The following is a 110956-nucleotide window of genomic DNA, read 5'->3' as shown; positions in this document are numbered from 1 at the left end:
GTCGGCCGCCCGGAGCGGCGCGACCGCGTCGGGGCTGGCTCCCGCGGGGCAGTCGACGAGCGTCGTCCTCTCGGCACTCGCCGCCCGCGACAACAGCGGTTCGATGTCGCTCACGTCCTCGTCACTTCGCGGCGCGGGTATCACCGTCACTCCCGGCTCGTCGGGGTGGTCGTGTGCGACGCTCTCGGGGTCGGCGTCAGCGACGGCGGCGAGCGTGGGCGTCCGGTCGACCCCGGCCAGCCCGTGGAGGTTCGGCATATCGCAGTCGGCGTCGACGACGAGCGTCGGGCCGTCGAGTGCCGCCGCTAGCCCGAGTGTCGTCGTCGTCTTCCCACTGCCACCCTTGCCTCCGGCGATTGCGAGCATACCGTCGGTGGCCCCGTTCTCGTATTTGAGGGTTCGGCTGGTGGTCGCCGTAGTGGCGGTACAGTCGCTGTGGGGTCGCGGTGCGGTCGCTGTGGGGTCGCTGTGCAGTTGTCGTGCAGTTGTCGTGCAGTTGCTGTGCGGTCAAGCACACTGTACCGCGAGCGAGGCTCGAAGAGCCGAGTCTCGCGGCCTTTTTGCTCGAGCTTTTTACCGGGGGTTGAGCGAGCGCCGAAGGCGCTCGCGAACCCCCCGGAGAAAAAGGTCGTATTTAATCCTGACAGCAGCCGCCAGCTTCGCCGCCGAAGTCGACGGAGAGCGGCTCCGAGATGGCCATGTTGATGGCTTCGAGCCGGCCTTCGAGTTCGGACTTGGCTTCGAGATACTCCGACATCACGGGCAGTCGGTGGAGCTGCTCCTGTGCGCGCTGGACCTCTCGCATACTGTCCTGGCTGGCCTGCCCGGTCTGGCGGGCCATCATGAACTCCTGGCGGAGCTGTTCGAACTCCTCGATCTTCTCCTGGGCTTCGTCGTCGTCTTCGACGGCCTGTCGGGCTTCCTCGAACCGCTCGTATTCGGGGGACTCCGCGATGGCGTTTCCGAGTTCGCGGCCCATCGACTCCAGCGAGGTTGTCTCGACGCTCATAGCCACGCTTAGGACTGGACTCGTTTAGGCTTGCCGAATAGCGAGAGTCGTTGGCACACCGCGCCGAAGCGGGCGACGTGGCTGTGACGGCTCAGTAGTTGTCTTCGACGAACGCGACGAGTTCCTGTAACTCCTGCTGGCCGACGCCGTGGGGAGCCTGATAGACGTCGAAATGGACGTCGGCTCCGAGTTCCTCGAAGCGGTCGGCGGCGCGCTCGACGCGCTGGGCGGGGATGATGCGGTCAGCTGCACCCGCGCCGAGGAAGACCGGCTTGTTCTCGATGCCGTCGGGGTCGAGGTCCGCGTGTGACTCCGCGAGGTAGCCGTGGAGACCGACGACCCACGCGAACCGGTCCGGGCCTTCCAAGAGCGTCGAGAGGCTGGTGATACAGCCCTGGCTGAAGCCGAGGAGGCCGATGCGGTCGGCGTCGAGGTCGTAGGCCTCGATGGCCGACTCGATAGTCTCGGAGACGAGGTCGAGACTCCGGCGGAAGTCCTCGGCGTCGGGCTGGCTCTGGTGGAGACCGCCCCCGGACATATCCAGTTCGTACCAGGTGTAGCCACCCTGGAGCCGGTCGGGTGCACGCAGGCTGAGGACGTGCAGGTCGTCCGGAAGCTGTTTGGCGACGGGGAGGAGGTCTTCTTCGTCGGCACCGCGGCCGTGCAGGACGACGACGGCCGGGGCAGGCCCTTCGGTGGCTTCCGACGGTTCGACGTGGACGTGCGTCAACGGCAGGTCTGCACTCATTGCTCTCCCCTTTGGCGCGCAGGCGTTTCAATACCCGAGTGACGCGGATGTAACCGGTTCCGTGTCGGAGTGTCGTCGTCGAGGTCCTTCGGCGGACCACACCGTTATCCTCTCGGCGGTCCATCAGGAACCATGGCTCCGTCTGACCGTCCCGACCATCCACGTGCACGACTCGCCAACGACGAGGTCCTCCTCGGCGTTCTCGACAACACGTACGACCCCTCGCTCGTCGAACTCTACGGTGAACTGGGGCTGGACTTCGTCTGGCTCGACCTTGAACACGCGGGACCGAGTCCGTGGGACGCCCCAGCCGTCGAGGGGCTGCTCCGCGCGGCCGAGCGCACGGGCATCGAACCCCTCGTTCGCCTGCCCAGCACCGACCCGAGCGTCGTCCGGAAGCTCCGAGACGCGGGCGTCCGCGCGATGTTCCTCCCACGCGTCGAGTCCGCCGAGGAGGTCGAACGGGCGGTCAAGGCTGCGCACTTCCGCTACGACGGCGGTCCCGGCGACCGCGGTCTCGCCGGCCCCCGCGCCCGTCGCTGGGGACTCAAAGACGACTACGTCGCCACCGAGGACGAAGAGGCACTCGTCGGCGTGACCATCGAGACGCAAGCGGCCGTCGACAATCTCGACGAGATTCTCGCGGTTCCCGAACTGGGCTTCGTCTTCATCGGCCCGCTCGACCTCTCGGTCTCGCTCGGCCATCCCGACGAGTTGGACCATCCCGACGTCGCCGAGGCGGTCGAGACAGTCCGTCAGAAGGCGACCGAGGCGGGCGTCCCCGTCGGTGGTCTCGGCTTCGGTATGGACGACGTCAACGAGAAGGTCCGAGCGGGCTACCAGCTGGTAAATCTCGGAAGCACCACGGGCGCGCTTCGGGGCGCGGTTACCGGCTGGCTCGACGGCTACGAGTCGCCCTAACCGACGTCGCCCGCGACGCTTCGAGAAACGCCGAGGTTAAACGTCCTGACTGGATAGGCCTGTGCAATGAGTCAGGACGCTACCTCCGAGGGTGACCTCCGGAACACCGGGATGTCGCTCAGACACGACCGGGAGTGGGACTACGAACTCGAGCGCATCGTCGAAGAAGTCGAAGAGCGCGACGCGAAGAAGGTCGGCCTGCAGTTCCCCGAGGGACTGAAACGCCGCGGCCCGGCCGTCGCCGACGACCTCCGCGAGCGGTGTGACGACGACGTCACCTTCCTCCTGTCGGGACAGCCCTGCTACGGTGCCTGCGACCTCGACACCTATCTGATGCGCCGGACGGACGTCTTCGTCCACTTCGGCCACTCGCCGATGAAGGAGTCGGACAAGATCATCTACGTGCCGCTGTTCTCCAACGTCGACCCCTACCCCATCATGGAGGAGTCGCTGGAGGAGTTCGAAGACCCCGACGACGACCCGAACGTCGGTCTCGTCACGACCGCCCAGCACATGAACCTCTTCGGCGACATGGTCGAGTGGCTGGAAGACCGCGGCTACGACGTCCACACCCGCAAGGGCGACGACCGCCTCACCTACGAGGGACAGGTGCTCGGCTGCAACTACGCCTCCGCGGACATCGACGCTGACCAGATCATGTACGTCGGCGGCGGGAAGTTCCACCCACTCGGCCTCGCGATGGAGCATCCCGATAAGAAGGTCGTCATCGCCGACCCCGTCAACAACGTCGTCAAGGTCGCCGACACGGAGAAGTTCATGAAGCAGCGCTACGGCGCGGTCCACCGCGCGATGGACGCCGACAAGTGGGGCGTCATCTTCTGCACGAAAATCGGCCAAGGTCGCTGGGAGATCGCCGAGGAGATCGTCGAGAACAACGAGAACGCCTACCTCATCACGATGGACGAGGTCACCCCCGACCGACTCCGGAACTTCGACATGGACGCCTTCGTCAACACGGGCTGTCCGCGCATCACGACCGACGACGGGCCGCGCTTCCACAAGCCGATGCTGACGCCGCAGGAGTACAAGATCGCCATCGGCGAGGAACCGCTGGAGAACCTCGAGTTCGACACGTTCCACGGCACCTGGTAAGCCGCGGTCACTCGCTTCTCTCACTACTCTCTACTCTCTACTCTCTTTCTGCGTACTCGTCAAGAAGTGGGCGACTCGATTGCCTGAACGAGAGTCGTCTGTCCGTTCCTGAGCGAAATTCTACTAGGAATACTAGGAATCGTTGTCTCTCTGTGGAAAACTACTATGGTCCGTGGTCACAATCACCACGGTAGATGATCAGAACCCGTGTCGCCACGCTCCTCCGGAACAGCCCACCGACCATCTCGCCGTCGACGTCGGCCACCGAGGCCGCCCAGCGCGTCCGCGACCCCGACATCGCCGCGCTCGTCGTCGTCGACGGCGGTACCGTGGTCGGTCTCGTCACCGAATCGGACCTCGTCGCGCTCGTCGCCGAGGACCGGACCGACCTCACCGTCTCGGCGTTCATGTCGACGCCGCCCGTGACGACGCCGCCGGAGACGACCGTCGACGCCGCGGCCGACCGGATGCGCGAGGCGGGCGTCAAGCATCTCCCGGTCGTCGAGGACGGGACCTGCTGCGGTCTCGTCAGCGTGACCGACCTCGCACCCTACGTCTCACGGCGACGGCTCGGCATCGAGTGGGGAGGCGAACCGTTCACGCCGCCGGAGCTGCCCGTTCCCCGCGTCGCCGACTAGGCTGTCTCGCTCGTGATCCGATACCGCCGACCCGCGTACGCGAGGACCTGTGGCTCCTCGGCGTCGAAGCCGAAGGGGTTCAGGTGGGTCTCTAAGCCCCGCAGGTGGACCCGCTCTACGCCCTCCTCGAAGAACGACAGCGTGTCCCGGAGCACGCGGCTCCGGAGTGCCTGTTCGGTGACGATCCGGCGTGGTTCCGCATCGACTACCGCGTCGTCTGCGAGTCGCCGAACGGTGTAGGCTACCTCCTCACTCCCACCGTCGTCACCGCGGTCGACCTCCACCACGATGGCGTCGCCGTCGCGGATCGTCGCCGTCACGTCGCTCGTCGGCACCAGTTCTACGGGTTCACCAGCCAGGTCGACGCGGGCGGCGAAGCCGTGGGCGTGTTCGTAGTCCTCGGTCGCGAAGTTCCCGTGTGTGGTGAAGGCGTACGTCCCACCGCCGAGTCCGACGAGCGAGATGTCGTCCTTCGACCCGCCGTTCTGAATCACGTTGCCGTCGAGCTGCGTGTTGTCGACCGAGAGCGTCCACGTGTGCGACTCGCCAGTGTCGAGTGACATTGCCGGCTCCGGCCAGTACTGCGGCGCGAGATAGAACCACTCGCCGTCGACGCGTTTCCACAGTCCCCAGTGGTGGAAGTTGGTGTCGAACCGGACGTCGGTCTCGTTCGCCAGCGTGATGTCGACCATCGCCGTCGGCAGCGAGGCTTCCTGCGTCGCGGGCCGCATAGCAATCGGCGTCCCGTCGGTCACGTCGGGCCAGGCGACCACCCGCATCACGTCGTCGCCCCACGGCGGTCCCGCGGTCTCGCTGGCCGGAACGCCGACGTCGGGAGTCCTCGGTGTGGTCGTCGTCGTGGAGTCGTCCGCAGTCGGTTCGTCTGTCGTCGGTGCTGTCGTCCGGTCGGTCGTCGAGCCGCCGTCGCTGCCGCCGGGACCGTCGGCGACGCAGCCGCCGAGCAGGCCGACACCGAGTGTCGAGAGGAGGGCACGTCGTCGCATCGTCTCGACGTTCGGTCGAGCCGATATATGCTTCGTGGTGGTGGCCCCCAAAGCACTTACCGTAGTCCTGACGACGGCCGAACATGGTCCCCTCCAAGCGACTGCTGACCCCGTTCGTCTCGCTTCTCGCACTCCTCTCGTTGGCTGGCGTCGCCGCCGCGCAGACGCCGCCGGAGACACCACAGCTGTCACCGCTGCTCAGACTCACCATCGCACTCGCGGTCAACGGTGTCCTCGGTCTCCTGATCGTCGCTTTCGCACCTGACTACACCCAGGCACTGGTCGACGACATCCGCGACGACCCGGCTGTGGCGTTCGTCTGGGGACTCATCGCCGCCATCGGTGGGCTGATCGCACTCGTCATCCTCGCCATCACGATCATCGGCCTTTTCGTCGGGATTCCGGTCGCGTTCGTCGTCGCCCTCGTCGGCGGCGTGGTCGGGATGGTCGCACTCGGCGAGGTCCTCGCCGACCGCGTGACCGACGCGAGCCTCCATCTCGGACTCGGCGTCGGCGTCGTCGTCTCGTCGCTCTTGAGTCTGGTCCCCATCCTCGGCGGGGTGGTCAACTTCGTCGTCGGCACGCTCGGCATCGGTGCGGTCGTCAACCGCTACTGGACCAAGCGACAGGAGAACAAAGGGAACGACCGCCAGCGACCGGCCGACTCGGGCGGCGCGAGCGACGTCTAACGGTCTACGCGTTCTTCGACCGAGCGAACCGCGTCTTCGGGCGTCTCGCAGGCCACGATTCCGTCCACGTCGTGCGTCCCGAGACCGGCTATCGGCCGGTCGAAGACGAACGAGAAGCCGATCTCCGAGAGGGTTCCGTTGCCGCCGTCGATGGCGACGACGGCATCGCCGTTCATCGCGACGAGCGCGTTCCGGGCGTGTCCCAGCCCCGTCGCGACCGCGACGTCGACGTACTCGTTCGCGCGGCCGTGGTCGTCGCCGGGGAGAATACCGACCGTCTGCCCGCCGGCGTCCTTCGCGCCGCGACAGGCCGCGAGCATGACGCCGCCGAGACCGCCACAGACGAGCGTGTGGCCGCGTTGGGCGACGAGCCGTCCGACGTCGACGGCCGTCTCCTCGACGTCGGGACTGATCGTACTTCCGCCGATGACACTGATGCGCATACGTCCATCTCACGGTCCCGTCTGTCAACCGTTTCGGTCGTCCCGGCTCCGGATGAACTGCCGACCGGTCGATCCATCGGTCGGCGTGTCGACCGACGGTGTGTCCCTGGGAGTTCGTGTCCGGCAAGTCGCCGACGCCTCCGGCTGGACGGCCGGTCTCGGGTCGGCAGAAGAGGGCGGCGCGCTCGAAGCGACCGAACTCGCGTGACGGTCAGTACTCTGTAGAGGCCGTGAGGGCGTCGCTCGTCGGCGTCGACGCGCGGATGTTCCGGATCATCTCGGCGTAGCTCACGGTTCGGCTGCGGGCTGGTTCGTGGGCCATGTTGTCACAATGCACACCCTGGGATTGAATACTTTGGGGTCCGCTCAGATATTGTGGACGTTTGTGTCGGTTTTCTTTTTATCGTGGCCGTTTCGTTGTCCTATTCGCCCAGTCGTCGGTCGAACCGATGTATCCGTCGACGAAGCCCTGCCGAGTCCACAACGCTTAGTCCCCCGGCCCTCGCACACCTGCGTATGACCCTGAGTGACTGGGGCGACTGGCTCCCGCGGGCCGTCGAGGACGCGGACCCCGACACCGTCGCCGTCTGGTATCTCGGCTGCAACGGCTTCATCATCAAAGGCAGCGAGGGGACGACCCTCTTCGTCGACCCCTACGTCGGGATGGGCGACCCGCCGCGGACCGTTCGGATGGTCCCGATTCCGTTCGACCCTGAGGACGTCGAGGAGGTCGACGCGATTCTCGCGACCCACGAACACGTCGACCACACCCACGGCCCGAGCCAGGCACCCATCCTCGCGAACACGGGCTGTGACTTCTACGGTGCTGACGACAGCCTCGCCGTCGCCTTCGACGACGAGCAGTGGACCGACAACTGGGACGTCTCGGCGGACCAGTTCCACGAGGTCGAAGAGGGCGACACGCTCGAACTCGGCGAGTTCACCGTCCACGTCGAGTTCGCCCACGACCCCGACTCGACACATCCGGTGAGCTACGTCTTCGAGCACGACTCGGGAACGATCTTCCACGGCGGCGACACCAAGCCCCACGAGGACTTCCCCGAGCTGGGCGAGAAATACGACATCGACCTCGGCATCCTCGCGTTCGGTGCCATCGGCAACGTTCCGGACAAGGAGACGGGCGAGCCGGTCCGGACGAAGTGGTACTCCACGGAGAACGAGGTCGTCAAGGCCGCGAGCGACCTCCAGTTCGACCGCCTGCTCCCCAGCCACTGGGATATGTGGAAGGGGATGACCGCGGACCCGAAGGTCCTGCACCACCACACCCGGAGCTACGAGTATCCGGAGTCGCTCGAAGTGGTCGAGATCGGCGACCGCGTCGACCTCTGAGGGAGCGACACAGCCTCGCACGGTCCGGGTTTCGAGACAGTCTCGACCTCCAGACAATCTCGTCGACCAGACAGAGTTATCGTCTTTTTGACCCTCGGTTGATTTATGTAGTGGCTACGGTTTGTGTTCCCCATGAGTCACGACCCCGGTATGCACGACCCTATCACCGTCTCGGCGGGTGACATCTCCGTCGAGAAGGTCTTCGTCGACGACGAGTTCCCGGTCCCGGCCATCAAGTTCGTCATCAGCTCCGAGAGCGACGAGACCGTGGACATCCGACTGACCGACAGCGTGCCGGAATCATTCCCGATGGACTGCGTGGGCTTCCATCCCGACTACGACAACGACCACTGGACGGCCTACCAGGACCACCGCGTCGAGTTCGTCCGGACACTCGAACCACACCAGGAGCTGACGACGGTCTACGGCATCCGGCTGGACGAAGCCGACGTCGACGCCGAGGCGTTCCTTGACGTCCCGTATCTCGACCTCCAGTCGACCGACGAGAGCGGCGGCTCCGAGGCCGAGGGCGTCGAGGACATCGTCGGTGCGGACAACAACGAGGTCGTCCGCGACGTGCTCTCGGGCGAGAGCGACACCGTGCCGGGGATGGACGACCCCGCCGACGCCTACGACGAGGAGTTCGAGGAGGAGCCGCTGGCCGACGACGACGGTGCCGAGCCGCTCGCGGCGGACCCGCTGGCTGCCGATGAATCCGAACCGTCCTTCGACGAGGCCGACGACCTCGGGGACATCGACAGCGACCTCGGAGACATCGACGAGTTGGACGACATGGACGATATCGACGAGTCGACGGATGAAGAGAGCGACGCCGAAGAACCACTGGTGCTCGACGACCCGCTGGCCGACGACGAAGAAGAGACAGATTCCGACGAGTCGCTCGACCTCGACGAACCGCTCGAACCCGACGAGTCGGCGGACGAAGAGACCGACGCCGAGGAACCGCTGGTGCTCGACGACCCCGCGGAAGCCGGAAGCGGCGAGAGCGACGAGAGCGACGAGACCGAGGACGTCCCCGAGCCTCGAACGGTCGGCGACGAGACGCTTTCGGCGGTCGTCGAACGCCCGGAGAGCGCGACGCTCCACCGGCGCGTCGCGGAAGCGGACGAAGCGGACGAAAGCGAGGACGGCCAGGACGTCTCGGCGGACGACACCGTCGCTGTCGACGCCGACGATGCCGCCGACGCGGTGGCGGACTCCGCTGCCGAAGTCGCAGCCGACCCCGACGCCGACGCGGCCGTGGCCGACTCGGAACCGTCGCCCGCGGACGCTCAGGCGGACGATAGTCAGGAAGGGACCGTGACGGCTGCTGCTGGCGGTCTCGCTGCGGGTGGAATCGCGGCGGCTCTCGCCTCAGAGATTCGCGAGGGCAACGTCGACGACGACGACCTCGCGGTCCTGAAGCGCGAACTCGACATCGGCGTTCCGAACAGCGTCGACGTGCGTATCCACCGGCTCCAGTCGCAGATGGACGATCTCGAAGCCTACAGCGACGCGCTCGCGGAGTTCATCGACGAGGAGGGGACGGGCGAACAGCTCATCGGCGAGTTCCGCTCGGAGGTCTCCGCGCTCTCGGAGACCGTCGACGCGCTGGAAGCCGCCGTCGACGGTGCCGAGGCCGACCGGGCGGACCTCCGGCACGAGGTCGAGGGCGTGGACGCCGCCGTCGACGACGTGGAGGCCCGCGTCGCGGCGACGGAAGAGGACCTCTCGACGCTCTCCGAGGAGGTCGACGGACTCTCGGGCGTCACCGACGACGTCGACGAACTGGCCGCGTCGGTCGACTCGCTCGACGACGAGATGGGTGACGTGCGCGCGGACCTCGCCGACCTCGACGGCGACATCGTCGAGACGCGCGAGGAACTCGAAGCCGAGATGGACGAGCTGCGTGCGGATGTCGGCGAGGACCTGCGGGGCGACATCGATGCACTCCGAGACGACCTCGAAGCGGTCCACTCGGATATCGAGGAACTCAACGAGTTCCGCGACCGACTGGCCAGCACGTTCGGCGGCAACTGAGCCGGTTACAGCACTCTCTTCGGCTACTCTTCCTTCTCGCGGCGGTCGAACGACCCCGGAAACTCCAGGTCGTCGGGGCTGACGCCGAACGTCGCCTTCTCGCCGTTCGACGTCTCGACCTGCGCCGTCGACTCGTCGGTCGCGATGCCGCTCGTGATGATGCTTCTGACGCCCGCTTCGACGGTCATGTCGATGTCGCTGACGCGGTCGGTCGGGACGTGCGTGAGAAAGCCGCCCATCACGGGGTTGGGCGCGAGCGGGATGAAGAGCGTCACCATGTCGTCGGCCTCTGCGCCCTCGCGAATGCTCTGCGGCGACCGGGCCGTCTCGAAGCCGATGACGTAGGTGTCGTCGTGCGGGAACTCGACGAGCTTGACCGAGCGGAACTGGTCGGTGTCGCCTTCCAACATCGCATCGCCCATGCGTCGGAAACTGCTGTAGATGGTGCCGATACCGGGGACGAGCGTGATTACGTAGTCGAAGTAGTCGATGAGGCGGTCGCCGGACTGAAAGCGCGCGACGGAGCCGATGGTGACGATGAGGACGACCAGGAGGGTGAGTGCGATCAGCTCGGAGATGACCGAGGCGATGTCGGTGTAGATGCCGAGGTCGATGAGCACGTCGACGAAGAGATAGTTCTGTCGGACGTTCTGGATGACGTTGAACTGTTCGAGCACGAGGATGACGGGGCGGAGGATGTCCGTGAGGATGTCCAGTGCAGCCTTGAGGACGTAGATCGTGACGACGGCTGGGAGGATGACTGCGACGCCAGTCAACACGACGTCGAGGGCAGTGCGGTAGGCCGACTGTCCCGCTCTCCGCGCAGTTTCGGTGTGTTCTCGCCGCGGCCGGGGTACCATACCACGTGTGACACCCACGAGCGTGTTAGTGGTTACGGGGAGTGTGACAGTCTGTGCCGTGCGATTCTTCGGGAAAACGTAACCGGTTTAGTTCGTGACCGCCACCCTCCGACAATGACAGAAACGGTCTGCGTTGCCGTGCCCCGGAAGGGGCGCCCCCTCGAAGCAGTGCTCGAACGTCTCGCCTCCGGCGCGGGCGTCCATGCACTCGCCGACGACGTCTCCTCGACGCTTCGGTACGAGAAAGCCGTCACCAAGGGGTCCCAGCAGCCAGACCGCGACGTGTACGAACGGCTCGCCGACTACAGCGACCTCGACGACCCGACGGCACCCGAATACACCCTCCTCCGTGACGACCGCGACGGCAAACCCCGCCGCATCGTCTTCGACAGCGTCACCATCGAGACCGACGACGTGGACGTTCGGCTCGTCGGCCGCGAGGAACCGTTCCGGTCGCTTCGGACCCACGAGTTCGCGCTCGGCTTCGACAGTGCCGACCTCGTCCTCGAAGAGGTCGTCTCGCTACGACCCGAGGGACTGGACAGTCTCGCCGACGTCAACGCCCGCATCGACCCGCGGGAGTCCGACGTCCGCGTCGTCACCGGTCTCGGTGACACGGTCTACCACACGTTGATGGCGAAACCCGAACTCCTCCCGGCCGGTGCGGAGCTCGACCGCGAGTTCGTGACCAGCTACGAGGGCGACCTCTGTATCTCGCCGCGCTACGAGCGACTCGTCGAGGCGGTCCTCGGCACCGACGCGCTCGAGAATCTCGAGTTCACCTATCCGTCGGCCGATGACGCCGAAGAGGAGGCAGCCATCGCCGACGCCGGTCTCGGCGTCTATCTGACGGTGACTGGGTCGACGGCCCGCGACTACGGGCTCGTCCTCGGCGAGCATCTCTTCCCGAGCGAGACGGTGCTGATGGAGAATCCGACGGAGGCCGACGGCCCGACCGGTCTGGTGAAGGAACTCCTCACGGAGCAAGAACTGGAGACTGCCCTGCAGGTCTGATTATTCGCTCGTGCTGAACGGTCCGAAGTCGTCGACCGGAATGACCGAGTAGTCGATGGTCAGGGTGTCTTTCGTCGCCCGGAGCTTCCCGACGAACGTCGAAATCTCCTCAAGCGACCCTTCGAGGACGAACAGTTCCATACAGTAGTGGTGGCCGACGTGGCTGTGGAAGTTCGAGGCGACGAGGTCTTCGTGTTCGTGTCGGAGCCGCATCATCCGCTCCTCGACGCTCGTCGTCTCGAAGTCGAAGAGGACGGTCACCACGCCCATCAGCTCGCGGTCCTCTAACCGCTTGTCCTCGAACTCGCCGAGCAGGTTTCGGCTCGCCTCTCGGAGCACTTCACTTCGCCCCGTGTAGCCGTGCTCGTCGGCGAACTCGTCGATACGGTTGAGCAGCTCTTCGGGCATGGAGACGCTGACGACAGTCATGTATTAACTCAGGCGCACTCAATTATTAAAGACTACTATCGGCTGGCTGGCACTCGAACTCACTCTACGGCCGACAGGTCACACACGAACCGTCGGTACGGAACCGTCGTCCGCCACTCTGTGTGGGGGTCGACCTCGTCGGTTGCTTCGAAGCCAGCGTCGCGGTACAGGTGGATTGCGGCTTCCAGTTCGTCGACGGTCCAGAGAAACACTTCGTCGAATCCCTGCTCCCGACAGAAGGCCATCGCCTCGTCGAGGAGACCGCGCCCGAAGCCCCGACCGTGAAGTGCAGGGTCGAGGATGAAATACCGCAGTTGAGCCACGTTCTCCCTGTCGGTCCGGCTGTCGATGACGATGCCACCCATCACTCGCCCGTCGTCGACGACGGTCCACAGCCCGTCACGTGACGGGTCGTACCGGCCGACGAACGCCGCGATTCCCGTTCCGATGTCTACCTCGAAGCGAGTTCCGAGTTCCCAGCGGTTGCCGTAGTACGTCGCGTGCAACTCGGTCAGCCTCCCGACGACACCCGGCCTGTATCCTTCGACGATCTCGTATCCCGACACACGAGAGACGACGACACAGATGAGGTTATAGCTCCCGCCAGTGCCGGGTACGGGGACCGACGAACGGGTTTTGACCGATTATCCACGGACCAATTTTAGTTCTGTAGCCGCAGCATTCGATATAGCGGCATGAGATTTACGTGTTGGTGGGCGGCCGCCCTCAATGTTGCTCACTCGATCAACCGGTTGGAGGTGTACCGTTTCTTCGGGTGATTCGAGGGGTGAGCGTTCGCCGTTGTCTGCACACGAAGCCGTCACAGCGAACTCTCACCGACTGACGGAATCCGTGGCCTTCCACCCAGGTTCGGTTTCCCAGCCCTTTGCGTTGGACGCAGCGATCCTACGGCCCATCCTGTCTGCCACAGCCGTCGAAGCCTCCGAGCCACTCTGGACTGGACGTTCGTGGCTTGATTGGCGTGTTCCACTACGACTGTCCACTCATCATATAGAAAGTTTGTCTAAGTAACTATCTATATATTTAGACACACATTTAGTTGTCTGGCACACTCGTGTATTTGTTCTTTGTGTGGGTCGTTCATCTGTTAGTGTGCCTGTTCGGTGGCTGTGTCTACCGTACGTCTGACGTGTCTTTATTGCGGAGTGTCACCCAGGGTGAACCATGCCGAAGGCAGTTACCTTTTGGACGGAAGCGGGGGGGACGGGGAAGACGACGTTCACCGTCAACACCGCTGCCGCGCTCTCTCGCCGCGGATACGACGTGCTCGCAATCGACTTCGACCCGCAGAACGCCGGGATGACCGACCACATGGGTTACGGCGAGTGGGCCAGCCGCGACGACTACGAGAACATCGCCGAACTCCTCGTCGACGACGAACAGCGTCTGCACGAGATCGTCATCGAGACCCAAGAGTTCGACCTGATTCCGACGCACAACGACCTCGCAAACATCGAGTCGAAGGTCGAAGCCGCCGACGGTCTCGACTCTGGGAGCAAGCATTGGCTGCTCCACCACGAGATGGCCGATCTCACCGAACGGTACGATTACGTCCTCGTCGACCCACCGGCGACGACGGGAACGCTCGTCTCGAACGCGATGGTCGCCACGCAGAACGTGGTCGCTCCCGCCGAGATGACCGACAAAGGAATCGCCGCCATCGGCGGACTGGAAGAGGAACTCGCCGCCATGGAGCGTGGTTTCGACCGGATTCCCGGTGTCGACGTCTCCTTTTCGATTCTCGGCATCGTCCCCAACCGCGTCCGCAAACGCCAGACAAACAAGCAACAGGAGGTGTTCGCGGAACTCGAAGCCAGCGACCGGCTCATCACGCCCTTCGTCGTCTACAAACGGAGCAAGATCAGCGACGCCTGGGGAGAGGGGATGAGCGTCTTCCGCTATCACGACGAGTACGAACTGCGTGACTACCAACTCGACGTTCTCGACTCCTTCAACGGCGTCGCAGACCTCGTCGAAGGGAAACCGCTCGATGCAGTCGACGCCGAACCGGAGGTCGCACACTGATGGCCCGCGACGACAAGTACGCCTCTGGCAGCGACCCCGACTACTCGGCGAGCCCGTTCAAAAACGCCGACTCGCCTGCCGTCTCGAACGGAGAGAGTGAGTCGGACGACACGTCCGAGCCGACGTCGACAGAGGAGGCAACTTCCTCGGCCGAAACCGAAACCGGGTCTACTGACGCCAACGACTCCGTTTCCAGCGAGTCCGGCGCGCTCGACCTGGTAACTCGTGGCGGATTACCCTACGCGATGGCCCGTTCGAAAGTCACCGACGACCGCCAGCAAAAGCAGTTCCAGCTGCTGAAAGAGACACGGTTCGAACTCCAGGATGCGGTGTCGGAACTCGTCAAACAGTACGACGACGAGAACCTCTCAGAGACGGATGCGTTGGAGATCATCCTCCGGACGGGGCTTGCCCACGCAGAGGATTACGACGCGGCCGCGAAGTCGCTGGGCTTCGGTCTCGAAAACATCCAGTTCAGTTTCTCCGAGTAGCCGCTCTCGACTGCTCGTGTTTCGGTTCTCTCTTCCAATCGATTGGTACTCCCGAGTCGACACACTACTCGCAACTCTGCGACAACGGAACTGGCCGTGTTTACTTATCCGAAATAGTAGACCTACGTGGGAACTTGGGTTTTCTATGCTGAATTACAGGGCACTTAGAAGACTAATACGAAATTGTATTCCCACAATTCCGCCACCAAGCAGTCTTGAGATTCCGGATAAGTGAGTTTATCCGGATGGATGGGGACACAGTAAAGTGGGTGGCCTCCGACCCTCGTCCATGGGCGAGAGCCAGGACACGAGTCGGGCTGCTGTCAGGACGTACGTCCCCACGTATCAAAAAGACGAGTGGCGCGACCACGCCGACGAACTCGGAATGAGCCAAAGCGAGTTCGTACGAACGATGGTGCAGGCCGGTCGAAAGGGGTTCGATCTCGGTGACGAGGAGGGTGGTTCTGACCCCGTAGACCCTGGGGGTCACGGCCTCGAAACACGCCTCCTCTCGACGCTCGAATCGAACGAGTTCATGTCGTGGGACCAACTTGTCGACGCGCTCGCCGACGACTTGGAAGACCGACTCGACGACGCGCTCGGTGAGCTGCAAGGAGAGAACCGGATTCGGTACAGTGGCCGACACGGGGGGTATACGCTGGTGAACGATGGCAACTGAGACGACCACCGGCGACGATCCCGACGACCCGGTCGGCTACTTTCTGCAGGACCTCGTCTTCCACGGAAAGACCGAACGGACGCGGCAGTCGTACGAACGGGTCCTCCGCCGATTCGAGTCGTTTCTCGCGGACGCCGACGAGAACCCCTTCGGCCGGTCGATTCAGCCGGTGGATGCCACCCACCGGCACTGTATGGCGTGGGTTCACACCCTCCGCGGCGACGTCGAACCGAGCACGGTCGCCACCTACGCGGCCTACCTCCACCGCTTCTACGCCTATATGACACAGGTCGGCGTCTTCGAGTCGAACCCGATGACGCTCGTCATGGAAGAGATGGACGAGACAATCGACAAGGATCCGACTCGACGGGAGATCGACGTCCCGACGATGCGAACCTTCGTCGCGGAGCTCACCCACCCGCTTCATCGTGCTGTCGTCGTCACCCTGTTGAAGACCGGAATGCGTGTGGGTGAGGCCTGTAACCTCGACCTTCGGGACGTCGCACTCTCGGATTCCGATGCGAACGAGGCGTACGATCTCGGCTCTCGCGGCGAACTCGACGGACGCCCCGACTCGATCTTCGTCTCACCCGAGCCCTCCTTCGGTGAGACGTCGAACGGTGAAGAACGAACGGCGTCGAACAAACGAAAACGTGCGACGGTCGTACCCATCGACGCAGAGCTGAAGCGGGTACTCGTCCGCTGGCTAGCGATTCGCCCCGATGCGGTCTCCCCGGCCGAACCGCTGTTCCTCGGGACCTCCGAAGGCTGGGGGGAACGACTCGACCCCGAAGCTGTCCGTCACATCGTCGAGACCCACGCCCGCGAACGGGGCTGGTACCGAACCGGCGGCGGGGCGAGCGAGAACGTCACTCCCCACTACTTCCGGCACTTCTTCACGACGCATCTCCGTGACCGGACGGGTGACCGTGGTATCGTCAAGTATCTTCGCGGCGACGTCGCCGACGACATCATCGACACCTACACCCACAACTGGGGGGACAAGGTCCGAGAGACCTACGAAGCCAACATCTACTCGCTTTTGGAGTAATCCCCTCGAGGGGAGTCCTGATGCCCTTTACCCCCGGAGTCACGTCGTCGAGATGGGTTGTCCTCTGTTAGTCTGTCGGACCAGTCCGTCCACAGCGTTCAAACCGGGTTTCCGAACGATTCCAGGGCGAGCCGTCCCGAAGACAGGTTGGGCCACGATACGAACGGCACTGTCCAGCCGCAGTGTCCGTGGCCTCTTTGCTGAGCTTCGACTCAGCTCGTGCACACCCCTCATTTCTCCATTTTTTGACATTCATCTGATAACGTGAGTGTTCCCCTCCGTCGACCGGCCGACACACAAACCACATATCGCTATATGGAATCTCGGCCGCTGGCTGTGTCTCTCGACAGCAACGTTTTCGGCAAAATCTGAACGCTCTCGCCTCTTACGCTGACGATTCGACTTCTTCGATGAGTTCCGGGCCGTCGTTGGCCGGGCTGTTAACTCGCGTCGAGACCGGATAGGTCTCCATTGCGTCGTCCGGGTACGGGTCCAACAGGGATTCGACTTCGTCGGCGTCGCCCGTGAGCCACGCCTTCTCCTCGCTCTCGTCGAGGACGACGGCCATCCGGTGGTGGAGCGTCGAGATGAGGTCGTTCGGCTCGGTCGTGATGACGGTGAACGTCTCGACGGGGTCGGGGTCTCTGTCGGGCGTCGCCCCGCCACCGAAGTCGGCGAGACCGGTCTGTTTCTGTGGCGGCGTCCACCGCTCCCAGAGTCCGGCCATCGCGAAGGGGCGGTCGTCGGCGAACGCGACGCGGTAGGGCTGTTTGTTCCCGCTCTCTTCGACCCACTCGTAGAAGCCGTCGGCGAGGACGAGGCACCGCCGCTGTTCGTACGCGTCGGCGAAACTCCGCTTCTCGCGGACAGTCTCCGCCCGGGCGTTGATGAGTTTGTTACCGACCGACTCACTCTCCGCCCACGACGGGACGAGTCCCCACTTCAGCGTCTGAATCGTGTCGGGGTCGTCACCCGTGACGACCGGGAGTCGCTGGCCCGGCGCGCAGTTGTACCGTGGCTCCATCGGCTCGGCGGCGTGGGCGTCGAACCGGTCTTCGAGGACATCCTGTCGGGTGAACAGCGTGTACCGTCCGCACATAGCTGAGAGTCGGACGGCGTCGGCATAAGCCTGCGGTCGGGGAGTCAGGCGTCGCTCCTCGTCGACCCTGCACGTGCGGCTGCGGTGGCCGACTTCGTCGCGAGCAGGAGGAGGACGGTACCGACGACGAGGACGGTCAAGAGCTGCATCGACAGGCCGATGTCGAACTCGTCGGCGACGACACCCATGACGACCGGGACGAGTCCGGTCCCGAGATACGTCGCGCCCGTCGCGACGGCGTTGACCGGGCCGCTGTAGGCGGGGGCAGCTTCGATGCTGAACGCGGCGACCGTCGGAAACACTCCTGCCCAGAGGAAGCCGAAGACGGCGATGCCGGCGACGAACGCGTATCCGTCGAGATATCGGAAAGTGATTGCAGCGACCGGGATCGCCAGTGCCGTCAGCGTGATGACCAGCGGGAGATAGCCCACCCGCTCGGCGAGTCGGCTGTAGAGCAAGCGGGCGGGGACGTAGGCCACGAGGAACACCGAGAGGGTGAGACTCGCCACGTCCTGTGGGAGCGTCTGGGTGGCGTAGTAGGGAAGCCAGGTGAACAACCCGCCTTCGATGCCGCCCGAGAGCATCATCACTGCGGCGGCACCGAGAATCTCGGGTCGCCGGAGGAGCGCCGCGAGCTCATCACGACGGAGCGGCCGTTCGTTGCCGGCGATGTCGTCGAGGTCCAGCCGGAGGATGATGAGCGCGACCGGAATCAGGCTCACCGCGAGCAGTGCGTAGGCGTACCGCCAGTTGCCGAGGCGAAGCGCGACGATTGCGAGCACGGGCCCGGCACTCGCACCAGCGGCCCACGCGAGGTCGTAGAGGTTGAACACGCGGCCTCGTGCGTCAGGGTAGAGGTGACTCAACACCGGGCGGTCGACGCCGCGGAACAGCCCCGTAAGAATCCCGCGGACGAGCAGCGCGACGAGGAAGACCCCGAACGTCGGCGCGAAGCCGATTGTCGCGATGGCGAGGCCGACCGAGACCACACCCGCCAGCATCGTCTTCCGGAGGTCGACCCGTCCGGCGACGGCACCGAAGACGAGCAGCACGACGAGAAAGCCGAGTGTGCCTGCAGGTGCGACGAGGCCGAGGAGGCTCTCCGAGACGGTGAACTCCCGTTGGAGTTCGGGGAGCAGTGCCCCGCGGAGCTGGAAGCCGAGCGCGTCGACGGCGACGAACCACGAGATGGCGACGAGCCACAGCCGACGGCTGGCCTCGGAGTCGTCAGTCATAGAGTGGCCTGTGTAGGCGGCCCACATGAAACCGCCGAGAGCGGCGACGCCTGTGCGGGCGGAGTGGCCGAACGAGTTACGAGGGCTTTAGGTTCGTCCGGCGGCCCACTGCAGACGTGCGAATCGAGAACAGCTTCATCCCGGTCCGCGGCGTCGGCGCGAAGACCGAACGCCGCCTCTGGGAACACGGTATCACCCACTGGGACGATTTCGACGGCTCGGTCGTCGGCCCGACGACAGCCGACCGTATCTTCGAGTTCGTCGACGAGGCAGGTCCCCATCTCGCCGACGGCGACGCCCGCTTCTTCGACGAGAGCTTTCCCAGCAACGAACGCTGGCGGCTCTACGAGAACTTCCGCGACTCGACGTGTTTCTTCGACATCGAGACGACCGGTCTCGACGCCAGCCGCAACGACGTCACGACGGTCACGTTCTACCGCGACGGCGAGACGACGACGCTCGTGCAGGGAGACAACCTCACTGCGGGCGCGCTCCGCGAACAGTTCGCTCCCGCGGACCTCATCGCGACGTTCAACGGCAAACGCTTCGACGTCCCCTTCCTCGAACAGTCGTTCGACCTCGAAATCGACGTCCCCCACATTGACCTGATGTATCCCTGCAAGCAACTGGGCCTCTCTGGGGGACTGAAGCAGATCGAGCAGGACGTCGGCATCGACCGCGACCGCCCGGACATCTCGGGGCGGGACGCGGTTCGCCTCTGGCATCAGTACGAACGCGGCGACGAGACTGCCCTCGACACGCTCGTCTCCTACAACCGCGAAGACACCGAGAACCTCCAGACGCTCATGGACCTCGTCAGCGAGTCACTGCACGACGAAACGTTCGTGACGACAAAGTAACCGCTCAGCCGACCGATTTCGGCTACTTTTGGCGAACCTAAAAGCTCAAGTACGGCTGCCGAAAATGACGCTGTATGAGCTACACGTTCGACGACCTCGCGGTCGTCATGGGCACGTACAACGAGGAGGAGGCCATCGGGACGGTCCTCTCGGACATCGACGAGGTCACCGACGGGAAGGCGGAAGTCGTCTGTGTCGACGGCTCCTCGGACCGAACCCCCGAAATCGCCCGCGAGCACGGCGCAACGGTTGTCCGCCAGCAGCCGCAGGGCTACGGCGTCGCCGTCCGCGAGGCTGTCCTGACGCCCAATCGCCCGGTCGTCGTCACGACAGACTGTGACGACACCTACCCGATGGAACAGCTCCCGGAGTTCTTGGAGGAAATCAACGCCGGCGCGGACGTCGTCAGCGGCGACCGGCTCTACCACGGCGCGGAGGCGATGCCCGCCTTCAACCGCTTCGGGAACGCGACCTTCGCGGCCATCGCGAGCGTCCTGATGGGCACGCGCGTCCACGACACGACGACGGGGATGCGCGCCTACCGGCGCGAACTCCTCCACGACATCGAGTGGACCGAGAACACGGGCCTCTCGGCGGAGCTGCTGATCCGGCCGGTGATGCGCGACTACGAGGTGAAGGAAGTACCAATCGCCTACCGTGAGCGCGCTGGAGAGACGAAGCTCGACCCGATTCAGGGTGGGGCGGAGATCGCGAAGTCTATCGTCAAAGTCTGTCTCGAAGAGCGGTTCTCGTTCTGACGTCAGTCACGACGTGCGAGCAGGGCTGCACCGAGCAGGGCACAGCCGCCCGCGACGAGACCGAAGCCGGGTGAGGTGGTCGCGGTCTCCGAGTCGGTCGTCGCGTCGGCCGCGACGACCTGTGCGTCGGCTTCGGCAACGGTCCCGGCGTCCGCCGTCTGGAGCGTCAGTTCGGCGTCGGTCGACGGTTCGACGTTCGAGAGGTTCACTGTCGCCCGGAAGCTGCCGTCTTCGGTGACAGTGGCCGTCGTCGACTTCAGGAACGGGTTTTCGGCGTCGCCGGCGGACTGGAGCCGGAGCGTCACCTCGGTCCCGGCCGAGAGATTCGTCTGGCCAGTGACGGTCGCGTTCTCGACCGCTGGGAGCCGGACAGCGTCACCTTGGACGTCGAAGGAGGCGTTTACCTGCATCTGTGAGCGTTGCGACTGAACCGATTGGAGGTCCGCTGCATCCGCACTGCCGGCCGGGGTGGCCGTGAGCGCTGCTGCCCCGCCGACGGCGACGAGACTCAGCGCGAGCAGTGCAGCGACGAACCGATGCGGGGAGTGCGTTCGCATCGCGTGTGGACGGTCACACGGCTCGCAAAAAGTGTTGACTGTGAGTCAAATAGCTGTTTGAGCGACGCGACTCCGTAGCCTATCAGATCGGTCGCCGGGCTGCGTGGACCGGCTTACTGTTCGAGGACCAGCCCGCCCGCGCCGACGGCGACGGCGTCGCCGACGACGATACCCTCGCCGTCGAACTCCATCATCTCGTCACCGGCGGCGACGTCTTTCAAGTTCCCGCCGCTCGGCGTCTGCTCGCGGTCCCAGCGGCCGCCGGTAGCGTCGAAGACGGCCCCGCCGCCGCCGACGGTGTAGCCGTCGCCGTCGTCGTAGGCCACGGCTCGAAGCGACTTGTCGCCGAGGTCGGTCGGCGTCCACTGCGCGCCGTCGTAGCGGAAGACCATCCCGCCCCCGCCGACGACCGTGACGTCGTCCGCGGCGTCGCTGTCGACGCCGTAGAAGTTGACGTTGGCGTCGCCGATGCCGATGGCTTCCCAGGTCGCGCCGTCGTCGGTGGCGAAGACCTTGCCGTTGGTGTCGACGACGTGGCCTGCCCGGTGACCGTGGAAGTCGATGGCGGGGAGTGCCGCGCCGCTGCCCGGCGTCACGTAGTCCCAGGTGCCCGTCTCGCCGTTCTCGAAGCTGTAGTAGATCTTCCCGGAGTCGCCGGCGACGTAGACGTTGGCGTCGCCCGCGGGCCCGGTGACGGCGACGTCGTTGAAGTTGTTCGTGACGTCCATCGGGGCGGAGTGGTCGTTCAGGTTGCCCGTCTCGACGTCGTACTCGCCGATGGCTCCGCTGGACCCGACCATCCAGAGCGTCCGTCCCTCGTCGGTCGTCGCGGCCCCGTAGAGGCTGTTGCCGTTGCCGGTCGGGCCGCCGTCGAGCGTCTTCGTCCAGCCTTCGGCCCCCTGCTCGATGACGACGCCACCGCCGCCGACGGCGTAGGCACCGCCGACGGTCGGCTCGACGTCGTGGAGGGTGTTCCCGGTCGGCGTCTCCGCGACGTGCCACGGGCTGTCGTCCGAGCTTGCCGCGGCTCCGACACCGGAGAGTCCGGCGGTCGCGACGGCTGCACCGATTCCCTTCAGTACACCTCGACGACTGACGTCTGTGCGGTCGCTCATTGGGTTTGCCTCCACCCCTTGCTGGGCGCGCCTTTCGGGTAGGGCTGCTGCCTAATTATTCGGCCTTTCAAGTGTCGTCGTCGCTATCGTGAGTGTCGTTCTCACGACTCTCGTTGCCAAACACCTGCGCGAACAGCGTCGCCTCGGCGGCACGGAGATGGCCCGAGAAGGTTCCCCGGCTGATTCCAAGTTTGCTTGCGAGGTCGTCTGCCGGGGGGCTGTCGGAACTGAAGTAGCCGCAGTCGGCGGCGAGGTCGGCGACCTCGCGCTGGCGGTCGGTCAGCGTGTCGAGGTCGACGACGGCGGTATCGCTTCCGGCGCGGGCGTCGCTGTGGACGATCCGCTCCGTCGTCGTCTCGAACCCTGCCTCGTCGAGCCGGGCGACGCTCTCGGCGACGGCCCCTCGGTCGGTCGCTGCGATACTCAGCTGGAGTCGGCCGTCGACCCACTGTCGTCGGTAGGGTTGGACGGGCAGAAAGCCGAGTCCGCGAAAGAGACAGTGGCCGTGGTCGCAGCCAGCGGGCTCCGACTCGGCGAGCGCGGGGACGCGACAGACGACGGTGCCGTCGGCTGCGAGAACCGGTGTCACGCCCGCCCGCTCACCGAGGTCCGCATCGGCCGACGCCTCGACGACGACCTGCGGGGCGTTGCCCGCATCGCCGTCGACGAACCCGCGGACGGGGTAGTCGCGAGCGAGTGCGGCGGCCGGGCAGTCCCGCGTCGGCCGCGCCGCCAACTCGACGTGGACGCCGTCGTCGGTCATCGACGTGTCACTCCGTGGTCGTACACGGCCGACCGCTTCGGCCACCGTCGGTAAGCCGCTTTGGGCCGCGGAGATGCGTGTGGTTGACCGAGCACAGCCCCTGATTGCGATACTATGGAAAGATGTCTGCAAAGATTTACAGACATATATTCAGATAGCTCTTCAGAAATCTGTCCGGAGAGGTAAGATGGACGAGAACGGCCGAAGACGTCGCCGCGAGGTTAGAGAATCCGATGGAGGAACGCCGACCAGCGCTTCTGTTCGTCGAGCCACTGCTCGCGGGCCTGCTCCTCGAACCCGCGTGCGTCCAGCGAGTCCAGGGGGTTGATGGCGCGGTCGAGACCGACGATGCTCTCGACGAGTTGCTCGCCCTCCGCAGCGGTCAGGTCGTCGTCGCTCGCGAGGCGGTTCCGTCGTTGGAGCCGTTCGCGTCTCAACGCCGTGACCATCTCGTCGGCTCGTTCGCGCTCAGCTTCGGGGACGGCGTCGAAGTCCTTGATTTCGAAGACGAACTCCCGGAGTGGCACCTCCGTGCCCTGTACGTCGACGGTGTCGGGGACGCTCCCACCGACGCTCGTGCTGCCGCGGGACAGTCGATCCAGTAACCGCTCGCGCTCACGTTCGTTCAACCCCGCCCGCTTGTGTTCGCTCATTGATTTCTCTGTTCGAATGTCAGGTCGGACTGCACAAAAAGTCCGCGGGCGGGTCTCTTCAGTTACTTCAGGATGTCCTGAATCCGTCGCGGCTCGCCGGTCAGTTCGGGGTTCTTCTCGACCATCTTCAGCACGTCGTGGTCGGTGACGTCGGGGTAGGATTTCTGGGTTGCCTCCTCGATGAGCACCTTCTCCAGTCGGAACTCGGTGCCTTCGTAGACCACGTCGACGCCGTCGTCGTCGAAAGAGAGAGCAGTCATACGCGCTCTTTGCACACCGTGATATAAAAGGCCATCACCAGCGACTCGCGAGCTGTCCGGCCCCGCTCGTCGGTCCCCGAAGGGGGTCGCCCAGCGTCGGACGGTAGCGTCAGACGGACGTCTTGCGCGCCGTTTAATAGCTCCGACGCACAGGTTCGCTCTGTGTCACTCGGTCAGGACCCTCTCGACGAACTGCGCATCCCCGACGGGACGACCGTCGAGGAACACGACCTCGTGACCGACGGCGACGTCATCGTCGGCGGCCAGGGGACCGTCGAGTTCGGCGTCCGCGGCCGTAACGTCATCGCGGGCGAGCGCGTCCAGTTCGGTGGCGGCATCGAGGCCGAGGGTGACTGCCGACTCGACGTCTGGTGTTCGGTCGCTGGCAACGTCCTCGTCGGTGCCGACGCCTACCTCGGCGAGCGCGTCTCTATCGACGGCCGCCTCATGGTCTCCGGCGATTTGGACATCGGCGACGACGTCGACATCGCCGAGGGCTTCGAGGCCAACGGCTGGATCGTCATCCGCAACCCGGTACCGACGCTCGTCTTCTACTTCATCGTCCTCTCGCAGCTCCTCCGACTCGGCGAGAAGGACGCGGCCGACGAACTCGCGTCGGCACTCGGCGACGACGACGAGGAGGTCCGCGCCCCGCTCGTCGTCCCGCGCGGCGGCAGCGTCTCGGACGACGCCTGGCGCGTCTCGACGCCGGCGACCGTCGGCGATGGCTGTCGGCTCCACGGCAACATCCGCGCCTCGGAGATCGACGTCGGCGAGGACAACAACATCTTCGGCAGTCTCCGCGCCCGCGGCGACATCACCGTCGGCTCGGGTACGCGCGTCCACGGCGACGTGACGACCCGTAACGGGGCGGTCACCGTCGAGGACGGCGCACGGGTCCTCGGAGACGTCTCCTGTACGGACCTGACGATTCACGAGGGTGCGACCGTCGACGGGACCGTCCGTGCCAGCGGCGAGATGCGACTCGTCCGGCAGAACCCGAACCGCGAAATCGAGTGACGGAAACCAACGGTCTTTATATTCACTTGCTCGAACGGTAGCGAATAGCGTATGCGAACGGCTGGCAGGGAGGGCGGCGCGTGAGTCGGTCAGGCCACTGGCCCGAAGTCGCACGGTTGGTCGACCGCTCACAGCAGGACGCCGAAGAGTTCGACCCGGAGACGGGCGACCCCGAGCGGTGTCTGTCGGCTGGCGTCGAACCCATCGTCGAACTCTACATCGACGTCAGAAAGACCGACGGCGAGCGGCTGACACCGGTCGAGCAGTCACTGCTCGAACGCGCGCTCAACGACTGGCTCTCGCTCTACGCCGCCTGCCACGACGCGCCGTTTCACGCCCACTTCACGGTCCACGAGATGGCCGTCGCCTACGCGGGCAACGGTGACTTGCGGTCGACGGTCGGCGAACTTCTCGACGTCTGACGGCTCTCCCGGACCGAAAGGCAGTTTTCCCGGTCGGGTAAAATGAGAGCTATGTTATCTATCGCGCTCGCGGGGAAGCCGAACGCGGGCAAGTCCACGTTCTACAAAGCGGCGACGATGGCCGACGTCGACGTCGGTAACTACCCGTTCACGACCATCGACCCCAACCGCGGGGTGACCTACGTCCGTACCGACTGTCCCTGTCTCGAACGCGAAGAACGCTGCGGCAACGACGACTGCCACGACGGCAAACGCTACGTCGCCGTCGAACTGCTCGACGTCGCCGGCCTCGTCCCCGGCGCGCACGAGGGTCGCGGTCTCGGCAACCAGTTCCTCGACGCGCTGACGAACGCCGACGTCATCGTCAACGTCGTCGACGCCTCCGGCGGCACGAACGAGGAGGGCGAACCGGTCGAGGTCGGCACCTACGACCCCGTCGAGGAGGTCGACTTCATCGAGGAGGAGATGGACCAGTGGCTCGCGGGCATCATCACCCGCAACTGGGAGTCCGTCGAGCGAAAGTCCCGCTCGCCGGACTTCGACCTCGACGACACGCTGACCGAACTGCTGACCGGTTTCGGCGCGACCGAGCACGAGGTCGCCGCCAGCCTCCGCGACCTGGAGTATCCCGACAGCCCGATGGCGTGGACCGACGAGGACCGCGAACGCCTCGCCCGCGACATCCGCGCGCGGACGAAACCTATCATCCTCGTCGCCAACAAGGCCGACATCGCCCCCGCAGAGAACATCGAACGCCTCCGGGAGACGGGCAAGCCGGTCATCCCGGCGACGGCCGACGGCGAACTCGCGCTCCGCAAGGCGGTCGAGGCGGGCGTCGTCGACTACGACCCCGGCGACCCGGACTTCGAGATTACGGGTGACCTCAGCGGTGCCCAACAGAAAGGTCTCGAACAGATCCGCGACGTCATGGCCGAATACGGCGGCACGGGCGTCCAGGAGGCACTCGACACTGCGGTCTACGACCTGCTCGACCATCTCACGGCGTTCCCGGTCCAAAACGAGTCGAAGTGGACCGACGGCACGGGCAACGTGCTGCCCGACGCCTTCCTCCTCCCGCGGGGGTCGACGCCGAAAGACCTCGCCTTCGCCGTCCACTCGGACATCGGCGAGGGCTACATCCACGCGGTCAACGCCAAATCCAGCCGCCGAATCTCCGACGACTACGAACTGGACGAGGGCGACGTCATCAAGATCGTCAGCTCGGCGAAGTAGCCTGATCCTTGGTACCGTGCACCACATTCATGCCGTCTCGGTGACTACACTCGGATATGTTCCGTGCGCATTTCCCCGACGGCGACATCGAGTGTGAGCGTTACGAGCTGACCGAGTACGGGGTCGACCTCTACAACGACGAGGACGAACTGCTCGCGTTCGTCCCCTACTCGAACCTCATCGCGCTGATGAACGAGGAGGTCGAACGCGACCCCGAGCCGTCGATTGCGGACTGACACGCCACCGGCCACCGTTTTGGTATCGCTACCCACGGCCAGCCGCGTCTCCGAAGGCACTTACGACGCTGTCCGAAACGCGGAGACGAATGGAACTCAGACGAGTCGCCCTCCCGGTCCTCCTCGCGAGCCTCCTCGTGTTGGCGGGCTGTTCGGGCGCGAGTCAGTTGAGCAGCCCCGACGAACCGACCGAAGAAGAGCTGCCGCCGGGCGTATCCCAGGACGGCGTCGACAACGCGTCGACGCTCGTCGACGCCCACAGTGCCGCGCTGAACGAGTCCGGCTACGCGTACCGCGTCGGTCTCGCCGGCTCGGTCAACGTCAACGACAGCGAGACGTCGACGGCCTACGAGACGAACCTGACGCAGACCAGCCGTGCGGAGCCGGGCGGCCGTCCGGCGTTCGTCACCGCCGACGTTCGGAGTGCCCAAGCCGGGGGGAACCAGTCGCAGACGGTCGCCTACTGGTGGAACGACACGACGACGCTCGCTCGCTTCTCGGCCGGTGAGCAGACGCAGTACGCCGCCTTCGACCAGCGACCCGGCGAGGGCCAGCTCTACGCCCCCGACGACCAGTATCTCCGGCAGATCGTCGGCGCGAGTAACTTCTCGGTCTCCGGTGTCGACCGCTCCGGCGAGGAGACGCTCATCACGCTGACTGCGACGGAGGCCAACGCGAGCCTCCAGGGCGTGACCGAGTACAACGCGACGGTCGTCGTCGACAGCGAAGGCCGGATTCACTCGGCGCGGCAGTACGCTGTCGTCGAGAGCGGACAGGGGACGCAGACGGTCGACCTCCACTACGAACTGACCGCGACGAGCGTCGAGACGGTCGCCCAGCCCGAGTGGGCCGACGAGGCACTGGGTAACCGGACGACTGCGTGAGGACGACCTGAACGGAACCTGAACAATCGGGATATTTCAGCGGAAACGTGGTGTGCTCCGGTCGGTTCTTCTATGGGCCTTTGTCGCTGTCGCCCCGCCACCGCCGCCACCAACCGACGGCGGCGAGCAGGCCGAGGAAGACGACGAAGAGACCCGTTCCCTCTAGCACCACATCGAGCGGTCGCTGCATCGAGTCGGAGCGTTCGACGAGACTGCTGCCGGTCGCCAGACCCGCCGACGCACCGAGGGCGTACAGCTGCTGCCGCGGGAGCTCGCCCCGTCGGTAGCGGCGGTACGCGAGAACCAAGAGCAGCGGCCAGCCGACGAGGAAGACGTAGTCGAGCGGAACCGGAAGCGTGGGGAGGGCCATAGTTGGCCGTCAGAAGCCGCGGAAAAAACGCTTGTGGAGAGCCGCTGACCCGTCGACTGCGACCGACTACTGGACCGCTTCGGTCGCTTCGCGCATGATGTCCAGTGCCTCCTCCAACTCCTCGGTGCTCGTCGCGTAGGAGAGACGCGCGTAGCCCTCGCCGTGTTCGCCGAAGGCCTCGCCGGGGACGACGACGACGCCGCGGGAGATACACTCGTCGACCCAGCCGTCGGGCACCTTCGGCATCACGTAGAACGCGCCCTTCGGGGTCGGTACCTCAAGCCCCATGTCTTCGAGCCCGTCGACGACGAGGTCGCGGCGTTCCTCGAAGGTGTCGCTCATCTCGCCGACGACGTCCTGCGGCCCGGAGAGGGCGGCCTCGGCGGCGAACTGCGCGGGTGCGGATGTGCAGGCTTGGATGTACTGGTGGACGCGGAGCATCCGGCTGATGCGACGCGAGGAAGCCGTGACCCAGCCGAGCCGCCAGCCGGTCATCGAGTAGGCCTTCGAACAGCCGTTGACGACGACGACGTTGTCCGACTCGGCGAACTGCATCGGCGAGTAGTGCTCGCCGTCGAAGACGAAATACTGGTAGACCTCGTCGGAGATGCAGAGCACGTCGTGTTCGTCGGCGATGCGAGCGAACTCCTCGACGTCCTCACGGGGGGAAACTGCGCCCGTCGGGTTGCCGGGGCTGTTGACGACGAAGGCCGCGGTGTCCTCGGTGATGGCCTCCTCGATGGCCTCGGGGTCGATGGTCAGGTCCTCGCGCAGGGGGACGGGAACGGGTGTCCCGCCCGCGATCTTGGTCAGCGCGTCGTAGGCGACGAAGCCGGGGTCGGGGAAGATGACTTCTTGTCCCTCGTCGACGTGTGCCTCCATCGCGAGATGTAGTGCCTCGCTGCCGCCTGCGGTCGTGATGATGTCGTCGGGGTCGACGTCGAGGTCCATGTCCTCGTGGTAGCGCGTCGAGATGGCCTCTCGCAGGTCGTCGCGGCCCTTGTTGCCCGTGTAGGCGTCGGCCTCGCCCGCCTGGATGGCGTCGACGGCCGCCTGTCGGGCGTGCTCCGGGGCGGGGAAGTCCGGCTGCCCCAGCCCGAGGTTGATGGCGTCCGCACCCGCCGCCTCGAACACTTCGCGGATACCGCTGATAGAGATCTGCTCGACTCGCCTGGAGAACTCGGTCATGTCCTACTGGGTGTTCGCTGCCGAGATAGTTCTTACCACCTGTGAAACGAGGACACGGGTGACGTTTCGTCCGTGACGTTTCATCCGGCCGTCAGCAACACTGTCCGATTGCAGAACTTGCTGCCGCTATCTATGACGAACGTGGCAGACAGAACGGTGGATTTCACGCGTTGCGGTGCCAGAGACGTTCGGAATCCGCGTTTCCGGGGGGCAACAGCCTTCCACTCACGGTTACCGGTGGCGACTACGGATTAAGTGTCGACCGCATAGCGACAGTAATGACTGACCGACGTATCAGCGGTGCGTACTCTCGACGACGATTCTTGCAGGCGACCGGTGTCGCCGGAGCGGCCGGGCTTGCTGGCTGCACAGGTGCGATAGGCGGCGGCTCCGGAAGTGAGCTCGACGAACTCAACGTCGCGTATATGCCCATCTACCCGGACATCCAGTATTTCGTGATGCAGGAGGAGGGCTACTTCGACGAACTGCCGGTCGACGTGACGGGCAAACTGTTCTCAGACGGGCCGAGCATCGTCCAGGCCTCCGCGACGGGCGACTTCGACGTGATGATGTTCGGCGTCGTCCCGGCGATGATCGTCGTCGACAAGGGCATCCCGGCGCAGATCACCGCCGCGAACATCAAAAACGCGATGAAGATTCTCGCGTCCGACGAGTTCGCCGCGATGTGGGAGGCCGAGGGGAAGGCCGCCTTCGAGACCTGGGAGGCCGAGAAAGGGAAGAAATTCACCTTCGGCACCTATCCGCCGGGCAGCGTCCCGGACATCCTGCTGCGCTACTGGATCGAGAACACGCTCGGACTCGACCCCGAGAACGACGTCAACATCAAGGGTCTCGGCGGGGCCTCCGCGGTCCAGCAGGCACTGCTCTCGGGGCAGGTCGACGGGACGAGCATCATGGAGCCGATTCCGACGGTCGTCGAGGCCAACGACGCGCCGTACCAGTCCATCGCGTGGGCCGGTGACTTCATGCCCGGCCAGCCCGCCGCCGTGACGCTGATGCACGACCGCGTCCGCCAGGAGAACCGCGAGGTCGCCACCGAGTTCGTCCGCCAGCACCAGCGCGCGACGCAGTTCGTCGCCGACAACCCCGACACGGCCGCCCAGCACGCTAGCACCGTCATCGGCGAGTCGTCGCTGCCGGTCGAGACGGCCCGCGCCGCGCTCGATTCCAAGGCGTCGGACTTCATCTCGGATCCCCACGAGATCGAGGGCGGAGCCGAAATCTTCGCCGAGTACGCCCACCGCCTCGGCAAGACCGAGGCTGAACTGACCATCGACGAGCTGTTCGACTACGGCATCTACGACTCTCTATGAGCGAGAAGGACAGCTACAGTATCGCAGGCTCCGTCGGCGCGTCGGCCGACGAGCCACTGCTCGAGCGGCTGCTCGCGACCGTCCGCGAGCGGGCGTTTCTGAGCGTCGCCGGCTTCGGGAGCTTCCTCCTCGTTTGGTACATTGCAGCCTTGTTCCAGCCGACGTATCTCCTGCCCTCGCCGGTCGAGGTCGCCGCGGCGTTCTGGGTCGAACTCACCGCCCCGGCACTCGTCGGCGTCCCGTTCACCGGAATCGAGGTGCCCGCGACGCGGTTGGTCGAGAAGCTCGTCCAGAGCCTCTATCACTACATTCCGGGGCTGCTCATCGGGACGACGCTCGGCGTCTCCCTCGGCGTCGCGATGGGCTGGGACGCCCGCGTCGACGGCTTCTTCACGCCGGTGACGCGCGTCCTGCGGCCGATTCCGCCGCTGGCGTGGATCGGTTTCGCCGTCATCTGGCTCGGCGTCAACCACAACGGCGCGACGTTCATCGTCGCCATCGGCTCCTTCTGGATCAACTTCTACAGTGCCTACTCGGGCGTCGAAGGGGTCTCGGAAGACCTGAAAGAGGTCGCCGCCAGCCTCGGCGTCGACGACGACTGGACGATGATTCGGAAGGTCGTCCTCCCGGCGGCGTCGCCGTCGATCATGACGGGTATCCGGACGAGCATCGGCCAGTGTTGGATGATCGTCGTCGCCGCCGAACTCATCGTCGGCAACGGCGTCGGCTACCAGATCCTCAACGCGGCGCAGAACCTCGCGATGGACGTCTCAGTTGCCTACATGCTCGTCATCAGTATCGTCTTCCTCGTGAGCGACGGCCTGTTCCGACAGGTCGAAGCGCGCGTCCTGGACTGGAGGGCCTGAGATGAGCGAGGCAAAGGTCTCCGTCGACGACGTGGGGAAGCGCTACGAGTCCGACCGCCAGACGGTCCAAGCACTCGAAGACGTCTCGTTCAGCGTCGGAGACGGCGAGTTCGTCTGTCTCGTCGGTCCCTCGGGCTGCGGGAAGACGACGCTCTTCCGGACCATCGCGGGTCTCGAAACCCCCTCGTCGGGCGCAGTTCGTCTCGACGGCGTCGCCGTCGACGGTCCCGGCACAGATAGGGGAATGGTCTTTCAGGAGTACGGGCTGTTCCCGTGGCGAACGGTGGCCGAAAACGTCGCCTTCGGGCTGGAAGAGCAGGGTGTCGACGGCGACGACCGCGCGGAGCGCGTCGCCGAGTTGCTCGAACTCGTCGGGCTGACGGAGTTCCGCGACGCCTACCCTCGGGAGCTGTCGGGCGGGATGAAACAGCGCGTCGGCATCGCCCGCGCGCTCGCCGTCGACCCCGAACTGCTGCTCATGGACGAGCCGTTCGGAGCCGTCGACGCCCAGACGCGGGATATGCTCCACGGCGAACTGCTCGACATCTGGTCGGCGACGGAGAAGACGGTCCTGTTCGTCACCCACGACGTGGAGGAAGCCGTCACGCTCGCCGACCGCGTGGTCGTCATGGCCGCCAATCCGGGACGCGTCCGCGAGGTCGTCGACGTCGACCTTGACCGACCGCGCGAGCGGACGGACGCCGACTTCGCCGACTACGTCGAGCGGATTCGCGCGCTCATCGGCGAGTGAGCGTCGGCGACGAGTAGCCCACCTCGGTTTCTTCGATCAGAGCTGCATCACGAGGACCAGTGCGACGAGGCTCAATCCGGTGAGTCCGGCCACGGACAGCCCGAGCTTCACACTCCTCGGTGGTTCATCGTCGTAGACCGACGGGTCGCCACTGCCCCCGACCTCGGCACTGTACGCCGCAGTCTGGACGTGTGACTCGGCCCCGAAGAGGAGGGCCGTACACACGACGCCGACTCCGAAGGTAGCCAACAGGAACAGCGGGAAGGCGACCGTCGCGACGCTGCTGGCTCCGTAGCCGAGTGCCAGGACGACCAGTGGAACACCCACGCCGTACACGACGAGCGGTTTGGGGTTCACAGGTCTCCCCGAGAACTGCGCACGCGATTGTTTATTGCTCTCCAAATGCTCACTTTCAGTTCCATACACTGCCTACAAATCCAATATTTATAACTATTTGGAGAGATTTAATTTCGAATGGGGTATTTCCGACCTCGGCTGAACATCCGCGACAGAACTCCCGTCAGGGACTGGCTCGCTCGGCGATTCCGTCGCGCTCGACATCACGACTCGACGGTCCCACCGGTCGGAACCGTGTCTGCTTGGCGTCGACGGCCGCAAAAAATGGATTCCGGAGAACTGCCGCTCAGTGCGAGATGGCGTCGGCGTGCCACCCCGGGTCGGAGCCGGTCTGGACGAAGAGTTCGGAGCGGCACGCCGGGCAGTAGTCCGGGGCCACAGATTTTGTTCGAGGGACATAGACCGCGCCGCCGCACTCCACACACGAATCAGCAACGACAGTTACACAGTCCGCACAGACGTTGAAGTCGTCGACTGTGAGGTCGCGGAGGGGTTCGAGTTGTTTGTCCAAGATGTACTCGTCGATGATCGACTGACAACTGTGGCACGGTTTCATAGCGATCCAGTATGAGCCATGACATCACGACACATATAGCTATGCCAACCAGCCGTGTGTGCCCCTGTCTCAGGGCTTGATATCCACCGCGGCCCGTGGCGGGGCAGTCTCCGGCTATCCGGTGATGATCTGGGGTTCGAGGATAATCGAGACGACGAGTCCCGCCAGAACGAGAACCACCGTGAGACGCAACACACCGGCCGTCCGGTGTCGGTCCTTCGGAAGCGACTCGGCGACACCGGAGCAGACGGACGTGGCCGCCATGACGAGTAACCACCCGCTCCCCACGGTGTCTCCCGCGACTGTGACGAACAGGTAAAGTCCCGTGAAGGCGGCTGCGGCGGCGAACTGGAACAGTGAGTTCGGCCGACCCGCTGGCTCGCTGAACAGCACATCGCTGACTGTGGAGGGCATCGACCGTCCAGTCTCCCGGAACGTACAAAAAATCCGTGCCGCGTCGCTTCGCGGGGCCGCAACTCTGTGACTCCGTGACTCCGCAACTCTGTGGCTTCGCTTTCAGGGCTTGATGTACGCGTAGCCAGCGTCTTGGAGTCGCGTCAGCTCGCCCACGCCCGAGGAGACGAGTTCCACGCCGTCGACGAGGTTCGACTCGTCGATGTCCGTGCCGACGAGCGTGTTCGCGCACTGTTTGAAGACGACGCCTCGCTCCTGTAGTTCTTCGACCCGCTCGCGCCGTTCGGAGTCGTCGAGCAAGAGACCGAGTCCGCCGCTGTTGGCGACGAGCGCGACGGATTCGAGATCGACCGTCTCGTCGTCGAGCAGGTTCGCGACGTTGTTGACGACGCGGGTGTGCATCTCGGCATCGCCGCTGGAGAGATGGAAGACCGCCTTCACGACTCGAACTCGTCTTCGAGCTCATCCACGTGGTCGCGGATGAGCGAGAGTGCCGCGTCGGCGTCCATGTAGCCCTGGTCGTACTCGCCGAAGACTGTCTCCGTCTCGTTGAGGAACGTTTCCACTGCGTCTTCGAGTTCGTCGCTCATGTCTTCTCGTCTCGGTGCGGAGCACATAAACCCGAAGATAGCGAATCCCCGCCAGTGACAGTCAGGCTCTCCTTCGAGAACGGGACGGTCCGGGTCGACACCGACGACCTTCCCGTCGACTCGCTCGCGGACCTCCCCGGCGTCGAGGTCGACCCCCGCAGCGGAACGGCCCGCGCGCCTGCCTACCGGTACGCCTTCCTCCGCGCCGTCCTCGGCGAGCGCGGGGCCGACGTCGAGGACACGGTCCGCTCGACAGCTCTCGACCGCTCGCTGTCGACCGACTACGACCTGCGTGACTACCAGCGCGACGCGCTGGACGCGTGGCACGACGCGGGCGACCGCGGCGTGCTCGAACTGCCGACCGGCAGCGGCAAGACGGTCATCGCGGTCGCCGCCATCGCCGACCTGTCGGTACCGACGCTTGTCGTCGTCCCGACCATCGACCTGCTCGAACAGTGGCGCGCGGAACTGGAAGCCGAGTTCGACGTCTCCATCGGCCAGTTCGGCGGCGGCGAGCAGATTCAAGAGGGGATTACGGTTTCGACGTACGACTCCGCCTATCTCCGTGCCGACGAGGTCGGCGGCGACTTCGGACTCGTCGTCTTCGACGAGGTCCACCATCTCGGCGGCGAGGGCTACCAGGACATCGCTCGCCTCCTCGCGGCCCCCGCCCGTCTCGGACTGACGGCGACGTTCGAGCGGCCCGACGGCGCGCACGAGGCGATTACGAAACTCGTCGGGCCGAAGGTCTACGACGTCGCTGTCGACGACCTCGCGGGCGAGCATCTCGCGCCCTACGACATCAAGCGCGTCGAAGTAGAGCTGACGCCCGCAGAGCGCGAGCGGTACGACGAGGCGCAGGGAACCTTCGTCGACTACCTCCGAACCTCCGGGCTCTCGCTGCGCTCGGGCAGCGACTACCAGAAGCTCGTGATGCGCTCGGGCAATGACCCGCGAGCGCGGGAAGCACTGCTCGCCAAGCAACGAGCGCGGGATATCATGCTCAACGCCGACGAGAAGGTGCGCGAACTCGCTGACATCCTGGCGAGACACCGTGAGGACCGCGTCATCGTCTTCACGGCCCACACGAACCTCGTCTACCGGCTCTCCGAGCGGTTTCTCATCCCGGCGATCACGAACGAGACGGGCGCGAAGGAACGCCGCGAGATTCTCGACCGCTTCCGGTCGGGCGAGTACAGCCGCGTCGTCACCGCGAACGTCCTCGACGAGGGTGTCGACGTGCCCGACGCGAACGTCGCCGTCGTGCTCTCGGGCAGCGGCAGCGAACGCGAGTTCACCCAGCGACTGGGACGGATCCTTCGGCCGAAGGCCGACGGCGGCCGCGCGCTTCTCTACGAGGTCGTGAGCAGCGAGACCGCAGAAGAGAACATCGCGAGTCGTCGTCGGTAGCTCCGTCTACTGGTACGGGAGTCGAGATGTTCTGTAATCGCGAGTCGTCGGCGGTAGCTCCGTCTACTGGTACAGGAGTTGCGGTGTTCTGTGCATCGCGAATCGTCGTCGCTGACGACGTCTCACCTCACTCCAGACCGTGGTCGCGCGCACCGTCGCGGATCTTCGTCGCGCGCTTTCGGACGCGGTTGACGTACCGCTGGATCTTCTCGGGTTTCTCGCCGTAGAACGAGGCGAGCCAGTAGACGTCCGTGTGCGGTTGGGTGAGGAGGTAGGCGACGAGCGTGTCGCGACCGGCCTGAATTATCGTCGGCGGGACGCCGCGCTCGCCGGTTCCGGCCTCCTCGAAGCCGTTGACGTCGAAGTAGACGTCGGCGTAGAGTTCGGCCGTCTCGGGGTCGTCGAAGGTACTCCCTCCGTGGTTCGGTGCGTCGAACCGGTAGACTGGGTCGCCCGTCTCCGACTGCGATTCGACGATGCGGACGTTCAGGAGATACTCGCGGTACACGGTCCGTCGGTCGCGGTCTGCTGGTGTGGTGTCTGATTTCGACATCTGTGGTGGGTGTCTTGTGGGTGTCTGCTGGGGGTCTGCTGGCTGTTTCGTGGATTCGCGGTCGGTTCGGTGGTCGCCGTAGCGTCGGCGTTGCGGCCGCTAGAGCCGACGGCCGAGCAGGACGCCGCCAGCGAGGAGGGCGGCCGCCGCACCGACGAGAACGACCGTCGGCACGCCGCCGACACTGCCCGCCGCGCCCGTCGCACCGTCGCCGAGCGAGTCGCTTCCGTCGCTCGCGTCCTCGGTGGCTCCGGCAGCACCGTCCTCGGAATCTTCGGCGGCGACCGTCACGACGTCGGACTGGGTCGCTGGCTGGAACCTGTCGCCGCTGTCGGTGTCGAACTGGACCGGCTCGACGCTGACCCGCGCTTCCCCCGGAGCGACACCAGTGAGTTCGACGGTCGCGAGCGGCACGTCGGCCGCGCCAGCCTGGACCGAGTCCTCCAGGTCGGCGGCTTCGAGCAGGAGCGTCCCGCCGTCTCCCTCCGTCGTCGGCTCGTTCGTCATGCTGAACGCGTCGGGGTAGGCCGCGCCGTCGATGCGGGCGACGTCGGTCCCGTCGAGCGAGAGCCGGAGATAGTAGCCGGAGAGGCCGTCGGGAGCCGACGTTAGCACGACGTCGAACGTCGCCGTCTCGCTCGCCGTCACGTCGCCGCCGACGAGGCGGACGGTCGGGTCGTCAGTCTGCGCTGCAGTGGTGCCGGTCGCCGTCACTGCCCCGAGGAGGGCGAACGTGGTTACCGCCGCGGCAACGACGAGTGTGGCTGCCGCAGTACGAGTCGAATCGCGAGTAATTCTCGTTGTGAGGGTCTGAATCGGTCGAATCATAGGGTCTGTGGTATCTGGATAAACTGGGGTGGTGGGGTAGTGAGGCCAGTGCAGCGGCAAGCGGCCGTCTCAGTTGATCTCCTCGAAGAGCGTCGCGAGGTCGTCGAAGTCGAGCTGGCCGTTCTCGTTGAAGTCGTAGGCCGCGCTGTTCAGCCGCACCGCGTCGCTGTCGAAGTGGCGGAACAGCAGGACGATGTCGTTGTAGTCGAGTCGACCGTTGCCGTTGACGTCCTCGTAGAGCCCGTCGTCGTCGGGGTCGGTCGGCTTCTCGCCGTCGCCGACCGCCGGTGGTCCCCGCGGGCCGCCCACGAAGACGCCGAAGCGTGCCTCGGCGTCGAGCGGGTCGCCGCTCTCGTCGTCCATCCGCTCGATCTCGACGTCGAGGTCGGCCGTCCCCATGCTCTCGGCCGCGACTTCGAGCGTCGCCAGGCGGGCTCTGCTCGCGCCGGGCTGGACCTGCTTGCTGGCGTCGGAGAAGCGCAGCGTGGCCGACGACCCGTCGTCGGCGACAGTGCCCTGCGTGAGCGCGAGGTCGTCGGGGAAGGTGACGCCGGTGATGCTCGCGACCTCGGGGTCCGAGACGGTGACCGTCACCTGCGCGCCCGAGAAGCCCGACGGGAGCGACGAGGCGTAGAGGTCGGCCGTCCCGGTCGACCCCTGGCCGACGGCGAGGGAGTCGACGTCGACGAGCACGTTCGGCTGGTAGACGTAGACGCCGTCGTTGGGATACGAGCGGGCCGGGCCGCCGAAGCCGTCCTCACAGCAGAGGACGCGGCCGTCGTCCATCACGTACAGATTGTCGATGTTGCGGAGCGCGTCGTCGGCGTCCTCCGGCGGGTCGGTGAAGTCGGGACCGACGATGACCGGTTCGAGCGTCGAGACGTTGTAATCGGGTTCGAGTTCCGCGCGGTAGACGACGCCGCCGTCGACGCGGTCCATCTGGATGTCGCCCGTGTCGTTCGCGAGGTCGTCGTTGAACTCCGAGATACCGAAGTAGACGAAGTCGCCGGGACCGGCACCGTCCATGCTGTCGACACCCTCGGCCTTGTTGAACTCGATGGTGGCACCGACTTCCTTGGCCGCGGCGCGGGTTTCGAGGAACGGGATCTTGCGGAGTTCCTCGTCGACGCCGTCGGGCCCCTCCTCGGCGTACTGCTCGGCCCACTCGACGATCTCCTCGTTCGTGATGTAATTCTGGTTGCCGTTTTCGACGACGGCGCGGTCGGCCTCTTCGAGTGCTGCCGCGCGGTCCTCTCGCCAGTCGGTCTCGGCGTGTGTCTCCAGATAGTCCGTCTGGGTGACGTCGTCGTACGCGGCGATCCACTCCTCGCACTCGGCGTTGCTCGCGTGGCCGAGTTCGATCCACTCCACGTCGAGCGAGACGTCGGCGGGGGAGTTGCGCTCGCTCGCCTCGTCGTTCGTGATCTTCGGGGCGTAGAGCGTCCCGGCGACGGCCATCGGGTCCTCGTAGCTCGGAATCTCCTCGTCGGCGACGAACTTGTAGATACCCTTGCTGTCGCCGTCCGAACAGCCGTAGACGGTCTTCATGTCGCTCTGGACGTCGGGCGCCTCCCACGAGGCGCGGCCCATGACGTAGTATTTGATGGGCGTCGGCTCGTCGGCCGCGGCGTCGCGGAAGTCGACCTGGTAGCCGTAGCGGTAGGGGTTCGGATAGACGTCACCGATGGGGTACGTCGAGTTACCGCCGTTCTGGTCGACCGGGTCCGCGCCGAGATAGTACGCGAGGAACTCGACGCCGTCGAGTGCGAACGCACCCTGCGGATACCACGACTCGTCGCCGTAGTATTCCGAGAGCGCGGACGTGATCTCCGTCGGGTTCGGCCGGTTCCAGAACTGGCAGGCACCGATCAGTCCCTTCCCCGAGCCAGCCTCCACGACGTCACTGACGGTGGCCGTCAGCGAGACGCGCGGGTGGGCGTAGTTCTCCTCGGAGGAGATCATCGTGTTCCACGGGCTGAGGTCGCCGTAACAGTTGATGCGCGTGCCGCCGAGTTCGCGGAGCGCGTCGGTGTTCGCGAGGTTGATGGCGTTGTCGAGGTCCGCGCTCCACTCGCCGTCGTCGTCTTGGCTGAGGGGGATCCGCGAGACGTTGCCGGGGCTGTTCTCCCAGTTGGTGAAGAGATAGCCCTCGGTGCCCGCGTCGTCGGTGGCGACGAACTGGTTGCAGTCGGGGTTGTAGCCCGCGTTACCGTACTGCGTGCCCGCGAAGTTCTCCTGCGTGATGTCGGTGCCATCCGGCGTCTGGGAGACACCGAGCCGTTCGGTACCGTCGTTGATCTCGTCTTCCTCCTGTGCGAGGAGGACGTAGCTGCCGTTGCCGGCGCGGACCTGTCGTTGCTCGGATTCGGTCACCGGGACGGGGATCTCCTCGAAGTCGTCGTTGTTGCCGTCGAGGTCGAACTGGAAGCCGCTGAAGTAGCCGATACCGGCTCGGTTGAAGGGTGCGAGGTTCTCCCGGCTCGGGTGCTGGAGGCTGTAGAGCGGGGTGCCGTCCGCGAAGACGAACGGGCCTGTGGCCTCGGCACCGAACGCCGTCGTCGAGAACCGCTTCATCGACCCCCTGACGCTCGGCGCGCCGGGTGTGTTCGTCTCCGCTACTTCGTCCGCGCTGGCCACTCCAGCCACGCTGGCTCCGAGCGTGGCTGCGAGTGACGTCGCCATGAGGTTTCGCCTGGTAAAGTCCATGAGGCGATTCGACAGTTGTAGTAGCCCCTAAAGGACTTTTGTAAGAGCGACATAGAGGGCTTGTAACGGCTATTTACGGCCATCTCGTCGCAATACGCTCCCGATGGAACTGTTCGACACGGAGCCGAACATATCCGACAATATATTCGCAATGAGAATGTAGATTTTTATCACGACACGAGAGAACTGAACTCTGGACTGACGCGCGGAAAAGGTAGTCGTTCGGTCCCGACTGCCGGTCGTCACGACGGGCTGTGTGCGACCGACCGGGTCACTCGACGCTCGCGTCGAACTCGAAGGAGTCGGCGTTCTGGAACGCCTCGAACTGAATCTCCTCGAAGACGAGTTCGGTCTCGGCGTCGCTGTCGCCACCGACGGTCACCTCGGCTGTCCGCTCGAACGTCTCGCCGTCGAGCGAGAGCGTGACCGTGGCCGTCCCGACGCGTTCGACGTCCGTCCGGTTGGTCACTGTCAGAACGACTGCGAGTGCGTCCGAGTCGGCGCGGCTGAACTCGAAGTCGCTGACGACGAGGGGCTTCTGCTGTGCCTGCTCGCGGGGGTCATTCGCCGGTTCCGTCGGCGGGTTACGCGGCCCGGTCGGGCCGGGGAGCGAGGAGAGACAGCCCGAGAGGGCGAAGGGGAGCGTGCCGAGGAGGACCCGTCGCTTCATATCCGAGGCTCAATCGCCCGGCGTATGAGCCTTGTCCTCTCCGGCAGTCGTTCCCGTCCCGCTTATAAACGACGCCGAACTACGCACGGACGTGCTCACGAAGGACCTCCTGCGCGTCTCCCGCACCGGCGGCGGCTACCACCCGCAGTTCGTCGGCAGGGAGGCCGAGTCGGTCGCCAGCCGCGTCGTCGAGACCTACGAGTCGCACGTCGGCGACCGTCGCGGCGCGCTGGAGGACGCCCTCACCGCCCTCGAAACCGAAGCGGAGTCGTTCAAGCTCGTCCGCGGCTTCGCCGCCCTCTGCGACCGTGAAGCGGAGTACGAGACGCGGAGTGCCCTCCCCCCAGAGCGCGCCCGCCGCGTCGCCTTCGAGGCGGCGGAGACCGTCGGCGTCGCGAGCGAGGACGAGCGCGAGCAGGCACTCGCGGCGGCTGCGGACCGACTCGGTGTCGACGCGTCGGCGGTCGAAACCTCGCTCTACGCCGACCGCGAGGTGAACCAGACGCTCGCGGCCTTCGAGCCGCGCTGGACGCCCGACGAACTCCTGACGCAGTACAACCTCTCGCTCGCACAGACCGCGCTGTTCGACGCCACGGAGGTGCGGATTCGAAGTGCCGACCCGAAGGCACTCGTCTCCGCGGTCAAACGGCTCCGGCTGATGTACGAGGTCGAGCAGACGCCCGAGGGTCGCGAACTGGTCGTCACCGGCCCCGACGCGCTCTTTCGGCGCACCCGCAGATACGGGACGGGCTTTGCTCGATTGCTCCGCACCGTCGCGGCGACCGACGACTGGCGGCTCTCGGCCACCATCGACGACCGCGGGACCGAGCGCGACCTCGTGCTCACCGACGCCGACGTGTCGGTTCCGGGCGTCGAACCCGTCGCCGAACCCGCCTTCGACAGCGGTGTCGAGGCCGACTTCGCGGCCCGCTTTCGGGCACTGGACCTCGACTGGACGCTCGTGCGGGAGCCGGAACCGCTCGCCGTCGACGGCGGCGCGCGGGTGATGATTCCGGACTTCGCGTTCGACTACGAATACACGGACTTCCGCGTCTACTTCGAAATCATGGGCTTCTGGACGCCCGACTACGTCGAGAAGAAACTCGGCCAGCTCGCGGGCGTCGAGGACGTCGACCTCCTCGTCGCCGTCGACGAGTCGCTCGCCGCCAGCGACGAAATCGAGGCACGGGACCACCGCGCGATTCCCTACTCCGGCACCGTGCGCGTGAAGGACGTCGTCGACGTGCTCCGAGAGTACGAGGCGGACCTCGTCGCCGACGCGTCGGGCGACCTGCCGGACGAACTGACGCCCGACGCGGACGTGATCTCGCTCGCCGACCTCGCAGCCGACTACGCGGTGAGCGTCGACGCCATCGAGGACAAGTCCTTCCCCGACCACCGTCGCGTCGGCCGAACGCTCGTTCGACCCGCTGTTCTCGACGACCTCGCCGACGCCATCGAGCCGGGGATGGACCTCGGCGAAGCGGAGGACGTGCTCGCCGATCACGGCATCGGCGACGCGAGTGCCGCGCTCTCGGCACTCGGCTACCGCGTCGCCTGGGAGGGGCTGTCGGGCGGGACCGTCCGCGAGAAGTGAGTCGGCCCCTCGGCTTTTCAGGCTCCAGCCGGAATGTAGAGACATGAAGCTGACACGACTTCTCGGCTCGAAACGGGCGCGCCAGCTCAGTGCAGCCACGACGCTCTGGGAAGCGGTCAAGTCGTTCCGTGGCGGCCAGAAGAAACTCGCCGTACTCCTCGCCGGCGCGGCGGCACTCGGCTACAAGCGCAGCGAACTCGGCTATCTCGCACAGGCAGCAGTGAAACTCTACAAGAAGCGCGCGTAGTCGGGATCGCTATATTTCGTCCAGATTCTCGCGTCGCCCTTTCGGCACCGTCGAGCGCAACTCACCGTAGAGGAAGAGTCCAACACCGATGGGTTCGCGCTCGCCGGCGACCTCGTGGGCCGCGATGAGATAGCCCCAGTCGCCCTCCCAGTCGAGTTCTTGGTCGTCGCCACCGGCGAACGTGGCGGCCTCTTCGCTCCCAAGTTCGACGACGTTCTTCGTCGCCTCTCGTCCGAACCGTTGGACCGCGTTCGTCGTCGGCTTCCAGTGTTCCTGTCGCGTCCGGAGGAAGGTCATGCCGAGCCCCTCGATGCCGATGGGACTCTCGGTGTCGCCGTGGAGCACCCAGATCTTCCCCGCACCCTTCTCCCAGAAGGTGTAGTCGTCGAACGTCTCCGGCGGGATGCCGAAGCGTTCGTTCCACCATTCGAGGACCTCCTCGCGCGTCGCTCGGCCGGGAACCTCGCGCTCGTCGGCCGTGGCAGGAAGACGGTCGAACTGCTGGCCGTCGTTGGTTGGGGCATCGTCGCTCATGCCTCCACCTCCGTCTCGTCGGCGTCGCCACCGACCTCCGCGGCAGTCTCTCGCCGCTCCGTCCCGCCGACCTTCAGCTTCGCACAGAAGAACCCGCCCGTGTCGTTCTGGTGGGGGTAGACCCGCTGGGTCTTCGTGACGCTCGGATGGTACTCCTCGCCCTCCCACTCGGTGACGCCGGGCGAGGTTTCGAGCGGCGTGTCGAACTCGACGACCCCGCAGTCCTCGCTCTCCAAGGCGTGGGTCACGACAGCCTCGTTCTCCTCGGGCGCGAACGTACAGGTGGAGTAGACGACGATACCGCCGGGCTTTGTGGCCTGAATCGCGCGGCGAATGATGCCCTTCTGGACGCCGACGACACTCTTGACGTGGTTCATCGTCCACTGGTCGCGCACGTCAGGGTTCTTGCGGACCGTCCCCTCACACGAGCAGGGCGCGTCGACGAGCGTCCGGTCGAAGTGGTCGAAGTGGAACGGCTTCATCGAGAAGTTGCGCGCGTCGCGGTTCGTGACGGCGACGTTGGTGACGCCGAGCCGTTCGGCGTTGTGCCGGAGCGCGGAGAGCCGACCCAGACTGTTGTCGTTGGCGACGACGAAGCCTTCGTCGTCCATCAGTGCCGAGAGCTGACTGGACTTGCTGCCCGGCGCGGCGCAGGTGTCCCACACTTTCTCGCCCGGCTGGGGGTCGAGTGCGATGGCCGGAAGCGCGGAGACTTCCTCCTGCCCGTGGAGCCAGCCGTGGAAGTAGGGCCACGTCGTGCCCGCCTTGCCGTCGGTCAGCCGCAGGATTTCGGGGTTCCAGTCGGTCTGTTCGTAGCCGATGTCTTCGGCGTCGAGTGCTGCTTTGGCCCGCTCGACGGTCGTCTTGATGGTGTTGACGCGAACGGCGTACGGCAGCGGCCGGTCACAGGCCGCCAGAAACGCCTCCTCGTCGTCGACGAGCGGTAGATACCGCTTGATGGGGTCCATTGACACTCTCTTTCCCACGCGGTCGTTTGTCGGTTTCGGAGTCGGTGTGGTGGGGGTCGGACGACGTTCCACCGTCGCACACGGCCGACTGTTTTAGTAGCCTGCCACGCCTCGTGTCAACCATGGCGCGCATCAACGTTCTCGCAGACGACGTCACCCTCGACGAGCCGATGATGGTCGAAGGCCTCCCCGGCGTCGGTCTCGTCGGCAAGATCGTGGCCGACCACTTGGTCGACCGGTTCGAGATGACACACTACGCGAACGTCCACTGCGACGGCATCCCTCGCGTCGCAGTCTACACCGAGTCCGACACGGAACTCCGGACGCCCGTCCGGCTCTACGCCGACGAGGAGCGGGACCTGCTCGTGCTTCAGAGCGACGTCCCCATCCATCCGAAGGCGGCCGGAGAGTTCGCGGGCTGTATCCGCAGCTGGTTCGAGGAAGACGGCGTCGTGCCCATCTTCCTGAGCGGGATTGGGACGGACAAAGGAGACAGTGTCCCCACGCTCTACGGCGTCGCTACCGGTGAGGGACGGGTGCTCCTCGACGAGGCGGATATCGGCCATCCGTCCGAGATGGGGCTGGTGACCGGTCCGACGGGCGCGCTGATGAACTACGTCCTCGAACACGGCCTGACGAGCGTCGGTCTCGTCGTCGAGTCCGACCCGCAGTTCCCCGACCCCGAGGCGGCGCGCGTCGTCATCAAGAAAGGCATCGAACCGCTAGCAGACGTCGAGGTCCCCGTCGACACCCTCGTCGAGGACGCCGAGGAGATCCGCCGCGCCAAAGAGCAGTTCGCGAAACGGATGCAGGACGCCGACGACGAGAGCACGCAGGCTCAGCCGTTGCGGATGTATCAGTAACGGACCCCGAGGACGACCGGCATCTGCAACCCTTATACCTCGTCGGCCGTTTCTTCCGACCATGACAGACGAGACGCTCGACGCAGAACAGGCAGACGAGACGCCTGTCGACGACGAGGCGGAGCGCTCGGCCGACGCCGTTGCGGACGCGGAGCAGTCACCTGACGCCGCGGAGGCGGCCGAAGTCGACATCGCCGGCCGCGTCGCCGAGTACGACGACGAGCTCGCCGCCGAGGTCCGCGAACTCGAGAACCACGTCACGAAGCTCGAAGCCGAACTCGCCGCCCGCGAGGAGCGGATCGACGAACTGGAAGGGATGGTCAAGCGCAAACAGGCTGACTTCCAGAACTACAAACAGCGCGCGAAGAAGAAGCAGGCGCAGATCAAAGAGCGCGCCACCGAGGACTTCGTCGAGCGGGTCGTCACCGTCCGCGACAACCTCGTTCGCGCGCTGGACCAGGACGAGGGTGCCGACATCCGGCCGGGTGTCAAGTCGACGCTCGACGAGTTCGACCGCATCCTCGAGAGCGAGAACGTCGAGATCATCGACCCCGACCTCGGTGCGGAAGTCGACCCGCAGCGTCACGAAGTGATGATGCGCGTCGACAGCGACCAGCCCGAGGGCACCGTCGCCTCCGTCTTCCAACCCGGCTACGAGATGGCCGACAAAGTCATCCGCGCGGCGCAGATTACCGTCAGCGACGGCGGCGAATAACTCTCCCCGCCAGAACGCTCTTCTGACGTCCGCCCGACGCTTTCATCACGCTCAGCAGTTCACTACGTGGCTACCAGTCGTGTCACCACTGCGTTCCTCGTCAACACGGCACACCAGTCTCGCGGTTCGATATAAACCTCCCGAACAGTCTGTTCGAGGAGCGTGCGAAACCGCAAGACTGCAGCGACCTTCTCGTCCGACGCAGTTCGTTCCGTCTAGTAACCTTTAACCGCGGGAAGCCGGTATCTGGAAGCAACATGGCGAGCAACAAAATTCTCGGTATCGACCTGGGTACCACAAACAGCGCGTTCGCCGTGATGGAGGGCGGAGACCCCGAAATCATCGTGAACGCGGAGGGTGACCGGACCACCCCGTCCGTTGTCGCCTTCACCGACGACGGCGAGCGACTCGTCGGCAAACCGGCGAAGAACCAGGCCATCCAGAACCCCGACCGGACCTACCGGTCGATCAAGCGTCACATGGGTGAAGACGGCTACACCGTCGAGGTCGAAGGCGAGGACTACACGCCCGAGCAGATCTCGGCGATGATCCTCCAGAAGATCAAGCGCGACGCCGAGGACTATCTCGGCGACGACGTCGAGAAGGCCGTCATCACCGTCCCGGCGTACTTCAACGACAAGCAGCGTCAGGCCACGAAGGACGCCGGCGAGATCGCCGGCTTCGAGGTTGAGCGCATCGTCAACGAACCGACGGCGGCGTCGATGGCGTACGGTCTCGACGACGACTCCGACCAGACCGTCCTCGTGTTCGACCTCGGTGGCGGGACGTTCGACGTCTCGGTGCTGGACCTCGGTGGCGGCGTCTACGAAGTCGTCGCGACGAACGGGGACAACAGCCTCGGCGGCGACGACTGGGACGAGGCCATCATCGACCATCTCGCGACCGAGTTCAAGAACAACCACGGCATCGACCTCCGCGAGGACCGTCAGGCCCTCCAGCGGCTGAAGGACGCTGCCGAGGAAGCGAAGATCGAACTCAGCTCCCGCAAGGAGACGGATATCAACCTGCCGTTCATCACGGCGACCGATTCCGGCCCGGTCCACCTCGAACAGTCGCTCACCCGTGCGAAGTTCGAGTCGCTGACCGAGGACCTCATCGAGCGCACCGTCGGCCCGACGGAGCAGGCGCTCGAAGACGCAGGCTACGGTAAGGACGACATCGACGAGGTCATCCTCGTCGGCGGGTCGACCCGGATGCCGCAGGTTCAGGAGAAGGTCACCGAGATCCTCGGTAAGGAGCCGAAGAAGAACGTCAACCCCGACGAGGCCGTCGCACTCGGCGCGGCCATCCAGGGTGGCGTCCTCGGCGGCGAGGTCGACGACATCGTCCTGCTGGACGTGACGCCGCTCTCGCTCGGTATCGAGGTCAAGGGCGGTCTCTTCGAGCGACTCATCGAGAAGAACACCACCATCCCGACCGAGGAGTCGAAGATCTTCACCACGGCCGCGGACAACCAGACCTCCGTGCAGGTCCGCGTCTTCCAGGGCGAGCGTGAAATCGCCGAGGAGAACGAACTGCTCGGCGAGTTCCAGCTCTCGGGTATCCCGCCGGCTCCGGCTGGCACGCCGCAGATCGAGGTCGGCTTCAACATCGACGAGAACGGGATCGTCAACGTCGAGGCCGAGGACAAAGGCTCCGGCAACGCTGAGTCCATCACCATCGAGGGGGGCGCGGGTCTCTCGGACGACGAGATCGAGCGGATGCAGGAGGAAGCCGAGCAGCACGCCGAAGAGGACGAGGAACGTCGCGAGCGCATCGAGGCGCGGAACAACGCCGAGGGCGCAGTCCAGCGCGCGAACAAGCTCCTCGAGGAGAACGAGGAGCAGGTCGACGACGACCTTCGCGCGGACATCGAGGCCGCAATCGAGGACGTCGAGGCGACGCTCGAAGACGACGACGCCACGACCGAGGAACTCGAAGACGCGACCGAGAGCCTCTCGAAGGAACTGCAGGAGATCGGCAAGCAGATGTACCAAGAGCAGGCCCAGGCGCAGGCTGGCGGTCCCGGCGGTGCCGGTCCGGGCGGCGCCGGTGGCATGGGCGGCATGGGTGGCGACGCCACCGACGGCGGCGACGAGTACGTCGACGCCGACTTCGAGGACGTCGACGACGAGGAAGAGAAGTAAGTCCTCGCGCTGACCGTCCACGAGAGCCGTCACAGCCGACGAATTATTCGCTCTCTCTTTCGCAATTGACCACGACCGATCAGTGCCGACGGTATCTGTCGTCGCGGCAACGTCGCAAGCGCGCTTTTGAAGTAGCTCCACCGATAACCGATTCGGTAACTGATGAGCGAGGACTTCTACGACGTGCTCGGGGTCTCCCGGGATGCCGACGAGGACGAGATCAAGAAGGCCTACCGAAAGAAGGCAACCGAGTACCACCCGGACGTCAGCGACGACCCGAACGCTGAGGAGAAGTTCAAGAAGGTCAAGAAGGCCAAAGAGGTCCTCAGCGACGAGGAGAAGCGCTCGGCGTACGACCGCATGGGCCACGACCGCTTCGAGCAGGCCGAGAAGCGCGGCGGCTTCGACGGCGGTGGCGGTGGCCGTGGCGGCGGCAACCCGTTCGGCGGCGGTGGCGGCATGGGCGGGGGGATGGGCGGCTTCGAGGACATCTTCAACAACCTGTTCAACGGCGGCGGCGGCCGCGGCGGGCAGGGTAACCGCCCGCAGCAGGGGGCGGACCTGCGGACGCGGCTCACCATCGACCTCGAAGACGCCTTCGAGGGCGTCGAGAAGAGCCTGACCGTCACGCGTCCCGAGCGGTGTCCCGACTGCGACGGCGAGGGCCATCCCGAGGACGCCGATGTGGAGACCTGTCCCGAGTGTAACGGGCAGGGCCAGACGACGACGGTCCAGCAGACGCCGTTCGGTCGGATGCAGCAGACGCAGGCCTGTCGGAACTGTGGCGGCGACGGCAACCTCTACAGCGAGACGTGTGACAGCTGTGGTGGCGACGGCCGCGTCCGCAACGAGGCGACGCTCGACGTCGAGATCCCCGCGGGTATCCGCGACGGCCAGACCATCCGGATGGAGCGCGAGGGCGCGCCCGGCGAGAACGGCGGTCCCAACGGCAATCTGCTCATCGAGGTCCACGTCGAGGAGAACGAGCAGTTCCGTCGCGAGGGCGACGACCTCCACTACCAGCATCCCGTCTCGTTCCCGCAGGCGGTCTTCGGCGCGACCGTCGAGTTCGAGACGCTCGACGGCACCGTCGAGATGGACGTCCCCAGCGGAACCCAGAGCGGCGAGACCTTCCGACTGAAGGGCAAGGGGATGCCGCGACTCCAGCGTCGTGGCTCCGGCGACCTCTACGTGCAGGTGCAGGTCGTCACCCCCGAGAACCTCAACAAGGAGCAGAAGAAGGCCCTAGAGAAGTTCGCCGAAGCGGGCGGCGACGAAGTCGAGGTCAAAGAGGGCTTCTTCGAGAAGATCAAGAACTCCTTCTAAGCCGCTCCCGACGGGACTCCATCTTCGCCGCTTCGCCGCTTTCGGCACAATTCTGCACCAATCTACTTGCCGTGTGCGCGTGAACCACGTCACATGGCGCACACGAAAGCTCACTACAGCGACGTCGACCCCGTCGGCGGCGGAATGTACTTCCTCCGAGACGCGCTCGACTGCGAGAGCCTCGGTCTCACCGTCGTCGACGCCGATGCCGGGTGGGAGGGCAAAGAACACGACCACGTCGAATCCGACCACGAGGAGGTCTACCTCCTCGTCGAGGGCGAGGGGTCGATCACGGTCGACGGCGAGACGCTCGACCTGTCGAAGGGTGACGCCGTCCGGGTCTCCCCCGACGCGTCCCGACAGATCCGCGCGGGCGACGTCGACAGCACGTTCGTCATCGTCGGCGCGCCGTAGCCTTCTCTTCGTCCACCGCAGCCGTCCACCGCAGTTGTCCACCGCAGTTGTCCACCGCACTCGCCACGGACGTCGCGTGCGGCGTGTCCGTCGGTCTTTTGTCGGTCTCAGCCCAACGGCGAGTCGTGAACACTCTCGGAGACCTCGTCGCCCGCGAGCGTCGGTCGTCGGCGACGGCGCTTTCAGTCCCAGCGCTCGACCGCGACTACAGCTACCGCGACTTCTGTACCACCGCGTGGAAGGCGGGCAACTTCCTCGGCTTTCTCGGCGTCCGCGGTGGCGGCCGGGTGGCTGTCGAGCCAGACCTCCTCCCCGAGCCGCTCCTGACCGTCTTCGGGGCCGCGCTCCACGGCGCGACGACGACCTTCGACACGAGCGACCCTGACGTCCGAGCGCTCGTCGTTCCACAGGACCGAGAAGGCGACTTCGAGGACGTGCCGGGGACCAAACGTGTCGTCTACGGCGGTCCGCCCTCGGACCCCGGCGTCTCTCACTGGGAGACGGACGTCTGGAGCGAGAACCCGACGTTCCCGCCGACGCCGGTCGACCCCGAGACGGCCGCTCTCGACGTCGACGGCGAGGCCTACAGCCACCGCTACCTGCTCGACGTGGCCGCGACTGTCGTCGACGACGCGGACCTCACCGAGGAGGACGACGTCGTCGTCCGCGGTTCCATCGCCGACGTCGATGTCTTCGTCGCGGGCGTCCTCGCGCCGCTGTCGGTCGGCGCGACGGTCGTCTTCCCGGACGATGACGACTGCGGGTCGCAAGGAACCGTCGCCGTCGTTGGCGACACTGACGAGACCGAGACGGACGTCGCCGACGCGCCCGAAGACCACGTCCTCACCGCGTCGGACGTGCGTTGATAGCACAGCTCACTGAGCTATTTCACCAACCCGGTCGTCCGCTCGGCCATGGCCGACACCACTGTCGTTTCGAGCGAGCGCGTCTCGCTCCGTCCCGTCGAACGCGACGACGCCGAGTTCATGCAACGCTCGACGACCGACCCGGAGATTCGCGTCCCGCTCGGCTCCACACAGCCGAGCAACAGCCACCAGAGCGAGACGTTCATCGAGGAGACGCTCGAAGGCGGCGACGGTGTTTCGCTGGTCGTCGAGACCGACGACGAGTCTATCGGGCTGGTCGCCGTCAAGAGCCTCGACCAGGCGCGGCCGGAACTCGTCTACTGGCTGGTCCCGGAGTACCACGGCGAGGGCTACGGGTCCGAAGCTGTCGGCCTCTTCGTCGACTACCTCTTTCGGACCCACGACTGCCGCGGCCTGCACGCTCGGGTCTTCGACTTCAACGACGGCTCACAGGATGTCGTGAGGGGACTCGGCTTCACCGAAGAAGGGCGGTTCAGAGAGGCTCGCTTCGTCGACGGCGACTACGTCGACGTCGTTCACTTCGGGCTGCTGCGCCGCGAGTGGCAGGCGCGGTAGTTACTTCGCGTTCTCGATCTTTTCTAACGCTTCGGGGTTCTCGATGCTGCTCATGTCGCCGAGGTCTTCGCCCTGATAGAGCGAGGAGATGGCGCGGCGGATGATCTTCCCCGACTGGGTCTTCGGGAACTCGTCGACGAACAGCACCTCACGCGGGCGGAACGGCTTTCCTAACTCCTCGCCGACGAGTGCCCGCAACTCCTCGCGGAGGTCGTCGCTCTCCGCGACACCGTCTTCGAGCACGACGTAGGCGACGACGGCCGTTCCGGTCGTGTCGTCGGGGACGCCGACGGCGGCGGCCTGGTTGACGGACTCGTGTTCGATGAGCGCGCCTTCGACCTCGGCGGGACCGACCTTCCGGCCCGCGACGTTGAGCGCGTCGTCGGCGCGGCCGTGCAGGAACCAGAAGCCGTCTTCGTCCTTCTGTGCCCAGTCGCCGTGGTCCCAGAGGTCCTCCCAGGTCGACCAGTAAGTGTTCAGATACCGCTCGTCGCCCTCCCAGAGCGACTTCGTCATCGAGGGACACGAATCACGGGCGACGAGGAAGCCGCGTTCGTGGTCGTCGGCGACGGACTCGCCCTCGGAGTTCACGATGTCGATGTTCATCCCCAGTCCCGGCCCACCGAGCGAGCAGGGTTTCAGCGGCTGAGTCGGCATGGGCATGAGGAAGCAGCCGCAGATTTCGGTGCCGCCGGAGATGTTGATGATGGGTGCTTCGCCGCCACCGACGTTCTCGTAGAACCACTGCCAGGATTCGGGGTCCCAGGGTTCGCCGGTCGAGCCGAGCAGTCTGAGCGACGATAGGTCGTGCTTTTCGATCCACTCGTCGTCGTACTTGCGGAGTGCGCGGATAGCGGTCGGCGAGATGCCGAAGGTGGTGAGCTTGTGGCGGTCGATCATCTCCCAGAAGCGGTCGGGTTCGGGGTGGTCGGGCGCGCCCTCGTACATGAAGATGGTTCCGCCGAACGTTTGGTTGCCAATCAGCGTCCACGGTCCCATCATCCAGCCGATGTCCGAAACCCAGAAGAACCTATCAGAGGGCTTCTGGTCGAAGCCGAAGTGGATTTCTTTCGCTGTTTGCATCTGGACGCCGGCGTGGGTGTGGACGATGCCTTTCGGTTTTCCTGTGGTCCCTGAGGAGTACAGCAGCATCGACTCCTGGTCCGAAGGCAGTTCCTTGGTATCGTAGGCGTCGTCCTGCGTCTCGATAGCGTCGGCCCACCACTCGTCGTGGTCAGCGTTCCACGGCACGTCGACGGTGCTGCCGTCGTTGCTGGCACCCAATCGGTCGAAGACCACAGTGTGCTCGACGTGACCCGCTTCGTCGATGGCATCGTCCGCGGCTCCCTTGAGCAGAATCTCGCCGCCACGACGCTGGAAACCGTCGCCAGTGAAGAGGACGGAACACTCTGAGTCTTCGATTCTCGTGGCTGTGGCGTCGACACCGAAGCCCGAGAAGATAGGCACCGCGATGGCACCGACTTTGAAACAGCCGTAGAGGATAGAGATGACTTCGGGGACCATCGGCATATACAGCCCCACTGTATCGCCCGTCTCGATGCCCGTCGATTCGAGGTAGTTCGCGACCTTGTTGGCCTGGCGATGCAGTTCGTGGTAGGTCACCTCGCGGACGGTACCGTCTTCGCCCTCCCAGATGCAGGCGACCGTGTTGCGTTTCTCGCTATCGACGGCTGCGTGGCGGTCGAGCGTGTTGTGGGCGATGTTGATGCGGCCGCCGGGATACCACTCGGAGAACTGTGGGCCCTCGGAGTCGTCGCGGACGGTCTCGTAGTCCTCGTAGAAATCGATGCCGAGATAATCGACGAGCTCGTCCCAGAACCATTCGACGCCGCTCTCGTCGACGCCTTCGACGTCGTGGCAGGTCCGTTCGATGAGTTCGTCGTAGTCCTCGATACCGTACGTCTGCATAAACTCCCAGACGTTCGTCGACTCCACGAACGACTGGCTCGGCTCGTGGACGACCTCGTCGATGTCGGGTACCGTGGTCATATCTGAGGGTTCCGACGCCGGTGACAAGTAGCTTTCCGCACTATCGTCCGTGTTGGTCCCGTGACTCCACGACGGCAAACGGTTTTTGCCGACGTGGCTGTTACTGTCAGTCATGTACGTCCGCGATGCCAAGAACCGAGACGAGGTGTGGCTGCTCGACCACATCGAGGCGATGGGACTCGACGACGCGGCGTTCCGGTCGCGCGACTACGTCATCGCGGTCGACGAGGAGACGAACACCCGAGTCGGCTTCGGCCGCATCCGGCTCCACAAGGCCGACGACGGCGACTCCTGTGAGCTGACCGGCATCGGCGTCCTCGCCGACTGGCGGGGGCAGGGCGTCGGCGCGCACGTCGTCGAACGCTTGCTCGGGAAGGCCGCCGCCGACGGCTTCGACGACGTCTACTGCATCACCGACCAGCCGAACTATCTCCTCCAGTTCGGCTTCGAGCCGCTCGATTCGAGCGACCTCCCCGAACCGCTCGCCCGTCGCCACGAAGAGAAACGCGAGTCGCTCGACGAGACGGTCGTCGCGACGCACATCGCTGTCGACGACTTCGAGATGCCCGAGGGGCTTCGCGAGGCGTTTAAAGACGCCCAACCAGTCGCAGAAGAACCCGAACCCGAGGAGTCGGCGGAAGATTTCGGTATCGACCCGGAGAAAGCGACCTACAAGTACGACACCGGGCGGTGAGACGCCTGCGTTGGTGAGACGCCTTACGCGGCTTACGTCCGGTCTTCGAGGAAGTCGGTACTGAAGACGATCCACGCCAGCACCGTACAGAAGAGGATGGGCGGGAGAATCGCGAAGCCCCAGAGGGGGTCCATCCCCCAGCCGAGAATCAACGCGACGTCGGCGAGCCCGATACCGAGGAAGGGCGCGACGGCGAGGGCGGCGCGTTTGCGGTTCCGGCCCGAGGACTCCTCGGTCGGGTCGGCCGGGTCGGGGGACGCCTCTCGCTCGCTCGTGGAGGTGGCCATATCCTCACTCCGTACTGGAGGGGCAAAAGAACCGCGTTCTCTCCGCTACACGTCGTCGTAGCGCGAGGCGAACTGCACGGCCGCGAACAGTCCGCCCATGACGACGCCCGCGAGTACCATCCCGTAGAGCGCGACCGACGCCGGAGACGTCGGCAGCGCGAGCGTCCCGAACACCTCGAACGTCGGCGACGACTCGGCACTGTTCGAGCCGACGAAGAAGCCGATGATTCCGGCGAGCACCACTACGACACCAGCGACAGTCAGGAGCACGCGTCGCCCGGTGGGTTCGTCGTTCACGTCTCCGGGTCGGGACCGTGTGCTATAGACTCTTTCTCTCTCGGTCCTGTTCGCGCGCTCCGTCTCTGTCGTCTCCGCCGTCTCCGTCGTCTCCCGCCTCCGGGACGTATAAACACCCCCTCGCTGTAGCATTTCCCATGCCAGAAGACCTGATTCAGCAGGCCCGCGACGTCCTCGCAAACGCCCACGTCCCCTACTCGGAGTACCGCGTCGGCGCGGCGCTCCGCGCCAGCGACGGGACCGTCTTCGTCGGCTGCAACATCGAGAACGCGAACTACTCGAACAGCCTCCACGCCGAGGAAGTCGCCATCGCCGAGGCCGTCAAGAACGGCTACACCGAGTTCGACCGCCTCGCCGTCTCCTCGGGCGTCCGCGACGGCGTCACCCCCTGCGGGATGTGCCGCCAGACGCTCGCGGAGTTCTGCGACGAGGACCTCGTCGTCGTCTGCGACGAGGGCGACGAGGAGACGACGGAGTACGTCCTCGGCGAACTGCTACCGAACACCATCTCGCTCGGGACGCTCGAAGCCGCGAAAGAACAGCAGGAGTAACTGAGCGTCGCTCGTGCGACGCGGGGAGAGAGATTATTCGAGGTGGTGGTAGTCCAGTTCGTGGCCCTCGTCGATTGCCGCCTGGACTTCCGGCGACGGCTCGCCGACGCCCCGCGTCGTGAGTCCCATCCCCGTGTCTCCGCGGTCGACGAGGATGTTTTTGCGCCACGTCTCGTCTGTCTCGGTGAAGTCCTCACGGAAGTGCGCGCCGCGGGACTCCTCGCGTTCGAGCGCGCCGCGAAGGATCGCTTCGCCGACCGTGAAGGTGAACGAGAGGTCCACCGCGTACTCGAAGGCGAGACTCGTCCGGTCGCCGTCGACCCGGAGGTCGGCGGTCCGCTCGCGGAGGTCCTGTAGCCGCTCCAGCCCGGCTTTCAGGCTCTCCTCGTCGCGCAGGATGCCCGCGTGCTCCCACATGAGTTCGCCAAAGGCCTCGTGGAGTTCCTCCGGCGTCACGTCGCCGTCAGAGGTCTCCAGCCCTTCCAGTGCCGCGAACTCCCGCTGGGCGAGCGCGCGCATCCCGCCGGGGAGTTCGGGCGTCTCACCCGTCACCTGATTGGCGACGTGGTCGCCGACGAGCTTGCCGATGGCGACCGTCTCGGCCAGCGAGTTGCCGCCGAGACGGTTCGCGCCGTGGACGCCGGCGACCGTCTCGCCGACGGCGTACAGCCCCTCGACACCCGTCTCGCCCGTGTTGAAGTCAATGTCGACGCCGCCCATCGTGTAGTGGGCCGTCGGCGCGACCTCAACCGGTTCTTCGGCCATATCGACGCCAAGGCTCTGGAACCGCTCGTACATCCGCGGCAGTCGCTCCTCGATGAAGTCGCGGTCGCGGTGGGAGATGTCGAGGTAGACACCGCCGTTCTCGGTCCCCCGCCCTTCGCGGACCTCCTGGGCGATTGCACGGGCGACGACGTCGCGGGCGTCGAGTTCCATCTGGTCGGGCGAGTAGCGTTCCATGAACCGTTCTCCCTCACTGTTGAACAGCCGTCCACCCTCGCCGCGGACGGCTTCGGTGACGAGTCGGCCGCCCCACTCCTCCTCCCAGTCGGGGTCTTGGACCATTCCGGTCGGGTGGAACTGGACGAACTCGGTGTCCAGCAGGCTTGCACCGGCTTCGTATGCCAGAGCGGGACCGTCGCCGTTGTTCTCGTCGTCGCGCGAGGAGTGGCGGTTGTAGATGGCACTGAACCCGCCAGCCGCCAGCACGACGTGTTCGGCGGTGAAGACGACGAAGTGGCCGTCCTCCATGTCGTAGCCCGCCGCGCCATAGACGCGCGAGCCGTCGGAGAGCAGCCGGGTGACCATCACGTTGTCGCGGTACGGGATCTCCAACTCCTGGGCCTTCGCGACGAGCGTTTCGAGGATGGCCTCGCCCGTACGGTCGCCGACGAAACAGGTCCGCCGGAACGACTGCGCGCCGAAGTAGCGTTGGTTGATCTTCCCGTCCTCGGTGCGGTCGAAGGGCATCCCCCACTCGTCGAGTTCGCGGATGCGGTCGGGCATACCCTTCGCGACGAGTTCGACCGCGTCCGGGTCGTTGATGAAGTGGCCCTCGTCGTAGGTGTCGGCGGCGTGGACCGTCCAGTCGTCCTCCTCGTCGAGAGAGCCGAGTGCGGCGTTGATGCCGCCTGCGGCCCACGTCGTGTGTGCGTCACCGTGGTCGCGCTTGCCGATGACGAGCGGCTCGACGCCCGCCTGTTTGAGCGAGATGGCCGTCCGTGCCCCGGCGGCACCCGCACCGACGACGAGTACCGGGACGGTGACCTCCTCGTACTCGACGTTCTCGGTATCGACGCCCTGTACCGCCTCTTCGGGTACCGACGGGTCTGTGGGTGTCATGGTGACCTCAAACGAGTCTCAGGGTTGGACGGACTTGAGGGCTTCGCGCGTGTGCGCGCACGTGCGCGTAAACCGGCAAAACTGAACTGGGCGTTCCCCACGCCAGTCCGCGCCGACCTGTCCCCGCCGAAACACGACGCAAACCGATGGACAAACGCTTTCACACCGTCTTTCGTCACTTCTGTATCATGGTCAAGGACACAGACGCAAGCGAAGACCCGAACCAGGGCTTCCAGTACCACGTCGAACTCGAAGAAGGCGACGTCGCCAACGCCGTCCTCCTCCCCGGCAACCCCGAGCGACTGGACAAGATCACCCCCTTCTGGGACGACCACGAAGAGGTCGCCTACCACCGTGAGTACCGCACGGCGACGGGGACCTACGAGGGGACGCCCATCTCCGTCACGTCGACGGGTATCGGCAGTCCCTCTGCCGCCATCGCGCTCGAAGAACTCGCCCGCGTCGGCGCGGACACCTTCATCCGCGTCGGCTCCTGCGGCGCGCTCCAGCCCGAGATGGACGTCGGCGACCTCGTCATCACCTCCGGCGGCGTGCGCCAGGAGGGGACGAGCAAGGAATACGTCCGCGAGGAGTACCCCGCCGTCGCCGACAAGGAGGTCGTCTCCGCACTCGTCGCCGCCGCCGAGCGCCTCGGCCACGACTACCACGTCGGCCTGACAATGAGTGCCGACTCCTTCTACACCGGCCAGGGCCGCCCCGGCTTCGAGGGCTTCCGCGCGCTCGGCAGCGAAGACCTCGTGAAGGAACTGCAGGACGCGAACGTCAAGAACATCGAGATGGAGGCCTCCGCGCTCCTCACCATCGCCAACGTCTACGGTCTCCGCGCCGGTGCGGTCTGCTCGGTCTACGCCAACCGCGTCACCGGCGAGTTCCGGACCGAAGGCGAGACGAAGTCCGCCGAGACGGCCAGCCTCGCCGTGAAGCTCCTCGCGAAGATGGACGCGGTCAAAGAAGAGGCGGGCGTCGACCACTGGCACGCCGGGCTGTCGCTGGAGTAGTCGCCGTCGCCGGAGACGTCGCCCCCGAGGAATCTCGATTCGAATCGCGACAACAGCCCACCCATCTCACGGCAACAACCCACCAAACCACGGCAACAGTCCACACACCGAACCGCCGTTCTCGGCCGTGTACGGCAACATCTGCCGCGGACGTGTAAGCCCGTTCCAAAGCCCATTTATCCGAGGGCTTCGCAGGTCCGTCTATGACTACGCAGGTCGTCGTTCTCGGCGCGGGCTACGCCGGTGCCGGTGCCGTGAAATCGTTCGAGAAAGAGATCGCCGACGGTGAGGCCGAACTGACGTGGATCTCCGAGGAGGACTACCATCTCGTCCTCCACGAGGTCCACCGTGTCGTCCGCAACCCGGCCGTCGAAGAGAAGATCTCGATTCCGGTCGACGAGATCAAGTCGCCCTCGACGGACTTCGTCAAGGGCCACGTCGCCAACGTCGACACCGACGAGCGCGTCGTCGAACTCTCCGACGACAGCTCCGTCGAGTACGACTACCTGCTCGTCGCGCTCGGCAGCGCGACGGCCTTCTACGGCATCGAGGGCCTCGAAGAGTATTCGCTCACCCTCAAGGGTCTCGACGACGCTCGCGAGATCCACCAGCAGGTCAAGGAGGCCGCCGAGGCTGGCTCCCGCAGCGAACCCGCACAGGTCGTCGTCGGCGGTGCCGGTCTCTCGGGTATCCAGTGCGCTGGCGAGATCGCGGAGTTCCGCGACACCCACCGCGCACCGGTCGACATCAAGATCGTCGAAGGGCTCGACGAGATCTTCCCCGGCCAGGATCCCGAGGTCCAGGGCGCGCTCCGCAAGCGGCTTCAGGAGGCCGACGTCGACATCCTCACGGGCGACTTCATCTCGAAGGTCGACGAGGAGACCATCTTCCTCGGCGGCGGCGAGGACGAAGACCCCGAAGAACTCGACTACGACGTCCTCGTCTGGACCGGCGGTATCACGGGCCAGGAAGAAGTCGCCGACGCCGAGGTCGACAAGGACGAGCGTTCGAACCGCATCTTCGCCGACCAGGACTTCGGGACCTCCGACGACCGCGTCTTCGCCATCGGCGACTCCGCGCTCGTCGACCAGGGCGACGACAACATCGCGCCGCCGACCGCCCAGGCGGCCTGGCAGGCAGCAGACGTCGCTGGCGAGAACCTCGCGCGCGCCGTCCGCGGCGGCCCGCTGAAGACCTGGACCCACAAGGACAAGGGGACCGTCGTCTCCGTCGGTGACAAGGCCGTCGCCCACGACGTCCAGGGCGTCCCGATCAACACCTTCGGCGGCCCGGCCGCGAAGCTCCTGAAGAAGGGGATCGCGACGCGCTGGATCGCCGACGTCTCCTCCGTCAAGCGCGCCTTCGACGCGTGGGAGGATATGTAACGCGACGACGCTAACGCTCCATCTCTCGACTTCGGTTTCTCTCGCGGTTCTCTGTCTCTCGCGGTTATTCATCTCTCGCGGTTCTCCGTCTCTCAGCTTCTCGATCTCTCTCGTTGTTGTCTACGACTCCGGACGCTCCTTGCCCTCTGCCATCTCAAAACAGGTCGCACCGTCGTTCCGTCACCGCCGATCCCGGTGTTACTTCGCTACGGACTCTTCAGCTCTCGGCGACTCTCCAGTGTCGTCCGGCCCCGCTCGTGGGACGACGAGCGTGACGACGGCACCGTCGTCGTCGTCCTCGGCGAAGTGGAGGTCGCCGCCGGAGCGTTTGGCCGTCCAGTAGACGAGCCACAGCCCGAGTCCCTCTCCGTGTTCTAACGGCGTCTCGCGGCCGCTCTCCAACACCGCCCGCTGGTCTGTCGGGATGCCCGGACCGTTGTCCGACACGGTGACTTCGACGACCTCCTCGCCGTCGGCCGTCGTCGTTCGGACGTCGATGTCGACCCGGCGGTCCGCGTTGCGGTTGTGTTGCAGTGCGTTCCGACAGAGTTCGTCGATGGCGAGTTCGAGCTGTGGGTTGGCCAGCGCGTCGGCCGTCCGCTCGACCGAGGCAGTGACGGTCGCGTCCGGGTGCGCCGTCCGCAGCTCGTCGACGAGTTCCTCGACGGCCGCGGCGACGTCGATGCGTTCGGTCATTGATTCGTCGCTGTCGATGACGCCTTGCAGTCGGCGGGCGGTCTCACTCAGGCGCAACAGCCGTTTCGCGTGGGTTTCGATGGTCGACAGCTGTTGTGTGCCGTCCGCACTGGAGTCTCTGCTCAACTCCGCGTAGCCGAGGATGACCGACGTGCTGTTTCGGACGTTGTGCCGGAGGACCCGGTTGAGGACTTCGAGTCGCTGGCGACGCTCCTCCAACTCCGCTTCGTGGCTCGCGATGGCCTCGACGAGTTCGTTGAACCCTTCGCTTATCTCACGCCACTCGTCGCTCGCAGTCAACGACACCCTCGACTCGAAGTCGCCGTCTCGGACGCGCTCGAATCCGTCGAGGAGTGCTTCGGTCTGGTTCAGGGTCGTCTGGTACTCCCAGCGGCCGAAGGCGGCGACGAGAAACAGCACGAGTGCGATGCTGATTCCCTGAAACGTCTGGAGGTCGTTGACGAGCTGGTTCGTCGCCGTCACGTCGCGGACGACGGTCACCTGCCAGCCTGTCGAGGGGACCGTCGCCGACGCGGACAGCTCTTCGTCGAAGGTCTGTGTCCGCTCGTGGAGGACCATCTCGTCGCTGCTGACGACGACAGCCTGCGACTCGTCGCCGGTCGCTTCGACCGGCCCGAAAAGCGTTGACGTGTCGGCGTATATCCCGGCGGAGAGAGCACCGACGACCGTCGACCGGTTGTAGACCGGCGCGCTCATCACGACGACCGCGCGCTCCGAGCCGTCGGCTCGCTGCGGCTGCGCGATGTAGAGTTCGCCGTCGAGCGCGGCACGGATGTGGGCTTCGTCGGCGACGTTGCTGCCGATGACCGCCCGACGCTGCGTCTCGGTCACGTCACCGTGGAACTGACGCACCGTGCCGTTGGCGTCGACGAGCTGGACCGCAAAGAAGCGCGACGTCTCGAGAAACGCCCGCAGGAAGCTTCCCGCCTCGTCGAACTCGCGGGCCTCCGGTTTCGACGCCATGTATCCGAGGGTGTCGGCCTTCTCGGCGACGACGCCGTCGATCTGGTGTGCCGTCAGGCTGGCGACGTCTTCGACGTCGGCGCGCTCCTGCTCGACCAGTTGTCCTTTGTACAGTTCGACGCCTCCGTAGACGCTCCCGCCGAGCAGGGCTGCGGCGAGTACCAACACGAGGAGGAGTCTGGCGCGGAGCTTCATCGTTGACTTGAGAGAGATGTGTGACAGTCAGTCACGATACCACAGAGACCGTCTGCCTGTTCATCGCCGCTTCACCCTGATGGCCAATAGCGTTCCGAGGACGGCCACCGCACCGAGACCGAACCCGACTCCCGGTGCTGCGGTCTCCGTGATTCCCGGTCCGTCCGTCTCCGCCGCTCCCGTCTCTCGTTCTCCCGCCGCTTGCGTCGTCTCCCCGGTCACCGCACGGCCGCTCGCCGCGTCGACCGAGACGGTTCCGGCCAAGACGTCGTTGACGTGGAGTTCGTACTCGCCCGTGCGGTCGAGCGTCCGGGCGAACCGGACGCTCCGGCTCCCGTCGGCTGCGACCGTGACGACGCGCTCGTCGACGACGGCACCGTTCGACACGAGTTTCGCGTGGAACGGCCCGTCGGCACCGCCGACGTTGTGAATCAGGACGTCGACGCCGACGGTGTCGCCGGCGGCCGCGTCGGTCGTGCTGACCGACGGGCGGTCCATCTCGAACTTCGGCCGCTTGACGCCCGTCGTGAAGTCCGAAAGCCCCGGCGAGACGGCGACGAAGACGTACTCGCTCGCGGTCTCGTCTTCGAGACGCGTCGCCAGCTCCGTCCACTCCCCGTCGTGGTAGCGGTAGAGCGCGATGGCCTCGGGGCGAGCGTCCAGTGCGGCCAACTTGGCGCGCTCCAGTCTGAAGGTAAACTCGACGCGCTCGATGTCGGCGTCCGGCACCGAGTGGTTGACCCGGACGTATCCCGCCGCTTCGGCACCGTCGCCGGAGTCGAACGCGGGTGCGTCGTCGAGTCGGTCGTCCGTCGCGGTGACGTTCATCGTGAATCCGCCGTCGCGAGTGACCGTCACGTTCAACCGGTCGACGCTGACGCCGGGTTCGACGTCGTCCCACGCTCGGGACTCGTCCGCCGGACCGCGCTGCACGTCTCGCAGGTCCAGCGTGACTCCCGTTCCGGCAGTCGCATTGTCGACGCGGAAGTCGACCTGCGTCGGCCGTCCGACCGACTTCCCTCGCGTCGCGACGACGGTCGAACGGTCACGGGCCGTCTCGGAACGCCTGTCCGCAGCGACGCCACGCTTGGACTCGTTTGCCGAACCACGGCCGTTTCCTCGGGCACTCTCGTTCCGGTTGTCGGCGGCGTTGTCGTTCTGGTTGCCGTCGGCAGCGTTGTCGTTCCGGTTGCTGTCGGCAGCGTTGTTGCCCTGATTACCGTTGCCAGCATCATTTTGCTGGCTATCGGCAGTGTTGTCGTTCCGGCTGTCGGCAGCGTTGTCGTCCTGATTCCCGTTGGCAGCACTGTTCTGATTACCGTCGGCACCACCGTTCTGCTTGCTATCGGCAGCGTTAGCAATCTGCTTGTCGTTGGCGGCGTTGTCGATCTGCTTGCTGTTGGAAGGGGTGTTCCCTTGCTTGTCGTCGGCACCGCTGTTCTGCTTACTGTTGGAAGGGGTGTTCCCCTGCTTCTCGTCGGCACCGCCGTTCTGCTTGTCGTTGGCGGCGTTGTCGTTCTGTTGACCACCCGTCTGCTTGCCGTTTCCTCTCGCGCCCTCGTCGTCCGAAGGACCTGTCGAACTCGTGCCACGTTCCGCATCGCTCTGTACGGTTCCGACCGATGACGCTTCCGCTCCGGGGTTGGTGTGAGCGGTACTCACACCTGGGATTTCGACGACATCGCGGACGACTGGAACGGCCGAAACCTGCCCAATGAGTAACGATAACACGAGGCAAATAGCCAGTAACCGACCCACGCGGGGGAGTCGACCGCTCATCTCCCCTCCCGGATGGATCGGTCCGAAGCCGCGGCTCGGCACCGCCACGGACGCGCGACAATCCCACTCTCTCCTTCCGTCATTTCAGTTGATACTCCTCTCTCGTGGACTCTCTTAACTGTTGTCAGAAAATCTATTTTTTGCACCCGATACAGCGCTATCTTCGCTGTGAGTGCAGAAGAGAAAAACGGAGACCGGAGCAGCGGTTAGTGTGCGGGCTCTTCGGAGGGAGCGATCATGCTCTCGATGACCAGGATGAGCACGTTGCTGGTGTCGTCCTTCCCGTCGAGTTTGCCCTCGATGACGAGCTTCGACAGCGGCGTCGGGCCGACGGTGACGGCGTCGCCCTCGTGGAAGTCACGGACCGACCCCTGCACGTGGATCTCGGCGCGGCACTTCTCGGGGTGGTGGACGCTGGAGAGGTCGATGCCCTCGACGTTGACCTTCTCGACACGCTCGCCCTCGTGGAACAGCGGGACGGCGGCGGGCTCGTCCATCTCCTGGATATCGAGTGCCTCGTAGGCGTTGGCGGTCGGCTTGTAGCCACCTTTCGGGCCCGGGACGCCCTCGACGAGCTGGAGTGCTTTCAGACTCTGCATCTGGTTGCGGATGGTGCCGGGGTTGCGGTCTACCTCTTCTGCGATGTCCTCACCCTTGACGGCGGACTCGGACTCGCGGTAGAGGTTAATCAGGGCCGTGAGTATCTGTTGCTGGCTCGGCGTGAGTTCGATTGATGACATATGGCCATGTTCGTGATTGATGTGCTTAAACCCGATGGATACTCGAGCCGTCACCGAATCTGAAGAGAAGCATCAGTAAAGAAAAGATTCTGAGCGCGACAAACGAACAGTTCGCCGCCGAGAACCTTCCGGTCCGTCGCTTCCGCGAGAGCAACAACGCTTTGACCCTCGCCACTGCGCGTACATCCATGAACGGGAAGCGTGTCCTCGTCACCGGCGGTGCCGGTTTCATCGGTTCGAACCTCGCGAACCATCTCGCGGCCGACAACGACGTGATCGCCCTCGACGACCTCTATCTCGGGACGCCCGACAACCTCGACGACGACGTGGAGTTCGTAGACGCGAGCGTCCTCGACGACGACCTCCCGACCGGCGTCGACGTCGTGTTCCATCTCGCGGCACTCTCCTCCTACAAGATGCACGAGGAGGACCCCACGCAGGGTGCCCGCGTCAACGTCGAGGGCTTCGTCAACACGGTCGACCAGGCCCGACAGGACGGCTGCGACACCGTCGTCTACGCCTCCACCTCCTCTATCTACGGCGACCGAACCGAACCCTCCCCCGAAGACATGGCTGTCGAGGCTCGGACGGGCTACGAGGCCTCCAAACTCGCCCGCGAGCGCTACGCCGAGTACTTCCACAACCACTACGGCATGACGCTCGCCGGGATGCGGTTCTTCTCCGTCTACCAGGGCTTCGGCGGCAACGAGGAGCACAAAGGCGAGTTCGCCAACACCATCGCCCAGTTCGCCCACCAGATCGCGGAGGGCGAGTCGCCCGAACTGTTCGGCGATGGCTCGCAGACGCGGGACTTCACCCACGTCGACGACATCGTCCGCGGGCTCGAACTCGCGGCCGACCACGAACTCCAGGGTATCTACAACCTCGGCACGGGCGAGAGCTACGACTTCAACACGATGGTCGCGATGATCAACGACGTCCTCGGCACCGACGTCGAACCCGTCTACGTCGAGAACCCCTTCGACATCTACGTCCACGACACGATGGCCGACGTTTCGAAGATGAAGGCCGACACGGGCTGGGAGCCGCAGATTAGCTTCGAGGAAGGTGTCGAGCTGGTCTGCGAGCCGTATCTGGACTGAGCGACAACCACACCCGCTAAGTGTCGCCCGGCAGGACGTACGACAATGACGCGACCAGCCCGCATCATCGGCGCACCGACCGACTACGGCGCGAACCGACGCGGCGTCGACATGGGTCCCTCCGCGATTCGCTACGCCGGCCTCGCAAAGCAACTGGAGAGTGCCGGTATCACCGTCGAGGACGCTGGCGACCTTCCGGTCCCCCTCGCGGACGAACGCGACCCCGAACCGGCGTCCGGTCTCGCCAACGCGAAGTTCATCGAGGAGGTCGAAGAAGTCTCGACGCGCATCGCCGACGAGGTCGCCGCGACGCTCGCCGACGACACCACGCCCGTCGTCCTCGGCGGCGACCACTCTATCGCCATCGGGTCGATGGCTGGCTCGGCCAGAGACGCCGAAATCGGTGTCATTTGGTTCGACGCCCACGGCGACTTCAACACCCCGACCACCTCGCCCTCCGGCAACGTCCACGGGATGCCGCTCGCGGCCGCCCTCGGCATCGGCGACTTCGAGGGCGTCGGCTGGGCCAACGCCCGCGGCCTGAAGGAAGAGAACGTCGCACTCGTCGGTCTCCGCGACCTCGACGCCGCCGAGAAAGAGGCCATCCGCACCTCCGACGTCACGGCTTTCACGATGTCCGACGTCGACGAGCGCGGCATGACCGAAGTCGTCGACGACGCACTCGCCGTCGCCAGTGACGGCACCGACGGCGTCCACGTCAGCCTCGACCTCGACTGGCTCGACCCCAAGGAAGCACCCGGCGTCGGGACGCCCGTCCGCGGCGGAGCCTCGTACCGCGAGGCCCACTCCGCGCTGGAACAGGTCGCCTCGGCGGGCGTGCTTCGCTCACTCGAAGTCGTCGAAGTCAACCCCATCCTCGACCAGCACAACGAAACCGCAGAACTCGCGACGGAACTCGCCGCGAGCGCGCTCGGCAAGCGCATCCTCTGAGGCGTTCGCCCCCGTCGCATCGGTCGCCCGTTTCGAGACCTTTTCCTCGTCGAGCCACTGACTCCGACCATGGCCACGGCTGACGGCATCCACGTGGAACTCGAAGTTAGCGACGTCGACGGCTGTCCCGCGGCCACGGTGAGCGAGCGCGCCGACGTGGCGTCGGTCACCACCAGCCGCCGTCAGACCGGTGACGGCGAGCGCGTCGTCGGCGAGTTCACCGCCGACAGCGACGCCGACGTCGGCGACAGCGCGGAGGCGGTCCTCTCGGACACCGACTCCACCGTCTACCGCTTTGCGAGCGACACAGACTGCCCCTGCGGCCGACTCCCGGACCACGGCTGTCCGGTACGTAACGTCCGTGCCGAGGACGGAACTGTCGTGCTCACCTTCATCGTCGCGGACGTTGCAGCACTCCGGACTGTCGTGGCCGACCTTCGGGACTGCTGTGGCTCCGTGCGTGTCCGTCGGCTGACCCGCTCGACGGCCGAGGACGGAGAGACGCTGGTCGTCGTCGACCGCAGCGCGTTCACCGACCGCCAGTACGAGGCACTCCAGACAGCCCACGACCGGGGCTACTTCGAGCGGCCGCGAGAGACCAGTGCCGCCGACGTCGCCGACGAACTCGGCATCTCGGCTGCGACCTTCGGCCAACATCTCGCCGTCGCCCAGCGGAAACTGCTCGACCAGCTCGTCGAGACGTGACGTTCACAAATTATTATTTTAAATACTGCTGCTTAAATAAACCCACAGGACTGAGGGATAGCTCCTATGGAAGTCGCAGACAGACCCACATCCACACCGATGTCACAGACAGTCTACAACGAAATCGGCGGGCAAGCGGCAGTCGAAGCTGTCGTCGACGACTTCTACGACCGAGTTCTCTCGGACGACCAGCTCGTCCACTTCTTCGACGACCAGGACATGGCCGAACTCCGCGCCCACCAGGTCCAGTTCATCAGTGCGGTCGCTGGCGGCCCGGTCGACTACACCGGCGACGATATGCGCGAAGCTCACGAGCATCTCGACATCTCCGAGTCGGACTTCGCGGCCGTCGCGGAACATCTTGAGGCAGCACTGCGGGCGAACGGCGTCGACGACGACAACGTCGAGGCGATCCTCTCGGAGGTCGCGGCGTTGAAAGCACCGGTACTCGGGCAGTAACCGGCCGAAAAAATCAGTCGTGGAAGTGGGCGGTCCGGGGAGTTACTCCGCTTCGGCGGCCGGTTCTTCTGCGTCGTCCGTCTCCACGTCTTTTTCGCTCTCTGCACTGGCCCGTGCGGCCGGAACCACGTCGACGGCGGCGACGTGGTCGCCGTCGTCGAGATCCATCACGATGACGCCCATCGTGTTGCGGCCGACAGTCGAGATCTCGTCGACGCGAGTGCGCATGATCTGGCCGGTCTCGCTCATCGCGACGAGATGGTCGCCGGGGGCGACCGTCTCGATGGCGCAGGTCGGCCCGTTGCGCTTGGTCGTCTTGATGTCGATGAGACCCTTGCCGTTGCGCGACTGGGTGCGGTAGTTGCCGATGTCCGTCCGCTTGCCGTAGCCGTTCTTGGTGACGGTGAGGAGCCACTCGTGTCGGTCCTCTTCGACGGCGGCGACGCCGGCGACCTTGTCGTCGCCGGTGAGCTGGATGCCGCGGACACCTCGGGCCGTCCGGCCCATGGCGCGGACTTCGTCCTCGTCGAAGCGGATGCTCATGCCCTCGGTGGTGGCGATGATGATGTCGCGGGTGTTGTCGGTAACCTCGACGTCGACGAGCGCGTCGTCGTCTTCGAGGCGGATGGCCCGAATCCCCGTCGAGAGGATGTTCGAGAAGTCGTCGACGGCGGTCCGCTTGATGTAGCCGTCGCGGGTGACCATCGTGAAGAACTCGTCTTCGTCCATCTCGTCGGTGTTGACGACGGCTTCGATCTCCTCGCCCTGGTCGAGGTCGATGACGTTGACGGCCGACTTGCCGCGGGCTGTCCGCGACATCTCGGGGATCTCGTAGGTCTTCAGCTGGTAGACCTGCCCGTGGTTCGTAAAGCAGAGGAGGTAGTCGTGGGTGTTCGCGAAGAACACCGACGACACCTGGTCGTCCTCTTTGAGGTCCGTGCCGATGATCCCCTTCCCGCCGCGGTTCTGTGCGCGGAAGGTGGTCGCCGGCATCCGCTTGATGTAGTCGTCCTCGGTGACGACGACGACGACGTCCTCCTGCGGGATGAGCTCCTCGCGGGTGATGGAGCCGGTGTCCTCGATGATGCTCGTCCGCCGCTCGTCGGCGTACTCGTCTTTGATGTCGCGGAGTTCGTCCTTGATGACGCCGAGCAGTTCGGACTCGTCGTCGAGGATCTCGTTCAGCCGCTCGATGGTGGCCTGGACGTCCTCGTACTCCTCTTCGATGGCTTCGGCCTCCATCGAGGTCAGCGACCCGAGCTGCATCGAGACGATGTGGTCGACCTGCGCCTCCGAGAAGCCGTAGGCCTCCATGAGTGCCTCCTTCGCGTCGTCGCGGCTCTCGGAGTCACGGATGAGTTCGACCACGTCGTCGGCGTTTTCGAGTGCCGTCAGCCGGCCTTCGAGGATGTGTGCGCGGTCTTCGGCCTCGCCGAGGTCGTACTCGGAGCGTCGGCGGACGACTTCGCGGCGGTGCTTCAGATACTCCTGCAGCGTCTCTTTGAGGTCGAGCACCTTCGGCTGGCCGTCGACGAGCGCGAGGTTGATGACGCCGAAGGTGGATTCGAGATGGTTGTCGAGCAGCTGGTTCTTGACGATCTCAGCGCTCGCGCCGCGCTTGAGTTCGACGACGACGCGGATGCCGTCGCGGTCGGACTCGTCGCGGAGGTCGCGGATGCCCTCGATCTTGCCGTCGTTGACGTCGTCCGCGATACGCTCGATGAGCCGCGCCTTGTTCTCCTGGTAGGGGAGTTCGGTGACGACGATGCGTTCGTCGTTGCCCTTCGCGTCCTGCTCGACGTCGATCTCGGCGCGGACGCGGATACGGCCACGGCCGGTCTTGTACGCCTGGTGGATGGCGTTGCGGCCGACGATGTTGGCGGCCGTCGGGAAGTCCGGTCCCTTGACGTGATCCATCAACTCCTCGATGGTGCACTCGGGATTGTCGATGAGGTGGATCGTCGCGTCGACGATCTCGCCGAGGTTGTGCGGCGGGATGTTCGTCGACATCCCAACCGCGATACCCGACGAGCCGTTGACGAGCAGGTTCGGGAACGCCGAGGGCAGCACCTCGGGTTCCGTCAGGCGGTCGTCGTAGTTGGACTGGAAGTCGACGGTGTCCTTCTCGATGTCGGCCAGGAGTTCCTCGGCGATGGGCGACATCCGGGCCTCCGTATACCGCATGGCGGCCGGCGGGTCGCCGTCGACGGAGCCGAAGTTCCCCTGCCCGTCCACGAGCGGGACGCGCATCGAGAAGTCCTGTGCCATCCGCGCCAGCGCGTCGTAGATTGCGGAGTCGCCGTGCGGGTGGAAGTCACCCATCGTCTCGCCGACGATGGAGGAGGACTTCCGGTGCGACGAGCGGGACGTGACACCCGCTTCGTGCATCGCGTAGAGGATGCGCCGGTGGACGGGCTTGAGACCGTCGCGGACGTCCGGAAGGGCGCGTCCGGCGATGACGCTCATCGCGTAGTCGATATACGACTGCTCCATCTCGTCTTCGATGCGAGCAGACATCACCTGTGCTGCCTGTACGTCGTTGTCGTCTGGGTTCGGTATCTCTGAACTCATCGTCTCTCCGTCCGGTGTCCACAGCCTGTGCTACCGTCGTCGGTGCTGAGATGATGACCCGTCATTCAGATGTCGACCCACTCGGCGTCCGTCGCGTGTTCCTTGATGAACTGCTTGCGCGGTTCGACGGCGTCGCCCATCAGGATGTTGAACATCCGGTCTGCGGCCGCGGCGTCCTCGATGTTGATCTGCTTGAGGATGCGGTTCTCGGGGTCCATCGTGGTCTCCCACAGCTGGTCGGGGTTCATCTCGCCCAGTCCCTTGAACCGCTGGACCTGCGTCGGGTTGCCGTTACATTTCTCCTCGACGATGCGGTCGCGCTCCGCCTCGGTCATCGCGTCGTAGGTCTCCCCGCGGTAGCGGATACGGTAGAGCGGCGGCTGGGCTGCGTAGACGTAGCCCGCCTCGACGAGCGGCTTCATGTGGCGGTAGAGCAGCGTGAGCAAGAGCGTCCGGATGTGCGCGCCGTCGACGTCGGCGTCCGTCATCAGGATGATCTTGTTGTACCGCGCCTTCTCGACGTCGAACTCCTCGCCGATACCGGCACCGATGGCGGTGATGAGTGCCCGGACCTCGTTGTTCTCCAAGACGCGGTCCAGCCGGTGTTTCTCGACGTTGAGAATCTTCCCGCGGAGCGGGAGGATTGCCTGGTTCTTCCGGTCGCGGCCCTGTTTGGCCGACCCGCCGGCGGAGTCACCCTCGACGACGAACAGTTCGGCCTCCTCGGGGTCGCGGGTCTGACAGTCGGCGAGCTTGCCCGGCAGCGACGAGGACTCCAGTGCCGACTTGCGCCGGGTGAGTTCCTCGGCCTTCTTCGCCGCTTGTCGGGCCTTCGCGGCCTCGACGGCCTTCATGATGATGGACTGTGCGGTCCCGGGGTTCTCCTCGAAGTAGGTCTTCAGCCCCGCGTGGACGGCACTCTCGGTGATACCGCGGACCTCGGAGTTACCCAGCTTGGTCTTGGTCTGCCCCTCGAACTGCGGGTCGGGATGTTTGACCGAGATGACGGCCGTCAGCCCCTCGCGGACGTCCTCGCCCTTGAGGTTGTTGTCGAGGTCCGTCAGCATATCGTTGGAGGTGGCGTAGTCGTTGACGACGCGGGTAAGTGCCGTCTTGAACCCGGTCAGATGCGAGCCACCCTCGCGGGTGTTGATGTTGTTGGCGAAGGCGTGAATCGAGCCTTGCAGTTCGTCGGTCGCCTGCATGGCGACCTCGACTTGGATGTCGTCTTCCTCGTCTTCGAAGTAGACCACGTCGTCGTGCAGCGGCGTCTTCGTCTCGTTGAGATACTCGACGAACTCCTTGATGCCGCCGTCGTAGCGGAAGACCTCGGTGACGAACTCGCCGTCGTCGTCGGTCTCACGCTGGTCGGTGAGCGTGATCTCGACGCCGGAGTTGAGGAACGCGAGCTCGCGAAGCCGGTTGGCGAGCGTGGAGTAGTTGTACTCTTCGACCTCGAAGATGTCCGCGTCGGGCCAGAAGCGGATCTTCGTGCCCGTCTCCTCGTCGGACCGCATATCGCGGACCCGCTCGAAGGCGTCTGCCTCGGGTTCGCCGTGGTCGAAGCGGTGCTTCCAGACCGCACCGTCGCGTTTGATCTCGACCTCGAGCCAGTGGGAGAGTGCGTTGACGACGCTCACCCCGACGCCGTGCAGCCCGCCAGAGACCTGGTAGGACTTGTTGTCGAACTTCCCGCCCGCGTGGAGGACAGTCATGATGACCTCGACGGCCGGGCGGTCGTACTGCTCGTGGGTGTCCACGGGGATGCCCCGCCCGTCGTCCTCGACGGAGATGGAGTTGTCCTCGTGGATGGTCACGTCGATGTTGTCGCAGTAGCCCGCGAGTGCCTCGTCGATGGAGTTGTCGACGACCTCGTAGACGAGATGGTGGAGACCACGGGCGTCCGTAGAACCGATGTACATCGCCGGACGCTTTCGAACAGCTTCCAGGCCCTCTAAGACCTGAATCTGCCCGGCGCTGTACTCTGGATCGTGTGACATAGAACTTGGATTCACCTATGGCAGTCCCCACCTTAAACCCTCGCACGCGGGTGCGCGCGTTGGACGATATGTAGTGGTTCCCAGCCGGACTCCATCTGACGGATTCACCGCGTCAACGACTCTCAATGACGGCGCAGTCTCGTGGTTACACTTTCACCGCACTGACGGAGAGGTTTTATGGGTCCGTCGGGTAAGGTTCCAACGAATGACCTCGTTCCAGTCGACACTCGGCGAGGACTCGGGGATCGCCGACGAGCTGGCGCAAAACCAGCGGGAGATCTCCATCGCCGAGTTCTTCGAGAAGAACAAGCATATGCTCGGGTTCGACTCCGGGGCCCGAGGGCTTGTAACCGCCGTGAAAGAGGCGGTCGACAACGCGCTCGACGCGACGGAGGAAGCCGGACTCGCCCCCGACATCTACGTCGAAATCGCCGAGGCCGGTGACTACTACAAACTCATCGTCGAGGACAACGGGCCGGGCATCACCAAGGCCCAACTCCCGAAAGTGTTCGGGAAGCTCCTCTACGGCTCTCGCTTCCACGCCCGCGAGCAGTCCCGCGGGCAGCAGGGTATCGGTATCTCGGCTGCCGTCCTCTACTCGCAACTCACCAGTGGGAAAGCCGCCAAGATTACCAGTCGGACACAGGGCTCGGCCTCCGCACAGTACTTCGAGCTCATCATCGACACCGACTCCAACGAGCCCGAGATCAAGGCCGACAGCGAGACGTCGTGGGACCGCCCGCACGGCACCCGCATCGAGCTGGAGATGGAGGCGAACATGCGCGCTCGCCAGCAGCTCCACGACTACATCAAACACACCGCCGTCGTCAACCCGCACGCCCGCCTCGAACTCCGGGAACCGGGCCTCGACGAACCGATGAAGTTCGAGCGGGCGACGGACCAGCTCCCGGCCGAGACCGAGGAGATCCGCCCGCACCCCCACGGCGTCGAACTCGGGACGCTCATCAAGATGTTGCAGGCGACCGAGTCGTACTCCGTCTCGGGCTTCCTGCAGGAGGAGTTTACCAGAGTAGGAAAGAAGACGGCCGACAAGGTCGTCGACAACTTCCGTGACCGCCACTTCGGCCGCGAGATGGGCTGGTCGGCACCCGAGAAACACGAGGACGCCGACCTCCGGACCGCCCTCGTCGACGCTGTCTCCGGCAAGGGCGCGGACGCGACCGACTCCTTCGCCGAGACGGTCGTCGACACCCTCCAGGGTCGAGAGCGGACGACCCACCACGAACTGACGCAGATCGTCGACAACGCGGCCGATGCGGCCGCCGAGGAGTTCGGGAAGACGTTCGGGTCGACGGTTCGGGAGAAGGCCGTCGCGGCCGCGTGGAACGTCCTCGCGGGCTACGACGAGGGGGGCGACGTCGACCGGCTCACCGGCGACGTCTACGCGCTCGTCGACGAGGCGACCAGCACGCGAAAGGATGACGCGACGGTGCAGGCACTCGCCGAACGCCTCGCCCGGAAGTTCGGGACGGCGGAGGACCGTCGCCACCGCGCGACGTTCACACAGCTCCGGACCTACGTCACCGACGCCGCCGAGGCGACCATCGAGTACGACGACGCGACCGTCGGCGACACCGCCCGCGAGAACATCGTCGAGGCCTTCTGGAGCCGGATGCAGACGGTCCCGGACGACGTGCCGAAGGTAAAAGACGTCGCCGCCGAGCGCGACGTCTCCTCGCAACTGCTCGACGCGATGCGCGAGACGGACATCCTCGCGCCGCCGACGAACTGTCTGTCGCCCATCACCGCCGAACTCGTCGAGGCTGGCCTCCGCAAGGAGTTCGACGCCGACTTCTACGCGGCGGCGACCCGCGACGCCGAGGTCCACGGCGGCGACCCGTTCATCGTCGAGGCCGGTATCGCCTACGGCGGCGACCTGAAGGCAGAGGGCAGCATCGAGCTGCTCCGCTTCGCCAACCGCGTCCCGCTGGTCTACCAGCGCGGCGCGTGTGCGACCACCGACGTCGTGAAACGTATCGGCTGGCGCAACTACGGGCTGGACCAGCCGGGTGGCAGCGGGATGCCGAACGGTCCCGCGGTCCTCATGGTCCACGTCGCCTCGACGAACGTGCCCTTCACGAGCGAGTCGAAGGACGCGCTGGCGAACATCCCGGCCATCGAAGACGAGATCGAACTCGCGATTCGGGAGGCCGCCCGCGAGCTGAAGTCCTACCTCAACAAGCGTCGCTCGATGCAGAAGCGTCGCCAGAAGCAGGACGTCCTCGGGAAGATCCTCCCGCAGATGGCCGACAAGGTCTCGGAGGTCACGGGTCGGCCGCGACCCGACATCGACGGCGCGCTGGCCCGTATCATGAACAACGTCAGCGTCGAACGCGAGGTGAGCGGCGGGAAAGTGACGCTCATCGTGGAGAACTACTCCGACCGGACGGAGCAGCCGGACATCACCGACATCGTCTCCGCGGAGCCGAGCAACGTCTCCGACGGCGCGACGGTGGTCGACTTGGACGGCGAGTGGTTCGTCAAGTGGTCGCCCTCCGTCTCCTCCGGTGACACGGTGAAGCTGACGTACGAAGTAGCGGACGACGCCGACTTCGACATCAACGTCGACGGCGTCGAAAACGAGAAACTGACGGTGCAAGCCTAACCATGAGTTCGAAGATTCAAGACGAGAAAGCCCGCGAGCAGCTCATCGACCTCGCCGCGGAGTTCTACGACCAGTTCGCCGGCGGGAAGATTCCCGAGATGAAACTGCCGACCCGGACGAAGAGCAACATCGTGTTCGACGAGGACTCGAACGTGTGGGTCTACGGCGACCGCACCTCGACGCGATCGGCTAACTCCGTCCGCGGGGCACGCAAGCTCCTCAAGGCGGTCTACACCATCGACTTCCTCGCGAAACAGCTCGACGAGGGTCGCTCGTCGACCCTCCGTGAGCTGTACTACCTCTCGGAATCGTGGGACAACGAGGAGGCGCAGTTCTCCGACCAGGACGAGTCGAACCAGCTCGTCGAGGACCTCGAAATCGTCTCGGAGGTCACCCGCGAGGACTTCCATATGCGGCCGGAGGAGTCCGGTGCGACCCTGATGGGACCGCTCGAACTCCGCGAGCAGACCCGGAGAGGGGAACGCGAGATTCACTGTCAGAAGGACGTCGGCGAGGGCGGTTACCAGATTCCCAACAACCCCGACACCATCGACTTCCTCGACCACGACATCGACTTCGTGCTCTGCGTCGAGACCGGTGGTATGCGCGACCGGCTCGTCGAAAACGGCTTCGACGAGGAGTACAACGTGCTCGTCGTCCACCTGAAGGGCCAGCCCGCGCGGGCGACCCGCCGCATCACGAAGCGGCTGCACGACGAACTCGACCTGCCGGTCGTGGTCTTCACAGACGGCGACCCGTGGTCCTACCGCATCTTCGGCTCCGTGGCGTACGGCTCCATCAAGTCCGCGCACCTCTCGGAGTATCTCGCGACGCCCGAGGCACAGTACGTCGGCATCCGCCCGCAGGACATCGTCGACTACGACCTGCCGACCGACCCGCTCGCGGACTCGGACATCAACGCCCTGGAGTCGGAGCTGACCGACCCGCGCTTCCAGTCTGACTTCTGGACCGAACAGATCGAACTCCAGCTCGACATCGGCAAGAAGGCGGAACAGCAGGCACTCGCCTCGCGCGGGCTGGACTTCGTGACCGACACCTACCTGCCCGAGCGGCTGACCGACATGGGCGTCCTGTAGGCGATGCCGCTGTAGAATCGGTGGAAATCGGCGACGACGAAAGCAGCCAACTACGCGACTACGCGGCCGCGACGCGTTTACGTACGTTCCGTCCGCGGGAGCAGCCCCCGAACGCAGTTTCCGTCCGGTTCGTTTTCCGAGAACGTCACCTCGCCGTTCGACCGCTCGAACAGCCAGTAGACCAACCAGAGACCGACGCCGTCGCCGTGGAACAGGTCCGCGATCTCCCGCTCGCCGGTCAGGACCATCGTGTTCTGTACGGGTATCGGCGGATTTCGGTCTCTGACTTCTATGACGACCGTCTCTGCGTCGACACGGACGGAGACCTCCACCGCTGGATCGTCACCGTCACAGTGTTCGAGCGCGTTGACGACCAACTCGCGAATCGCGAGATCTATCTTCGGAAACGCCAGCGCTGTGGCACCCTCGTCGATTTGTGTCGTGATGCGACACTCCGGATACTCCGGGGCGACGGCGTCGACCGTCTCTCGGACCACGTGGCCGATGTCGACGGTGTCCGACTGGAGTTCGGTCGTGAGAACGTCGACGAGTTCGCGCTGCTTGTCGGCGATGTCGAGGAGCCGTTCCCCTTCGGCGCGGAGCCGTGTGAGCGACCGCGTGCCGTCGTCGTCGACCGTGCCGTCGAGTTCGGCGGCGTAGCCGAGGACGATGTTCATCGAGTTGCGGAGGTTGTGCCGGAGGACGCGGTCGATGACCTGGAGCTGTCGGGTCCGCTCGTGACGCTCGGTCACGTCGCGGGCGAAGCCGACGACGCGGACGACCTCGCCGTCTTCGAAGACCGGCTCGCCCTGTACCCAGACCCAGCGGCTGTCCTCCGCGGGCCGTTCGATCCGGTATTCGATGTCCACGGCCGTGCCGTTCGTGAGCCGTCCCATCGCCTGCTCGACGCGTTCGCGGTCGTCCGGATGGACTCCTTCGAGGAAGTCGCTCGCGTCCTCGTAGAGCACCGACAGCGAACGCCCCCAGACCGACTCGTAGGCGGAGTTGACGAAGAGCAACTCCTCCCAGTCGGCGGTGAACATCCACAGCACTTCGTTCGACGTCTCGGTGAGGTCACGGAGATACGTCCGGTCAGGGTTCGAGGAGCGCACCGACCCAGGCTCGCGGCCGTCGGAGACGACACGGGCGGTGAGGAGGTAGCTGCCGCTGTCCGGTTCGGTGGCCGAGAGTCGCGCGTCGAGACTGGCCCACGACCCGTCGGCCGCCCGACAGCGGTACGTGAGCCGCGGCGACGACTCCGACAGTCCGGTCGTGACGGCGTCGATTGCAGCCTGCAAACGCGATTCGTCGTCCGGATGGACGTACTCGGAGAGCTGTTGGCCGACGAGCGTGTCCGTCCGTGCGTCGGCGTCACCGGCGAGAAGACGCTCGCTCGCGGCGTTCACGTACTGTATCTCGCCGTCGTCGTCGACGAGCGCGAGCAAGTCACTGCTGGCGTCGAGGAGCGCGTGTAGCTGCGCTCGTTCCTCCATGCGTGAGTCTGCCTTTCGGGGTCGGGCGTATAACAGTTCTGTGCGACCCAGCGGCGAGCCGCGCGCTACTGGTTCGCCGACTGCTCGTCCAGGACGACGGGAATCCCGCGCTTGGCCACGTCGGCGGCGAACGCCCCACCATCGGCCGCGAGGAGGTCGAAGGTGTTGTAGTGAATCGGGAGCACGAGGTCGGGGTCCAACGCCGACGCGAGGTCGGCGGCCTCGTGGCGGTCCATGACGACGCTGCCGCCGATGTTGGCGAGGAAGAGCGACACCTCCAGTTCCTCGAAGCCCGGGAGGGCGTCGGAGTCGCCGGGCCAGAAGACCGTCCGGCCGCCGATGGAGAGCAGGAAGGCACAGCCCAGTCCCCGCGGATGGTGCGGGTCGCCGTTCGCGTCGACGTGAGGACCGTCGGGTTCGTTGTAGGCCGGGAGCGACCAGACGTCCACCTGGTCGACCTCGCCGACGGTGACGTGGTCCTCCTCTTCGACGCGGACGACCTCGTACGGCAGGTCGCCGACCGGCTTCACGTCGCGGTCGATGTCGTCCGCGTCGACGCCCTCGTAGGCGACGACGGTCGCGTCCTCCTTCGCGACCTTCTCGATGCCGTCGGAGTCGTAGTGGTGGTTGTGGGTGACGCAGACGAGGTCGCCGTCGCGGGCGTAGTAGTCGTCAAGGACGCCGTACCGACCGGGGTCGAGGTAGGCGACGAAACCGTCGGCGGTCTCGATGCGGACGGTCGCGTAGCCGAGCCACGTGACCGAGAGCCCATCGTGTTTGATTGTCATGACTACAGATGGTCACGCCACGGGTGAGAAACCTCCGGTCGTGGCGAGCGTCGCGAGGAGTTACTGCTCCTCAGCCAGCCGCTCGACGCGCGTCAGACTGTCGGCCGTCTCGGGCGTCTTGTCCTCGCGCACCTCGACGAACCGCGGGAATCGCAGCGCGTAGCCCGACGAGTAGGTCGGCGAGACCTGAATCTCCTCGTAGCCCACCTCGAAGACCGTCGTTGGCCGGAGGTCGACCTCGGTCCCCGACTGCGAGACGATGTCGGGTTCGAGCAGCTCGGTCAACTCGGCCAGTTTCTCGTCGGTGATGCCCGTGGCGACCTTGCCGATGGTCCGGAACTCGTCGTCGCCGTCGGCGTCCTCGACGCGAGCCGACAGCAGGAACGTCCCGAGGAACTTCGCGCGGCGGCCCTCGCCCCACTCCGCGCCGGTGACGACGAGGTCCAGCGTCTCCACGTCGGGCTTGCGTTTCAGCCAGTTCTTCCCGCGGTTGCCCGGCGAGTACGGGGATACCGGATTCTTGAGCATGATGCCCTCGTGGCCCGCTTCGAGGGCGTCGGCCTCGTAGTGCTCGATCTCTTCGGCGTCGTCCGAGAGCAGCAGCTCCGAGACGGCCTCGGTGTGGCCGAGCAGCTCCGCGAGCCGGGCGTGCCGTTCGGTGACGGGTTGGGTGAGGAGGTCGTCGCCAGCGGCGTGCAGGCAGTCGAACGCACGCAGTTCGACCGTGATCTCCTCGCGCATCTGTTCGACGTCGTGTTTCCGGCGGAAGCGACGGAGGATCTCTTGGAACGGCAGCGGCGCGCCCGCGTCGTCGACGGCGACGACCTCGCCGTCGAGAATGACCGGCTGGTCGATTTCGGCTTCGACGAACTCGACGACTTCGGGCAGGGCGTCGGTCACGTCCTCCATGTTTCGGGAGAAGAGGCTCACTTCCTCCTCCTCGACAGCATTCCCGGCCTCACCGCTCCCGTAGTGGACCTGCACCCGCGCGCCGTCGAACTTGGTCTCGACGGCCGCTTCGCCCCATTCGTCGAGCGCGTCGGTGACGGTGCCAGCCTGTGCGAGCATCGCCTGCACCGGGCGGCCGACGTCCAACTCAACGGCGTCGAGACCGTCACGGCCCTCGTCGCGGGCGACGACGGCGACGCGGCCGTAGTCGTTCGACACCTGGAGCGCGCGTTCGACGGTGGCGATGGCGGCGTCCCGACGGTCGCGGGCAGCCTCCTCGACTTCGGTCTCGGCCTCGTCGTCGCGGATGGCCGCTGCGTCCTCCGCGTCGACGAGGAACGCCTCGGCGACGGCGTCGCGGACGGTTCCCTCGCCGACGCCGATACGCATCTCCGAGAGGACGAGCCGGGCGAGATAGCGCGCTTCAGCGGCCGAACAGCGATTGAACAGACCGAACAGCGTGTCGAGCTTGCGGTCCTGGCTGCCGGAGCCTTCGGCTGCCGCGAGTTGTCTGAGCTCGTCGTCGACCCCAGCGACCGTCAGGTCTGACTGTCCGCCCGCGCCGAAGGCGGCGAGACCCCGTTGGCCGCCGAAGTCGAAGCTGGCGGCGACGGCACCGATCTCGCCCAACTCGGCGAGACGCTCCTCGACGTCGGCGGCGGTGACGTTCTGCCCCGCCGCGCGGGCGATGGCCTCGTAGCAGAGGTTCGGGCCGATGTCCAGGGTACTCGACTGCCACGCCGGGAAGACGCGACCCTGGACGAACCGCGCGACGACGGGGAGGTCCTCACCCGCGGTGGCGAAGAGGTCACGGAGGAGTGCCGTCTTTGCGAGGTCCGCAGGCTCGGCTTCGATGTCGTTGGCTCGGGCGGCGAAGTCGGCGAACTGCATCACGCTGTCCTCTCTCCTTCCCGGTCAAAAACACGCCGAAGCCGTCCTCAGAGCCGTTCGTCGAGATAGCGGTCGACCCGCGTGACGCGGTCGCGGTCGTACGTCCACATCCCGCGCCACTCGTTCGGCGCGGTTTCGACGGCGACGAGTGCCGCGTAGGTCCCGTCTCCGCCCTGTGGCGTGTACGCGACACACCACGAGTGGCGGTAGTCGTCGCTGGTCCCGGTGTGGACGGTGAGGTCGAGTGACTCGTCGGGGCGCCATCCCGGCTGTCCGTAGACGTGGACGTCGACCCCCGACTCGGCGAGCTTTCGGTAGACCTCTCGCGTTCCCCGTTCGTCCTCGATACGGGAGAGTCGCTGAAACGTCGACCGGAGCCGACCGCCGCCGCTCGAAAGTGCAAGCCGCTCGATATACCGCGACATGAGTATCAAGAGCAGCTTCTCCTTGTTCGACGCCGGATAGCCACGGAGGTCGAAGACGACGTCGGCGAGCGCGGTGAGCACGCTCGGCGCGCCGCCGTCTTCCAGCCCGCTCGTCCCCGTTTTGTAGAGATCGGAGTTGACGAGGAGAAACGCGTTCATCACCTCGTCGAGCGGGGAGGTCGCCACCACATCGGTGTCTTCGATAACGAGGACGACGTCGTCACCCTCCTCGGGGAACTGCCGTTCGGCGACGCTGACTGACTGACCGGCGAATGCGGATTCGAGCAGCCGTTGGACGGCCTCGGGTTCCTTCCGGTTGACGAGTGCGAGCGACCTGTTCGGTGCGTCGGCCTCCGCGAAGAATGCTCGGAGCGACGGCGGTACATCCCCGGCCATGACCGCGTAGATGTCGCCGGGTAAGATAGTTTTTCCGAGGGATTCTGACGGGCGGTAGCCGTCACAATGGCCAACACGCGCTCCCCGTCGATTCGGGGACGACGGAATATCACTCGCAGAACACTCCGACGCACGCCCGGCCAACTCTCCGTGCGGTTCCGACAGGCGGCTTTCGACCGACACGACCCAACGCTTTGAAGAAGACCGCCGCCGGACTGAGCGTATGAGCAAGGACTTCGCGGCGGACGTCAGAAACGTGCTCGCGGTCGACGCGGAGGCGTTTCAGGCGGAGGCCGAGGCCGACGCCGAAGTCGTCAAGACGGAGCTTCGAGACGGCACCTTCGACAACCACCAGTCTATCGTCGGCTTCGAGTACGAGTTCTACGCCGTCGACGACGGCCGGTGGTCGGGCGACAAGGACCTGGCGTGCTCGCTGATGCGCGTCCCGCGCCGGATGCTCGAACTCATCGGCTTCGAGAAGGAACTCGGTCTCCACAACGCCGAGATGTCCACTAGTCCCCAGCCGTTCAACCCCCACGGGCTCCGGGCACAGGAGTCCGAGGTCCTCGCGCGTCTCAGTGCGGCACTCGACTGTACGAGTGCCGAGGGGATGCGTCTCGTCAGCGACGCCCTGTGGACCATCCCGCCCGCGGGCGAGACCGCGAGCGAGTATCTGGCCAGTAGCGTCGACGACGACGGCGTCGACATCGCGACCAACATGAGCGACGCCGTCCGCTACCACGCGATGGCCAACGGCGACGATATGCCCGACACGTTCCCCGTCGAGGCACCGAACGTCTCCTTCGAGGCGTCGACGGTGATGCCCGAGAGCCTCATCACCTCCATCCAGCCACATTACCAGATGAGTCACGCGGCCGACTTGCCGACGTACTTCAACTACGCACTGCGCGTCGCCGGGCCGCTTCTCGCACTCGGGGTCAACGCGCCGTTCTTCCCCCCGGACCTCTACGACGAGGGGGTCGACGCGGAGACCATCGTCGCGGAGGCGTGGGACGAACACCGCATCAGCGTCTTCGAATCCGTGCTCAACACGGCGACCGAGGAGGACAAGGTGGCGTTCCCGAAGGACCTCGAGACGGTCGAGGACGCCGTCGACCGCGTCGTCGAAGACGAGCTGTTCGTCCCGATGCCCGTCACCCGCGACGGCGACCGCTTCGACGACACCTTCGCGACGCTCCGGATGAAACACGGCACCTACTGGCGGTGGGTTCGTCCGGTCTTCGGCGGCGCGAGCCGGTCGTCGGCCAACGCCCGCGTCGAGTTCCGACCGATTCCCGCCCAGCCGACGGTTCGGGACTCCCTGGCGTTCCAGGCGGCCTTCGCCGGGCTGATGGAGAGCCTCCCGCAGCGACGTCATCCGGTCGTCGACATGGACTGGGAAGTGGCGAGAGAGAACTTCTACGCGGCGATGCGCGACGGACTCGACAGCGGCCAACGCTGGGTGACCAACGACGGCCAGGAGACGACGAACCCCGTCGAAGTCTACGACGACCTACTCGCGCACGCCGCCGACGGACTCGAATCGGCTGGCTGTTCCGAGGCGGAGTCGGACCACTATCTCGCGCCGCTCCGTGCCCGCGTCGACGCCGCCCGGACCCCGGCGGACTGGAAGCGCGAGGAGGTCCGGTCGCGACTCGCCGAGGGTGACGATCTCCACGCGGCGATTACGGGGATGCAACAGGCCTACATCCGCCAGCAGTCGGAGACGTTGCTGGAGGGGACGTTCGCCGACTGGGTGTAGGTCTCGAACGCGCGAACTTCTGAGCCGCTTGAACTCCTGGCCCGCTCGAACTGTTGCTACCGAAGACGTTGCTACTGCCGAGAAAACGAATACGAATGCGGGGGTCGGTCCCGCAGAATACGTCGACGCTTCTTCGACCGACTTAGAGGACTTCCGCGAAGTCCTTGTGGCGGCTGATGTCGACGCCCTCGTCGGTGACGACGGCGACGTTGATGCCGTTACCCGAGGCCAGGTCACGCTCGACGGCACTCTGGATGGCGCGAGCGGCGACGTTTTTGGCTTCCTCGATGGTGAGGTCGTCGCTGTACTCCTGTTCGAGCACACCGAGGGCGTACTGGCTGCCCGAGCCGGTGACCGTGTAGTCCTCTTCGCTCATGCCACCGAGAGCGTCCATGCTGTAGACGTGCGGCCCTTCGTCGTCGACGCCGCCCACGATGGGCGAGACGATGTAGAAGGCACCCGAACGGAGGAAGTTCGAGACGAGCGTCGAGAGTGCCTGCATACTCATGTCCTGGCCGCGACGGGTCTCGTAGAGGCTCGTCTCCGCCTTGAGCGAGCGGATGAGCGACTGAGCGGCCGAGACCGAGCCGGCGATGGTGAGCGCGGCCGTCGGGTGGATCTGCTCGACCTTCTGGACGTCCTTCGAGGACACCATGTAGCCCATGGAGGCGCGCATGTCGGTCGCGAGGACGACGCCCTCTTGCGTCTTGAGACCGACCGTCGTTGTCCCGGTCTTCATCTGTTCGTCCTGGTTAGGCTCGGCGCGCTGCTCGGACTGCGGGAACTCGCCGAGTTCCGGCCCGAACACGTTGGAGTGGTCGCCGTTCAGCGCGTCGAGATCACTGGAGAAGTCGCCTGGCGTACGCATTACCCCGTCCTTGGCCCGGCGCGCTGATAAATGCCACCCTTCCCCCTCGGATTGCCTCTGCCGGAGGCGACTGTCGACCGCCCCGAACAGTCGCGTCGCTCGGCGTTATCGTTGGGGGAATCGGGTGGAAAAGTCGCGAGACGGGGTCGACCCGACTTAGCGCGCTCCGGCGTTCTCGTAGGCCCGACCGAGCCGTTCGAGGACACGGGAGAGCGGAAGCTCGACACCGAGTTGCCGCGCCATGAGCGCGACGGGAAGGAGGACGATTCCAACCACGACGGTGAACTGGTACAGTGCGAACAGGCTGACCCGGTAGGCCGTTTCGAACATCTGCCTACTCCTCCCGCCGCTGTGGGTGTATATAAACGTTTCTGCGTCGGCCGCGCGTCTACCCCTCCGCTGTCGTGCGATTCAACTCTAGTTGTTGTCAGTGCAAATACACTGGCGTTCGAACGGAGATTCGCAGATTTACTCCGTCACTAACTCAGGCGTCACGCATAACTTATGAGAATTATCGCCGGTCCTTGCGCACATCTCCGGGCTCTGTTGGCGCGTCACACGCTGTCGTCAGCCATGATTTCGGTGTCGAACCCTGTCATCGGTCTCGGCTCTCCGCGCTGCACGCTGACGTCGGTCATGTGTCTCTCTCTCGTGGACACGGCCGAACCACAAAGCACGAAACCCTCCGTCCCTTTCGACTCCCTATGAGTGACTATCTGGTCGCGATGGAGGCCGCATGGCTCGTCCGCGACGTCGACGACATCGACGACGCCATCGGGGTCGCCGTCAGTGAGGCTGGTAAACGACTGAATCAGAAGAACAAGGAGTACGTCGACGTCGAGGTCGGCGTCACGGGCTGTCCCGCCTGCGGCGAGCCGTTCGACTCGGCCTTTATCGCCGCCAACACGGCCCTCGTCGGCCTGCTGCTCGAGATCGACATCTTCAACGCCGACACCGAAGAGCACGCCGCCCGTATCGCCAAGAGCGAAGTCGGCGGCGCGCTCCGCGACGTCCCGCTCTCGGTCATCGAGATCGTCGAGACCGAGGCCGACGACGACGAGAACTAAGTAGCCAGGTCGCCCGAAAGCTTTTCTAATAACCCTCGGTTATGCGAGGATATGGAACTCCCGACGCCCCAGGACCTCAGAGAGCGACGGACGTCGCTCGACCTGACGCAGAGCCAGCTCGCCGACATGGCCGGCGTGTCCCAGCCGCTCATCGCCCGTATCGAGGGCGGTGACGTCGACCCCCGGCTCTCGACGCTCCGCCGCATCGTCAACGCGCTCGACGAAGCCGAGGGCAGCGTCGTCCGCGCGGCCGACATCATGCACGAGACCATCATCAGCGTCGCGCCCGACGACTCCGTCCGCGAGGCCGAAGAGCAGATGGACGACGCCGCCTACTCCCAGCTCCCGGTCATCCAGGGTGGTATCCCGGTCGGCTCCATCAGCCACAGCGACATCATCCGCGCCGGCGACGACGTCGGCGACCTGCCCGTCAGCGAGGTCATGAGCGAGTCGTTCCCCTCCGTCTCGCGGGACGCGACGGTCGACGAAGTCCGGAACCTGCTCGACCACTACAAGGCCGTGATGGTCACCGACGGCGGCGAGGCGGTCGGCATCATCACCGAGGCCGACATCGCCCGCCAGCTGTCGTAATCGCGCTCACGTCTCCAACCGTCCTCCAGTCTTTGGCCGTTGCACCGACCCAAAAGCGCATAGTCTCCGACTATCAATGGCTGGCAATGCGCAGTCTCTCTCCCTCCACACAACGTACAGTGGTGCTTCTGGGGTCGACACTCGTCGCTGCCGGGGCGGTGTTCCCCTGGCTCTCCTCGAATGGCTGGCTCGTGGCACTCCCCGGACTGGAGTCGGGGCTCGGCACCTGGGGGCTCGTCTTGTTGCCCGCCGCGCTCTTCCTCGGCGTTCTCCACGGCTTCTCGTCGCGGTTCGTGACCGACACCGCCACACTCGCCGTCGGAGTGCTGTCGCTCGTGGCTGTCGTAGTCTACTGGCAGAACACTATCGGAAACGGATACGTTCCCGCAGTCGGCTGGTATCTCACGCTCACCGGCGCGCTCGTTCTCGTCGCGGGCGGCGTCGAACGTGTCTGGTCTCGGTTCGGTCGCCAGCGTCTCGACACCGACGACGTTCGCTCCGTCTGATTAGAGTTCCAGTCCGCGAATCGAAACGCCGTCTCCTTCTTCCACGTAGCCGATGACGCGGCCGTCCGTCGCCTCGGCGAGTGCCTCGGCGTCCTCGGGAGCGAGCGCGGCGACGAAGCCGGTACCCATGTTGAACGTGCGGTGCATCTCCTCGTCGGAGACGTTGCCCTCCTCCTGGACGAACTGGAAGACCGACTGCGGCTCGAAGGCGTCCTCGATCTCGTAGTGGTAGTCGCCCAGCCGCGTCAGGTTGGTCCAGCCGCCACCGGTGACGTGGGCCGCGGCGTGGACGCCGTGTTCGCGCATCGGGTCGAGCAGGTGGGTGTAGATCTTCGTCGGCTCCAGAAGTGCCTCGCCAACGGTGTCGTAGTCGTCGTAGGGGTAGGCGTCGGTGTACTCGTGGTTTCGCGTCGCGGCTTTCCGGGCGAGCGTCAGGCCGTTCGAGTGGATGCCCGACGAGCGGAAGCCGACGAGCGCGTCACCGGGTTCGGTCTCGGCGGGGAAGATGGCGTCTTTGGCCGCTAATCCGGCGACCGTGCCCGCGAGGTCAAGTCCCTTCACGACCTCGGGCATGACCGCCGTCTCGCCGCCGACGAGTTCCATCTTCGACTCCGCCGCGCCCGCGGCGAGCCCCTTGCCGACCTGTTCGGCGAAGTTCTCGTCCGGCTCGTCGACCGCGAGATAGTCGACGAACGCGACGGGTCGGACGCCCGCCGCGACGAGGTCGTTGACGTTCATCGCGATGCAGTCGATACCGACCGTCGAGTAGTCGGAGAGTGCCTCCGCGACGAGCAGTTTCGTCCCGACGCCGTCGGTCGCGAGCGCGAGATACCGGTCGCCGATGTCGAGCAGCCCGGCGTAGTCGCCCTCGCTTTCGCCGACGGCACCGACGAGCGCGGCCGTGGCCGCCTCGCTCGCGTCGATGTCGACTCCAGACTCCGCGTACGTGAGTTCCTCCGCGTCCGTGTCGTCCTCGCTCATGTGCGAACCCGCGCGAGGCGGCGTGAAAAGTTCACCGCTTGCCGCACGAGCGTGAGGATATTCTCTCGCTTAGAACCCGATGTTGTACACGAACACGATTACAAACGCCAACACCGCGCTCGGCACGAACGTCCCGGCCCAGACGAGCTTGTTCCAGCCCATGACGGTCTTACCGTCGAGCGAGCCGATGGGGACGAGGTTGAACGCCGCGAGGAAGAAGTTGATGGCGAGTCCGCGGCCGCCGATGAGTTCCAAGAGCGGCGAGCCGAGGACGATGCCAGCGACCAGTAGCGGCGCGAAGACGACCACGAGCACGAGGTTCATCACGGGACCGGCGAACGCGATGAGACCGTGTTGACGGTCGGTCAGATAGCCGCGGTGGTGGACCGCGCCGGGGGCGGCGAAGAGGAAGCCGACGATCGCGCTCATGATGGCGACGAACAGCATGTTGTAGTCGGCGCGGAACTCGGCGATCTGGTCGTAGCGGACGGCGACGACCTTGTGGGCGAGTTCATGGAGGATGAAGCCGACACCGGCGGTCAACAGGCTCACGACGAGCGGGACGACGATGCCCGCCTGGAGAAAGCCCGTCGCGCCGCGCTCGAAGAAGATGGCGAACGCGAGCCCGAGGGCGAGCCAGGCGACGCCGAGGTCACGAAGCTCCGTCTGGCTGAAGTCGATGTTCATCGGAACGCCCCCACGATGAGGTCGATACTGCGACCGGCACCCTCCAGCATCAGCCGGGTCACGGCGTCGACGCCGCCGAGTTCTGCCCCGAACAGCGGCAGGATGTAAGCTGCGAAGAGGAGGCTGGCGATGAGACTCCCGATGTTGGTCATCGCGACGACCATGATGAGCTTGAACAGCGGGACGTCGAACATGTCGGCGACGATGTCGCGGATGGGCCGCTCCTCGTCGGCGAGCAGTTTGTTCAGCGTGCCGATGTCCGAGACGTTGACCGAGACGTGTCGCAGCTCCATGTAGCCCGTGAACCAGCCGGGTGCCAAGAGTGGATTGACGGAGGTCATCCACGCGACGCCGCCGCCGACGGCCGCCGACGACCACCGCGCGCCCGCCAGTTTGGCGAGACCAGCCGCGAAGACGCCGTTGACAACGAACCACGCCGCGAAGAGCCGCAGCAGGAACTCGTTGCGGACGCCAGCCATCGCGAGCAGGACGAAGAAGGCGACGAAGCCGACGGACATGGCGACGCCGAGAATCTTGAACCACGGGATGCCGCCCGACTTCGCCTCGCCGACGAGCGACTCCATCGGCGGCAGCGTCTCGGGGTTCGCGAGATAGCGTTCGATGCCCTCGCGGTGGCCCGCGCCGACGACGGCGACGACCCGCTTGCCTTGGGCGCGGAGCGCGACGAGCTGGTGGGCGATGTAGGCGTCGCGCTCGTCGATGAGTGCCTCCGCGCCGCCGGGGCTGAACTCGCGGAACTCCTCCATCATCACGGTGACGACGTCCTTGTCCGTGAGCTGGCTCATGTCGAGTTCCTCGTAGTCCTCCTCGACGTCGAGACCGACGACGCCGAAGACCGCACCCGCGGCGAGACCGACGAGCGCGCCAGCCAAGAGGCCGAGTGCCATGCTGCCGACGGCCTGTGCCAGGAAGCCGCCGACGAGGCCACTGCCGATACCGAGGACGGCCGTCGCGAGCGCGACGGTAATCCCGCCGCCGACCGCGAGGATGAGGCTGTCTTCACCGTCGAGGAAGGCGTCGCCGACGAAGCTCAGCGCGATTCCAGCACCGAGTCCGAGAACCACACCGCCGCTGACGCGAGCGAGAAGCGGTGCCGTGATTCCGAACGAGCCGCCGAAGAGACCGATGATCGGTCCGAGCACGACGCCGACCATCAGGCCGAACATCAGCCCGACGATTCGGCTGTCGGTGACGCCGAAGGCGAGTCCGCCGACCATCCGCAGTTTCTCGACGAAGCCCATCCGACGCCAGAAGCGCTGGATGGTGGTCTGGATGTCGCGGTCGACGAGAGCCACGTCGTGACCCAACTCTTCGGCCGTCTCGACGGCAGCCATCATGTCCGCGCCGGGCTGGATGTCGAACTGTTCGCCCATCCGCGTCTGGACGTAGGAGAGCATCCAGTAGGCGATAAACTGGAAGACGGTGTTGCCCCGAAGCAGGTCGCCCGCGTCGAGGTCGTCGGGCGTCTCGCCCTGTAGCTGGCGGTACCGCCCCTCGTCGAGTTCGACGGCGACGACGTCGGGACGCTCCGCCTCGATGGTCTCTTCGACCTCGCGGACGCTGTCCGCCGAGACGTGCGCCGTCCCGACGACGCGCACACTGCCCTCGGATGGGGCTGACTCCGCACGATTACTCATTGTTCCCACGCTACTTGCCCCCGGGGTTTACCGTTGTCGGACTGCAAAAACAGAACCTGCTTGCCACATCCGGCCGACGCGGTGGGGTTCTGGAGAACAGAGACGGGAACTGAGGTTCGACCCGGCATCGGCAGTGAGACGCAAACCCCACCGGAGCGGACGCGCTTTTGTCCTTCCACCGTGTCCCGGCGGATATGACCATCGAGAACGCCGCCGACCTCGGCGGCACACCCGCCCGAGACACCGCACTCGCCTGCATCGAGGCGGGCATCGAGGCAGCCCACCCCGAACAGGTCGTCCACGACAGCGTCGCGCTCGACGGCGACACGCTAACCATCCAGAGCACAACATACGACCTCGCGGACTACGACCGCGTGCTCGTCGTCGGCGGCGGCAAGGCGGGCGGCGGCGTCACGACGGCACTCGAAGCCGTCCTCGGCGACCGCGTCACCGACGGCGTCGTCGTCACGCGCGACCCCGAGGAGACCGAGTTCACTCAGATCGTCGTCGGCTCCCACCCCGTCCCGGACGAGGCGGGCGTCGAGGGCGCCCGCCGCATCCTCGACCTGCTCGACGGTGCCGACGAGCGGACGCTGGTCCTCGGCGTCATCACGGGCGGGGCGAGCGCGCTCCTCGCCGCGCCGGTCGAGGGAATCTCACTCGCTGACCTCCAACAGACGACGACCGAACTGCTGGAATCCGGGGCCGAAATCGACGAGATCAACGCCGTCCGCAAACATCTCTCGGCGGTCAAGGGCGGCCAACTCGCGCGTGTCGCCGCACCCGCCACCGTCGCCGGACTCGTCTTGAGCGACGTCGTCGGCAACGACTTGAGCGTCATCGCCAGCGGGCCGACCGCGCCCGACAACTCGACGTTCGCCGACGCGCTCGACGTGCTCGACCGCTACGACATCGACGCGCCCCAGTCGGTCCGCGACCGACTCGAAGCGGGTGCTGCGGGTGACGTTCCTGAAACTCCTCGCGCCGACGACCCGGTCTTTGAGCGCGTGACGAACCACGTGCTCGCCGACGGGTTCACCGCCCTCGACGCCGCGCGGTCGGTCGCAGCGGAGCGGGGGTACGAACCCTGTATCCTCTCGTCCCGCGTGCGAGGGGAGGCCCGAGAGGCCGCAAAGAGCCACGTCGCGGTCGGCGAGGAGGTCGTCGCGACCGGCAACCCCGTCTCGGCCCCTGCGGTGGTGCTCGCGGGCGGCGAGACGACGGTCACCATCCGCGGCGGCGGTCGGGGCGGCCCGAACCAGGAGTTCGCGCTCGCGTCGGCCATCGAACTCGCGGGGACCGGATCGGAGATCGCTCTCGGTGCGGTCGACACCGACGGCCGCGACGGCGCGGTCGACGTGGCCGGAGGGTTGGTCGACGGCGAGACCGTCACGGATCTCGGGGCAGCACGGGCGGCACTCGCCGACAACGACGCCTTTCCGGCACTCGAGGCGCGGGACGCCATCGTCCGCACCGGCCCGACGGGGACGAACGTCAACGACCTGCGAGTGCTCGTGGTCGAATCGGGCGAATCGGGCGAATCGGGCGAGTCGACCGAGTAGCTGGCAGCGAATTGGGACTTCTCGCGAGCAACAGGTTTGTCTACTCTGACGGTGTATCGGGAGCCATGGCGAAGCTCTTGCCCTCCAGCCCGGACGTCTCCGCCGTCGAGGAGACCGAACCACGCGTCATCGGCGTCGACAGCGACGACGCCGACGACATGCTCTCGGCGCTCTCGTCGACGACGGCGCGGAAACTCCTCACAGAACTCCACGACGAGCCGGACTCCCCGTCGTCGCTCGCCGACCGCCTCGACACCTCCCTGCAGAACGTCCAGTACCATCTCGGTAAACTCGAAGCCGCCTCGCTCGTCGAGGTCGTCGACACCGTCTACTCCGAGAAGGGTCGCGAGATGAAGGTCTACGCCCCCTCGAACCGGCCGCTCGTCGTCTTCGCGGGGCGCGAGCAGGACTCCACTGGTCTCCAGACCGCGCTCAAACGGCTGCTCGGCGGCTTCGGGATTCTGGGCTTTACGAGCCTGTTCGTCCAGTATCTCCTGAGCGACGGCGCGTGGTTCAGCTTCGGCGCGCCCGCGGGCGGCGGCGACGCCGGGAGTGCGGCGACGGCCGAAAGCGTCCAGATGGCCGCCGACACGACCGCGACGGCGACGGCTGCCGGACTGCCGCCCGGCTTGCTGTTCTTCCTCGGCGGGGCGTTAGTCCTCACTCTCGCGTTCGCCGTGTGGTACGCACGGCGCTGAACGGTCTCACTGACTGGTTCCCGAGCGGTTTTGGACGCGCTAACGACCACGGTCGGGAGTAGGTATTCATACCCGCGAAACGAACTCGGTAGCATGGACCACACTGCCGAGGTAGAGGGCATCGCCGTCGGCATCGGCCCCGACGGGGCGAACGTCCCGGCGGTGGTGCTGTCGGCACGCGGCGAGTACCTCCCCATCTTCGTCACCGGCGATCAGGCGCAGGCGATTCAGCTCGGTCTCTCGGGTGAGAGCTTCGAGCGACCGCTCACACACGAACTGCTCGTCGAGATGGTGACGGAGTTCGGGGGAGCTATCGACGGCATCCGTATCGACGACCTCGCCGACGGGACGTTCTACGCGAAGATCGACGCCGAGCGGTACGAGAACGGCGAGCCACGGCAGTTCGTCTTCGACGCCCGGCCGAGCGACGCCGTCGCGCTCGCGGTCCGGGTCGACTGCCCCATCACCGTCTCCGACGAGATACTCGACAGCGCGGGGCGGCCGCCATCGGCGGTGGACCTGAGTGGCAGCGGCGGACAGGACGAACGCAACGACTGGGATTAGTCCTCGAACTCGAACCCGGTGGCGTGGTACTCTTCTGGCGTCCGAAGTCGAGACCAGCGTACTGTCGACGCTGTCGCGCGTCGAGTTTCAGCCGCAAGAGACAGCGTGCGATACTGGCGAGTCGGTCCGAGCGAGTCGGTCTGAACGTAGTGGTCGGAGAGCGTCGGAGTCGACAGCGAGTCAGGAGTCGCCGTTTCTCATGTTCTTCGCATCCTCCTGTGCGCGCCGCTGGAGTTCCGCGCCCTCGTCGGTGTCGAGGGTGAGATCAGGGACGGGCGTCGGTTCCAAGTTGTCGTCGATAGCGACGTAGACGAAGTGCGACTCGGTCGTGAGTTCGCGCTCGCCGGTCTGGGGGTTCTCGCGGTAAGCTTTGATGCGGACGCGGATGCTCGTTCGACCAGTCTCGTAGGCGTACGCCTGGATGAGTGCTGATTCGCCCCGCGGGATGGGCTGGACGAAATTGACCTCCTCCATCCGGGCGGTCACGCAGGTCATCTCCGCACACCGCATCGCCGAGAGCGCGCCGACGACGTCCATCCACTTCAGGACGTTCCCCCCGTGGGCGACGTCGTAGTTGTTCGTATGGTTGGGCTGGACGAGATGGCGGTTCTCGATGTAGGTGTCCATCAGGTCGGTCATGCCGGGGGCTTTCCGGGGCGGGCAGATGAGCCTACTGGATGGGGCATGGCCGTCCGTGTCGCCCGCTCTCTCCGCCGAGTCAGGGAGTCGGCCGCGCGTCGAGTGTCACCTCGACCGTCTCCTCGGTTCCGTCTCTGAGGACGGTCACGGAGACGGTGTCGCCGGGGCTGGTCTCCAAGGCGAGATACGAGCCGAGATCGGCTTGCGTCCGGACCGCCGTCCCGCCGATGCCGACGACGACGTCGCCGCCGACGGGGACCGCAACCCCGTTGATGACGGTCTGTTCGTCGCTTCCACGAAGAGTTCCGTCGGCGGGACCGCCGTCGACCGCTCGGACGATGATGATGCCCCGAGCGCGGTCAAGTTCGTTGGCCTCGGCCACGAGCGGCGAGACTTCCTGCAACTGGACGCCGAGATACGAGTGCCGATAGCGTCCACGCTGAATCAGCGTCGGAACCACGCGCTCGGTGAGTGCCGCCGAGATGGCGAAGCCGATGTTGTCGCCCCCGCCGGAGTTGATGACGCCGACGACGTCGCCGTCGAGGGTGACGAGCGGGCCGCCGCTGTTGCCGGGGTTGACGGCGGCGTCGGTCTGGACTGCGTCGGCGATGGTGAACCCGTTGGCACTCGGGAGGCCTCTGTCTTGCCCGCTGACGATGCCCGCCGAGACCGACCCACCGAGGTCGAAGGGCGCGCCGAGCGCGACGACGCGGGTACCGACCGGTGGCTCGCTCGCGACGAACGGCAGCGGCTCGGCGTAGTCGGGGACGTCCGAGACACGGAGGACAGCGAGGTCGCTGTAGACGTCGGTGCCGACGACGTCGGCGACGCGCCACTCGCCCTCGCGGAACCGGATGCGGACCTCGGAGCCGCCGTCGACGACGTGCTCGTTCGTGACGAGATGGCGGCCGTCGAACACGAAACCGGACCCTTGCCCGCCCGGCCCGTCTTCGGTGTAGACCCGGACGAGGACGACGGAGGGGATGGTCTCGCGGTAGACGCGTGTGTAGGGACTCGCCGCGGCGTCGTTGCCGACCGCGGGTTCTGTCGTCGCCGTCGACGCCGCGGAGCCGTCCTGTGTCGGTGCAGCACAGCCAGCCGCGGCGACGGCGGCGGCACTCCCGAGTCCCGCGAGAAACCGGCGTCTGCTCGTGTTCATACGTCGGAGTTGGCTGTCAGACGGATAAGCTTCCCGCGCGCTCGTCCACGGTCACGACGACGGCGTGGCTGCTTGGACGCTACGACTCGTCGGTCCCGTCGACAGCGTCGGTCTCGTCGACAGCGTCGGTCCCGTCGACCGTGTCGGTCTCGTCACCCTCGTCGGCTTCGTCGCCCTCGTCGACACTGTCGAGTCTCGCAGCGCGCGCTCGTATGGCGGCTGCGAGTTCGTCGTCGTCGACACCGGACTCCCGAGCGCTCTCGATGACTTCGTCCAGTGCATCCTCGAAGAGTGCGACGGTCTCGATGTTCCGGTTCGTTATCATCGTCCCTATATTCGGCTGAACGAACATAGTGACTCCGGCCACCCCGACGAGCCTTTACCCCTCCCTACCGTCAGGACAGGATATGCCCCTCGACGTCGAGACACCCGAGCCGCCGCAACTGGAGGAGATCGACCCCAACGAGTACGAGGACGCCGAGGTCGTCGGCGACACCGACTACCGCCGCACCGAACTCGAGAGCTTCCTCGCCGACGGCGCGTGGGACCAAGCGTTCGACGAGTGGGCCGCCCACACCGACGTGACGGCCGAAGAGTGGGCCATCGTCCTCGACCTCGACCTGCTCACGCAGTTCGACTTTTTCTGGGATGATTTTGCAGACAGAGTCGGCTACCACGCCCCCGGTCTCCCACAGGACTGGAAGGAGCGCAAACTGCATCCCGACCTCACGAGTTGGGGGCAGGTCTCCTCGATCAACGCGGGGTTGACCGAACTCGGGCAGGTCGTCTCGGAGACGCTCAAGGACGACTACATCGACTGGGAGGCCGAGTACGAAGCACCCGACGACCTGCCGGATTTCGGCTGAGCGGTAGACTCTTGTCGTGTCGGAGTGCTGATTGCTCATGCGCAGACGTGCCCTCCTCGCCAGCGTCGCCGTCGCCACCACGTCGCTCTCCGGGTGTCTCGGTACCGCGTACCGTCCAGTCGGTGGTGACGTTCGTTCGGACTTCGGCAGTTCACACCTCCACCTACACGACGACCCACTCGTCGAGGGGGGACTCGGCGACGACAACGACGCGCAGTTTCACACTCGACTCGTCGTCTCGCCGGAGACTGCACCGACGTTTCTCCAGTCCTCGGACGCCGAGAGCCCGGGACACTTGCAGAACCGAGTCGCTGACGCCGACTTCGACAGTCAGTTCTTCCTCCTGTTCGAGGCTCGGATGTCCCACGATGCGGCGTATCACGTCCACACTCGGCTCTCGCCGGAACCGAACTGGACCGGCTGGTCGACGCTCGGTATCCCGCTCGAAACTGACTCGGCGACGGACGTCGCAGACGAGTACTATCCCGACGCTGACGAACTGGTCTGTACGGCACTCTACCGTTACGAGTCGGCGTCGTCGCCAGGTGCCGCCGAGGTGACGCTCTACGACGAGGACGGTCGGATCAGGGCGGGGCCCTTGCGGACCGACTGACCGGCCGACGACTTCGACACCCGCGCGTGCAACACCACCGTTTTGATATATGCACGGCCAGTTCCACCCAGTATGGAGGATATCAGCGACCAGTACACCCCCGAGGACGTCGAGACCTCGGCCGAGGCGTACTGGGACGAGCACGACGCCTACGAGGCGACGAAGGAGGCACACGCCGAGGACCCCGCCTTCTTCTTCGTCGACGGGCCGCCGTACACCTCGGGGCAGATGCATCTGGGGACGGCGTGGAACAAGACGCTGAAGGACGCGGTCATCCGGTACAAGCGGATGACCGGCCACCGCGTGACCGACCGCCCCGGCTACGACATGCACGGACTCCCAATCGAGGTCAAAGTCGAGGAGGAACTCGGCTTCGACTCGAAGAAGGACATCGAGGAGTTCGGCGTCGAGGCGTTCATCGAGGAGTGTAAGCAGTTCGCCGAGCGCAACCGCGAGAACATGGACGGCGACTTCCAGTCCATCGGTGCCTGGATGGACTGGGACAACCCCTACGAGACGATGTCGCCCGACTATATGGAGGCGACGTGGTGGGCGTTCCAGAACGTCCACGAGAACGGCCTCGTCAAGCAGGGCAAGCGCGCCATCAACCAGTGTCCGCGGTGTGAGACGGCCATCGCCGACAACGAGGTCGAGTACCACGAGATCGAGTCGCCCAGCATCTACGTGAAGTTCCCCCTGAAAGCGCAGGAGGGAAACCTCGTCATCTGGACGACGACGCCGTGGACCATCCCGGCCAACACCTTCGTCGCCGTTAGCGAGGAGATGACCTACCAGAAGGTTGCGGCGACCAAGAACGGTGAGCGCGAGGTCCTCTACCTCGCAGAGCCGTGTGTCGAGGAGGCCCTGAAGAAGGGCCGCTACGACGACTACGAAGTCCTCGATGAACTCCCCGGCAGCGAGATGGTCGGCTGGGAGTACGACCACCCGCTCGCCGAGGAAGTCCCGGACTACGCCGACTTCGAGGGTGCCGGACAGGTCTACACCGGCGACTACGTCGAAGCCGACCGCACGGGTCTGGTCCACTCCGCACCCGGCCACGGTCAGGAAGACTTCGAGCGCGGACAGGAACTCGGTCTCGACGTCTTCTCGCCCGTCGCTGGCAACGGCGACTTCACCGCCGAGGCGGGCAAGTACGAGGGGACGTTCGTCCGCGACGCCAACGACGACATCATCGCCGACCTCGACGCGAAGGGACTGCTCCTGCACAGCGGGACGCACAACCACCGCTACGGCCAGTGTTGGCGCTGTGACACGGACATCATCTTCCTCGCGACCGACCAGTGGTTCATCACCATCACCGACATCAAGGAGGACCTGCTGGACAACATCGACGAGAGCGAGTGGCATCCGCAGTGGGCCCGTGACAACCGCTTCCAGAACTTCGTCGCCGACGCGCCGGACTGGAACGTCTCCCGCCAGCGTTACTGGGGCATCCCGCTTCCCATCTGGAAGCCGCAAGGCGAGTCGACGCCGGACCCCGAAGACCTCATCGTCGTCGGCACGCGCGAGGAGCTCGCCGAGCGCGTCGACCAGGACGTCGACCCCGAGACGATGGACCTTCACCGACCTGCCGTCGACCCCCTGACCATCACCGAGGACGGCGTCACCTACGAGCGCGTCCCCGACGTGTTCGACGTCTGGATCGACTCCTCCGTCGCCTCGTGGGGCACGCTCGACTACCCCGGCAACACCGAGGACTTCGAGGAGCTGTGGCCCGCGGACCTCATCATCGAGGCCCACGACCAGACCCGCGGCTGGTTCTGGTCGCAACTCGGGATGGGTACCGCCGCAGTCGGTGAATCTCCCTACAAGGAAGTCCTCATGCACGGCTTCGCCAACGACAAGGACGGCCGGAAGATGTCCAAGTCTGTCGGTAACATCGTCACGCCCGAGGAGGCCATCGAGCGTGCGGGCCGCGACCCGCTCCGCGCTTACCTCCTGAGCCACGACCAGCAGGGCGTCGACCTCTCGTTCGAGTGGGACGGTCTCGCCGACATGCAGTCGGGACTGAACATCTTCTGGAACGTGTTCCGCTTCCCGCTGCCGTATATGCGACTCGACGGCTACGATCCGGCGGACGCAGACCTCGACGACGGCGAACTGACCGTTGTCGACCAGTGGATCCTCTCGCGGCTCCAGAGCGTCAAGCAGGAGATGGCCGACGCGTGGGACGACTACGAGATCCACGAAGCGCTCAACACGCTCTTGGACTTCATGACCAAGGACGTCTCGCGCTTCTACGTGAAGGCCATCCGCGAGCGAATGTGGGAGGAGGAGGACTCCGACTCGAAGCGCGGCGCGTACGCCACGCTCTCGACGGTCCTTCTCGAATCCGTCAAGCTCATCGCGCCGTTCACGCCGTATCTCGCCGAGGAGATGTACCAGCATCTCGACGGGAGCGAGACGACGGTCCATATGCTCGACTATCCGACGGTCGACGCCGACTACCACGACCCCGACCTGGAGACGAACATGGCCGTCCTCCGGAGGGTGGAGGAGGCCGCCGCGACCGCTCGTCAGCAGGGCGGCCGTAAGCTCCGCTGGCCCGTCACGCGGGTCATCGTCGAGAGCCAGGATGAGGAGGTCACCGACGCGATGCGCTCGCTGGAAGACCTCTTCCTCGAGCGCGTCAACTCGCGGTCGCTCGACGTCGTCGAGCAGTTCGACGAGCTCGTCGAGCACGCCGATCCGAAGATGAGCGTCATCGGGCCGGAGTTCGGCGGGCAGGCCCAGAAGGTCATGCAGGCCGTCGAGGGCAAGCCTCGCGCCGAGGTCGAGGCCGGTATCGACGTCGACGGCGAGACGGTCGCACTCGACGACGAGATGGTCGAGTACCACGCCGAGCCGCCGGAGGGCATCTCCGGCTCGGACTTCGAGGGTGGCAGCGTCTACGTCGACACGACGCTGACCGAGGACATCGAAGCTGAGGGCTACGCCCGCGACATCGTCCGGCGTGTCCAGGAGATGCGCAAGCAGCTCGACCTCGACGTCGAGGAGACCATCCGGACGCGACTCGATGTCGCCGACGACCGCATCGCCGGCTTCGTCGACCAGCACCGCGAGTTCATCGCCGAGGAGACGCGGACGGCCGAGTTCGTCGACGGCGACGACGGCGAGTTCGACCTCGTCGAGGACTGGGACGTCGAGGGCGTCGACGTGACCATCGGCGTCGCGCGGACGAACGAGTAGCAGGGGCAGTCGGACGACTTCGATTTTTTTCGAACAGCCGACACGGTCTCGCGGGTGATGCGGCTCACGGGAGGTTGTGTCGGACTGTCGCAGGACGCCCCGTGGTGGTGGTTACAGCACGCTGGGCAGGCGTGGTCCTGTCCTCGGTGAAAAATATATGGCCGTCAGACCAGCGCTTCTTCGAGCAGCTGGAGCGGGTGGCGAATCTCGTAGCCGGTCCCGTGTTCCATCTGCATCGAGCAGGTCGGACACTCCGTCATGCCGACGTTGCCCTCGGCGTGGTTCATGTGGTCGAACATGTCCTCGCCGATAGCCATCGACTTGTCGTACTTCTCCTCCTTCCAGCCGTAGGTCCCCGAGATGCCCGAACAGGAGTCACCGACGTCCTCGATGGTGATCCCGTCCAGCTCCCGGAAGAGTTCGACGGCCTGCCGGTCGAGTCCCTGATTCCGGGCGTGACACGGCGCGTGGTAGGCGAGCGACTGCTCGGAGACCGAGGCCTCGTCGATGGCACCCTGGATGTCCTCGTGGATGCGGAGATACTCCAGTGCCTCGTAGGTGTGGTTCGAGATATCCTCGATACCGTCGATGTCGAACAGTTCGGGATACTCCTGGCGGAGCGACATCGAACAGGAGGTACAGGAGGCGATGACGTCGTAGCCCTCCGGGATGAGGCCCTTGAAGTTCTCGGCGTTGATGCCGGCGGCCCGTTTGGCGTCGTCGAGCATCCCGTTCGCGAACATCGGCGTCCCCGAACAGCGCTGTTTGGGGACGACGACCTCGTAGCCGAACTCCTCGAAGACGCGAACCATCGCCTTGCCGACCTCCGGCGTGTTGAAGTTGGAGTAACAGCCGTGGAAGTAGGCGACGCGCTTCTCTTCCGAGCGAACCTGCGGCCCGCCACGCTCGTCCCACCACTCGCGGAAGGTCTGCTCGGCGAATTCGGGGAAGTCGCGTTCGGCCGTAATCCCGAGCACCTTCTCGTTGATCTGCTGGACGACCGAGTTGCCCATGACCGCGTTGGTGAGGCGGGGGACCTTGCTACCCAGCCGGGCGAGTGTGTTGTAGTTCGCGAGGATGCGGTTCCGAACGTACTCCCGCGAGAGCTTGTCCATCTCCTCGTCGACGTACTCCGCTCGCGCGGTGTTGTGCATCTGCGAGAGCGGCACCGACGACGGGCAGGCGTCGTCACACCGCATGCAGTTCGAACACGACATGATGGAGTCGTCGACGGCCTCGTCCTCCTTGCGTTTCAGCCGCCACTGCTCCGGGCCTTGGAACTTCGGCCCGGGGAACTCGTCGTCGACCTCGGCGACCGGACACGCCGTGTCGCACGTGGTGCATTTGTAACAGTTGTCCGCTCCCGGGCGGAGGTCCATATCCCCCGACTCGGGGAACACCTGTACCGGTTCGAAACTGCCTGGGTCTGCTGCGTCACTCATTGAGTAGCCTCCGTTCCTGCGTTTCGGCCCGCCACGAGTCCCGTGGCGAGTGAGATGCCGCTGCCGCTCTTCTCGGCGGCGAAGTCCGCGCCGCCGACGATACCGCCCGCCGCCCGCAGGTTCGCGAACTCCACGTTGCCTTCTGCGTCCGTCGGCCGCAACTCGTCGTCCGGGACGACCCCGAACTTCGCGAAGGGATGGTCGCCGAAGGCGTCGAGGTCAAACCAGTCGTACCGGTCTTCGGAGTGCGGGATGTGACAGCCGAAGATGGGTTCTTCGACGGCCTCACGCGAGGACTCGATGCCCTTGCCGACGAGACCGCCCGTCGCGAGCACGACCTGTTCGGCGTGATACGGCGTCTCGCGACCCTTCTGGTCGACGAGCACTGTCGTAATCCGCTCGCCCGACTCGTCGGTCTCGTAGCCGACGGCAGGGTTGCCCGCCGAGATGCGGACGCCCGCCTCGTCGAGCGCGTCGAACAGCGCGTCTTCGAGGCGGAGACCGGCCAGACTCGGCGGTCCCATCGGGACCTCGAAGACGTCGACGCCGAGCATCTCCGAGAGGGACTCCCGCACTTCCTCGTTCTTCACGTCGCCGAGGAGTGCCGGGAAGCCGACGCGCTCGGCCCCGTCGAGATGCGATTCGACCGTCTTCGCCAGCCGTCGGCGGACGCTCTTCTCGTCGTTGTCGAGTGCCTTCGCGAAGCGTGTCACCTTGGCGTCCGCCCGGAACCGCTCCGGAAACTCGACGGTGACGCCGTCGACGTCGAACGGGACGCCCGCCGCCCCCATGTGGTCTGCGGCGAGCGGCGCGTCGAAGTCGGGCAGCGACTCGAAGCCGACGAGCAACATGTCGCGGTCGTCGCTCGCGAGGCCGTGTCGCGCCGTCTTCGGATAGCGAGCAGTGGGCTTGACCGTCCCGCCGTGGGTCGGCAGGAGGGCGTTGGTGTCGGTGTGACCGCCGAGGTAGAGGTCGCCCGCGACCTCGTCGAACATGGCGAACGCCTCGCGGACGGCGTCCTCGCCGACGATGCTGTACGGATGGTTGTCGGGGAGTTCGCCGAGCGCGTCGTAGGGGTCTGCGACTGGCCCGTCGCCGTCGGGCGTGTAGCCGAGGATGTCGATCAGTCCGCTCGCGAACCGCATGGTCGACTTCTTGTAGGTCACGAGCCGGACCGACGCGCCCGTCTCGGCCGCCGAGAGCGCGGCCGACGCGCCGGCGATACCGCCGCCGACGACGACGACGTCCTCGCTAATCGGCACGGTTGCCTCCCTCGTCTCGGCTGTCCGTGGCCGAGCCGCCATCTGCGACCGCGGTGCCGCTACTCTCGTCGCCACCGACGGAGCCGGGACCGGCGTCGAACGCGCCGAAGTCGACTTTCGAATCGAGTTCGGCGGGGTCGCCGTCCTGGTTCATCGTCGTCGCGTGCAGCGCGTACTTCAACATCGCCTGCGAGAGCTGCGTGCCCCACAGGGCGTGTCGCTCGCCCTTCCACCGTTCCTGGTAGAGTTCGTGGTACGCCTCGCGGGCGACTTCTTCGTCGTACGCGGGGCCGAGTTCGTTCGCCATCTGCTTGCAACAGAACGCGCCCTGACAGTTGCCCATCGAGGCGCGCGTCCGGATGCGGACCGCGTTGAGGTCCGAGCCGGAGCCCTCGATGGCGTCTTGAATCTCCGCCCGGGTGACGGCCTCGCAGTTACAGACGACGGGGTTCGGGCCGTCCGTCTTCAGCACTTCGTCCGCGCGCGAGCCGAGCCGCTGGGCACTCCGACGGCCGATGGGCGAGCGCAGCCCGAACTCCTCCATGTAGTCGCGGAGGACGGTGAAGTCCTCGCTGCCGGGCAGCGGCACGTCGGCCGTACGGCACTCGGCGTCGATCTCGAACTTCTCGCAGACGTGGTCGGAGATCTGCTCGGCCATCATGCGGTAGGTGGTGAGCTTCCCGCCGACGATGGAGGTCATGCCGGGCAGGTCGTCACGCTCGGAGTGGTCGAGCAGGAAGAACTCCCGCGTAATGTCCGTCGGGTCTTCGGTCCCCGTACCCGGTGGCTCGTAGAGCGGACGGACGCCCCAGAAGGAGCGAATCGTCCGGGCGTCTTTGAGCATCGGCACGAGTTCCGAGAGGGTGTCGATCATCAGGTCGACCTCCCAGCCCTCCTCGGGGTAGTCCTCGGGGTCCTCGACCTCTTCGTCCGTGGTTCCGAGGATGCAGGTCGTCTCGTGGGGGACGACGATGTCGGCGTCGCCCTTGGGCCGACAGCGGTTGATGACGGTGTCGACCTGTCGGGTGTTCATGATGGTCATGACGCCCTTGGAGGGTCGGACTTCGACGTCGACGCCGGCCATGTCGCCGAGCTGGCCGGCCCACGCGCCCGTCGCGTTGACGACGTAGTCGGCGCGAATCTTCTCCGTCGTCCCGGGGGTCTTGTGGTTGCGCGTGCCCGGCCCGGAGTCGTGTTCGACCTCGACGCCGACGACCTCGCCGTCCTCGACGAGCACGTCGATGACTTCGGCGTGGGTCTCGATGCGCGCGCCGTGCTGTTCGGCACTGGCCGCGTTGGCGACGCAGAGGCGGAAGGGGTCGACCGCGCCGTCAGGTACGCGGATGGCGCGCTTGATGTCCTTGGCGAGATAGGGTTCCATCTCGCGGGCCTCCTCGGCCGTGAGGACCTCGGCGGGGATGCCGCATTCGCGGCAGCCGTCCAGCTTCTGCTGGAAGTACTCGTCGTCGTCCTCCGGCCGCTGGACGAACAGCCCGCCGGTCATCTCGACGCAGTGGCTCGCGATCTCCCGCAGGACCCGGTTCTCCTCGATGCACTCTTTCGCGCTGGCCTGGTCGGAGACGGCGTAGCGTCCACCGCTGTGGAGGAGGCCGTGCATCCGCCCGGTCGTCCCGTGTGTCAGGTTGCCTTTCTCGACGAGCGTCACGTCGAGTCCTCGCATCGCGAGGTCTCGGGCGATTCCACACCCCGTGGACCCACCCCCGATTACGGCGATATGTGGTGTCGATACCATCGGCTATGTCGGCGAATAGGAGCGCACACACTTCATTTTACCGCTGAACCCCACTTTGCCAGTAAATTTAATTGGTAATCATGAGTGTGTCACGGAACCATGGCTGATGATTTCACGCATGGTATTGAGACACAGACGAATGGCCGATGGGAGGTTCAACGCGTGCAAGAGTCGGTCAGAATGCCCTTATACACGCGATACGGCCGGATGCTGGCACGGAGACGTGACGACGCTACTTACTTACTCGCATATAGGAGAGTAGCCGTAACTACAGCCGCCAGCGAGCCGTGTTCCGAGTCGTTCTTGCCGCTTTTTCGATTCGGTGCTCCGGCCGACAGGGGGAGCGCGACGGCGAGAGCCACGACAGCGACGGCGGACTCCGATAGGCGGCTGCCGCTTCGAGACACGAAGCCCAGCGGACCGTCGAGACCAGCCGACGGCGCGAAACGGCCCGGATTCCGCGGTTTCGACGCTTCTCGTCCCGTCTGCGGTCACTCACTGTCCGGCCGACGATCTCCCGACAGTCGCGGGTCTGCCCTCGCGTCGGCGATTCTTTATCCCCCGTCTCGGCACCGGGAGTAATCTTTATAATGATTCAATATATTGTTTATCCATAGAGCGGGGCCTCGGATAAACATCCCTCGCCAACGGAGAACACACAGATGGTAGACACATACGTCGGTTCGATCGATCAGGGAACGACCGGGACACGCTTCATGGTCTTCGACCACAGCGGTCAGGTCGTCGCAAACGCATACAAGAAGCACGAACAGATCTACCCGAATCCGGGCTGGGTCGAGCACGACCCGACGGAGATCTGGGAGAACACCAAGGAGGTCGTCGTCGAGGGGCTCGAGAACGCCGGACTCGACGCGAGTCAGCTCGAAGCACTCGGCATCACGAACCAGCGTGAGACGACCATCGTCTGGGACAAGGAGTCGGGCCGCCCGGTCCACAACGCGCTCGTCTGGCAGGACCGCCGGACGACCGACCGCGTCGAAGAACTGCAGGACGAAGGCAAAGTCGAGGACATCCGCGAGAAGACGGGACTCGAAGCCGACGCGTACTTCTCGGCGACGAAGACCGAGTGGATTCTCGACAACGCCGAGCCGCTCAAGCTCCAGAGTTCCCGCGAGGGTAACCTCCGAAAGCGTGCCGAGGAGGGCGAACTCCTGATGGGGACCATCGACGCGTGGCTCATCTACAACCTGACGGGCAACCACATCACGGACGTCACCAACGCGTCGCGGACGATGCTCTACAACATCCGCGACCTCGAGTGGGACGACGAACTTCTCGACGAGTTCGGCGTACCGAAGGAGATGGTGCCGGAGGTCCGTCCCTCGTCCGACGAGAACCACTACGGCCACACCGACCCCGACGGCTTCCTCGGCGAGGAAATCCCCGTCGCGGGCGCGCTCGGTGACCAGCAGGCCGCCCTGTTCGGCCAGACCTGCTTCGACAAGGGTGACGCGAAGAACACCTACGGGACCGGGTCGTTCTACCTGATGAACACCGGCAACGAGGCCGTCGCCTCCGACCACGGTCTCTTGACGACCATCGGCTTCCAGATGTCCGGCGAACCCGTCCAGTACGCACTGGAGGGCTCCATCTTCATCACCGGTGCCGCAATCGAGTGGCTCGAAGACGTCGACCTCATCAACAACGCCGCCCAGACGGCCGAACTCGCGCGGTCGGTCGACTCGACCGACGGCGTCTACATGGTGCCGGCGTTCACCGGTCTCGGTGCCCCGCACTGGGACGGCCGCGCCCGCGGGACCATCGTCGGGATGACCCGCGGCACGCGGAAGGAGCACATCGTCCGGGCGACGCTCGAAGCCATCGCCTACCAGACGCGCGACGTCGCCGAGGCCATGGAGGCCGACTCGGGCGTCGAGCTGACGTCGCTCCGCGTCGACGGCGGCGCGGTCAAGAACAACTTCCTCTGTCAGCTCCAGTCGGACATCATCCAGACGGACATCGCCCGGCCGGAGGTCGACGAGACGACCGCGCTCGGCAGTGCCTACGCGGCCGGTCTCGCTGTCGGCTACTGGGACACGGTCGACGAACTCCGCGACAACTGGCAGATCGACCGCGAGTTCACGCCCGAGAAGAGTGCCGACGACGTCGACAAGCTCTACGACCGCTGGCACGACGCGGTCGACCGCTCCCTCGACTGGGCCCAGGAGGAGTAGCCGATGATACCCACCCAGCTGCTACAGGTTCCGATCATCGGGATGGAGGTCGAGGCGTTCGTCCTCCTCTTCATCACGGCACTCGCTGGCGGTGCGTTCGGTGCGGCCATCGGCGCGCTGCCGGCGTTCATCTTCACGGGGTTCGTCGTCTTCCTCGGTGAGGGCGTCGCCATCCTCCAGCGTCAGATCGGTAACCTCCCCGGCATCGACGCCGCCGAACTCGCCGCGGGCATCACCGGCGTCATCGGCTTCGGTGCCATCACCGGGCCGCACATCGCGTTCGCGGGCGGCGTCGCCGCCTCGGCGTACGCGGGGAAGAAGTATCCCGAGATGGCCGGTGAGGGTGTGACCTACCACTTCGGCAAGGACATCACCTACGCCTTCGGCACGAAGCCGGACATCCTCGCCGTCGGCGCGGTCTTCGGCGTGCTCGGGATGCTCATCAACCGCGTCCTCGCGGGCGTCGGAACCCCGACCGACACCATCGCAGTGTCCGTCGTTGCGACGGCCGTCATCGCGCGGGTCGTCTTCGGTTACCCGCTCGTCGGCAAGGCAGCAGGTAAGAGCCTGCTCGACATGTCGCCGTTCGAGCGCGGTGAGACCGCCGCGTCTGCCGACGGTGGGACGACGGACGGACTCTACCCCGACCGTCTCGCCACCGAGCCGTGGCTCCCCCACCAGTACAAGTGGGCGGGCGTCGCGACCATCGGTCTCGTCGGGGGTATCCTCGGCGGCTACATCTGGATCCAGACGGGCAGCATCTTCCTCGGCTACGCCATCTCGGCGATGAGCCTGCTGTTCCTGCAGTTGGGTGTCGAGAAGATTCCGGTGACCCACCACATCACCCTTCTGGGGTCGGTCGGCGCGGTCGTCGTCGACCCCATCGCGGGGAGCGTCGTCGCGCTGCTCCTCGCCGGCGTCTTCGGCATGGTCAGCGGTCTCTTCGGTGAAGTGACCCAGCGGATCATGTACGCCCACTCGGGGACCCACGTCGACCCGCCGGCGATGGCCATCGCGCTGTCGATGCTCATCGTCGCCATCCTCGCGCTCGTTGGGGTCTTCCCCAACGCGGGCTACCTCTGAGGCCACGCGCCGTTCATCTCCGTTTTCCCGAACGGTGCTGCTTGGACCGACTACCGACTCACCACACAGATGCGACCTATCAGATGGATTCGACACGACACGTCCGGCGTCTTCTCGGTCTTCCGACGGCTACCGTCGGGCGAACTCACCGTAACCGTAGACGATTTATCCCACCGAATCGGATGGCAAACCGACACATAGCAACCAGGACACCGGAGTCATGGACATAGATGCGAGAATCAAACGTCGACAGCGCCGTGACGGCGAGCCACGGCTGATTCTCGACTACGAGTCGCTCTCGCCGGTCGCGCACATCGAAGAGCCGGTCGACTGTGGCCCGCTCCTCGAACGGCTGCTCGATCATCTCGACCCCGTGTTCGACGGGAAGCTCCCGCCGAACGCGTACGTCTATGGCCCGAAGGGCGCGGGGAAGTCGGCCGTCGTGACCGCCCTGTTCAGCCATCTCGACACGCTGCCGACCGAACCGCAGGCGGTCATCTACACGACGACTCGTGCGCAGTCGCCGATGTCGCCCGCGTTCGTCTACGTCGACGCCAGACAGACGACGAGCGAGTTCGCCTTCTACCACGCCGTGTTGGACGCGCTCGTCGACGAATCGGTGCCGGAACACGGTATCGGCACGGAGACGCTCCGCTCCCGGCTCCACACGGTTCTGGGCGGTTCCCACACTGGCGTCGTCGTCGCCGTCGACCATCTCGGCGAACCCGGCAACATCGAGGAGGACGAGTTCGTCGACCTCTTTGCGGGGCTTCCGAGCAACGTCAGCTGGCTTGCCATCGGCCGCGCGTCACCTTCGGAGACCGTCTTGACCCAGTACACCGCCGAGTCGATCCAGGTCGAACCGTACCAGCGACAGATGCTCGTCGACGTGTTGATGACGCGGGCCTCCATCGGGCTCGCTCAGCAGGCACTCGACCACCGAGCGGCCCGCCGGATCGCGGAGTGGGCCGACGGCGACGCCCACGACGCGCTCGCCGCACTCTTCGGCGCGGCCGACGAGGCGATGGCCGACGGTCGCGGAACGCTCTCGACGGCCGACGTCGACAGCGGTCTCGACACCGTCCCACGACCCTGCGTCTCGTTGGGCCGCGTCCTCGCGCTGCCCGTTAACCGCCAGCGCGTTCTCCGAGAACTCCTCGAACTCGACGCCGAAGAGCGCGGCTCCGTGCAGTCGGCCAGCCAGCATATCTCCCGCGCCGTCGACCTCTCGGCGGCGACGGTCAAGCGCGTCCTCTACGAACTCGCCGAGAGCGGCATCACGCGCCGAGTCACGTCCGAACGCGTCGACGGCAAGGGGCGGCCGCCGAGCCGGCTCGAACCGCGGTTCCCCACGGCCGTCTTCGAACGGCTGTTCGAACTGAACGGCGGCCGCGAGTGAGCAGACGCCGACTCTGACGAGACACGGCCGCAGGCGGTCGCCGCAAGCGGACGAATCAAGTCACTCTCCGCCCATCTCTCCGCATGGAACGCACCGTCACCGTCGTCCCCGAAGCAGGGCTTCACGCCCGCCCTGCCGCACAGTTCGTCGAAGCCGCAGGCGAGTACGACGCGACCGTCACCATCCAAGTCGTCGGCGGCGACCGCGGCCCCGTCGCCGCAAACAGTATGCTCGCCGTGACCGGTCTCAACGTCCCCTCGGGCACCGACGTCACGCTCGTCGCCGAAGGACCGGACGCCGAAGCCGCGCTCGACGCACTCGAGGAGATTCTCACGACGCCCGAAAAGGAGTAGTCAGCCCAACTTCCGGTACTCGCGGGCGTCTTCCGCCGATTCGAGCACCGACTCCAGTGTCGCCCTCGACCCGGCGGCCGTGACGGCGGCGTTCAGCGTCCCCTCCAGAATCGGCGCGTCGGCGATGCGGACCTCGTAGTCCGCGTCGAGCATCTCGATTGCCAACTCGGCGTTCATCACCGCGCTGCCGAGGTCGACGAGGACGACCACGCCGTCGTCGTCCGCGGCGGCTTCGATGGCTTCGCTGATCTTCGGCGCGCTCGTCCCGATTTCGCCGTCCTCCTCGCCGCCCGCGGCGACGAGTTCGGCCTTCGCACTCCCCATCTGGGCGGCCACCTCACAGATTCCCTCCGCGGCCTTCGCGCTGTGGGAGACGACAACGAGTCCGACCATCAGTCGTCGCCTCGTTCGACCGCGTCCGCGGCTCTCGCGTCCACGTCGACGTCGCCCTCCAGATACTCCTCGGCGACGGCCAGCAACTCTTCGAGAATGAACAGCGTGCTCGTCGCGCCGGGGTCCTGGTGGCCGACCGACCGCCAGTCGAGGTAGGAGGCCCGACCCTTCCGCGCACGCAGCGGAACGGTGAACTGGACGCCGCGCTCGGCGGCGTCGACGGCCTTCGCGAGGGCGGTCAGCGGCGGGAGGTCGTCGACCTCGATGGCCTTCTTGTAGCTGTGGACGGCCGGGGTGAGCGCGTCGACCATCGTCTTCGCCCCGACCTCGGCGTTGCCACGGTCCTGTACCTTGTCGAGATAGGCCTCGGCGAAGGCGACGCTCGTTTCGCTCGTGAGTCCGTCGCCGAGTTCCTGGCTGGCGTGCATGATGGAGCCGCCGTAGAGCGGTCCCGACGCGCCGCCGACTTCCGAGACGAGCGTCACACCGACGGTCTTGACAATCTCGCCGACGTCGCCGTCGAGTTCCTCTACCTTGTCGGCGACTTTCGTGAAGCCGCGACTCATGTTCGCCCCGTGGTCGGCGTCGCCGATGGCCGAGTCGAGGTCTGTCAGATACGCCTTTTCGGCGACCAGCCGGTCGGCGACGGCCTCGATGGCGGCGTGGACGGCCTCGCGTTGGATGTCGTCGTCGACCATCTACTGGACCTTCAGGGCGGGCGTGTCGGCCGGTGCGTCGAGCAGTTCCTTCAGCTCGTCGTCGACCGCGCAGACCGTGATGGAACAGCCCATCATGTCCAGCGAGGTCATGTAGTCGCCGACCCAGGCGTCGTGGACGACGAGGTCGTGGTCGTCCATGAGTTCTTGGAGCCGCTTGTTGACGACGAACAGCTCCATCATCGGCGTCCCACCCATCCCGTTGACGATGGTCACGACCTCCTGGCCCGAATCGAGGTCGAGGTCGGCGAGGACCTTCTCTGTGAGGTGCTCTGTGATTTCGTCGGCACTCATCATGTCGGCGCGTTCGGTCCCCGGCTCGCCGTGGATACCGATGCCGAGTTCCAGTTCGTCCTCGCCGAGGTCGAAGGTCGGCTCACCCTTCTCGGGGGTGACACAGGAGGTGAGTGCCATGCCCATCGTCCCGACGTTGTCGACGACCTTCTCGGCGACGCGTTGTACCTCTGTGAGGTCTGCGCCCTCGGCGGCTTTCGCGCCCGCGGCCTTGTGGACGAGGATGGTCCCACAGACGCCGCGGCGACCCGAGGTATACAAGGAATCCTCGACGGCGACGTCGTCGTCGACGACGACCTGTGCGACCTCGACGTCCTCCATCTCGGCCATCTCGGCCGCCGTCTCGAAGTTCATCACGTCGCCCTCGTAGTTCTTGACGACGCAGAGGACACCCTCGCCCGCGTCGCAGGCTTTGACCATCTCGTTCAGTTGGTCAGCCGTCGGCGAGGTGAAGACCTCGCCCGCGGCCGCGCCGTCGAGCATCCCGTCGCCGATGTAGCCCGCGTGTGTTGGCTCGTGGCCGCTGCCGCCGCCGGAGACGATGCCGACCTTGCCGTCGACCGGGGCGTCCGCCCGGACCAGTACCTCGTAGCCGTCGAGTCGGCGCAGTCGGTCGGGATACGCCGCGACCATCCCGTCGAGCATCTCGTCGACGACGTCCGCCGGTTCGTTGATGAGTTTCTTCATGGTGCGTGGTAACACTCGACTTGACGGGCAAAAAGCGTTTGTAGCACCGATGTAGCACCCATTGTTGCACCGAGACAGTCTCCGTCGGGGCCGGGTCGGCTACCTTCTTACCTCCGCGGCCACCACTGGCGAGTATGACACCGCCGCTCGCGCTCGACATCGACGGGACGCTGACGACCCCACGAGGAACCATCGACCCGCGGGTCTTCGACGTCCTGCCCGCGTGGGACGCACCCGTCGTCCTCGCCACCGGCAAGGCGTTTCCGTATCCGGTTGCACTCTGTCACTTCATGGGCATTCCGCAGACCGTCATCGCCGAGAACGGCGGCGTCGTCCTCGCCGACGAGCGGGTCTCGTTCACCGGCGACCGCGAGCGCGCCCAGGCCGTCGCCGACGACTTCCGCGCTCGCGGCGGCAGCCTCGGCTGGGGGGCGGCCGACACGGTCAACCGCTGGCGCGAGACCGAAATCGCCGTCGACATGGCGCAGGACGAGGACCTCCTGCGAACCGTGGCCGACGAGTACGAGATGGAGGTCGTCGACACCGGCTACGCCTACCACGTGAAGTCGCCGGGCGTCGAGAAGGGCGTCGGCCTCGTCGAGGTCGCCGACATCCTCGGACTCGACACAGCGGACTTCGTCGCCGTCGGCGACAGCGAGAACGACGTCTCGACGTTCGGGGTCGCCGGCGAGTCCTACGCCGTCGCCAACGCCGACGAGAAGGCCCGTGCCGCGGCCGACACCGTTCTCGACGAGGGCTACATGGACGGAACCCTCTCCGTACTCGAAGCGGTCGCCGACCGCTGACCCCGGCGACTCTTCTTCCTCCACTCTGACCGTGGCTGCCACTCGATCTGAGTGGGCTGGCCGCCTTGTATATCTGGATAGCTATCCAGATATCTATCCAGATTTTTCAATGACGGCTGGTCGGCGTCGTTACTTGTCGTGTCGTTACTCGTCGTATCGTTACTCGTCGTATCGTTACTCACCGCAGCGTCACTCTCGGTGCCACCACTCGTGGCATCGCGCGTCGTCGTCTGGCAGGGAGAAGACCGCTACTCAGGCGTCAGCTGACAGTACATCCGACTCCTCGAACGGGAGGAACGAGCCGTCGATATCCCACTCGTGGATACAGTAGAGGCTGCCGACGAGGCGTTCGCCGTCCTCTTCGACGACCCGCCAACTGTCCGCCGACCACTGCTCTTGTCTGCCACAACGCTCACAGGTCCGCTCGGTCGGCTTGCGAAGTCGTACATCACTCATAGACGGGTGAGGGTGCGCGAAGCAGTTAAGCGTGACTTCCTCGGCGGATATCCGTGCAATTCCGCGACGGAGGGGGTGTGGTCAGCGGCCCACCGGAAACGACTCCAGCGGGGCGCGCAGGATCAACTCCTCGTGGTCGTTGCCGTCGAACGTCTCCGTCCGTCGACCGACCACGTCGAAGCCGTGAGACTCGTAGAACGCCCGGCCGACGGGATTCGTCGCGAAGACGATGACCGAGAGGGACTCGTGTGAGTCGTCGGTGTCGAGAGCCGCGACGACGCGGTTCAACAGTGCCGTCCCGACGCCGTTGCCCCACTCGGTCTCGCGGACGTAGAGCCTGCCGAGCGTCGGCCGCGTCCCGTCGCCGCCGACGAAGGCGTGGGCGAAGCCGACGATTCGGCCCTCGTCGACTGCGACCCAGAAGGCCCCGTGGTCGACCTGTTCTCGGAGGGCGTCGGGAGCGTACCACTCGGCGACTGTCTCGTCGATGGTGACCGTCGAGAGGAAGTCGCCGTAGGCCGCGTGCCACGAGTCGCGGGCGACCTCGGCGATGGTCTCGGCGTCGTCGGGGCGGGCGGGGCGGAGCTGCATGGCCGAGCTTGCCACGCGACGCTGAAGGCGGTTTCGTTGGCGTTGGTGTACCGCAGTCACAATATCGACGCTTTTGTCGTCGGCTCCCGAAGGTCAGCTATGGGCTTTCACACGTTCGACGTCGACCGCGCCGCCAACCTCGAAGACGAGAGCCGGTATCGCTTCTGTTCGCGCGAGGAACTGCTCTCCCTGCTCGACGTCGACGCGACGGCCACCGTCGCCGACCTCGGCAGCGGCACGGGCTTCTACACCGACGACGTCGCCCCCTACGTCGACATCTGCTACGCGGTCGACGTCCAGTCGGAGATGCACGACCTCTACCGCGAGAAGGGACTGCCGGAGACGGTCGAGACGGTCACCGCGAACGTCGAAGACCTCCCCTTCGCCGACGACAGCCTCGACGTCGCCTACTCGACGATGACGTACCACGAGTACCAGAGCCCCGACGCACTCGCCGAACTCGCCCGCGTCCTGCGGCCGGGTGGCCGTCTCGTGACGGTCGACTGGTCGGCCGACGGCGAGGGGTCCGACGGCCCACCGCGCGCCGAACGCTTCGATCTCGGCGACGTGACCGCCCAGCTCGGCGAGGCCGGCTTCCGGGTGACTCGCGCCGAGACGCGCCGCGAAACCTTCGTCTGCGTCGCCCGGCTGGACGGCTGAGCCGACCCGCGGTAGTGGCTCGGTGGACGAACGTTTA

General features: G+C 65.6%; 114 protein-coding genes (1 of these 114 cut by a window edge). 57 read left to right on the top strand and 57 right to left on the bottom strand.

Going from position 1 to position 110956, the window contains the following annotated elements:
• The 3 genes from BLR57_RS13015 to BLR57_RS13005 all read right to left on the bottom strand — a co-directional run.
• Positions 1-366 carry the 5' portion of a MinD/ParA family ATP-binding protein gene (locus tag BLR57_RS13015; protein ID WP_089698174.1) on the bottom strand. The gene continues 279 nt to the left of window position 1, outside the view, so 366 of the gene's 645 nt are visible here — the first part of the coding sequence; its start codon is at positions 364-366; the stop codon falls past the left edge of the window.
• 268 nt (positions 367-634) lie between these two features.
• On the bottom strand, positions 635-1009 hold the full coding sequence (locus BLR57_RS13010; protein ID WP_089698172.1) for a YlbF/YmcA family competence regulator: 375 nt from the start codon (positions 1007-1009) through the stop codon (positions 635-637).
• 91 nt (positions 1010-1100) lie between these two features.
• Positions 1101-1757 (bottom strand): alpha/beta hydrolase, encoded by a 657-nt coding sequence (locus tag BLR57_RS13005; RefSeq protein ID WP_089698170.1) that lies wholly within the window; start codon positions 1755-1757, stop codon positions 1101-1103.
• A gap of 132 nt (positions 1758-1889) precedes the next feature.
• Between BLR57_RS13005 and BLR57_RS13000 the strand changes: the two genes are divergently transcribed.
• The 3 genes from BLR57_RS13000 to BLR57_RS12990 all read left to right on the top strand — a co-directional run bounded on the left by BLR57_RS13000 (position 1890) and on the right by BLR57_RS12990 (position 4429).
• Positions 1890-2678 (top strand): HpcH/HpaI aldolase family protein, encoded by a 789-nt coding sequence (locus BLR57_RS13000; RefSeq protein WP_089698167.1) that lies wholly within the window; start codon positions 1890-1892, stop codon positions 2676-2678.
• A 66-nt stretch (positions 2679-2744) separates the two neighbouring features.
• Positions 2745-3791: a diphthamide biosynthesis enzyme Dph2 gene (gene dph2, locus BLR57_RS12995; RefSeq protein ID WP_089698165.1), complete on the top strand. Its 1047-nt coding sequence runs from the start codon at positions 2745-2747 to the stop codon at positions 3789-3791.
• A 194-nt stretch (positions 3792-3985) separates the two neighbouring features.
• Entirely contained in the window at positions 3986-4429 is a 444-nt protein-coding gene (locus BLR57_RS12990) for a CBS domain-containing protein (RefSeq protein ID WP_089698163.1), read from the top strand.
• Here BLR57_RS12990 and BLR57_RS12985 read toward each other — a convergent pair.
• Entirely contained in the window at positions 4426-5433 is a 1008-nt protein-coding gene (locus BLR57_RS12985; RefSeq protein WP_089698162.1) for a hypothetical protein, read from the bottom strand. The two genes, BLR57_RS12990 and BLR57_RS12985, sit on opposite strands and share 4 nt — an antisense overlap.
• 83 nt (positions 5434-5516) lie before the next feature.
• Here BLR57_RS12985 and BLR57_RS19635 point away from each other — a divergent pair, with 83 nt between their 5' ends.
• Positions 5517-6122 carry a DUF8173 domain-containing protein gene (locus tag BLR57_RS19635; RefSeq protein ID WP_211603255.1) on the top strand — a complete coding sequence of 202 codons (606 nt, stop codon included), beginning with the start codon at positions 5517-5519 and terminating at the stop codon, positions 6120-6122.
• Here the strand turns inward: BLR57_RS19635 and BLR57_RS12975 are convergent.
• Positions 6119-6565 (bottom strand): TIGR00725 family protein, encoded by a 447-nt coding sequence (locus BLR57_RS12975; protein WP_089698159.1) that lies wholly within the window; start codon positions 6563-6565, stop codon positions 6119-6121. The two genes, BLR57_RS19635 and BLR57_RS12975, sit on opposite strands and share 4 nt — an antisense overlap.
• Before the next feature lie 516 nt (positions 6566-7081).
• On the opposite strand from BLR57_RS12975, the gene BLR57_RS12970 reads away from it, so the two are divergent.
• Both BLR57_RS12970 and BLR57_RS12965 read left to right on the top strand, forming a co-directional pair.
• On the top strand, positions 7082-7915 hold the full coding sequence (locus BLR57_RS12970) for an MBL fold metallo-hydrolase (protein WP_089698157.1): 834 nt from the start codon (positions 7082-7084) through the stop codon (positions 7913-7915).
• 132 nt (positions 7916-8047) lie between these two features.
• A complete protein-coding gene (locus BLR57_RS12965; RefSeq protein WP_089698155.1) occupies positions 8048-9955 on the top strand; it encodes a hypothetical protein in 1908 nt (635 codons plus the stop codon).
• A 23-nt stretch (positions 9956-9978) separates the two neighbouring features.
• Here BLR57_RS12965 and BLR57_RS12960 read toward each other — a convergent pair whose 3' ends face one another.
• On the bottom strand, positions 9979-10815 hold the full coding sequence (locus tag BLR57_RS12960; RefSeq protein ID WP_089698153.1) for a DUF502 domain-containing protein: 837 nt from the start codon (positions 10813-10815) through the stop codon (positions 9979-9981).
• 114 nt (positions 10816-10929) lie between these two features.
• Between BLR57_RS12960 and BLR57_RS12955 the strand changes: the two genes are divergently transcribed.
• Positions 10930-11829 (top strand): phosphoribosyltransferase HisG-related protein, encoded by a 900-nt coding sequence (locus BLR57_RS12955; RefSeq protein WP_089698150.1) that lies wholly within the window; start codon positions 10930-10932, stop codon positions 11827-11829.
• Here the strand turns inward: BLR57_RS12955 and BLR57_RS12950 are convergent, their stop codons facing one another.
• Together BLR57_RS12950 and BLR57_RS12945 are read right to left on the bottom strand one after the other, a co-directional pair.
• Entirely contained in the window at positions 11830-12258 is a 429-nt protein-coding gene (locus BLR57_RS12950; protein WP_089698148.1) for a CopG family ribbon-helix-helix protein, read from the bottom strand.
• A 59-nt stretch (positions 12259-12317) separates the two neighbouring features.
• On the bottom strand, positions 12318-12824 hold the full coding sequence (locus tag BLR57_RS12945; RefSeq protein WP_089698145.1) for a GNAT family N-acetyltransferase: 507 nt from the start codon (positions 12822-12824) through the stop codon (positions 12318-12320).
• 619 nt (positions 12825-13443) lie between these two features.
• On the opposite strand from BLR57_RS12945, the gene BLR57_RS12940 reads away from it, so the two are divergent.
• The 4 genes from BLR57_RS12940 (at position 13444) to BLR57_RS12925 (ending at position 16525) form a co-directional block, all read left to right on the top strand.
• Entirely contained in the window at positions 13444-14304 is an 861-nt protein-coding gene (locus tag BLR57_RS12940) for a ParA family protein (RefSeq protein ID WP_089698143.1), read from the top strand.
• Positions 14304-14795 (top strand): DUF7970 domain-containing protein, encoded by a 492-nt coding sequence (locus BLR57_RS12935; protein ID WP_089698140.1) that lies wholly within the window; start codon positions 14304-14306, stop codon positions 14793-14795. Before BLR57_RS12940 ends, BLR57_RS12935 begins: the two co-directional genes overlap by 1 nt.
• 289 nt (positions 14796-15084) lie before the next feature.
• Positions 15085-15474, top strand: coding sequence for a DUF5805 domain-containing protein (locus BLR57_RS12930; protein ID WP_089698410.1), 390 nt, complete (start codon positions 15085-15087; stop codon positions 15472-15474).
• Entirely contained in the window at positions 15464-16525 is a 1062-nt protein-coding gene (locus BLR57_RS12925) for a tyrosine-type recombinase/integrase (protein WP_089698138.1), read from the top strand. Before BLR57_RS12930 ends, BLR57_RS12925 begins: the two co-directional genes overlap by 11 nt.
• Positions 16526-16910: 385 nt before the next feature.
• Here BLR57_RS12925 and BLR57_RS12920 read toward each other — a convergent pair whose 3' ends face one another.
• Both BLR57_RS12920 and BLR57_RS12915 read right to left on the bottom strand, forming a co-directional pair.
• Positions 16911-17624, bottom strand: coding sequence for an SOS response-associated peptidase (locus tag BLR57_RS12920; protein ID WP_089698136.1), 714 nt, complete (start codon positions 17622-17624; stop codon positions 16911-16913).
• Between the two features lie 44 nt (positions 17625-17668).
• Entirely contained in the window at positions 17669-18859 is a 1191-nt protein-coding gene (locus tag BLR57_RS12915) for an MFS transporter (RefSeq protein ID WP_170830636.1), read from the bottom strand.
• A gap of 116 nt (positions 18860-18975) precedes the next feature.
• Here BLR57_RS12915 and BLR57_RS12910 point away from each other — a divergent pair, with 116 nt between their 5' ends.
• Positions 18976-19719: a ribonuclease H-like domain-containing protein gene (locus BLR57_RS12910; RefSeq protein WP_089698132.1), complete on the top strand. Its 744-nt coding sequence runs from the start codon at positions 18976-18978 to the stop codon at positions 19717-19719.
• 74 nt (positions 19720-19793) lie between these two features.
• Entirely contained in the window at positions 19794-20477 is a 684-nt protein-coding gene (locus tag BLR57_RS12905) for a dolichyl-phosphate hexose transferase (protein ID WP_089698130.1), read from the top strand.
• A 2-nt stretch (positions 20478-20479) separates the two neighbouring features.
• On the opposite strand, the gene BLR57_RS12900 is transcribed toward BLR57_RS12905, so the two are convergent.
• The 5 genes from BLR57_RS12900 to BLR57_RS12880 form a co-directional block, all read right to left on the bottom strand.
• Complete coding sequence (locus tag BLR57_RS12900) at positions 20480-21034, bottom strand: BGTF surface domain-containing protein (protein ID WP_089698128.1); 555 nt, start codon at positions 21032-21034, stop codon at positions 20480-20482.
• 113 nt (positions 21035-21147) lie between these two features.
• Positions 21148-22149 carry a beta propeller repeat protein gene (locus BLR57_RS12895; protein ID WP_244510014.1) on the bottom strand — a complete coding sequence of 334 codons (1002 nt, stop codon included), beginning with the start codon at positions 22147-22149 and terminating at the stop codon, positions 21148-21150.
• A gap of 67 nt (positions 22150-22216) precedes the next feature.
• A complete protein-coding gene (locus BLR57_RS12890; protein WP_089698126.1) occupies positions 22217-22912 on the bottom strand; it encodes a helix-turn-helix domain-containing protein in 696 nt (231 codons plus the stop codon).
• 221 nt (positions 22913-23133) lie between these two features.
• Entirely contained in the window at positions 23134-23565 is a 432-nt protein-coding gene (locus tag BLR57_RS12885; RefSeq protein WP_244510013.1) for a DUF5788 family protein, read from the bottom strand.
• 62 nt (positions 23566-23627) lie between these two features.
• Entirely contained in the window at positions 23628-23825 is a 198-nt protein-coding gene (locus tag BLR57_RS12880; RefSeq protein ID WP_089698124.1) for a DUF5800 family protein, read from the bottom strand.
• Between the two features lie 162 nt (positions 23826-23987).
• On the opposite strand from BLR57_RS12880, the gene BLR57_RS12875 reads away from it, so the two are divergent.
• From BLR57_RS12875 to BLR57_RS12855, 5 genes are all read left to right on the top strand, one after another.
• Positions 23988-24845 (top strand): polymer-forming cytoskeletal protein, encoded by an 858-nt coding sequence (locus tag BLR57_RS12875; RefSeq protein ID WP_089698122.1) that lies wholly within the window; start codon positions 23988-23990, stop codon positions 24843-24845.
• 80 nt (positions 24846-24925) lie between these two features.
• Complete coding sequence (locus tag BLR57_RS12870) at positions 24926-25267, top strand: DUF8055 family protein (RefSeq protein WP_089698120.1); 342 nt, start codon at positions 24926-24928, stop codon at positions 25265-25267.
• A gap of 51 nt (positions 25268-25318) precedes the next feature.
• Positions 25319-26500: a redox-regulated ATPase YchF gene (locus BLR57_RS12865; RefSeq protein ID WP_089698117.1), complete on the top strand. Its 1182-nt coding sequence runs from the start codon at positions 25319-25321 to the stop codon at positions 26498-26500.
• Positions 26501-26556: 56 nt separating this feature from the next.
• Complete coding sequence (locus BLR57_RS12860) at positions 26557-26736, top strand: hypothetical protein (RefSeq protein WP_089698115.1); 180 nt, start codon at positions 26557-26559, stop codon at positions 26734-26736.
• Between the two features lie 89 nt (positions 26737-26825).
• Entirely contained in the window at positions 26826-27620 is a 795-nt protein-coding gene (locus BLR57_RS12855) for a DUF7537 family lipoprotein (protein ID WP_089698113.1), read from the top strand.
• A gap of 70 nt (positions 27621-27690) precedes the next feature.
• Here BLR57_RS12855 and BLR57_RS12850 read toward each other — a convergent pair whose 3' ends face one another.
• Positions 27691-27990: a hypothetical protein gene (locus tag BLR57_RS12850; protein WP_089698111.1), complete on the bottom strand. Its 300-nt coding sequence runs from the start codon at positions 27988-27990 to the stop codon at positions 27691-27693.
• Positions 27991-28056: 66 nt separating this feature from the next.
• On the bottom strand, positions 28057-29178 hold the full coding sequence (locus tag BLR57_RS12845) for a pyridoxal phosphate-dependent aminotransferase (RefSeq protein ID WP_089698109.1): 1122 nt from the start codon (positions 29176-29178) through the stop codon (positions 28057-28059).
• Between the two features lie 278 nt (positions 29179-29456).
• Here BLR57_RS12845 and BLR57_RS12840 point away from each other — a divergent pair, with 278 nt between their 5' ends.
• From BLR57_RS12840 to BLR57_RS12830, 3 genes are read left to right on the top strand one after another with little or no spacing between them, the layout of a single operon-like run.
• Positions 29457-30512 (top strand): ABC transporter substrate-binding protein, encoded by a 1056-nt coding sequence (locus tag BLR57_RS12840; protein WP_089698107.1) that lies wholly within the window; start codon positions 29457-29459, stop codon positions 30510-30512.
• Positions 30509-31378, top strand: a complete 870-nt coding sequence (locus tag BLR57_RS12835) for an ABC transporter permease (RefSeq protein ID WP_089698104.1) — start codon at positions 30509-30511, stop codon at positions 31376-31378. Before BLR57_RS12840 ends, BLR57_RS12835 begins: the two co-directional genes overlap by 4 nt.
• Before the next feature lies 1 nt (position 31379).
• The gene (locus tag BLR57_RS12830) at positions 31380-32129 is read left to right on the top strand and encodes an ABC transporter ATP-binding protein (protein WP_089698102.1); all 750 of its coding nucleotides are present in this window, start codon (positions 31380-31382) and stop codon (positions 32127-32129) included.
• Between the two features lie 36 nt (positions 32130-32165).
• Here BLR57_RS12830 and BLR57_RS12825 read toward each other — a convergent pair whose 3' ends face one another.
• The 5 genes from BLR57_RS12825 to BLR57_RS19450 all read right to left on the bottom strand — a co-directional run bounded on the left by BLR57_RS12825 (position 32166) and on the right by BLR57_RS19450 (position 34046).
• Entirely contained in the window at positions 32166-32486 is a 321-nt protein-coding gene (locus BLR57_RS12825; RefSeq protein WP_089698101.1) for a hypothetical protein, read from the bottom strand.
• A 286-nt stretch (positions 32487-32772) separates the two neighbouring features.
• Positions 32773-33042, bottom strand: a complete 270-nt coding sequence (locus BLR57_RS12820) for a DUF7571 family protein (protein ID WP_089698099.1) — start codon at positions 33040-33042, stop codon at positions 32773-32775.
• 114 nt (positions 33043-33156) lie between these two features.
• Complete coding sequence (locus tag BLR57_RS12815; protein WP_089698097.1) at positions 33157-33456, bottom strand: DUF8011 family protein; 300 nt, start codon at positions 33454-33456, stop codon at positions 33157-33159.
• 102 nt (positions 33457-33558) lie between these two features.
• Entirely contained in the window at positions 33559-33897 is a 339-nt protein-coding gene (locus BLR57_RS12810) for a DsrE family protein (RefSeq protein ID WP_089698095.1), read from the bottom strand.
• Positions 33894-34046, bottom strand: a complete 153-nt coding sequence (locus BLR57_RS19450; RefSeq protein ID WP_170830635.1) for a hypothetical protein — start codon at positions 34044-34046, stop codon at positions 33894-33896. Before BLR57_RS19450 ends, BLR57_RS12810 begins: the two co-directional genes overlap by 4 nt.
• Positions 34047-34100: 54 nt before the next feature.
• Between BLR57_RS19450 and BLR57_RS12805 the strand changes: the two genes are divergently transcribed.
• The gene (locus BLR57_RS12805; protein ID WP_089698093.1) at positions 34101-35456 is read left to right on the top strand and encodes a DEAD/DEAH box helicase family protein; all 1356 of its coding nucleotides are present in this window, start codon (positions 34101-34103) and stop codon (positions 35454-35456) included.
• Between the two features lie 127 nt (positions 35457-35583).
• Here the strand turns inward: BLR57_RS12805 and BLR57_RS12800 are convergent, their stop codons facing one another.
• From BLR57_RS12800 to BLR57_RS12785, 4 genes are all read right to left on the bottom strand, one after another.
• Positions 35584-36009 (bottom strand): hypothetical protein, encoded by a 426-nt coding sequence (locus BLR57_RS12800; RefSeq protein ID WP_089698091.1) that lies wholly within the window; start codon positions 36007-36009, stop codon positions 35584-35586.
• Positions 36010-36108: 99 nt separating this feature from the next.
• Positions 36109-36723 carry a hypothetical protein gene (locus tag BLR57_RS12795; protein WP_089698088.1) on the bottom strand — a complete coding sequence of 205 codons (615 nt, stop codon included), beginning with the start codon at positions 36721-36723 and terminating at the stop codon, positions 36109-36111.
• A 183-nt stretch (positions 36724-36906) separates the two neighbouring features.
• Entirely contained in the window at positions 36907-39519 is a 2613-nt protein-coding gene (locus BLR57_RS12790) for an alkaline phosphatase PhoX (protein ID WP_089698086.1), read from the bottom strand.
• A gap of 295 nt (positions 39520-39814) precedes the next feature.
• Positions 39815-40213 (bottom strand): hypothetical protein, encoded by a 399-nt coding sequence (locus tag BLR57_RS12785; protein ID WP_089698084.1) that lies wholly within the window; start codon positions 40211-40213, stop codon positions 39815-39817.
• A gap of 91 nt (positions 40214-40304) precedes the next feature.
• On the opposite strand from BLR57_RS12785, the gene BLR57_RS12780 reads away from it, so the two are divergent.
• Positions 40305-41810 (top strand): DUF790 family protein, encoded by a 1506-nt coding sequence (locus tag BLR57_RS12780; protein ID WP_089698083.1) that lies wholly within the window; start codon positions 40305-40307, stop codon positions 41808-41810.
• Between the two features lie 43 nt (positions 41811-41853).
• The gene (locus tag BLR57_RS12775) at positions 41854-42057 is read left to right on the top strand and encodes a hypothetical protein (protein WP_089698082.1); all 204 of its coding nucleotides are present in this window, start codon (positions 41854-41856) and stop codon (positions 42055-42057) included.
• Between the two features lie 9 nt (positions 42058-42066).
• On the opposite strand, the gene BLR57_RS12770 is transcribed toward BLR57_RS12775, so the two are convergent.
• Positions 42067-42591, bottom strand: a complete 525-nt coding sequence (locus BLR57_RS12770; protein ID WP_089698079.1) for a DUF7122 family protein — start codon at positions 42589-42591, stop codon at positions 42067-42069.
• Complete coding sequence (locus BLR57_RS12765) at positions 42588-43559, bottom strand: RsmB/NOP family class I SAM-dependent RNA methyltransferase (RefSeq protein WP_089698077.1); 972 nt, start codon at positions 43557-43559, stop codon at positions 42588-42590. Before BLR57_RS12765 ends, BLR57_RS12770 begins: the two co-directional genes overlap by 4 nt.
• A 122-nt stretch (positions 43560-43681) precedes the next feature.
• On the opposite strand from BLR57_RS12765, the gene BLR57_RS12760 reads away from it, so the two are divergent.
• From BLR57_RS12760 to BLR57_RS12730, 7 genes are all read left to right on the top strand, one after another.
• A complete protein-coding gene (locus BLR57_RS12760; protein ID WP_089698075.1) occupies positions 43682-44422 on the top strand; it encodes a proteasome assembly chaperone family protein in 741 nt (246 codons plus the stop codon).
• A gap of 61 nt (positions 44423-44483) precedes the next feature.
• Complete coding sequence (gene grpE / locus BLR57_RS12755; protein ID WP_089698073.1) at positions 44484-45137, top strand: nucleotide exchange factor GrpE; 654 nt, start codon at positions 44484-44486, stop codon at positions 45135-45137.
• Positions 45138-45394: 257 nt separating this feature from the next.
• On the top strand, positions 45395-47284 hold the full coding sequence (dnaK, locus tag BLR57_RS12750; protein ID WP_089698071.1) for a molecular chaperone DnaK: 1890 nt from the start codon (positions 45395-45397) through the stop codon (positions 47282-47284).
• Positions 47285-47446: 162 nt separating this feature from the next.
• Positions 47447-48610: a molecular chaperone DnaJ gene (dnaJ, locus tag BLR57_RS12745; protein ID WP_089698069.1), complete on the top strand. Its 1164-nt coding sequence runs from the start codon at positions 47447-47449 to the stop codon at positions 48608-48610.
• Between the two features lie 93 nt (positions 48611-48703).
• Complete coding sequence (locus BLR57_RS12740; protein WP_089698067.1) at positions 48704-49024, top strand: cupin domain-containing protein; 321 nt, start codon at positions 48704-48706, stop codon at positions 49022-49024.
• 125 nt (positions 49025-49149) lie between these two features.
• Entirely contained in the window at positions 49150-49890 is a 741-nt protein-coding gene (locus BLR57_RS12735; RefSeq protein WP_089698065.1) for an acyl-CoA synthetase family protein, read from the top strand.
• 48 nt (positions 49891-49938) lie between these two features.
• Positions 49939-50466, top strand: coding sequence for a GNAT family N-acetyltransferase (locus BLR57_RS12730; RefSeq protein WP_089698063.1), 528 nt, complete (start codon positions 49939-49941; stop codon positions 50464-50466).
• Here BLR57_RS12730 and BLR57_RS12725 read toward each other — a convergent pair whose 3' ends face one another.
• On the bottom strand, positions 50467-52476 hold the full coding sequence (locus BLR57_RS12725) for an AMP-binding protein (protein WP_089698061.1): 2010 nt from the start codon (positions 52474-52476) through the stop codon (positions 50467-50469).
• A gap of 112 nt (positions 52477-52588) precedes the next feature.
• On the opposite strand from BLR57_RS12725, the gene BLR57_RS12720 reads away from it, so the two are divergent.
• Positions 52589-53170, top strand: coding sequence for a GNAT family N-acetyltransferase (locus BLR57_RS12720; protein WP_089698059.1), 582 nt, complete (start codon positions 52589-52591; stop codon positions 53168-53170).
• A 32-nt stretch (positions 53171-53202) separates the two neighbouring features.
• Here the strand turns inward: BLR57_RS12720 and BLR57_RS12715 are convergent, their stop codons facing one another.
• On the bottom strand, positions 53203-53457 hold the full coding sequence (locus BLR57_RS12715) for a DUF8142 family protein (RefSeq protein ID WP_089698057.1): 255 nt from the start codon (positions 53455-53457) through the stop codon (positions 53203-53205).
• A 45-nt stretch (positions 53458-53502) separates the two neighbouring features.
• Positions 53503-53754: a DUF7520 family protein gene (locus tag BLR57_RS12710; protein ID WP_089698056.1), complete on the bottom strand. Its 252-nt coding sequence runs from the start codon at positions 53752-53754 to the stop codon at positions 53503-53505.
• Between the two features lie 137 nt (positions 53755-53891).
• Here BLR57_RS12710 and cdd point away from each other — a divergent pair, with 137 nt between their 5' ends.
• Positions 53892-54305, top strand: a complete 414-nt coding sequence (cdd, locus tag BLR57_RS12705; protein WP_089698054.1) for a cytidine deaminase — start codon at positions 53892-53894, stop codon at positions 54303-54305.
• Between the two features lie 33 nt (positions 54306-54338).
• Here the strand turns inward: cdd and BLR57_RS12700 are convergent, their stop codons facing one another.
• Entirely contained in the window at positions 54339-56147 is a 1809-nt protein-coding gene (locus BLR57_RS12700) for an L-aspartate oxidase (RefSeq protein ID WP_089698053.1), read from the bottom strand.
• Between the two features lie 188 nt (positions 56148-56335).
• Here BLR57_RS12700 and BLR57_RS12695 point away from each other — a divergent pair, with 188 nt between their 5' ends.
• Both BLR57_RS12695 and BLR57_RS12690 read left to right on the top strand, forming a co-directional pair.
• Positions 56336-57166 (top strand): nucleoside phosphorylase, encoded by an 831-nt coding sequence (locus BLR57_RS12695; RefSeq protein WP_089698051.1) that lies wholly within the window; start codon positions 56336-56338, stop codon positions 57164-57166.
• A 203-nt stretch (positions 57167-57369) separates the two neighbouring features.
• On the top strand, positions 57370-58551 hold the full coding sequence (locus tag BLR57_RS12690; RefSeq protein ID WP_089698049.1) for an NAD(P)/FAD-dependent oxidoreductase: 1182 nt from the start codon (positions 57370-57372) through the stop codon (positions 58549-58551).
• A 198-nt stretch (positions 58552-58749) separates the two neighbouring features.
• Here the strand turns inward: BLR57_RS12690 and BLR57_RS12685 are convergent, their stop codons facing one another.
• The 3 genes from BLR57_RS12685 to BLR57_RS12675 all read right to left on the bottom strand — a co-directional run bounded on the left by BLR57_RS12685 (position 58750) and on the right by BLR57_RS12675 (position 62945).
• The gene (locus BLR57_RS12685) at positions 58750-60426 is read right to left on the bottom strand and encodes a sensor histidine kinase (protein WP_089698047.1); all 1677 of its coding nucleotides are present in this window, start codon (positions 60424-60426) and stop codon (positions 58750-58752) included.
• 60 nt (positions 60427-60486) lie between these two features.
• Positions 60487-62088 (bottom strand): PGF-pre-PGF domain-containing protein, encoded by a 1602-nt coding sequence (locus BLR57_RS12680; protein WP_089698045.1) that lies wholly within the window; start codon positions 62086-62088, stop codon positions 60487-60489.
• Between the two features lie 323 nt (positions 62089-62411).
• Positions 62412-62945 carry an Rrf2 family transcriptional regulator gene (locus tag BLR57_RS12675; RefSeq protein WP_089698043.1) on the bottom strand — a complete coding sequence of 178 codons (534 nt, stop codon included), beginning with the start codon at positions 62943-62945 and terminating at the stop codon, positions 62412-62414.
• Positions 62946-63133: 188 nt separating this feature from the next.
• Between BLR57_RS12675 and BLR57_RS12670 the strand changes: the two genes are divergently transcribed.
• From BLR57_RS12670 to BLR57_RS12655, 4 genes are all read left to right on the top strand, one after another.
• Positions 63134-64048 carry an NAD-dependent epimerase/dehydratase family protein gene (locus BLR57_RS12670; RefSeq protein ID WP_089698041.1) on the top strand — a complete coding sequence of 305 codons (915 nt, stop codon included), beginning with the start codon at positions 63134-63136 and terminating at the stop codon, positions 64046-64048.
• Positions 64049-64093: 45 nt separating this feature from the next.
• Positions 64094-64999, top strand: a complete 906-nt coding sequence (gene rocF / locus BLR57_RS12665) for an arginase (protein WP_089698039.1) — start codon at positions 64094-64096, stop codon at positions 64997-64999.
• Between the two features lie 69 nt (positions 65000-65068).
• Positions 65069-65704, top strand: a complete 636-nt coding sequence (locus BLR57_RS12660) for a helix-turn-helix domain-containing protein (RefSeq protein ID WP_089698038.1) — start codon at positions 65069-65071, stop codon at positions 65702-65704.
• A gap of 99 nt (positions 65705-65803) precedes the next feature.
• Entirely contained in the window at positions 65804-66163 is a 360-nt protein-coding gene (locus tag BLR57_RS12655) for a group I truncated hemoglobin (protein WP_089698036.1), read from the top strand.
• Between the two features lie 42 nt (positions 66164-66205).
• Here BLR57_RS12655 and gyrA read toward each other — a convergent pair whose 3' ends face one another.
• Both gyrA and gyrB read right to left on the bottom strand, forming a co-directional pair.
• Positions 66206-68734, bottom strand: coding sequence for a DNA gyrase subunit A (gyrA, locus tag BLR57_RS12650; protein WP_089698035.1), 2529 nt, complete (start codon positions 68732-68734; stop codon positions 66206-66208).
• Between the two features lie 65 nt (positions 68735-68799).
• Positions 68800-70734 carry a DNA topoisomerase (ATP-hydrolyzing) subunit B gene (gene gyrB / locus BLR57_RS12645; RefSeq protein ID WP_089698033.1) on the bottom strand — a complete coding sequence of 645 codons (1935 nt, stop codon included), beginning with the start codon at positions 70732-70734 and terminating at the stop codon, positions 68800-68802.
• 205 nt (positions 70735-70939) lie between these two features.
• Here gyrB and BLR57_RS12640 point away from each other — a divergent pair, with 205 nt between their 5' ends.
• Complete coding sequence (locus BLR57_RS12640; protein ID WP_089698031.1) at positions 70940-73360, top strand: DNA topoisomerase VI subunit B; 2421 nt, start codon at positions 70940-70942, stop codon at positions 73358-73360.
• A 2-nt stretch (positions 73361-73362) separates the two neighbouring features.
• Positions 73363-74457, top strand: a complete 1095-nt coding sequence (locus BLR57_RS12635) for a DNA topoisomerase IV subunit A (protein ID WP_089698029.1) — start codon at positions 73363-73365, stop codon at positions 74455-74457.
• 77 nt (positions 74458-74534) lie between these two features.
• On the opposite strand, the gene BLR57_RS12630 is transcribed toward BLR57_RS12635, so the two are convergent.
• The 4 genes from BLR57_RS12630 to BLR57_RS12615 form a co-directional block, all read right to left on the bottom strand.
• Positions 74535-75950, bottom strand: coding sequence for a PAS domain-containing sensor histidine kinase (locus BLR57_RS12630; protein ID WP_089698027.1), 1416 nt, complete (start codon positions 75948-75950; stop codon positions 74535-74537).
• Between the two features lie 65 nt (positions 75951-76015).
• Complete coding sequence (locus BLR57_RS12625; RefSeq protein ID WP_089698025.1) at positions 76016-76738, bottom strand: MBL fold metallo-hydrolase; 723 nt, start codon at positions 76736-76738, stop codon at positions 76016-76018.
• A 60-nt stretch (positions 76739-76798) separates the two neighbouring features.
• A complete protein-coding gene (gene ligA / locus BLR57_RS12620; RefSeq protein WP_089698023.1) occupies positions 76799-78577 on the bottom strand; it encodes an ATP-dependent DNA ligase LigA in 1779 nt (592 codons plus the stop codon).
• Positions 78578-78624: 47 nt separating this feature from the next.
• On the bottom strand, positions 78625-79398 hold the full coding sequence (locus BLR57_RS12615; protein WP_089698021.1) for a DICT sensory domain-containing protein: 774 nt from the start codon (positions 79396-79398) through the stop codon (positions 78625-78627).
• A gap of 223 nt (positions 79399-79621) precedes the next feature.
• Here BLR57_RS12615 and BLR57_RS12610 point away from each other — a divergent pair, with 223 nt between their 5' ends.
• A complete protein-coding gene (locus BLR57_RS12610) occupies positions 79622-81160 on the top strand; it encodes a glutamate-cysteine ligase family protein (RefSeq protein WP_089698020.1) in 1539 nt (512 codons plus the stop codon).
• A gap of 142 nt (positions 81161-81302) precedes the next feature.
• Here BLR57_RS12610 and psmB read toward each other — a convergent pair whose 3' ends face one another.
• Together psmB and BLR57_RS19445 are read right to left on the bottom strand one after the other, a co-directional pair.
• Positions 81303-82028: an archaeal proteasome endopeptidase complex subunit beta gene (gene psmB / locus BLR57_RS12605; protein WP_089698018.1), complete on the bottom strand. Its 726-nt coding sequence runs from the start codon at positions 82026-82028 to the stop codon at positions 81303-81305.
• A 156-nt stretch (positions 82029-82184) separates the two neighbouring features.
• Complete coding sequence (locus BLR57_RS19445; protein WP_170830634.1) at positions 82185-82358, bottom strand: hypothetical protein; 174 nt, start codon at positions 82356-82358, stop codon at positions 82185-82187.
• Positions 82359-82732: 374 nt separating this feature from the next.
• Here BLR57_RS19445 and BLR57_RS12600 point away from each other — a divergent pair, with 374 nt between their 5' ends.
• From BLR57_RS12600 to BLR57_RS12590, 3 genes are all read left to right on the top strand, one after another.
• A complete protein-coding gene (locus tag BLR57_RS12600; RefSeq protein ID WP_089698016.1) occupies positions 82733-83095 on the top strand; it encodes a DUF555 domain-containing protein in 363 nt (120 codons plus the stop codon).
• A 51-nt stretch (positions 83096-83146) separates the two neighbouring features.
• The gene (locus tag BLR57_RS12595; RefSeq protein ID WP_089698013.1) at positions 83147-83686 is read left to right on the top strand and encodes a CBS domain-containing protein; all 540 of its coding nucleotides are present in this window, start codon (positions 83147-83149) and stop codon (positions 83684-83686) included.
• Between the two features lie 86 nt (positions 83687-83772).
• Positions 83773-84192, top strand: a complete 420-nt coding sequence (locus BLR57_RS12590; protein ID WP_139173346.1) for a hypothetical protein — start codon at positions 83773-83775, stop codon at positions 84190-84192.
• Here BLR57_RS12590 and purM read toward each other — a convergent pair whose 3' ends face one another.
• The 3 genes from purM to BLR57_RS12575 form a co-directional block, all read right to left on the bottom strand.
• Complete coding sequence (gene purM, locus BLR57_RS12585; protein ID WP_089698009.1) at positions 84193-85173, bottom strand: phosphoribosylformylglycinamidine cyclo-ligase; 981 nt, start codon at positions 85171-85173, stop codon at positions 84193-84195.
• A gap of 69 nt (positions 85174-85242) precedes the next feature.
• Complete coding sequence (locus BLR57_RS12580; protein WP_089698008.1) at positions 85243-85860, bottom strand: zinc metalloprotease; 618 nt, start codon at positions 85858-85860, stop codon at positions 85243-85245.
• Positions 85857-87518, bottom strand: coding sequence for a TraB/GumN family protein (locus BLR57_RS12575; RefSeq protein ID WP_089698006.1), 1662 nt, complete (start codon positions 87516-87518; stop codon positions 85857-85859). Before BLR57_RS12575 ends, BLR57_RS12580 begins: the two co-directional genes overlap by 4 nt.
• 194 nt (positions 87519-87712) lie before the next feature.
• Between BLR57_RS12575 and BLR57_RS12570 the strand changes: the two genes are divergently transcribed.
• The 3 genes from BLR57_RS12570 to BLR57_RS12560 all read left to right on the top strand — a co-directional run bounded on the left by BLR57_RS12570 (position 87713) and on the right by BLR57_RS12560 (position 90342).
• A complete protein-coding gene (locus tag BLR57_RS12570) occupies positions 87713-89080 on the top strand; it encodes a glycerate kinase type-2 family protein (RefSeq protein ID WP_089698004.1) in 1368 nt (455 codons plus the stop codon).
• Between the two features lie 65 nt (positions 89081-89145).
• Entirely contained in the window at positions 89146-89778 is a 633-nt protein-coding gene (locus BLR57_RS12565) for an ArsR/SmtB family transcription factor (protein WP_089698002.1), read from the top strand.
• Positions 89779-89871: 93 nt separating this feature from the next.
• Positions 89872-90342 carry a bifunctional nuclease family protein gene (locus BLR57_RS12560; protein WP_089698000.1) on the top strand — a complete coding sequence of 157 codons (471 nt, stop codon included), beginning with the start codon at positions 89872-89874 and terminating at the stop codon, positions 90340-90342.
• Positions 90343-90522: 180 nt separating this feature from the next.
• Here BLR57_RS12560 and BLR57_RS12555 read toward each other — a convergent pair whose 3' ends face one another.
• From BLR57_RS12555 to BLR57_RS19440, 3 genes are all read right to left on the bottom strand, one after another.
• Positions 90523-90981: an acyl-CoA thioesterase gene (locus BLR57_RS12555; protein ID WP_089697999.1), complete on the bottom strand. Its 459-nt coding sequence runs from the start codon at positions 90979-90981 to the stop codon at positions 90523-90525.
• A gap of 79 nt (positions 90982-91060) precedes the next feature.
• Positions 91061-92140, bottom strand: a complete 1080-nt coding sequence (locus BLR57_RS12550) for a S1C family serine protease (protein WP_089697997.1) — start codon at positions 92138-92140, stop codon at positions 91061-91063.
• Between the two features lie 79 nt (positions 92141-92219).
• Positions 92220-92465, bottom strand: coding sequence for a hypothetical protein (locus BLR57_RS19440; protein ID WP_089697994.1), 246 nt, complete (start codon positions 92463-92465; stop codon positions 92220-92222).
• Positions 92466-92547: 82 nt separating this feature from the next.
• Between BLR57_RS19440 and BLR57_RS12540 the strand changes: the two genes are divergently transcribed.
• The 3 genes from BLR57_RS12540 (at position 92548) to ileS (ending at position 96829) form a co-directional block, all read left to right on the top strand.
• Complete coding sequence (locus tag BLR57_RS12540) at positions 92548-93006, top strand: DUF7992 family protein (protein WP_089697993.1); 459 nt, start codon at positions 92548-92550, stop codon at positions 93004-93006.
• A gap of 37 nt (positions 93007-93043) precedes the next feature.
• Entirely contained in the window at positions 93044-93619 is a 576-nt protein-coding gene (locus BLR57_RS12535) for a hypothetical protein (protein ID WP_089697990.1), read from the top strand.
• A 72-nt stretch (positions 93620-93691) separates the two neighbouring features.
• The gene (gene ileS, locus BLR57_RS12530) at positions 93692-96829 is read left to right on the top strand and encodes an isoleucine--tRNA ligase (RefSeq protein ID WP_089697988.1); all 3138 of its coding nucleotides are present in this window, start codon (positions 93692-93694) and stop codon (positions 96827-96829) included.
• A 164-nt stretch (positions 96830-96993) separates the two neighbouring features.
• Here the strand turns inward: ileS and BLR57_RS12525 are convergent, their stop codons facing one another.
• From BLR57_RS12525 to glpA, 3 genes are read right to left on the bottom strand one after another with little or no spacing between them, the layout of a single operon-like run.
• Positions 96994-98271: an anaerobic glycerol-3-phosphate dehydrogenase subunit C gene (locus BLR57_RS12525; RefSeq protein WP_089697986.1), complete on the bottom strand. Its 1278-nt coding sequence runs from the start codon at positions 98269-98271 to the stop codon at positions 96994-96996.
• Positions 98268-99533, bottom strand: a complete 1266-nt coding sequence (glpB, locus tag BLR57_RS12520; protein WP_089697984.1) for a glycerol-3-phosphate dehydrogenase subunit GlpB — start codon at positions 99531-99533, stop codon at positions 98268-98270. Before glpB ends, BLR57_RS12525 begins: the two co-directional genes overlap by 4 nt.
• Positions 99523-101286, bottom strand: a complete 1764-nt coding sequence (gene glpA / locus BLR57_RS12515) for an anaerobic glycerol-3-phosphate dehydrogenase subunit GlpA (RefSeq protein ID WP_089697981.1) — start codon at positions 101284-101286, stop codon at positions 99523-99525. Before glpA ends, glpB begins: the two co-directional genes overlap by 11 nt.
• A gap of 662 nt (positions 101287-101948) precedes the next feature.
• On the opposite strand from glpA, the gene glpK reads away from it, so the two are divergent.
• The 4 genes from glpK to BLR57_RS12495 all read left to right on the top strand — a co-directional run bounded on the left by glpK (position 101949) and on the right by BLR57_RS12495 (position 106316).
• Positions 101949-103481 (top strand): glycerol kinase GlpK, encoded by a 1533-nt coding sequence (gene glpK / locus BLR57_RS12510; protein WP_089697979.1) that lies wholly within the window; start codon positions 101949-101951, stop codon positions 103479-103481.
• A gap of 3 nt (positions 103482-103484) precedes the next feature.
• Entirely contained in the window at positions 103485-104564 is a 1080-nt protein-coding gene (locus tag BLR57_RS12505; RefSeq protein WP_394327575.1) for a DUF7973 family transport facilitator, read from the top strand.
• Positions 104565-104784: 220 nt separating this feature from the next.
• Positions 104785-105963 carry a Cdc6/Cdc18 family protein gene (locus BLR57_RS12500; protein WP_089697977.1) on the top strand — a complete coding sequence of 393 codons (1179 nt, stop codon included), beginning with the start codon at positions 104785-104787 and terminating at the stop codon, positions 105961-105963.
• Positions 105964-106046: 83 nt separating this feature from the next.
• Entirely contained in the window at positions 106047-106316 is a 270-nt protein-coding gene (locus tag BLR57_RS12495; protein ID WP_089697975.1) for an HPr family phosphocarrier protein, read from the top strand.
• Here BLR57_RS12495 and dhaM read toward each other — a convergent pair whose 3' ends face one another.
• Genes dhaM through dhaK form a run of 3 tightly spaced genes read right to left on the bottom strand, consistent with a single transcriptional unit; the run spans position 106317 to position 108406 of the window.
• On the bottom strand, positions 106317-106709 hold the full coding sequence (dhaM, locus tag BLR57_RS12490) for a dihydroxyacetone kinase phosphoryl donor subunit DhaM (RefSeq protein WP_089697973.1): 393 nt from the start codon (positions 106707-106709) through the stop codon (positions 106317-106319).
• Positions 106709-107407 carry a dihydroxyacetone kinase subunit DhaL gene (gene dhaL / locus BLR57_RS12485; protein ID WP_089697971.1) on the bottom strand — a complete coding sequence of 233 codons (699 nt, stop codon included), beginning with the start codon at positions 107405-107407 and terminating at the stop codon, positions 106709-106711. The genes dhaM and dhaL overlap by 1 nt, the downstream gene beginning before the upstream one ends.
• Positions 107408-108406, bottom strand: coding sequence for a dihydroxyacetone kinase subunit DhaK (gene dhaK, locus BLR57_RS12480; RefSeq protein WP_089697970.1), 999 nt, complete (start codon positions 108404-108406; stop codon positions 107408-107410).
• A 134-nt stretch (positions 108407-108540) separates the two neighbouring features.
• Here dhaK and BLR57_RS12475 point away from each other — a divergent pair, with 134 nt between their 5' ends.
• Complete coding sequence (locus BLR57_RS12475) at positions 108541-109212, top strand: phosphoglycolate phosphatase (RefSeq protein ID WP_089697968.1); 672 nt, start codon at positions 108541-108543, stop codon at positions 109210-109212.
• Positions 109213-109464: 252 nt separating this feature from the next.
• On the opposite strand, the gene BLR57_RS12470 is transcribed toward BLR57_RS12475, so the two are convergent.
• Together BLR57_RS12470 and BLR57_RS12465 are read right to left on the bottom strand one after the other, a co-directional pair.
• A complete protein-coding gene (locus BLR57_RS12470) occupies positions 109465-109668 on the bottom strand; it encodes an HEWD family protein (RefSeq protein ID WP_089697966.1) in 204 nt (67 codons plus the stop codon).
• A gap of 81 nt (positions 109669-109749) precedes the next feature.
• Positions 109750-110259, bottom strand: a complete 510-nt coding sequence (locus BLR57_RS12465) for a GNAT family N-acetyltransferase (RefSeq protein ID WP_089697964.1) — start codon at positions 110257-110259, stop codon at positions 109750-109752.
• Between the two features lie 99 nt (positions 110260-110358).
• Here BLR57_RS12465 and BLR57_RS12460 point away from each other — a divergent pair, with 99 nt between their 5' ends.
• Positions 110359-110919, top strand: a complete 561-nt coding sequence (locus BLR57_RS12460; protein WP_089697962.1) for a class I SAM-dependent methyltransferase — start codon at positions 110359-110361, stop codon at positions 110917-110919.
• Positions 110920-110956: the final 37 nt, after the last annotated feature.

This window comes from Halogranum gelatinilyticum (genome assembly GCF_900103715.1).
Classification (GTDB): domain Archaea; phylum Halobacteriota; class Halobacteria; order Halobacteriales; family Haloferacaceae; genus Halogranum; species Halogranum gelatinilyticum.
Note: the sequence above shows the minus strand (reverse complement) of the source record. Positions and strands in the feature narration are given on the sequence as shown.

Coding starts and splice junctions, on each gene's coding strand:
- BLR57_RS13010 (WP_089698172.1), bottom strand. CDS start 1,009: ATGAGCGTCGAGACAACCTCGCTGGAGTCGATGGGCCGCGAACTCGGA.
- BLR57_RS13005 (WP_089698170.1), bottom strand. CDS start 1,757: ATGAGTGCAGACCTGCCGTTGACGCACGTCCACGTCGAACCGTCGGAA.
- BLR57_RS13000 (WP_089698167.1), top strand. CDS start 1,890: ATGGCTCCGTCTGACCGTCCCGACCATCCACGTGCACGACTCGCCAAC.
- dph2 (WP_089698165.1), top strand. CDS start 2,745: ATGAGTCAGGACGCTACCTCCGAGGGTGACCTCCGGAACACCGGGATG.
- BLR57_RS12990 (WP_089698163.1), top strand. CDS start 3,986: ATGATCAGAACCCGTGTCGCCACGCTCCTCCGGAACAGCCCACCGACC.
- BLR57_RS12985 (WP_089698162.1), bottom strand. CDS start 5,433: ATGCGACGACGTGCCCTCCTCTCGACACTCGGTGTCGGCCTGCTCGGC.
- BLR57_RS19635 (WP_211603255.1), top strand. CDS start 5,517: ATGGTCCCCTCCAAGCGACTGCTGACCCCGTTCGTCTCGCTTCTCGCA.
- BLR57_RS12975 (WP_089698159.1), bottom strand. CDS start 6,565: ATGCGCATCAGTGTCATCGGCGGAAGTACGATCAGTCCCGACGTCGAG.
- BLR57_RS12970 (WP_089698157.1), top strand. CDS start 7,082: ATGACCCTGAGTGACTGGGGCGACTGGCTCCCGCGGGCCGTCGAGGAC.
- BLR57_RS12965 (WP_089698155.1), top strand. CDS start 8,048: ATGAGTCACGACCCCGGTATGCACGACCCTATCACCGTCTCGGCGGGT.
- BLR57_RS12960 (WP_089698153.1), bottom strand. CDS start 10,815: ATGGTACCCCGGCCGCGGCGAGAACACACCGAAACTGCGCGGAGAGCG.
- BLR57_RS12955 (WP_089698150.1), top strand. CDS start 10,930: ATGACAGAAACGGTCTGCGTTGCCGTGCCCCGGAAGGGGCGCCCCCTC.
- BLR57_RS12950 (WP_089698148.1), bottom strand. CDS start 12,258: ATGACTGTCGTCAGCGTCTCCATGCCCGAAGAGCTGCTCAACCGTATC.
- BLR57_RS12940 (WP_089698143.1), top strand. CDS start 13,444: ATGCCGAAGGCAGTTACCTTTTGGACGGAAGCGGGGGGGACGGGGAAG.
- BLR57_RS12935 (WP_089698140.1), top strand. CDS start 14,304: ATGGCCCGCGACGACAAGTACGCCTCTGGCAGCGACCCCGACTACTCG.
- BLR57_RS12930 (WP_089698410.1), top strand. CDS start 15,085: ATGGGCGAGAGCCAGGACACGAGTCGGGCTGCTGTCAGGACGTACGTC.
- BLR57_RS12925 (WP_089698138.1), top strand. CDS start 15,464: ATGGCAACTGAGACGACCACCGGCGACGATCCCGACGACCCGGTCGGC.
- BLR57_RS12920 (WP_089698136.1), bottom strand. CDS start 17,624: ATGTGCGGACGGTACACGCTGTTCACCCGACAGGATGTCCTCGAAGAC.
- BLR57_RS12915 (WP_170830636.1), bottom strand. CDS start 18,859: ATGACTGACGACTCCGAGGCCAGCCGTCGGCTGTGGCTCGTCGCCATC.
- BLR57_RS12905 (WP_089698130.1), top strand. CDS start 19,794: ATGAGCTACACGTTCGACGACCTCGCGGTCGTCATGGGCACGTACAAC.
- BLR57_RS12900 (WP_089698128.1), bottom strand. CDS start 21,034: ATGCGAACGCACTCCCCGCATCGGTTCGTCGCTGCACTGCTCGCGCTG.
- BLR57_RS12895 (WP_244510014.1), bottom strand. CDS start 22,149: ATGAGCGACCGCACAGACGTCAGTCGTCGAGGTGTACTGAAGGGAATC.
- BLR57_RS12890 (WP_089698126.1), bottom strand. CDS start 22,912: ATGACCGACGACGGCGTCCACGTCGAGTTGGCGGCGCGGCCGACGCGG.
- BLR57_RS12885 (WP_244510013.1), bottom strand. CDS start 23,565: ATGAGCGAACACAAGCGGGCGGGGTTGAACGAACGTGAGCGCGAGCGG.
- BLR57_RS12880 (WP_089698124.1), bottom strand. CDS start 23,825: ATGACTGCTCTCTCTTTCGACGACGACGGCGTCGACGTGGTCTACGAA.
- BLR57_RS12865 (WP_089698117.1), top strand. CDS start 25,319: ATGTTATCTATCGCGCTCGCGGGGAAGCCGAACGCGGGCAAGTCCACG.
- BLR57_RS12860 (WP_089698115.1), top strand. CDS start 26,557: ATGTTCCGTGCGCATTTCCCCGACGGCGACATCGAGTGTGAGCGTTAC.
- BLR57_RS12855 (WP_089698113.1), top strand. CDS start 26,826: ATGGAACTCAGACGAGTCGCCCTCCCGGTCCTCCTCGCGAGCCTCCTC.
- BLR57_RS12850 (WP_089698111.1), bottom strand. CDS start 27,990: ATGGCCCTCCCCACGCTTCCGGTTCCGCTCGACTACGTCTTCCTCGTC.
- BLR57_RS12845 (WP_089698109.1), bottom strand. CDS start 29,178: ATGACCGAGTTCTCCAGGCGAGTCGAGCAGATCTCTATCAGCGGTATC.
- BLR57_RS12840 (WP_089698107.1), top strand. CDS start 29,457: ATGACTGACCGACGTATCAGCGGTGCGTACTCTCGACGACGATTCTTG.
- BLR57_RS12835 (WP_089698104.1), top strand. CDS start 30,509: ATGAGCGAGAAGGACAGCTACAGTATCGCAGGCTCCGTCGGCGCGTCG.
- BLR57_RS12830 (WP_089698102.1), top strand. CDS start 31,380: ATGAGCGAGGCAAAGGTCTCCGTCGACGACGTGGGGAAGCGCTACGAG.
- BLR57_RS12820 (WP_089698099.1), bottom strand. CDS start 33,042: ATGAAACCGTGCCACAGTTGTCAGTCGATCATCGACGAGTACATCTTG.
- BLR57_RS12815 (WP_089698097.1), bottom strand. CDS start 33,456: ATGCCCTCCACAGTCAGCGATGTGCTGTTCAGCGAGCCAGCGGGTCGG.
- BLR57_RS19450 (WP_170830635.1), bottom strand. CDS start 34,046: ATGAGCGACGAACTCGAAGACGCAGTGGAAACGTTCCTCAACGAGACG.
- BLR57_RS12800 (WP_089698091.1), bottom strand. CDS start 36,009: ATGTCGAAATCAGACACCACACCAGCAGACCGCGACCGACGGACCGTG.
- BLR57_RS12790 (WP_089698086.1), bottom strand. CDS start 39,519: ATGGCGACGTCACTCGCAGCCACGCTCGGAGCCAGCGTGGCTGGAGTG.
- BLR57_RS12785 (WP_089698084.1), bottom strand. CDS start 40,213: ATGAAGCGACGGGTCCTCCTCGGCACGCTCCCCTTCGCCCTCTCGGGC.
- BLR57_RS12775 (WP_089698082.1), top strand. CDS start 41,854: ATGAAGCTGACACGACTTCTCGGCTCGAAACGGGCGCGCCAGCTCAGT.
- BLR57_RS12770 (WP_089698079.1), bottom strand. CDS start 42,591: ATGAGCGACGATGCCCCAACCAACGACGGCCAGCAGTTCGACCGTCTT.
- BLR57_RS12765 (WP_089698077.1), bottom strand. CDS start 43,559: ATGGACCCCATCAAGCGGTATCTACCGCTCGTCGACGACGAGGAGGCG.
- BLR57_RS12760 (WP_089698075.1), top strand. CDS start 43,682: ATGGCGCGCATCAACGTTCTCGCAGACGACGTCACCCTCGACGAGCCG.
- grpE (WP_089698073.1), top strand. CDS start 44,484: ATGACAGACGAGACGCTCGACGCAGAACAGGCAGACGAGACGCCTGTC.
- dnaK (WP_089698071.1), top strand. CDS start 45,395: ATGGCGAGCAACAAAATTCTCGGTATCGACCTGGGTACCACAAACAGC.
- dnaJ (WP_089698069.1), top strand. CDS start 47,447: ATGAGCGAGGACTTCTACGACGTGCTCGGGGTCTCCCGGGATGCCGAC.
- BLR57_RS12740 (WP_089698067.1), top strand. CDS start 48,704: ATGGCGCACACGAAAGCTCACTACAGCGACGTCGACCCCGTCGGCGGC.
- BLR57_RS12730 (WP_089698063.1), top strand. CDS start 49,939: ATGGCCGACACCACTGTCGTTTCGAGCGAGCGCGTCTCGCTCCGTCCC.
- BLR57_RS12725 (WP_089698061.1), bottom strand. CDS start 52,476: ATGACCACGGTACCCGACATCGACGAGGTCGTCCACGAGCCGAGCCAG.
- BLR57_RS12720 (WP_089698059.1), top strand. CDS start 52,589: ATGTACGTCCGCGATGCCAAGAACCGAGACGAGGTGTGGCTGCTCGAC.
- BLR57_RS12715 (WP_089698057.1), bottom strand. CDS start 53,457: ATGGCCACCTCCACGAGCGAGCGAGAGGCGTCCCCCGACCCGGCCGAC.
- cdd (WP_089698054.1), top strand. CDS start 53,892: ATGCCAGAAGACCTGATTCAGCAGGCCCGCGACGTCCTCGCAAACGCC.
- BLR57_RS12700 (WP_089698053.1), bottom strand. CDS start 56,147: ATGACACCCACAGACCCGTCGGTACCCGAAGAGGCGGTACAGGGCGTC.
- BLR57_RS12695 (WP_089698051.1), top strand. CDS start 56,336: ATGGTCAAGGACACAGACGCAAGCGAAGACCCGAACCAGGGCTTCCAG.
- BLR57_RS12690 (WP_089698049.1), top strand. CDS start 57,370: ATGACTACGCAGGTCGTCGTTCTCGGCGCGGGCTACGCCGGTGCCGGT.
- BLR57_RS12685 (WP_089698047.1), bottom strand. CDS start 60,426: ATGAAGCTCCGCGCCAGACTCCTCCTCGTGTTGGTACTCGCCGCAGCC.
- BLR57_RS12675 (WP_089698043.1), bottom strand. CDS start 62,945: ATGTCATCAATCGAACTCACGCCGAGCCAGCAACAGATACTCACGGCC.
- BLR57_RS12670 (WP_089698041.1), top strand. CDS start 63,134: ATGAACGGGAAGCGTGTCCTCGTCACCGGCGGTGCCGGTTTCATCGGT.
- rocF (WP_089698039.1), top strand. CDS start 64,094: ATGACGCGACCAGCCCGCATCATCGGCGCACCGACCGACTACGGCGCG.
- BLR57_RS12660 (WP_089698038.1), top strand. CDS start 65,069: ATGGCCACGGCTGACGGCATCCACGTGGAACTCGAAGTTAGCGACGTC.
- BLR57_RS12655 (WP_089698036.1), top strand. CDS start 65,804: ATGTCACAGACAGTCTACAACGAAATCGGCGGGCAAGCGGCAGTCGAA.
- gyrA (WP_089698035.1), bottom strand. CDS start 68,734: ATGAGTTCAGAGATACCGAACCCAGACGACAACGACGTACAGGCAGCA.
- gyrB (WP_089698033.1), bottom strand. CDS start 70,734: ATGTCACACGATCCAGAGTACAGCGCCGGGCAGATTCAGGTCTTAGAG.
- BLR57_RS12640 (WP_089698031.1), top strand. CDS start 70,940: ATGACCTCGTTCCAGTCGACACTCGGCGAGGACTCGGGGATCGCCGAC.
- BLR57_RS12635 (WP_089698029.1), top strand. CDS start 73,363: ATGAGTTCGAAGATTCAAGACGAGAAAGCCCGCGAGCAGCTCATCGAC.
- BLR57_RS12630 (WP_089698027.1), bottom strand. CDS start 75,950: ATGGAGGAACGAGCGCAGCTACACGCGCTCCTCGACGCCAGCAGTGAC.
- BLR57_RS12625 (WP_089698025.1), bottom strand. CDS start 76,738: ATGACAATCAAACACGATGGGCTCTCGGTCACGTGGCTCGGCTACGCG.
- ligA (WP_089698023.1), bottom strand. CDS start 78,577: ATGCAGTTCGCCGACTTCGCCGCCCGAGCCAACGACATCGAAGCCGAG.
- BLR57_RS12615 (WP_089698021.1), bottom strand. CDS start 79,398: ATGGCCGGGGATGTACCGCCGTCGCTCCGAGCATTCTTCGCGGAGGCC.
- BLR57_RS12610 (WP_089698020.1), top strand. CDS start 79,622: ATGAGCAAGGACTTCGCGGCGGACGTCAGAAACGTGCTCGCGGTCGAC.
- psmB (WP_089698018.1), bottom strand. CDS start 82,028: ATGCGTACGCCAGGCGACTTCTCCAGTGATCTCGACGCGCTGAACGGC.
- BLR57_RS19445 (WP_170830634.1), bottom strand. CDS start 82,358: ATGTTCGAAACGGCCTACCGGGTCAGCCTGTTCGCACTGTACCAGTTC.
- BLR57_RS12600 (WP_089698016.1), top strand. CDS start 82,733: ATGAGTGACTATCTGGTCGCGATGGAGGCCGCATGGCTCGTCCGCGAC.
- BLR57_RS12595 (WP_089698013.1), top strand. CDS start 83,147: ATGGAACTCCCGACGCCCCAGGACCTCAGAGAGCGACGGACGTCGCTC.
- BLR57_RS12590 (WP_139173346.1), top strand. CDS start 83,773: ATGCGCAGTCTCTCTCCCTCCACACAACGTACAGTGGTGCTTCTGGGG.
- purM (WP_089698009.1), bottom strand. CDS start 85,173: ATGAGCGAGGACGACACGGACGCGGAGGAACTCACGTACGCGGAGTCT.
- BLR57_RS12580 (WP_089698008.1), bottom strand. CDS start 85,860: ATGAACATCGACTTCAGCCAGACGGAGCTTCGTGACCTCGGCGTCGCC.
- BLR57_RS12575 (WP_089698006.1), bottom strand. CDS start 87,518: ATGAGTAATCGTGCGGAGTCAGCCCCATCCGAGGGCAGTGTGCGCGTC.
- BLR57_RS12570 (WP_089698004.1), top strand. CDS start 87,713: ATGACCATCGAGAACGCCGCCGACCTCGGCGGCACACCCGCCCGAGAC.
- BLR57_RS12565 (WP_089698002.1), top strand. CDS start 89,146: ATGGCGAAGCTCTTGCCCTCCAGCCCGGACGTCTCCGCCGTCGAGGAG.
- BLR57_RS12560 (WP_089698000.1), top strand. CDS start 89,872: ATGGACCACACTGCCGAGGTAGAGGGCATCGCCGTCGGCATCGGCCCC.
- BLR57_RS12555 (WP_089697999.1), bottom strand. CDS start 90,981: ATGACCGACCTGATGGACACCTACATCGAGAACCGCCATCTCGTCCAG.
- BLR57_RS12550 (WP_089697997.1), bottom strand. CDS start 92,140: ATGAACACGAGCAGACGCCGGTTTCTCGCGGGACTCGGGAGTGCCGCC.
- BLR57_RS19440 (WP_089697994.1), bottom strand. CDS start 92,465: ATGATAACGAACCGGAACATCGAGACCGTCGCACTCTTCGAGGATGCA.
- BLR57_RS12540 (WP_089697993.1), top strand. CDS start 92,548: ATGCCCCTCGACGTCGAGACACCCGAGCCGCCGCAACTGGAGGAGATC.
- BLR57_RS12535 (WP_089697990.1), top strand. CDS start 93,044: ATGCGCAGACGTGCCCTCCTCGCCAGCGTCGCCGTCGCCACCACGTCG.
- ileS (WP_089697988.1), top strand. CDS start 93,692: ATGGAGGATATCAGCGACCAGTACACCCCCGAGGACGTCGAGACCTCG.
- BLR57_RS12525 (WP_089697986.1), bottom strand. CDS start 98,271: ATGAGTGACGCAGCAGACCCAGGCAGTTTCGAACCGGTACAGGTGTTC.
- glpA (WP_089697981.1), bottom strand. CDS start 101,286: ATGGTATCGACACCACATATCGCCGTAATCGGGGGTGGGTCCACGGGG.
- glpK (WP_089697979.1), top strand. CDS start 101,949: ATGGTAGACACATACGTCGGTTCGATCGATCAGGGAACGACCGGGACA.
- BLR57_RS12505 (WP_394327575.1), top strand. CDS start 103,485: ATGATACCCACCCAGCTGCTACAGGTTCCGATCATCGGGATGGAGGTC.
- BLR57_RS12500 (WP_089697977.1), top strand. CDS start 104,785: ATGGACATAGATGCGAGAATCAAACGTCGACAGCGCCGTGACGGCGAG.
- BLR57_RS12495 (WP_089697975.1), top strand. CDS start 106,047: ATGGAACGCACCGTCACCGTCGTCCCCGAAGCAGGGCTTCACGCCCGC.
- dhaM (WP_089697973.1), bottom strand. CDS start 106,709: ATGGTCGGACTCGTTGTCGTCTCCCACAGCGCGAAGGCCGCGGAGGGA.
- dhaL (WP_089697971.1), bottom strand. CDS start 107,407: ATGGTCGACGACGACATCCAACGCGAGGCCGTCCACGCCGCCATCGAG.
- dhaK (WP_089697970.1), bottom strand. CDS start 108,406: ATGAAGAAACTCATCAACGAACCGGCGGACGTCGTCGACGAGATGCTC.
- BLR57_RS12475 (WP_089697968.1), top strand. CDS start 108,541: ATGACACCGCCGCTCGCGCTCGACATCGACGGGACGCTGACGACCCCA.
- BLR57_RS12470 (WP_089697966.1), bottom strand. CDS start 109,668: ATGAGTGATGTACGACTTCGCAAGCCGACCGAGCGGACCTGTGAGCGT.
- BLR57_RS12465 (WP_089697964.1), bottom strand. CDS start 110,259: ATGCAGCTCCGCCCCGCCCGCCCCGACGACGCCGAGACCATCGCCGAG.
- BLR57_RS12460 (WP_089697962.1), top strand. CDS start 110,359: ATGGGCTTTCACACGTTCGACGTCGACCGCGCCGCCAACCTCGAAGAC.